Source organism: Roseomonas sp. CAU 1739 (assembly GCF_039839775.1).
Classification (GTDB): domain Bacteria; phylum Pseudomonadota; class Alphaproteobacteria; order Acetobacterales; family Acetobacteraceae; genus Neoroseomonas.
On record NZ_JBDOQQ010000012.1, the window covers coordinates 110,152 to 198,922 of the forward strand.

Sequence of the window (88,771 nt, forward strand, 5' to 3'; positions counted from 1 at the left end):
TGGGGGGGTCAGAAGCGGAAGTTCAGCGAGACGCCGGGCGGCCCATAGACCGGCGGCGCGTAGTAGACCGGCGGCGGGGCGTAATAGACCGGCGGCGGCGGCGCGTAATACACGCGCGGGGCCGGCGCGTAATACGGCTGGTAGTAGGGCCGCGGCGCCACATAGACCGGGTAGGGACGCGGCGCGATATAGACAGGCCGCGGCGGCGGGCCCCAGCCACGCCCCGGGGGGCCATAGCCGTAATAGCCACGGTCGCCATGGCCGCGGCCACGATTGCCATCACCCGCGGCGGCATCGCTCGGCACCACCGCAACGGCTGCGCCGGCTGCGAGGGCGAGAACTCCGATCATCCGGGTCAGGCGCATGGTCAGGCTCCTTCTCAACGTGACCAAATGTTTAACGCTGGTCCTTGTCTTAAAGAGGGCGGCGGTGCCTTGGTTTCTCCGCAACCCGTCACGAATCCGTGAGTCCAGTCTGGTGTCGGCGCGCTCAATCGGCGCCGAACACCCGCCGGAACACCGTATCGACATGGGCGAAGTCACGCTTCGGATCCATCGCCGCTTCCAGCGCCGAGGGCGTCAGCAAAGCGGAGACGGTGGGGTCGGCTTCCAGATTGGCGCGGAAATCGCGCCCGCCCGGCGTGCCCAGCGCTTCCCAGGTCGCCATCGCGGCGCGCTGCACCGCGGCGTAGGAGTCCTCCCGGCTCATCCCGGCCTGGGTCAGCGCCAGCAGCACCTTCTGGCTGTGCACCACGCCGCCCAGCGATTCGAGGTTCGCCGCCATGCGCTGCGGATAGATGGTCAGCTTCTCCATCATCCCGGTCAGCCGCGTGAGCGCGAAGTCGAGCGCGATGGTCGCATCGGGGGCGATCACACGCTCCACGGAGGAATGGCTGATGTCGCGCTCATGCCACAGCGCGACGTTCTCCAGCGCCGGCACCACATACCCGCGCACCAGGCGGGCGAGGCCGGTCAGGTTCTCGCTCAGCACCGGGTTGCGCTTGTGGGGCATCGCGGAGGAGCCCTTCTGCCCGGGGTGGAAATACTCCTCCGCTTCGCGCACCTCGGACCGTTGCAGGTGGCGCACCTCGGTCGCCAGGCGTTCGATGCCCGAGGCGACCACGGCCAGCGCACAGAAGAAGGCGGCATGACGGTCGCGCGGGATGACCTGGGTGGACACCGGCTCGACCGCCAGGCCGAGCTTGCCGGCGACGAAATCTTCCACGCGGGGATCGACCGAAGCGAAGGTGCCGACCGGGCCGGAGATGGCGCAGGTCGCGACCTCGGCCCGCGCGGCGACCAGGCGCGCCCGGCCGCGGGCGAATTCGGCGTAGTGGCCGGCGAGTTTCAGCCCGAAGGTCGATGGCTCGGCATGGATGCCGTGGCTGCGCCCGATGGTGGGCGTTATCCTGTGTTCCATCGCCCGCGCCTTGAGTGCCGCGAGCAGCGCGTCGAGGTCGGCGATCAGCAGGTCCGCCGCGCGCGTCAACTGCACCGAGAAGCAGGTGTCGAGCACGTCGGACGACGTCATGCCCTGGTGCATGAAGCGCGCCTCGGGGCCGATTCCCTCAGCCATGAAGGTGAGGAAGGCGATGACGTCGTGCCGGGTGACGCGCTCGATCTCGTCGATGCGGGCGACTTCGGCATCACCGATGGAAGCCGCGCGCGGGGCGCCCTTGTCGCGGATCGCGCGGGCCGCCTCGGCGGGGATAGTGCCGAGCCCGGCCATCGCCTCGGCCGCCAGCGCCTCGATCTCGAACCAGATGCGGTAGCGCGCGGCGGGCGACCAGATGGCGTCCATCTGCGGACGGGAATAGCGCGGCACCATGGGGCAGGCTCCGGTACGGGAATTTCGGGGCGGGTTTGGCGCGCGGGGCGGCGCGACGCAAGCGCGGCCGTTGCAGGGCCGGCATTCGGGGTTGCGGTGGACGGAGCGCCCCGGTATCTGGCGTCAGGTTAAATTCAGGCAACTTAACTCCGGGGCCGTCGCACGATGTTGGAAATGCTGCCCGAGTGGATCCAGCCACTCGCCATGGTGCTGTTCATCGACGTGGTCCTTGCCGGGGACAACGCGATCGTGGTCGGCATGGCGGCCGCGGGCCTGCCCACGGACCAGCGCCGCAAGGCGATTTTCTGGGGCATCATCGCCGCGACGATCATGCGCATCGCCTTCGCCTCGATCACGGTGCAGCTGCTGCAGATCGTCGGCATCGTGCTGGCCGGCGGCGTGCTGCTGCTGTGGGTCTGCTGGAAGATGTACCGGGAGCTGCGCGAGAGCGGCGCCGAGCACGGCCACGACGCCGAGGGGCTGGAGGGCGAGACGTCCGGTGCGCCGCGCAAGACGTTGCGGCAGGCGATCACCCAGATCCTGGTGGCCGACATTTCCATGAGCCTCGACAACGTGCTGGCGGTCGCCGGGGCGGCCAAGGACCACCCCTATGTGCTGATCGTCGGGCTGGCGGTGTCGGTCGTGCTGATGGGCGTGGCGGCGTCGCTGATCGCCAACCTGCTGAACAAGCATCGCTGGATCGCCTGGGTCGGGCTGCTGGTCATCCTGTACGTCGCCTTCAACATGATCTGGGAAGGCACGCACCAGGTGACCGAGGCGGTGCCCGAGGCCTATGCCTACCTGTTCCTCCCGCTCGGCTTCCTGGTGCCCGCCATTGCCGGGGTCTTCCCGATCTGGCTTTGGGTGGGAGCGACGGTGATGCAGATGATCCTCTATACCTCGGTCATCACGCTGGTGGCCGGCGTCGTCCGCGACGCCACGCGTCGCCGGGCGGTGGCCTGACCACCGCCCCGGCCGGCTGGCGCGACCGCGCCTGTCGGCGGCGTCACGGTTTGGCCGGAATTGCCGGCATTCCTTCACCCGCCACGGCGTGCCATAGCCGACGCGGTGGAGCAGGGGGGATGCAATGATCGCGAGGAACCACATCGCCGGCACGGCCCGGGGCTTCGCCGCCGGCGCCATGCTTGCCCTGACCAGCTGCGCCGCCATGATGCAGGCCCAGGCGCCGTCGCTGGAGGCCATCGCCCAGCGGATGCCGGAGACCCTGGCCGGCTTCGTGCTGGGGGAATCGGCGCAGCGGCCCGGCCCGTCCGTGACCTTCGACTACGCCACGCCGAACCGCGCGGCGGTGGGCTCGGTGCTGGTCTATGCCGGGGCGGGCCTAGCGCCGGCCGACCCTGGGGCGGCGGCGATCGACCGCGAATTGACCGCCGCGGTGGCGGAATTGTCGGAGGCCCCGCAAGGCCGCACCGGTCGGCGCTTGGCCGAGCGCGAGCGCATGACCTTGCCGGCGCTCGGCCTGCGCTGCGCGATCATGACCGGCGCCTTCGGCCGCGCGCCGGTGATGCGGGAAGTCTGCATCGGCGGTGCGGATGGGCGCTTCGTGAAGGTCCAGGTGACGATGGCCGACAGCCGGCCACCACCAGCCGATGCGACCGCCTTCGCGGGGGCGGCACTGCAGGCGGTGCGCGGGGGGTGAGGCGAAGGTTGGAGGGGCGCCGCCCCTCCAAGCCACCCCGCCAAGGGCCGGTGGGCCCTTGGAACCCGATACTTGGCGCCTTGCGCCGCGGACAGGGTCGGTTCGATGGCCCCGCGGGATATACCGCGACACCAGGCCTTGGGTGGGGGCGTGGGGCATCGCCGCACGCGAAAAGGGGGCAAGCCGCCCCCGGCGATCAATCCCCGACCGACCCCAATTCCTGTCGCACCAGGCTCATCCAATAGGCCACGCCGAGCGGGATCGCGTCGTCGTTGAAGTCGTAGGTCGGCGTGTGCAGGCCTTCCGAGGACGGTCCGCCGGCGCCGATGCCCATGAACATGAAGGCGCCGGGGCGGGCCTGCAGCATCAGGGAGAAATCCTCCCCGCCGGTCACCGGCCCGGCCTGGCCGGTCGAGTGGTCCGCGCCGACCACGGCGGTCGCGGCGCGCAGCGCGATGGCGGATTGCTCGGCGTGGTTCACCAGGGCGGTGCCGCGGCGGCGGTATTCGACCTCGGCCGTGCAGCCGAAGGTGGCGGCGAGGCCGGCGGCGATCTCGCGCATGCGGGTCTCCATCGTGTCGCGCACCGCCTCGGTGAAGGACCGCGCGGTGCCGCCGATCACCATCTCGGCCGGCATGACGTTGGTCGAGGCCATCGAGCCGCCATGGATGGCGCCGACGCTGATCACCGCCGCGTCGATCGCCGCGACGTTGCGCGAGACGATGGTCTGCACCGCGAGGATGAACTGCGCGGTCAGCACGGTGACGTCGGTCGCCATGTGGGGCGTGGACCCGCCATGACCGCCGGTGCCGCGGAAGGTCACCACCCAGCGGTCGCCGGCGGCCATCGCCGGGCCGGGCTGGATGGCGAAGGTGCCGAGCGGGCGGTTCGGCTTGTTGTGCAGGCCATAGACGGCATCGACGGGAAAGCGTTCGAACAGTCCGTCGTCGAGCATCGCCTTCGCACCGCCGCGGCCTTCCTCGGCGGGCTGGAAGATGAAGTGGACGGTGCCGCCGAAATCCGGGTCGTCCTTCAGCATCCTGGCGGCGCCCAGCAGCATCGTGGTGTGGCCGTCATGGCCGCAGGCATGCATCACGCCCGGATTGGTCGAGGCATGCGGCAGGCCGGTCGCCTCGGTGATCGACAACGCATCCATGTCGGCGCGCAGCCCGATGGCGCGCTGGCCGGGCTGGCGGCCCTTCAGCGTCGCGACCACGCCGAACTTGCCGACGCCTTCGGTGACATCGAGGCCCCAGCCGCGCAGCGTCCGGGCGACCAGCGCCGAGGTGCGGGCTTCCTCCATGCCCATTTCGGGATGCGCGTGGATGTCGCGGCGAATGGAGACGAGGTCCGGCTGGAGCGCATCGAGGCGGGCCTTGGCGGCGTCGTTCATGGCTGGCGGTGTCCCTGGCACTGGCGATGGGCGGGAACCCTGGCGCCAGTCCGGGCGTGGCGCAACCGCGCCTACCCCATGCCTGCCGAGCGCAGCCCGCGCAGGAAATGGTCCATGTCGCGCCGCCGGACATAGGGCGCGGCCTGGCGGAAGCGCGCCACCGTGAAGCCGGGGTCGAGTTCCAGCATCGCCCGCACCAGCGGCCGCGCTTCCGCCGCCCGGTCCAGATGGCCCAGCGCCGCGATCTGCGCCCGCAGCGCCGCGGTGAAGCGCGGTTGCAGTTGCAGCACGGCGCGCCCGGTGGCGAGTGCGGCGTCGAAATTGCCGAGCAGCATCTCGACCGTGGCGAGCCCGGCCTCGGTGAAGAAGGCGTGCGGGCTGCGCGGCAGCAGGGCGAGCGCACGCTTCAGGTGCCGCCGCGCCGTCTCCAGTTCCCCGCCATAGGCATGGGCCATGCCCGAAAAGGTCCAGGCCGCCGGCAGCGCCGGATTGATCTCGAGCGCCTGGTGGGTGAGGGCGAGCGCCTCGGGGATCTGGTGGTGCAGGAAGCCGCGCACATGGCCGGCGATGGCAAGGCCCCTCGCGTCGCGCGGGTCGAGCATGATGGCCTGTTCGGCGGCCTGGCCGGCGGCCGCCAGCGCGTCGCGTTCCTGCCCCGCCCAGCCCTGGCCGACCAGCAGCACGTTCCAATAGGCGAGCCAGGCCTGCGCCGAGGCGAGCCTGGGGTCGCGCCGCACCGCCATGGCCAGCACCTTGCCCGCGCGTTCGAAGGCGTCGCGTTCCAGCCGGTAGATGTCGGGCACCACGCGCAGCACCATCTCCTGCGCGGAGGCCTCGGCGAGCGGGCGCAGCGCGGCGCGTTCGGCTTCCAGCAGAAGCAGTTCGTGTTCCAGCCGGGCGCAGGCCTGCGCCGCGACTTCCTCGGCGAAGGCGGTGGGGCGGGCTTCGTCGGGGGCGATCACGGCCGACCACAGCACCGCCCCGCCGCCGCCGACATCGACCAGGCGCAGCGCGACCTGCGGGCGCTGGCCCGCCATGTGGATATTGCCGGTCAACAGGTAGTCCGGCACCGACATCGCCCGGCCCGGCACCTCGACCAGCACCGAGACCGAGCGCAGCGCGGACAGCGCGGCGACGATCGCATCGGTCGTCGTGATGTCGAGATGCCCGGCCCGCGCGCCGGCCAGGTTGTTGAGCGCCGCGACCAGCACCCCGGCGCGCCGCGCCGTGGGCAGCGCGGCACGTTCGGGCGGGGCGCGCGGCTCGGCGCCGGCGCCCGGCGGCGCCTCGCCTTCCGCGCGCGCCAGCCAGTCGTCGAGTTGCGGGTCGATGCCGCGCAGCTCGGCCAGGAAAGGCCAGCCCGCGCGGCGCCCGGAGGCCTCGACCGCGACGGCCTCGGCCACCAGCCAGATGGCGGCGGCGTCGGCGCCGAGGATGTCGAGACCTTCCGCCAGCAGGGCCGCGCGCAGGTCGTGCAGCACGTCGCGCAGGCGGCCCAGCGCGTGGCGCGCCTCGGCACCCGACCACAGCAGCCCGGCCAGCAGCCGGCGCGGCATGCGGTATCCGGGCGCCAGCGCCAGCAGCGCCACCAGCGCCCGCGGCCGCGTGCCGCCGGGCAGCACGGGCCGGCCTTCCGCGGTGACGATCTGCAGCGTGTCGACCAGCCGGATGCGCAGCCGGGGTGCGGCGCTGCACGCCCGCCGCGGCGGGAAGCCGACGCTGGACACCCGGGGACACCTCATCAGCCAGGATTGCACCGACGCGATTCCGACGCCGGCCGACGCCATTCCGATGTGCACTAGGGAGAGAAAAAGGACAATGAATTTCGCCACAAGGTAGAATTCGGACGGAAAGCCCAGACCATGGACGCCTTCGCCTTCCAGACTGCCGCCACCCCCGCAGCGGCCGCACCGCGCCCGCCCATGGCCCGCCGCCGCGGGCCCGACATGGCGGCGGAGGCGCAGCATGAGGACCGCGAGATCCTGTTCGCGCTGCTCGCCCCCTGCCTGGGCTGCATGGAAGCGGCCGAGGCGGTAGAGGCGGTCCTCGCCCGATTCGGCGGGCTGACCGAGGCGGTCGCGGCGGCGCCGCGCGACCTCGCCAGCCTGCCCGAGCTGGGGGAAGCCGGCGCAGCAGCGCTGCGCGCGGTGCTGGCGGCGGCCCAGCGGCTGGACCACCTGCGTCGCGCCAAGCGGCCGGTGCTGGCGCGCGCGGCCGCCTGGATGGCGCATCTGCGGCGCGGCGGCGCGAGCCTGGCAGCCGGGGAATTCCGTGCGCTGTACCTAGACCCGCGCGGCGTGCTTCTGGCGGAGGAGACGCTCGGCGGCAGCGAGCCGGCCGCCTTGCCCGGCCAGGTCATCCGCCGCGCCCTGGCGCTGGAGGCCGAGGGCATCGTGCTGGCACGCGGCTGCGGGCGTGGCGCGGCCTCGGCCAGCCCGGGCGACATCGCCATGGCCCGCAGCCTGGACCAGGCGGTGCAGGTGATGGGGCTGCGGCTGCGCGACATGCTGGTGCTGGGGCGGACGACGCAGGTGTCGCTGCGCGAAGTGGGGGCGGTCGAGGCGGGATGAAGATCGCAGGACCCCACCCAACGCGCGCCCAGGTTGGTCGGAAGGCTGACGGGGCTTTGCTTCTCCAAGCCGCCCCACCAAAGGCCAGTGGGTCAGTTTGAAAGGCGCTGAATCCTTGCGGAGGACCTTGTCGCTGTGCGCGGCTTGCCCCCAAGCGGCATGCTAACGGCATTGCAGAGGCGCGCATCCCCGCCCACGCGACTCCATCGCCCTCGCGAAGCTCGTTGGCGGCATCGCCACGGGCGAGGTCGTGGACAATGTGAAGGACGCAGCCGCGGCCCAGATGGGGCGGAAGCCCGCCGCCGCGTGCTCGGCCGGGATGACACCAGACCGGCGAGCTGAGATCGCCCGGAAGGCAGCGGCTATGCGGTGAGCCAACAAGCAGGCATCGAAAAATTCTTATGCGCAGTGCTTGCTCCGCCTCTCGAGCAAGCATATGGTCGTTTCCTAGCAAGCATGGGGGTTGCCGATGTCTGGTACGAAACAGAGCAAAGGGGGCCAGGCGCGGGCGATTAAGCTGACCGCCGATGAGCGCCGCGAGATCGGTCAAAAGGGGGCTGCCGCTCGATGGGATCTCCCGCGCGCCACGCACGAAGGTACGCTGACAATTCCGGGCATCGTGCCGCTCAAGGTCGCCAACCTTGCTGACCAGCGGCGCGTGCTCATCAGCCGTGCTTTCCTTGAAGCGTTAGGGCGCCCATGGAAGGGTACGTACAAGCGCACCGAGCGCCCCAACTTTCTAGATGCCAACAACCTGGACTCCTTCATCACGGACGAAATAAAAGGCTACCTTGAGCCAGTCGATTACTTGAGTGACCGCGGGCAGATTGTCACAGGATACCGCGCTGAGCTTTTACCACTTGTTTGTGATGTGTACTTGAAAGCTCGGGCTCAAGGAGTTTTGACGAAATCTCAGGAATCAGTCGCTGACTTCGCGGAGCGGCTGGTGCGCGGCCTAGCCATCTCTGGCATCCTCAACTTGGTCGATGATGCCACTGGCTACACAAAAATTCGGGCCCGTGATGAACTGCAGAATATATTGTCAGCATATATAGCGCCTGAGCTTTTACCTTGGGCCAAACGATTCCCTGACACATTTTATGAAGAACTTCATCGCGTGCGTGGATGGAAATATGCTCCCGGTTCCAATAATCGTAATCATTACATTGGAAAACTCACCAATGAATTGATTTATGAGCGACTTCCCCCTGGTGTTCTTGAAGAGCTTCGTAGCAAGAACCCGCGCGACCCCATCAAGGGAAGGCGCCGATACACTCATCATCGCTTTCTGACCGATGAGGTTGGGAATCCGCATCTGGAAAAGCAAATCGTCGCGGTGACCACCCTTTTGTCAGTATCGGATGACTGGGATGAGTTCGCACGTCTGTTCTCAAAGAAATTTCGGCCAGGCCCCGGGGACCTATTTTCGCTGCCCACCCCTCCCACCGATGACGAGTAAAGTGATTGACGCCAAGTGCGGACCCACGAATACCTCGGATAATTTGATTTAATTGTAATTCACTGACGGCTATCCGAACCGAGAGAGCCGCCAGATGTGGACCGACGAGAACCGTGCTCGCGATGACCGAAGTAATCTGCATGATCCGGGTGACCTGACTGACAAGGATTGGGTGCTGATCTGCCCGCTGATCCCGCCGGCCAAGCGCGGCGGCGACACGCGGGTCGTAGTTGAGCTCGATGTCGTCAATGGGGTGATTTTCATCCTCAGCACTTACTGCCCGTGGGCATCGTTATTCAACGAGCTTCCGCGGCGCAGCACGGTGCACGACTATTTCCGCAACTGGCACTGCCTCCCAGTGGCCTTCCCTGTCCCGATCAGGCACATCGCTGCCCATGATCACCGGCCGCTTCGTCGAACCGCTGGGCCTCATCACCGGCCCTGTTTCCTTCCATGCCTTGCGCGAGGGTTTCGCCCTGCCGCTGCAGGGCGGCGACATCGCCTTCGCCTTCGTCCGCCTGATCGAGGATGGCGAGGATCTGGGCGTCGGCCCGATCCGCGAGGTGCCGGAGGATTGGCAGGAAGCGATGCACGCCATCGCCCAGCGCCCCGCGCCATTCGCCGGACTGCCGGCCGATGGCCCGCTGGTGATGGGCGTCATCAATGTCACGCCCGACAGTTTCTCCGATGGCGGCCGGCATGCGCAGGCCGAGGCCGCGATCGCCGCCGGCCACGCGATGCTCGAGGCCGGCGCGGACATGCTCGACATCGGCGGTGAATCGACCAGGCCCGGCGCCGCCGCCGTGACCGCCGAGGAGGAGATCGCCCGCATCCTGCCGGTGGTGCGGGAATTGGCGAAGGCCGCGCCGGTCAGCATCGACACGCGCAACGCCGCCACGATGCGCGCGGCGCTGGATGCGGGGGCGGAGATCGTCAACGACATCTCCGCCCTGCGCCACGACGCCCAGGCGCTGCAGCTGGTCGCGCAGGCCCAGGTGCCGGTGGTGCTGATGCACATGCCCGGCGACGACCCGGCGACGATGCAGGCGCTGGCGACCTATGACGACGTGGCGGTGCAGGTGGCGGGCTTCCTGCGCGACCGCATCGCGGCCTGCGAGGCGGCGGGCATCGCGCGCGGGCGGATCGCGGTCGATCCGGGCATCGGCTTCGGCAAGACGCTGGACCACAACCTGGCGCTGATCGACCGGCTGCCGCTGATCGCCTCACTCGGCTGCCGGGTGGTGCTGGGCGCGTCGCGCAAGCGATTCATCGGACGGCTTTCGGGGGTTGAGGAGGCCGGGCAGCGCATGCCGGGCAGCGTGGCGGCGGCGCTGGCGGGCGCGGCGCGCGGCGCGTCGGTGCTGCGCGTGCATGACGTTGCGGAGACGGTGCAGGCGCTGGCGGTGTGGCGCGCCTGTAACATCGGCGCGTCGCAGGCGGGCGACTGATGCTAGGCAGCATCGTTCCTTCGGTGCGCGGCACGGGTGTGGCATGCTTGTGCTTGGCCCCGATCCTTCGGAAGGGCGTGGCACTGTCGGCGATTGGGGATTGCAGTGACGCTGAGCCGGGCCCGAGGTAGGAGCCTTCCTCCCGTGGGCATCCATTCGTTTCTGCTGCGAGGATATGCCCGCGCGGTGACCGGGGATGCCCAACCCCTGGTGACGGCAGGATGGGGCGTCAGGGGTTGGCTTGCAGGCGGGCCGGTTTGGCGGAACCTGGGGCCGTGAACGACCCGATGGCGGTGGATCGGCCAAACGATTCGGCACCGCCGACGGGCGAGACCTTCGCCTATATCGATGCCGTCCGTGGCTGGGCGATCATACTGGTGATGACAACCCATGTCGGGGGCTCGTTTCCAGAATTATACTGGCCATTGAAGAAACTGACGAACTTCGGCTGGCATGGCGTCCAGTTGTTCTTTATCGCCAGTGCCGTGACGCTATGTTATTCCTGGAACAGGTCGATCGAGCCTTACGGTCGAAGGGCATTGAATTTTTTCATTCGGAGATTTTTGAGGATTGCCCCACTTTATTATTTTGGTGTCGTATTTTACATGGTGGTGCAGCCACCGGGTTCCGGCTTTTCGGTCGCGCAGCTGTTGCGCTCCGTATTTTTCATCAATGCCTGGCATCCCGACTGGATACCGACGACGCCGGGCTGGATGGTGGTTCCCGGTGGCTGGAGCATCGGTGTCGAGTTCACCTTCTATGCTCTGTTTCCCCTCCTGATCGTGTTCCTGTCATCCACCGGCCGGGCGGTGGCGATGCTGATCCTGGCAATCGTCGTGGCCATCATGGCCAATACATTTGGCCTGAGTTTTTTCCAGGAATATTCCGGCGTATATTTAAACAATTTCCTGTATTTCTGGTTCTTCAATCAGATGCCGGTTTTCATGATTGGATTTGTCGTGTTTTGTATCTTGAGAAGTATGCGAAATTTTCGCCTTTCCAGGCGGAATTCATGGGTTTTGCTCGGACTGACCGTTTTGCTGCTGGTCATCGCAGCGCTTAATCCGGCAGCATCCGATCGATTTGTGCCGGACACCATACCGCAGATATTCATCGCATCGAGCCTTCTGGGCGTTTTCGTCCTGCTGATGGCGATTTCAACGCCGACCCTGTTTTCCCATCCGATCATCCAGCGGATCGGCGTGCTGAGTTTCAGTTGCTACGTGATGCACTTCGTCTTCGTTCACACTGTCCCGGCGTGGAGCGGTGGTTGGATTGATACGACCGTATCCGGCCCTCGTGCCGTCATCACGGCTGCTGTTCTCTGGGTGCTCGTGGTGGCGATGACCGTGGCGACGTCCACGGCGACGAACCGATGGATCGAACAGCCTGGGATGCGCCTGGCGCGGCACTTGACGCGCAGGCGTGGGGCTGTGGTGGCCGATCCCGCGTCAGGCATCACGCAGTCCGGCCCGCCCCGCTCGCACGAGCTCCTTGCCAAGGCCTCGAAGGCGCCGGAATAGGCTGGCCGGGCCCCTTCGCTACAGGGTCTGCTCCCATGCCTCCGGGAAAAGCCGGTAGCCATTGCCTTCGCGCCCCAGATGCGCGGTCGCCGGGAAATGCAGGTGCATCCCGGCGATATGCGTCTTCTCGGTCGCCACCATGTCGAAGACGCGCCGGCGCGTCGCCGCGGCCTGCGGCGGATCGACGTCGAACAGGATGGTTACCTCCGGCCGCGGCACCTGCACTTCCGGCAGGTGGACGATGTCGCCCCAGATCAGCAGGGACTGCCCGCCCGAGGCGATGAGGAAGCCGCAATGACCCGGCGTATGGCCAGGGAAGTGCATGGCGGTGACGCCGGGGAAGACCTCGGCGCCGCCCTGGAACAGGCGGAGGCGGTCCGCATAAGGTGCCATCTGGCGCTTCGCCATGGGGAAGTAGGCGCCGCCGGTCGGCACGCCCTGGCCGGTGCGGGCGACCTCGGCCTCGGCCTCCTCGCTGGTCCAGTAGGCGTGTTCGTCCGCATGCATGGCCAGTTCGGCGGCGGGGAAGAAGGCGCCGCCCTCGGCGGTCGCCAGGCCGTTGGAATGGTCGGGGTGCAGGTGCGTCATCAGCACCGTGTCGATCCCGGCCGGCGCGATGCCGGTGGCGGCGAGGTTGCGCAGCAACTGGCCGGAGGATTTCTGCATATGCGTGCCGGCGCCGGTGTCGATCAGCGCGGTGCGCCCGCCCGAGCGGATGATGAAGCAGTTGAGCGAGGTGCGCCGCGGCACCGGCCGGAACACCGAGCGCAGCATCTCGGACGAATCCTCGACGCTGATGTTCTGCAGCACGGCCATCGAGCCTTCGAGGAAGCCGTCGCTCACCACGGTCAGCATGATGTCGCCGACGCGGCGGTGGTGGATGGCGGGAACCTGTTCGGTCGGGATGGTCGTCATGGGGGGCGTTCGCTCCGCGTTTCCTGGTCCGCGAACAGAGCATGGCCCGGGCGCCGCGCCAAACCGTGCGGGGCGGCGAGACGGCGGGGCGGATCGTCCCCGGCCTTCTCAAGCCGGTATCGGGCGCTGTAGGGATGGGGGCAGAGGATCGAAGTCATGCCCAAGGACACCGCCACCCCGCCGCCCGCCCGTCGCCTGTTCGGCACCGACGGCATTCGCGGCACGGCCAACCAGGCGCCGATGGATGCGGCGACGGCGCTGCGGCTGGGGCAGGCGGCGGGGCGGTATTTCAACCGCGGGACCCACCGCCATCGCGTGGTGATCGGCAAGGATACGCGCCTGTCGGGGTACATGCTGGAACCGGCGCTGACCGCGGGCTTCATCGGCGCGGGGATGGATGTGGTGCTGGTCGGGCCGTTGCCGACGCCGGCCATTGCGCTGCTGACGCGTTCGTTGCGCGCCGACCTGGGCGTGATGATCAGCGCCTCCCACAACCCGTATGAAGATAATGGGATCAAGCTGTTCGGCCCGGATGGGCTGAAGCTGACCGATGAGCAGGAATGCGAGATCGAGGCGCTGATGGCCGGCGACCTGACCGCGGCGATGGTCGCGCCGGGGCGGCTGGGCCGCGCCAGCCGGCTTGAGGACGCGCCCGGTCGATACATCGAGGCGGCCAAGCAGTCCTTCCCGCGCGGCCGGACGCTGGAAGGCCTGCGCATCGTCGTCGATTGCGCCCATGGCGCGGCCTACAAGGTCGCCCCCACCGTGCTGTGGGAATTGGGGGCGGAGGTGGTGCCGGTCGGGGTCGCCCCCGATGGGTTCAACATCAACAAGGGCGTGGGGTCGACCGCACCGGGCGCGCTCGCCACGCTGGTGCAGGAGCGCCGGGCCGACCTGGGCATCGCGCTGGACGGCGATGCGGATCGCCTGGTGCTGGTGGACGAGGCGGGACAGCTGATCGATGGCGACCAGATCCTGGCGCTGATCGCGCGGTCCTGGCTGGCGCAGGACCGGCTGCGCGGCGGCGCCGTGGTGGCGACGGTGATGTCGAACATGGGTCTGGAGCGCTTCCTTGCCACGCGCGGCCTGGGGCTGCTGCGCACGGCGGTGGGCGACCGCTATGTCGGCGAACGCATGCGCGAGGCGGGCTGCAACCTGGGCGGCGAGCAGTCCGGCCACATGATCATGCCGGATTTCGGCACCACCGGGGATGGCTTGATCGCCGCGCTCCAGGTGCTGGGCGTGCTGGTCGAGGAAGGCCGGCCGGCCAGCGAATTGCTGCGCTGCTTCGCGCCGCTGCCGCAGCGCCTGGTCAATGTCCGCTACGCCGGCGCCTCGCCGCTGAACGACGCGGGCGTGAAGGCGGCGATCGCCAGCGAAGAGGTCGCACTTGGCACGCGCGGGCGCGTGCTGATCCGCGCCAGCGGGACGGAGCCGGTGATCCGCGTCATGGCGGAGGCCGAGGAGGAGTCGCTGGTGGAGGGCACGGTGGCGCGGCTGGCGGATGCCATCCGGGCGAAGGCACGGGCGGCGTGAGGATGCGGCGCGACCAGGGAGGGGCCTTGCTCCTCTCCGGACCTCTACCCCCCAAAGGCCCAAGGGCCTCTGGACACCTTGGATTGGAGCTGTGGGCCATGGTTGGGCCAGGGTGGTTCGGGCGTATTCGGCGGGGCGGCAGGTCATGCTGCCGGGCGCCGGGCCGGTCGGCTGCGCATCACGGCGGACGAACCGCTGCGCCCGGCACCGGAATCCCGCGGTCCAGGAGCCCGTTGGCTCCTGGCGGGGAGGTTTGGAGGGGCAGCGCCCCTCCATCGGGCCCCACCCCATGAAGGGACGCGTCCTCATCATCGCCGGTTCGGATTCCGGCGGCGGTGCCGGCATCCAGGCCGACATCAAGGCGGTGACCGCGCTGCGTGGCTTCGCCATGACCGCGATCACCGCGCTGACTGCGCAGAACACGCTGGGCGTGCATGGCGTGGCCGGCGTGCCGATCGACTTCATCCGCCAGCAGATTGCGGTGGTGCTGGACGATCTTGGCGCCGATGCGATCAAGACCGGCATGCTGCATGCGGTGCCGGTGATCGAGGCGGTGTGCGATGAACTCGCCGCGCGGGCGCGGGGCATTCCGCTGGTGGCCGACCCGGTGATGGTGGCCAAGGGCGGGCATCCGCTGCTCGCTGCCGATGCGGTCGATACGCTGAAGGCGCGGCTGCTGCCGCTGGCGACCATCATCACGCCGAACCTGCCGGAAGCCGAGGTGCTGGTGGGCCGGCCGATCCGCGACCTCGCGGACATGCGCGAGGCGGCGGCGGCGCTGCGCGGCCTGGGCGTGCCGGCGGTGCTGCTGAAGGGCGGGCACATGGATGGCGCGGTGCTGACCGACCTGCTGGTGACCGCCGACGGGGTGGAGGAATTCACCACGGCGCGGATCGAGACGCGGCATACCCACGGCACCGGTTGCACGCTGGCTTCCGCGATCGCGACGGGGCTGGCGCAGGGGATGTCGCTGCGCGACGCGGTGGTGCGGGCGCGCGCCTATGTGCTGGCGGCGATCGCGGCGGCACCGGGGTATGGCGCGGGGCATGGTCCGTTGGACCACGGCGTTACCTTCGACCCGTCGCTTCTGCCGGGTTAACCGCGCGCTTACCCGTTCCGGGCGACGATGCGGCATGAACATCACCTTGTCGCAGGTGCAGGCGCTGTTCGGCGTGTCGTCATCGACCACGGTGTCCGGCTCGGTGGCCGACGCCATTCCGGCGCTGCGCCGCGCCACGGCTGAAGGCGCGGAGGCCAAGGGCATCGCACAGGAGAAGAAGGACCCGGTCACCTTGTCCGCGCTCGCCCAGTTCCGCACAGCGCTCGACAAGGCCGGCACGATCGAGCAGGCGCTGCGGGATTCGCGCATCCTCAAGGTGCTGCTGCCCGCCCTGGGCCTGTCGGGGCAGGAGGGCAACGCCGGGATGGTGCGCCGGGCCCTGCTCTCGGACCCCGAGGACGACACCGGCCTGGCGGCGCAATTGGGCAGCAACTGGCAGAATGCGGCGGCGACGCTTGGCGTCCACAAGACCGGCCTCGCCGGATTGCGCGACGGCACCCTGGTCGAGACGCTGTCGAACGCCTTCCTGAAATACCAGTACCGCAACGGCCTCGACGACAGGCAGGCCGGCCTGTCGGATGCGCTCTACTTCCTGGAATCCGCCGGCATGGCGACCGATGTCTATGACGTGCTGGGCGATGCGGTGATGCGGCGGGTGGTCACCGGCGCGCTTGGCCTGCCGGATGCGATGGCGATCCAGCCGGTCGAGACCCAGGGGCGTGCCGTGACGTCGCGGCTGAAGATCGACAGCCTGCAGGACGACAGGGCGGTGCGGAAACTGGCGGAACGCTATCTGATCGCGGCGGCCAATGCGGCGGCGGACAGCAGCGCCTCGACCTCGACCGATGCCATGTCGATCATCACCTCCCTGGCGGTCAGCATCCGGGCCTGATCAGGCGGCATCGTCGCGGGCCGGCTCTCGGCCAAGCCATCCCTCGGCATAGCCGCGCCGGACCAGCACGGCGGCCACGGCGGCGAGTGGCGCTGCAAGGGCCACGCCCAGCAGACCGAAGAAGGACGCCATCAGCACCTGCGCCAGCAACAGCGCGGCCGGTGGCAGGTCGGCCATCTCGGCCTGCACCAGTGGCGTGAGGATGTTGCCCTCGATGAACTGGACCACGACGAACAGCAGCGCGACCCACAATGCCAGCCAGGGCGAGATCGTCGCGGCCAGCAGCATGGCCGGCACGGCGGCGATCACTGGACCGATATTCGGGATGAAGCCGAGCAACGCCGCCAGCACCGCCAGCACGCCGGCCAGCGGCACGCCGAGCAGCGTCAGCCCGATCCAGGTCAGGGTGCCGCTGACCACCATGGCGAAGGCCTGGCCGGCCAGCCAGCCACGCAGCACCACGCCGCATTCCACCAGCGCCGCTGCGGCGGCCCCGTCGATCGACGGGTGCAGCAATGCCCGCAGCCCCGCCACATACGCGGTCGGATGCACGGCCAGGTAGACGCCGACCAGCAGGATGACCGCCGCATTGCCGAACCAGCCCAGCGTCGTCGTGGCGGCGAGGGCGGCGAAGCCCATGCCCTGGCTGGCGCCGTCCTCGGGCACGCTCAGCCATTGCGACAGCCAGGCGCCCCAGGGATCGCCGTTCAGCCGGTCGCGCAGCGCGCGGAGGCTGTTCGGCAGGTCCTCGGCCAGTTGCCGGGCCTGGTCGGCGAGCGGCCCGGCGGCAAGGGTCGCCGCCGCGACGGCCAACAGCACCAGGGCGAGGACCACCACCAGCACGGCCACCCAGCGCGGCGCGCCGGTCCAGCGCATCACCAGCCCGGCGGGCAGGCTGAGCGCGACGGCGAGCAAAAGCCCGGCGAAGCCGAGCAGCGGGACCTCCGGCACCAGGACGAACAGCGCCAGCACCAGGCCGACGAGGATGAGGATGGAGGCCTGTGCGCGCGACATGGCGATGCAACGGCGGCCGCGCGTCCCGGTTGCCTGCGCCATGGCGTGGGCGTATGTCGGCAGCGGGCCACGCCCCCCCACCGGGGCGCATCCGCTTCTGAAAGGGAGCCGCATCATGGCAAATGCCACCCGCAAGCCGGGACTCCGTCCCGCGAACCCCGCCTTTTCCTCTGGTCCCTGCGCCAAGCGTCCCGGCTGGACGCTCGCCGCGCTGGATGGCGCGCTGCTCGGGCGCAGCCATCGCGCCAAGGACCCCAAGGCACGCCTCGCCGAGGTGATCGACCGGTCGCGCGCCGTGCTGGGCATGCCGGCCGATTGGCGGCTGGGCATCGTGCCGGCATCCGATACCGGCGCGGTCGAGATGGCGCTGTGGTCGATGCTGGGCGCGCGCGGCGTCGATGTGCTGGCCTGGGAATCCTTCTCGAAGGAATGGGCGACGGATGTCGTCAAGCAGCTGAAGCTGAAGGATGCGCGCGTGCTGGAAGCGCCGTATGGGCGGCTGCCGGACCTCACGCAGGTCGATCCGTCGCGGGACGTCGTGTTCGTGTGGAACGGCACGACCTCCGGCGTGCGGCTGCCCAATGCCGACTTCATCAGCGCCGACCGCGAGGGCCTGGCGATCTGCGATGCGACTTCGGCCGCCTTCGCGATGGACCTGCCCTGGGACAAGCTCGATGTGGTGACCTGGTCCTGGCAGAAGGTGCTGGGCGGGGAGGCGGCGCACGGCATGCTGGCGCTGTCCCCGCGGGCCGTTGCGCGGCTGGAATCCTTCACCCCCGACCGCCCGATGCCGAAGATCTTCCGCATGACCAAGGGCGGCAAGCTGATCGACGGCATATTCAAGGGCGAGACGATCAACACGCCGTCGATGCTCTGCGTCGAGGATGCGATCGACGGGCTGAAATGGGCGGATTCGGTGGGTGGGCTGAAGGGGCTGGTCGCGCGGTCGGAGGCGAACCTTGGCGCCATCGCGCGCTGGGTCGCGACCAAGCCGGGCTACGACTTCCTGGCGGAGGATGCGGCGACGCGGTCCTGCACCTCGATCTGCCTGACCATCACCGCGCCCTGGTTCACCGTGATGGGGGCCGAGGCGCAGGCGGCGGCGGCGAAGAAGATCGCCTCGCTGCTGGAGAAGGAAGGCGTGGCACTCGATGCCGGCGCCTATCGCGACGCGCCGGCCGGGCTGCGCATCTGGGGCGGGGCGACCGTCGAGACCAGCGACATCCAGGCGCTGTTGCCCTGGCTCGACTGGGCGCTTGCCGTCGTCGAAGCCGACGTCGTGGTGGCCTGAACCATGGTCAAGGTCCTGATTTCCGACAAGCTCAGCCCCGCCGCCGTCCAGATCTTCAAGGACCGTGGCATCGAGGTGGACTTCAAGCCGGGGCTGTCCCCGGCCGACCTGCGCGCCATCATCGGGGCGTATGATGGTCTCGCGGTGCGGTCCGCCACCAAGGTGACGCGCGAATTGATGGAGGCCGCGCCGAACCTCAAGGTCGTCGGCCGCGCCGGCATCGGCGTGGACAATGTGGATGTCACCACCGCGACCGCGCGCGGCGTGGTGGTGATGAACACGCCCTTCGGCAACGCCATCACCACGGCCGAGCACGCCATCGCCATGATGTTCGCGCTGGCGCGGCAATTGCCCGACGCGTCAGCGTCGACCAAGGCCGGCAAGTGGGAGAAGAACCGCTTCATGGGCGTAGAGCTGTTCGGCAAGACGCTCGGCCTGATCGGCTGCGGGAACATCGGTTCCATCGTCGCCGACCGCGCGCTGGGGCTGAAGATGAAGGTCATCGCCTTCGACCCCTTCCTGTCGGAGAAGCGCGCCGTCGAGATCGGCGTCGAGAAGGTCGAGTTGAACGACCTGATCGCGCGCGCCGACTTCATCACCCTGCACACGCCGCTGACCGAGCAGACGCGCAACGTGATCTCCCGCGATGCCATCGCGCGGATGAAGAAGGGGGCGCGGCTGATCAACTGCGCGCGTGGCGGCCTGGTCGACGAGGCCGCGTTGTATGACGCGCTGAAATCCGGGCATCTCGCCGGCGCCGCGCTCGACGTGTTCGAGACGGAACCGGCGACGGACAGCCCGCTGTTCGGGCTGGAGAACGTGGTCTGCACCCCGCATCTGGGTGCCGCGACGGCCGAGGCGCAGGAGAATGTCGCCCTGCAGGTGGCCGACCAGATGGCCGATTTCCTGCTGACCGGCGCTGTGTCCAACGCCATCAACATGCCGTCCGTCACCGCGGAGGAAGCGCCGCGTCTTAAGCCCTACATGGAACTCGCACGGATGCTCGGCGGCATGGCGGGGCAACTGACCGCGGCCCAGGATGGTGCGATCAAGGCGGTGCGCGTCGAATACGAAGGCGCGGTGGCGGAACTGAACCTGAAGCCGCTGACGGCGGCCGCGCTGGCCGGTGTGCTGACGCCGCTGATGGGCGCGGTGAACATGGTCAACGCGCCCGTGCTGGCCAAGCAGCGCGACATCGAAGTGGCCGAGACGACGGTCGAGCGAAGCGGCGAATACCACACCCTGATCCGCCTGAGCGTGGTGACGGACCGCTTCGAGCGTTCCATCGACGGCACGCTGGTGGCCGAGAACAAGCCGCGCCTGGTCGCCATCAAGGGCATCGCGGTCGAGGCCGATTTCGCGCCGCACATGCTGTATGTCACCAACCAGGACAAGCCGGGCTTCATCGGCCGCTTCGGCATGGCCCTGGCCGATGCGGGGGTGAACATCGCAACCTTCCACCTCGGTCGGTCGGCACCGGGCGGGGATGCGATCTGCCTGGTGGGGCTCGATGGGCCGATGCCGGACGGCGTGCTGGCCGGGGTGCGCGGGCTGCCGCTGGTGGTACAGGCGACCGAACTGGCGTTCTGACGCGGGTCCCGCGGCGCCGGTTTGGCGCAAGGTTGGAGGGGCGTTGCCCCTCCAAGCCACCCCACCAAAGGCCGGTGGGTCTTTGGAAGCCAGTCCTTGGAGCGTGATCGCCGCAGGTGGAATTACCGGAGGCGTGAATCACACGATCAAACAAGGGCATGGAGCAGGAGGCGTGAGCGAAAGCGAACGGATCCTGCTCTGGCGCCGGGCGCGACGGAGCCGATCGGGGCGTGGATGTCGATCTCGTGCCCAAGGCATTTTTCGTCGGGGGACCAACCACCGCGCCCTGCACCAGGTCGAGGTTCCCAAAGGCCTTAAGCCTTTGGTGGGGGTGGACCGGAGGGGGCAAAGCCCCTTCCGGTCCTGCCGGCCGCCGTCAGCGGATCACCACGCCCGACTCGCTGCCCGCCGCACGGGTCAGGATCGGCGCGATGGATTCCATCGTCCACATGCGCGGCAGGTTGGTCAGCCGCGCGAGTGTTTCGTCCGGACCCAGGGTGAAGACCGGGTTGGACAGCGCGGCGCGGATCGCCGCCTGGTTGCCGCTTTGCAGCGGCCCGACCGCGGCGGCCAGGGCGGCCGCGGCTTGGTTCGGCAGCACGTCGAGCGGGATGCCGATCGCCTCGCGTTCCTCGCGCACTGCCGCGGCCACCTGCGAGCCGTAGCGCACCGGCAGGGCGATTGAGGTGGCGGGGTCGCGCATCCCCGCCACCGCGGCTTCGAACTGGGCCAGCGCGGCGGCGGCCTCGGCGGGCTTGCCGGCATACAGCCGCATGTCGCCGAAGTTGCGTTCGGCATAGGCGAGGTTCAACCGCACATTGTTTGGCTGGAAGCCCGCGCCGCCATAGCTGAAATCGGGCGGCTGCGAGGCGCAGGCGCCAAGGCCCGCCGCGAGAAGCCCCAACACCATGATCGACCGGCGCTGCATTTCACCCTCCATGAGACGATGCAGATGGCAGGATGCCTCAGCGCCGGGTGGTCCGGGAAGTGCAGGCGGCGTCAGGCGATCGCCCAGATCGAGGGTCAGACGATCGTCCAGATCGAGCGTCAGACGATCGCCCAGATCGCCAGGCCGATCAGGCCCCATAGCGGCAGGGCCAGCAGTAGGCCGTTGGCGAAGGCACGGCCTGGATTCTCGGCCCGCGGCAACTCATCCCGATGGTCGGCGGCATGGGCCGGAAGGGCGGTGAAGGCGCTGGCCTGTGACATGACTTTCTTTCTCCCGCCTGGGTTCACCGGAAAAACATCCTGCGGCGGAAATGGTTGACGACCGGTGAAGCCGATCGCGCCCTTGTGCCTGGCCGCCATGGCCGCAGCCCGGCCAAGCCATGGCGGAATCACGGCGCGGGGCCGCCTTGCACGGCCGGGGGTTGCCCGGCGGCGGGCGCCCTGCCACACCCTCGGCCGGCCATGACCGACGACCTGCCCAATCCCGCCCTGCTGCCCGCGGGCCTCGCCGACCTCCTGCCGCCCGAAGCCGAGCGGGAGGCCGGCCTTGTCGAAGCCATGATGGGTGTCTTCGCCGCCCATGGTTACGAACGGGTGAAGCCGCCCCTGCTGGAATTCGAGGACAGCCTGCTGGCCGGATCGGGTGCCGCGGTGGCCGAGCAGACCTTCCGCCTGATGGACCCGGTCAGCCAGCGCATGATGGGCCTGCGGGCGGACACCACGCCGCAGGTCGCGCGCATCGCCGCGACCCGGCTGGGCGGCCAGGCGCGGCCGCTGCGCCTGTGCTATGCCGGCCAGGTGCTGCGGGTGCGCGGCACGCAGTTGGCGCCTTCGCGGCAATTGCCGCAGGCGGGGGTGGAACTGATCGGCGGCGCCGCGCCCGCAGCGGATGCCGAGGTCGCCATCGTCGCGGTCGAGGCGCTGGCCGCCATCGGCGTGACCAATGTCAGCCTGGACGTGACCTTGCCGACGATGGTGCCGGCGCTGATGGAGGCCGCTGGGGTTTCGCCGGCGCTGCGATCGAGCCTTGCGCATGCGCTGGACCGCAAGGACAGCGCGGCCGTGACGGCGCTGGTGCAGGGCCAGCCGGGCGCGCTGGCGTCGCTGCCCGGGCTGATGGCCGCGACCGGTCCGGCCGATGGCGCGCTGGCGGCGCTGGATGCAGCGGACCTGCCGCCGGTCGCGCGGGCCATCGCGCAGAATGCGGCCACTGTGCTCGCCGCCATCCGGGCGCGGGCGCCGGGATTGCGGATCACCCTCGACCCGGTCGAGTTCCGCGGCTTCCGCTATCACACCGGGGTCGCCTTCACGCTGTTCGGGGCGGGGATGTCGGGCGAACTCGCGCGCGGGGGGCGGTATGTCTCGCAGAACGATGAGCCGGCGACGGGCATGACGTTGTATCCTGACGCGGTGCTGCGCGCCGCCCCCGCCACGGTGCCGAGGCCACGGCTGTTCCTGCCGGCCGGCGCCGATGGCGCGGCCTTCCGCGCCCAGGGTTTCGCGACGGTCGCCGCACTGGCACCCGAGGACACGCCGCAGCGCCTGCGCTGCACCCATGAATTGAAGGACGGCGCGGCCGTCCCGATCCTGACGAAGGACTGAACCCATGGCCAATGTCGCCGTGATCGGCGCCCAGTGGGGCGACGAGGGCAAGGGCAAGGTGGTGGACTGGCTCGCCAGCCGCGCCGATATCGTCGTGCGCTTCCAGGGCGGCCACAATGCCGGCCACACGCTGGTGGTGGGCAACGAGACCTACAAGCTGTCGCTGCTGCCCTCGGGCGTGGTGCGCGGCAAGCTTGGCATCATCGGCAATGGCGTGGTGCTGGACCCCGAGGCGTTGCTGAGCGAGATCGCGCGCGTCACCGCCCAGGGGCTGAAGGTGTCGCCGGACAACCTGCGCATCGCCGAGAACGTGCCGCTGATCCTTCCGCTGCACCCCGCGCTGGACAAGGCGCGCGAGGCCGCGCGGGGCGAGGACAAGATCGGCACGACCGGGCGCGGCATCGGCCCGGCCTATGAGGACAAGGTCGGCCGCCGCGCCATCCGCCTGTGCGACCTCGCCGAGCCCGAGACGCTGTCGGCCAAGCTCGACGAATTGCTGCTGCACCACAACGCGCTGTTGCGCGGCCTCGGCGCGCCGGAATTCGCCAAGCAGGAATTGCTCGACGGGCTGCTCGCCCTGGCGCCGCAGCTGCTGCCCTATGCCGAACCGGTGTGGGAACGCCTGTCCGATGCGCGGTCCACCGGCAAGCGCGTGCTGTTCGAGGGCGCGCAGGCGGTGATGCTGGACGTCGACCACGGCACCTATCCCTATGTCACCAGCAGCAACACCGTCGCCGGCAATGCGGCGGCGGGGTCGGGCGCAGGGCCGGACGCGATCGGCTTCGTGCTCGGCATCGCCAAGGCCTATGCGACGCGCGTGGGCTCAGGGCCGTTCCCGTCCGAATTGTTCGATGAGACCGGCAGGCTGCTGGGTGAGCGCGGGCGCGAATTCGGCACCGTCACCGGCCGGCCGCGCCGCTGCGGCTGGTTCGATGCCTGCATGGTGCGCCAGGCGGTGAAGGTCGGTGGCATCAACGGGCTGGTGCTGACCAAGCTCGACGTGCTGGACGGGCTGCCGGAACTGAAGATCTGCACCGGCTACCGCATCAATGGCGAGACGGTGAAGCGCCTGCCCGCGGCCTTCCGCGCCCAGGCGGCGGCCGAGCCGATCTTCGAGACGATGTCCGGCTGGGCCGGGTCCACCCGTGGCGCGCGGTCCTATGCCGAATTGCCGGCGGAAGCGGTGAAGTATGTCCGCCGCATTGAGGAACTGGTGGAAGCGCCGATCGTGCTGCTGTCCACCAGCCCGGAGCGCGACGACACGATCATGATGCGCGACCCCTTCGCGGGGTAGCGCGCCGTCACAGCAGGCTCGCCGCGCCGCCCTGCGTGCCTTGGTCAGTGTCGCGGCCTTCCTGTCGAAGGACAGGGAGGCCTCGGCGCCGCTGTCGGCCGGTTGCGGGACCTCATCGGGAGGTTGACCCGGCGGCCGCATGCGGCGAGGAACGCGCCATGGCTCCGCCCCCCCTTCTGCTGCTCACTGACATCCGCCACGGCTTCGGCTCCACCCTCCTGCTGGAAGGGGCATCGCTGTCCGTCGCGCCCGGCGAGCGGCTCGCCCTGGTCGGGCGCAACGGCTCTGGCAAATCCACCCTTCTGAAAGTCGCCGCCGGCCTCATCGAGGCCGAGGCCGGCACGCGTTTCCTCCAGCCCGGTGCGACCATGCGCTACCTGGAGCAGGAGCCGGACCTCTCGGCCTTCGCCAATGTGATGGCCTATGTCGAGGCTGGGCTCGGGCCGAACGACGACCCCTATCGCGCGCGCTACCTGCTCGAACAACTCGGCATGACCGGGGAGGAGACGCCGGCCGCACTGTCGGGTGGGGAGACGCGCCGCGCCGCGCTGGTGCGCGCGCTGGCCTCCTCGCCGGACATCCTGCTGCTGGATGAACCGACCAACCATCTGGACCTGCCGGCGATCGAGTGGCTGGAAGCCGAACTCGCCTCGCTGAACTGCGCGCTGGTGCTGATCAGCCATGACCGGCGGTTTCTCGAAAGGCTGTCGCGCGCCATGGTGTGGCTCGACCGTGGTGCGACGCGGCGGCTGGAACAGGGTTTCGCGAACTTCGAGACCTGGCGCGACCAGGTGCTGGAGGAGGAGGAGCGCGACGCCCACAAGCTCGCCCGCAAGATCGTGCGGGAGGAGCATTGGCTGCGCTACGGCGTCACCGCCCGGCGCAAGCGTAATGTCCGGCGGCTGGAGAACCTGCACGCGCTGCGGGCGAAGCGCCGCGAGCGCGTGGGCGCGCAGGGGCGCGTCACTATGGCGGCCTCCGAGGCCGCCGGGTCGGGCAATCTGGTCGTCGCGGCGGATGCGATCTCGAAATCCTATGGCGACCGGGTGATCGTGCGCGACGTCACCACGCGCATCATGCGCGGCGATCGCGTCGGCATCGTCGGGCCGAATGGCGCGGGCAAGACGACGCTGCTGAACATGCTGATCGGCGTGCTGGCGCCGGACAGTGGGGAGGTGCGGCTCGGCACGGCGATCGAGATGGTGGGGCTCGACCAGAAGCGCGCGAGCCTCGATCCATCCATCACGCTGTCGGCGGCGCTGACCGAAGGCCGCGGCGACCAGGTGCATGTGAACGGCCAGCCGCGCCATGTGATCGGCTACATGAAGGACTTCCTGTTCACGCCGGAACAGGCGCGGACGCCGCTGTCGGCCCTGTCGGGCGGCGAGCGCGGGCGGCTGATGCTGGCGCGCGCCTTCGCCAAGCCATCCAACCTGCTGGTGCTGGACGAACCGACCAACGACCTGGATCTGGAGACGCTGGACCTGCTGCAGGAACTGGTGGCGGATTACGCCGGCACCGTCATCCTGGTCAGTCATGACCGCGACTTCCTCGACCGTACCGTGACCAGCGTGATCGCGTCGGAAGGCGATGGGCGCTGGCAGGATTATGCCGGCGGGTATTCCGACATGGTGGCGCAGCGCGGCCACGGGGTCCGCGCGCGGTCCGGCGAACCGGCCAGGGCCGAGGCGAAGGCGGCGGCGAGGGCCGAGGCCACGCCGCGTGCCGAGCCGCCGCCGCGCCAGCGCGTGCGCATGAATGCGAAGGAACAGCATGAGCTGAAGACGCTGCCGCGCGAGATGGCGGCGCTGTCGGCGGAGATCGCGAAGCTCGATGCGCTGATGGCCGATGCGGGGTTCTACACCCGCGACCCGATCGGCTTCCGCAAGGCGACGGAGGCGCTGGGCAAGGCGCAGGCCGCGCTGTCCGGCGCCGAGGAGCGCTGGCTGGAACTGGAGATGCTGCGCGAGGAGGCGCAGCAGGCCCTGTAGCCAGCGCGGCGGGCGCCAGCGTCGCAGCGCCTATCGCGTCGGGCTGGTCAGGACGAGGTCGGTCACCTTGGCCTGCCGGTCGATTGCGCAAGTGAAGTCCAGGCGGCTCGGGCCCTGCACCATCTGGCCGGTCAGCGAGGCGCCGTCCGACGTCCGGACGAAGCGGGGATATTCCAGGGCGAAGCCCCGGATGCCCTGTTCCCGGATGGCCTGGAGGCATTCCCGCCGGGCCGCGGTTTCGGTCTGCGCCGCCGCCGGACTGCTACAGGTCGCGACAAGGGCACATGAGCCGAGCGCAAGGAGCATCGCGTTCATCGTCACGTCCTCCCGCCGGAGACGTTACGCCAGCGGCGCGGCGATGTGCGATCACCGCCGCGCGAGTCACGCCAATCGGTGGCAGGCGGCGTGCGCCTCGGGCGGATCGTGCCTGACCGGACTCATACCAACGGCACGCGTGATTGACTCGTGCCGAGGCCGCGAAGGCAGTCCGGCGAAAGCCAGGCAAGCCGGAGGTTTGCGCGTCACGCCATGGGCGTGCCTTCGGCACGACGCGTCCGCGGGCGGGCCGAAGCCGATTCCGACGGTCGAGGAATTCGGCCGTTGGTATCAGCCAGCCGCGTGGAGATGCTCGCTCAAGCACGGGGTTTGAGCGGCTTGCGCGAGCGCAGTCGAACGCGAACCGCTCTATGCCGCCTCGGCCAGCAGCGCGTTCAGGTCCAGCCGCTTCGTGACCATGGCGAGCCTGCCCGACGCGTCACGCGGCCAGTCGGCTTCCTCCCGGTCGCGATACAGTTCCACGCCATTGCCGTCCGGGTCGCGCAGGTACAGCGCCTCGGACACGCCATGGTCCGAAGCCCCTTCCAGCGGCCAGCCGGCATCGAGCAGCCGCTGCAGCGCCTGGGCCAGCGCGCGGCGGTCCGGGTACAGCAGCGCGACATGGAACAGCCCGGTCGTGCCCGGCGGTGGCCAGGCGCCGTCCTTGCTCTCCCAGGTGTTGAGCGCGATGTGGTGGTGGTAGCCGCCGGCCGAGAGGAACACCGCCTGGTCGCCATAGGTCTGCTGGACCTCCAGCCCGATCACGTCGCGCCAGAACGCCAGGGCGCGGTCGAGATTGGCGACCTTGAGATGGACGTGGCCGATGCGCGTCGCCGGATGGATGGCGGGGCGGACGGTGGTGGGCTGGGGCAGGGTGTCGGGCATGGCGGCGTCTCCTTCGTCTGCCCGCTCAGATGCGCCTTTGCGCGTGCCGGTGCCAATGGGATTGCGGGATCATCGCCATCGGCGGGGCGTATGATGCGCCGCCCCCTTGCCGGGCCGGCGGCGCGGGGGGATGAACGCCCCATGACGACATTCGATACCGATGTGCTGGTGCTGGGTTCTGGCTCGGCGGGGCTGGTGGCGGCGCTGACCGCCGCGGCGCAGGGCCTGCGTGTCACGGTGCTGGAGAAGACCGACCGGCTGGGCGGCACCACCGCCATGTCCGGCGCGGGCACCTGGATCCCGGCCAATCACCTGGCGGCCGAGGCCGGCATCGAGGACAGCGTCGAGGAGGCGCTGACCTATATCCGCGCCGCCGCCCCGGAAGGCTGGGCCGAGACCGAGGAGCCGCTGTGGCAGGCCTTCGTGAAGGCCGCGCCGGAGATGCTGAAATTCGTCGAGGCGAAGACGCCGCTGCGCTTCGCCCTGACGCCGGAACCCGACCCGCTGCGGACGCTGCCGGGGGCGAAGCTGCGCGGGCGGATGATGTCGCCCAGGGCGCTCAGCCGGTGGCGGGCGGGGCGCTTCGCCTTCCGCATCCGCAAATCCACCATCCCGGAGATTTTCACCTACCACGAGGCGGTGACCACCGACATCTACCACAAGCCCTACAGCACGGCGCTGTCGCTGGCGCCGCGGCTCCTGTGGCGCTGGCTGGTCAATGCGCGGGGCAAGGGGACGGCGCTGGTCACCGGGCTGCTGCGCGGCTGCCTCGATGCCGGGGTGCGGTTCGAGCTATCGGCGCGCGCGATGGAACTGACCCAGGACGCAACCGGCGCGGTGACGGGGGCGGTTGTCGAACGCGGCGGCGCGCGGGAGGTCTGGACGGCCGCTGCGGGCGTAGTGATCGCCACCGGCGGCTTCGAATGGGATGCGGATTTGCTCGCGCGGCATTTCCCCGGCCCCGTCGACTATCGCGGCAGCCCGACCGCGCATGAGGGCGACGGCCAGCGCATGGCCGCGGCCGCCGGCGCCGAGCTGGCGCGGATGGACCAGGCGACGATCGCGCCGTCCATCCCGGTTCGCTACCAGGGACAGGTTTTGGCGCAGCCGGTGCCCTTCCACACCGAGACCAACGCCATGCTGGTCAACCGGCATGGCGAGCGCTTCATGAACGAGCTGACCTTCAACATCGGCGAGGCGCTCGACCGTCGCGACCCGGCGACGGGCCAGCCGGTCCACCTGCCGGCGTGGGTGATCACCGATGCGCGGATGCTCGACCAGGTGCCGCCCGTGCGCTGGGCGGCCAAGGCCGATCCGGCCTGGATGCGCGCCGCACCCGACATCGGCACCCTGGCGAGGCTGATCGGCGTCGAGCCGGTGGCGCTGGAAGCGAGCGTCGCCCGCTTCAACGCCTTCGCGGCCGCCGGGCGCGACGAGGATTTCGGCCGACCGGCACGGCCCGACCCGGCGGCGGCAGGGGACAAGCGGCGCCGGGCCGGGATGGACCCGATCACCCGCGCGCCGTTCCTGGCCATGCCGCTGAGCCGGTCGATCCTGGGCACCAAGGGGGGCGCGCGGACCAACGAACATGCCGAGGTGTTGCGGCCCGATGGCAGCGTGATCCCCGGACTGTTCGCGGCGGGGATCGCCATGGCGAACCCGATCGGGTCGCGCAATGTAGGCACCGGTACGACGATCGGGCCGAACATGGCGTGGGGGTATATCGTGGGGAAGCGGCTGGCGCTGCGGAACGCGGCGGCGGCGGGGTAGGAGGGTGAAACCGGAGCGGGCTTTACCTCCTCCGGGCCTCCCTCACCAAAGGCCAGTGGGCCTTTGGAAACCTTGACTTGGTGCCAAGCGGGACGGCTGGACCAAACGGCGAAGATGTCTTCGGGCACGATGGGCGCCTCCGGGTACCGATCCTGCCCACAGCGTCGGGCGCCAGGTATCGGTTTCCAAAGCCCCACTGGCCATTGGTGGGGTGGGTTGGAGGGGCAACGCCCCTCCAACCGCCACGACCCAAATCAGTGCGACATCAGCACCGGCACCGTCATCTGCTTCAGGATGGTCCGCGTCACCCCGCCGAGGACGAATTCGCGCAGCCGCGAATGCCCGTAGGCGCCGATCACGATCAGATCCGCCGAGATGTCGGAGGCGTGGTTCAGTAGCAGGTCGGCATCCGGCACGTCGGGCGCGAGTCGATGTTCGACCGAGACCTTCACGCCATGGCGCGCGAGGTGGATGGCGATGTCCGCGCCCGGTTCCTCCCCATGGCCATCGATGCCGCCCTTCGGATTGGCGGCCAGGACCACCGCCGAATCCGCACCGGCGATCAGCGGCAGGGCGTCGTTGACGGCGCGCGCGGCCTCGCGGCTTGCGTTCCAGCCGACCAGGACGCGCCGGCCGGTGCTGGTGAAGCTGCCGGCATAGGGGACGGCCAGCACCGGCCGCCCGGCACCGAACAGGATATCGCCGGCGAGGCCCGCCGTGCCGGTGGACGGCCCATCGGGGTCTTCCTGCCCGACGATCACGAGGTCGGCATAGCGGGCATGCAGGGTGACCAGTTCCGCCACCATGCCTTCGGCCTGGCGCCATTCGCCCTGCATCGCTTCGCGGCGCATGCGCTCGCGGAAGGCGGCCTCGATGCGGGCGGCATCGGCCAGGGCAGATTCGCGCATCTGGTCGATCAGCCCGGCCAGCGCGACACCGCCGCCGCCATCGGCCATGGCGATCAGCGGCATGCCGATATCGACGACATGCAGGGCGGTCAGATGCGCATCGTGCCGGCGGGCGAGGTCGATGGCCAGTTCCAGCCGCCCCGCCGATTGGGGCGTGGTGTCGAGATGGACGAGAATATCCTTGAGCGGCATCGCATTCTCCCGTGCCGGTTGGCGCGTCTGGCATCGGATCCGCGCGGCGCGGGAGGGGGACGACCCCTCCCGGCGCGACGTGGTTCCTCGTTTGCGACGGCACAGTGGGCCCGTTCGCGCCTGTGGAAAAGTCCTGCCTTGCCAAGGGCATCGGGGCGCGGAATCATGAACGAAACGGGAACATATTTCCGGCTGTGACAAACCGGGGACTCTTGGCAAGGGGTCAGTTGGCCACCCCATGTGGTGGTCATGTGACTGTGGCAAGACTACATCTTGTGTCGGATGGCGCTTGGGCGGCAGGATGCATGCCCAGGGGATGAGTTTGGTTGGGGGGTCTGACGTGTTCGATGCAGTTCAGCTTGAGGGCCATGGCCAGGTCCGGACCGATCCGTCGCGCGACGCGCTTCTGACCGATTTCGGCAAGGCCACGCTGGATGACCGCTACCTGCTGCCGGGGGAATCCTACCAGGATCTCTTCGCGCGGGTGGCCTCGGCCTATGGCGACGACGCGGCGCATGCGCAGCGCATCTACGACTACATCAGCCGGCTGTGGTTCATGCCGGCGACGCCTGTGCTGTCGAATGGGGGTACGACGCGCGGGCTGCCGATCTCCTGCTTCCTCAATGAAGCGTCCGACAGCCTCGATGGCATCGTCGGGCTGTGGAACGAGAATGTGTGGCTGGCCGCGAAGGGCGGCGGCATCGGGTCCTACTGGGGCAATCTGCGCGGCATCGGCGAGAAGGTCGGGCGGAACGGCAAGACCTCCGGCGTCATCCCTTTCATCCGGGTGATGGACAGCCTGACGCTGGCGATCAGCCAGGGGTCGCTGCGGCGCGGTTCGGCGGCCTGCTACCTGCCGGTGAACCATCCGGAGATCGAGGAATTCCTCGAAATGCGTCGCCCGACCGGCGGCGACCCGAACCGCAAGGCGCTGAACCTGCACCACGGCATCCTGATCCCGGATGCCTTCATGCGCGCGGTGGAAAATGACGAGGAATGGGCGCTGCTGTCGCCCAAGGACCAGGCGGTGATGCGCAAGGTCTCGGCGCGCGCGCTGTGGATCCGCATCCTGACGGCGCGCATCGAGACCGGCGAGCCGTACCTGATCTATTCCGACCATGTGCATCGCGCGCAGCCGGCGCATCACAAGCTGGCGGGGCTTGAGGTCAAGACCTCGAACCTGTGCTCCGAGATCACCCTGCCGACCGGGATCGACCAGCACGGCGAACAGCGCACCGCGGTGTGCTGCCTGTCCTCGCTGAACTGCGAGACTTGGTTCGAGTGGAAGGACGATCCGCTGTTCATCACGGATGTCATGCGCTTCCTCGACAACGTGCTGCAGTCCTTCATCGACACCGCGCCGGATTCGATGGCGCGGGCGAAGTATTCCGCGATGCGGGAGCGCTCCGTGGGCCTCGGCGTGATGGGGTTCCATTCGTTCCTGCAGATGATGAACGTGCCCTTCGAATCCGTTGTCGCGAAGGTGTGGAACAAGAAGATGTTCAAGCATGTGCGCGAGCAGGCGGATGCCGCCTCGCGCCTGCTGGCGGAGGAGCGCGGGCCGTGCCCCGACGCCGCCGAATACGGCATCATGGAGCGCTTCTCCCACAAGATGGCGATCGCGCCGACGGCGTCGATCAGCATCATCTGCGGCGGCGCATCCCCGGGCATCGAACCGATCGCGGCGAACGTCTACAATCACAAGACGCTGTCCGGGTCGTTCATCGTGCGCAACCCGTACCTGCAGAAGGTGCTGGCCAAGCACGGGCGCGACGATGACGAGACCTGGACCTCGGTGACCGTCACCAAGGGTTCGGTGCAGCATCTCGACTTCCTGTCGGAACAGGAAAAGGCGATCTTCAAGACTGCCTTCGAGCTAGACCAGCGCTGGGTGATCGAGCACGCGGCCGACCGCACGCCGTTCATCTGCCAGTCGCAGTCGGTGAACCTGTTCCTGCCGGCGAACGTGCACAAGCGCGACCTCCACCAGATCCACATGTCCGCATGGAAGAAGGGGGTGAAGTCGCTGTATTATTGCCGCTCGCTGTCGATCCAGCGCGCGGACACGATCAGCGAGAAGGTGGTCGGGCAGGGCGATATCATGGCGGCGCATGTGCCGACGGAGCGCGAGGTCCGGTTGCCGATGGCGGCGGCGGCGCCGGCGGGTTCCAACAATTACGAGGAATGCCTGGCCTGCCAGTGAAGGTTGGAGGGGCTCTGCCCCTCCAAGCCACCCCGCCAAAGGCCTAAGGGCCTCTGGACACCTCGACTTGGTTCCATGGTTTACCTGCGTGGCATTGGTTCGCAGGACCAGCCATCTCCATCGGCATCGAGGTGGCGAAAATATCCAGGCTCGCCGATCCGGGCGGTGCCGAAGCCCATGGCGCGGGCCTCGGCGCAGCTTCGTGGTGTATGGATCGCGGGCTTCAGGCTCGCCGGAACGTAGGGCGCGAGCAGCCACAGCACCGCGCAGAAGCCAAGTGCTCCCAGCGCGGCAAGAATGGGCCGCGCGATCAGCCAGCGCATGCCGTACATGCGCGCCGCGACGCCAGGCCGCAGCAGCAAGAGCGCCACGCCGCCAACAGCCAACCCCGCCAGCAACAGATGTACTGCGGGCAACCCCGCCATCGTGTCCAGCATGCGCCATCTCACCAGATTGAGCGCATTCCTGGCCACCATTCCCCGAGACGGTTTCCAAAGGCCTCGGGCCTTTGGTGGGTGGGGTTTGGGGAGGGCAAGTCCCTCCCCATCGACGCCCGCTGCCGAACCCCGCTAGCCTTCCTCCCAATACCCCGGGAGGAACAACCATGATCACACGGCGCACCCTCGCCCTCACGGCGGCGAGCCTGCCCACGGCGACCATCGCCCGGGCGCAGGCGCCCTGGCCCGAAAAGCCCGTCCGCCTCATCATCGGCTACCCCGCCGGCGGCCCGACCGATTTGGGCGGTCGCCTGTTGCAGGATCCGCTCGGCCGTCTCTGGGGCCAGCCCATCGTCATCGAGAACCGTGCCGGCGCCAGCCAGGTCATCGCCTCCGAGGCGGTCGCGCGGTCGCCGGCCGATGGCTACACGATCTTTCTCGCGGCCAGCACGCATGCGTCCAATGCGGCCGTCTATGCGCGGCTGCCTTACGACACGCTCGCGGACTTCACGCCGATCGTGAACATCTATGCCTCGCCGACGGTGCTGTTCGTCGGGCGGGATTCGCCGTACCGCACCGTGGCCCAGTTGGTGGATGCGGCGAAGCGCGACGCGGGGGGGATGGCCTTCTCATCCTCGGGCAATGGCTCCTCGGGGCATTTCGCGTTGGAGATGTTCCGCCGGAAGGCCGGGATCGAGGTCACGCATGTCGCCTTCCGCGGCGGCGCGCCCGCCTTGCAGGAGGTCGTTGCCGGCCGCGTGCCGGCGACCTTCAGCACGCTGTCGGGCGCGATAGGCCTGGCGCGCGATGGCAGCCTGCGCGCGCTGGCCATCGGCGGGCCCGACCGGGTCGAGGTGCTGCCCGGCATCCCGACGCTGGGCGAGGCCGGCTTCGAGATCCCCGACACCAGCCCGTGGTATGGCATCATCGGGCCGAAGGGCCTGCCGCGGCCGATCGTGGATCGCATCGCGGCGGATGTGCAGGGACTGTTGCACGACGCGACGATCAAGCGGCGCATCGTCGATGCCGGTGGCGTCATCATCGCCGAGGGGCCGGACGCCTTCGATGCGCGCATCCGCCGCGAGTTGCAGGAGAATGCGGTGATTGCGCGCGAGGCCGGCATCCGCGTGGAATAGGGCGACGTTGATGGTCCGCCGCGCGCGCCACGAGTCGCGCGCGGTGTGGCTGTATCTTCCATCTGCCACAACATCTTGCGGTCATGGATTGTCGCGAACACCAATTGTGGTAGGAATCATCGCATCGCACTGCTCCTGGGGGATGGCTCATGGCCGACGGATTCTCGAACGACGAACTGCCCGTGAAGTTCGACCTTCTGACCGCGAACCCGGTCTACAAGCCGTTCCGCTACCCCTGGGCCTATGACGCCTGGCTGACCCAGCAGCGCATCCATTGGCTGCCGGAGGAAGTGCCGCTCGCCGACGATGTGAAGGACTGGCAGAAGAACCTGACGGAGTCCGAGCGCAACCTGCTGACGCAGATCTTCCGCTTCTTCACCCAGGCCGATGTCGAGGTGAACAACTGCTACATGAAGCAGTACAGCCAGGTCTTCAAGCCGACCGAGGTGCTGATGATGATGTCGGCCTTCTCGAACACCGAGACGATCCACATCGCCGCCTACAGCCACCTGCTCGACACCATCGGCATGCCGGAAATCGAGTACACCGCCTTCCTCAAATACAAGGAGATGAAGGACAAGTACGACTACATGCAGACCTTCTCGGTCGAATCGAAGACCGAGATTGCCAAGACGCTCGCCGCCTTCGGCGCCTTCACCGAAGGGCTGCAGCTGTTCGCTTCCTTCGCGATCCTGATGAACTTCCCGCGCTTCAACAAGATGAAGGGCATGGGGCAGATCGTGTCGTGGTCGGTGCGCGACGAGACGCTGCACTGCCTGTCCGTCATCCGCCTGTTCCGCACCTTCGTGCAGGAAAATCCCGAGATCTGGACAGCGGAGTTGAAGCGCGACCTGTACCTGATCTGCGCCACCATCGTGGAGCATGAGGACGCCTTCATCGACCTCGCCTTCGAACTCGGCGGCGTGCAGGGCCTCGATGCGCAGCAGACCAAGGAATACATCCGCTTCATCGCCGATCGCCGGCTGCAGCAGCTGGGTCTCGAACCGCTCTACAACATCGAGAAGAACCCGCTGCCGTGGCTCGACGAGATGCTGAACGCGGTGGAGCACACCAACTTCTTCGAGAACCGCGCGACGGAGTATTCCAAGGCGAGCACCGGCGGGACCTGGGAGGAAGCCTTCGCGGATTCCGTCTTCTCCAGCCCGCAGCCGGACGGCGCGATCGAGGGCGTGCGCCACTGAATGCAACGCACGATTGCATGACGTCGCGCGGGGTGCCCTTGCGCACCCCGCGCCGCGCGGACTAACTGCGCCGCATCATGCTCCGCGCCATTCGTCTCGCTTCCATTCTCATTGTCGTGCTGCTCGGCGGCGTCTGGGCCACGGCCTGGTTCATTCGCACGCCCGGTGAATCCGTCGCCGACGCATTCCTGCGCCAGTTGGCGCGGATGACCGGCGCCGACATGCCCGCTCCTTCGGCGGGCGGTGTGCAACTCGCGCAGGGCGTTTCGCTCGGCGGGCCCTTCACGATGGTGGACCAGACCGGCAAGACGGTGACGCAGGCGGACTTCGCCGGCCGTCCGCTCCTGGTCTATTTCGGCTTCACCTATTGCCCCGACGTCTGCCCGACCGAACTCGGCACGATTGCCGCGGCGCTCGACGCCATGGGCCCGGCGGGGGAGCGCGTGACGCCGGTCTTCATCTCGATCGACCCCGAGCGCGACACGCCGGAAGCGATGGCCGATTATGTCTCGCGCTTCCATCCACGCATGGTTGGACTTACCGGCAGTGCGGAGCAGGTTGCGGCAGCGGCGCGCGCCTATCGCGTCTATTACGCGAAGGTGCAACCACGCGACTCAACTTCGTACCTGATGGATCACTCATCATTCATCTACTTCGTTGGACCGGACGGGCGCGTTCGCAGTCTGTTTCGACCAGAAAGCACGCCCGAGGCCATCGCTTCGGCTGTGAGCGCACAGCTTCGCGCGTTTTGATACACAGGCTTACGCGCGGCCGCCGCTGGCGGTATGTTGACCGTGCCGACCTGTCCGGATCGTGCAGATACCGGACGCAGGCATCGGCGGAGGGGCATCATGTCGTTCGATGATCACGACGGCGCGAACAGCGCCGAGGGTGGACGGGGCGGCGCATCGGCGCCGCGTCACACCCGCCGACTATCCGACAAGATCCTGATCGCGTTCCACCATGCCTGCGACCAGGGCGATTTCGAGGTGGCGGAGGAACTCCTGCGCATCCTCGAGATGATGCTGACGCGGCGTCCGGCTTCGCCGGATTCGAACCGGCGCAAGAATCTCGAGAGTCTGGTGGCGGCGCATGAGCGGCTGTGGCTGCTGCGCCATCCCGAGGTGAAGGACCAGTAGGTCCTATGGCGTCGCCAGCGTGGCGGCGCGACGCAGCACATCCTCTGCGGCTTCGGTGAAACAACCGTCGGCCTGATGCAGCACGAAGGGCGGCAGCAGGCGTGCCGGCGCACGCCCCGCCTTGCGCGCATGGATCAGCACGCGCTTCGCGGCCTGCCCGGCGCGTGGCGCGACCGGCAGCAACGTGATCGACCCGCATCCCGCCCGGCGCAGCGCTTCGATGCCGGCATCGAAGCGCGCGGCGGGCAGCACCAGGCTGATGGTACCGCGGTCGCGCAGCGCAGCGGCGAGAAAGCCGGTCCAGGCGACAAGCCCCGCCCCCGATTCATGCGTTGCCACCCGGCGCACCGCCCCCGGCGGCGGCGTACCGCCCGGCCAATAGGGCGGATTGGCCATCGCGTGGTCGCAGGGCCCGATGCGCCGTGCCAGTGCGACATCCGCGACGTCGCCCTCGGTCACCATCGCAGCGACGCCATTGGCCGCGGCATTGTCGCGCGCCAGCGCGGCCATGGACACCTCGCGTTCCACCGCGGCGATGCGCAGGCCCGGCACGCGGGCGGCGAGGCAGAGGAACGCCGCGCCACTGCCGCAACCGGCTTCCAGCACGGCGTCGCCTGCCTGCGCCGGCACGAAGGCGGCCAGCAGCACGGCATCGAGCCCGGCGCGGAATCCGTGCCGCGGCTGGCGCAGCCGCACCCGACCGTCGAGCAGCGTATCCTCGGTGGTGTCGCTCACGCGGTTGCCTCGCCGGCCTCCGTCAACACGGCGCGGGCGCGATGTTCATCCATGCTTGCGACGGCAAGCCTGCGGGGAAAGGCGCCGATGCCGCCTTCCATCGCGCTGATATGCGCGTCGAGCACGATCGTATCGATCCCCGCATCGGCCAGCAGCGCGCGCAGGAAGGACAGCCGGACCGGGTCGGTGGTGGTGGCGACGACGCGCATCGCAAGTGCATTTCCCCTGATTTTTCCGCTGCTTGCCGCCTGGGCGGGGCGTGACTATGGTGCGCTCCTCAGAAGGAGAAGAGCAAGGGTGAGCGCCACCGCCAAGCCGCTCGTCGCCGGTACGGCGCTGGATCAAATCGCCGGTACGGCGCGGGATCAGGTCGCCGGTACGGCGCTGGAGAACGCCGCCATTGCCCCACGCAAGGGCGAGGACGCACTGAGCGCGCTGATGTCGCTGGTGCGCGACGACCTCGCGGCCTGCAACCGCCTGATCGTCGAGCGCATGCAGAGCGATGTCGCGCTGATCCCCCAACTCGCAGCCCATATCGTCGCCGCCGGCGGCAAGCGGCTGCGCCCGCTGCTCACGCTCGCGGCCGCGCGGATGTGCGGCTATCGCGGGCAGCGCCATGTCGGCCTCGCCGCCTGTGTCGAGTTCATCCACACCGCGACACTGCTGCATGACGACGTGGTCGATGAAAGCGCGCTGCGTCGTGGCCAGGCCTCGGCGAATGCGCTGTTCGGCAACAAGGCCTCCGTGCTGGTCGGCGACTTCCTGTTCTCCCGCGCCTTCGAGGTGATGGTCGAGGACGGCTCGCTCGAGGTGCTGCGCATCCTGTCGGCCGCATCGGCCACCATCGCCGAGGGCGAGGTGCTGCAGCTGATCACCCAGAACGACACCACGACGACCGAGGCGCAGTACCTCAAGGTCATCGAAGGCAAGACCGCCGCGCTGTTCGCCGCCGCCACCGAGGTCGGAGCCGTGGTCGCCGACCAGCCGCCGGCGCGCCAGGCGGCGCTGCGCGCGTTCGGCGCGGCACTCGGCGTGGCGTTCCAGCTGGTGGATGATGCGCTCGACTACAGCGCCGACCAGCAGGCTCTGGGCAAGACCGTCGGCGACGATTTCCGCGAGGGCAAGATCACCCTGCCGGTGCTGCTCGCCTTTGCGCGCGGCAGCGACGACGACCGCGCCTTCTGGCGCCGCACGCTCGAGGATCGCGAGCAGACCGACAGCGACCTTGGCGAAGCGCTGACGTTGATGCGCCGCCATGGCGCGTTGGACGATACGATCGAGCGCGCACGGCTGTATGGCGACCAAGCCATCGCGGCGCTGGCCGGCTTCCCCGACACGGCGGAGAAGCGGGCGCTGGCGGATGTGGTCGCCTTCTGCATCGAACGGGCGCGGTGAGACTCTCTTGGAAAGGGGCTTTGCCCCTCTCCAAGCCTCACCCCACCAAAGGCCTAAGGGCCTCTGGACACCCATACATGATCGGGCAGGTTGGAGCGGGTTGCATTCGACCCGCCCACACGAATCGCTGTCACGTCGTGTTTGAGCGAGCAGATTCACCTCATCGGGATCTACTGTAGAGGCGCTCCCGTTCGCCTTGGCTCACGGCAGCGGCTCCAGCCTTTTGTTTTTGCGAGCATCTTCACCCGACCGGGATCTGCCCTAGGCCCTTGGCGGGAGGGGGCCGGGGAGGGCAGGACCCCGGGTGACGCCCCGCACCGGCAGCGCGCCGCACACCGCCGCCACAAGCAGCATCGCCGCCACCCACCAGGCCTGCCACGCCCCGAAGGACAGCATCGCCGTGACCGCCGCCGAGGCCAGCGCACCGCTGGCCGCGGCAGGCGATGGCGCGCGCGCGGCAGCCACGCCCAGGAACCAGGCGAGCAGCGCCGCGATCGCGGCGCCGACGGCACCCAGTTCGAGCCACAGTTGCAGCGCCCCGTTATGCGGATGCAGCGGCAGGATGTGCACGTGCGGTTCGGCGAACCAGCGACGCAGGGCCGGGTCGGTCACGCGCAGCCGGTCCAACGCGGCGGCGCCTGGCTGATCCTGGCCGCCAGGGATTTCGCGGCTGGCCTCCATGCCCCAGCCGAGCAGCGGACGCTCGGCGATGCGCTCCGCGGCGAAGTCCCAGATCAGCATGCGATGCAGGGCGGAAGGCGGCAGGCGCTCGACCGGCAGGGCGGGGATGGCGGCGACCAGGAATGGCATCGCCAGGATCTTGAAGCCAAGGCCCGCGCCGATGAGCCGCGGCACCACGCGCGGCCACAGTGCCGCGGCCCCGGCTGCCGCCAACCCGGCCACCGCGGCGATCTTCGCCGTGTCACCCGGCAGCACGATCAGCAAGCCCGCTCCGGCCAACAGAAAAGCGATGCGCGGCGCCACCGGCCAGGGGAACGCCGCGGCGAGCGGCAGCAGCAGCGCCATCAACGATCCGGCGGGCTTCAGCCCGAAGGCCAGCGTCGCCGGCACCTCCCGCAAGCCGCGCACGCCGGCACGGATGGCGTTGCCGGTCAGCGTGTCGATCGTCGCGGCGGCCAGCCCGACCGCCAGGCCGGCGGCGATCAGCAGCATCATGGTGCGCCGCGTCGGCCCATCGCTGCCATCCAGGGCCCGGGCGGCGCCGCCGGCCAGGGCCACCATGCCGGCGAGCGACAGGCCGGTGGTCAGCGCGCGTGCAGGCTCGATCGCCCAGGCCGCGCTGATCGCGCCCCACAGGCCGAGTGCGAGACCCATCGCCAGCGCGGCGCCGCCCGGCCAGGGCAGCGCGCGGTCCTGCCGCCAGAAGGCGATGATGGACAATGCGAGCGACACCAGAGCGATCGGTGCCATCGCCTTGGATTGCAGCACGACGGCGAGCGGGGCCAGCAGCAGGGCGACGGCGACGGGCAGTGCGGGGGCGGTGATCTTCACGGATGGATCCGGGTGTCGGGACGGAAGGATGGAGGGGCGCCGCCCCTCCAGATCACCCCAGCGCCCATTGTAATGCCGTCACTTGGCGCCGTGCGCTGCTGTCAGGAATTTGCCGAAACCCGCCTTTGCGCCCGACACGCAATCGGCCAGCCGGCACGACAAACCTGCCCGGCACCAAATCGAGGTTTCCAAAGGCCTTAAGCCTTTGGTGGGGTGGTTTGGAGGGGCAAAGCCCCTCCAACCGAACGTCAGACTGCCGCGATGCTCTCGCGCCGCAGGTCCACGGCCAACGCGTCGAGCGCCTTGCCCACGCGGTCCAGCATCTCGGTCACCTCGTCCTTGGTGATCACGAGCGGCGGCGAGAAGCCCATGCTGTCGTTGATCATGGCGCGCAGGATCACGCCATGTTCCTCGCCCAGCTTGCACAGCCGTGCACCGGCCTTCTTCGCCGGGTCGATCGGCTTGCGCGCCGCCTTGTCGGAGGTGAGTTCGATCGCCCCGATCAGGCCAACGCCGCGCACTTCGCCGACCAGCGGGTGGTCGGTGAAGCGGCGGCGCAGTTCCGCCTGCATGTGCGCGCCGACCTCGGCCACATGCGCGACGATGTTCGTCTCGTCGTAGATCTTCAGCGTTTCGATCGCGACGGCCGCGGCAACCGGGTGGCCGGAATAGGTGAAGCCGTGGCCCCAGGTGCCGACGGCGGACGAGCCTTCGGCGATGCCCTGGAATACGGTCTCGTTCACCATCACCGCCGAGATCGGCAGGTAGGAGGACGACAGCGCCTTGGCGCAGACCAGGATGTCGGGCTGGATGTTGAAGGTCTGGCAGCCCCAGTAGCTGCCGGTGCGCCCGAAGCCGCAGATCACCTCGTCGGCGACGAAGAGCATGTCGTACTTCTTCAGCACGGCCTGGATCTTCTCGAAATAGGTCGCGGGCGGGACGATGACGCCGCCAGCGCCCATCACCGGCTCGGCCCAGAAGGCCGCGCATTCCTCGGCGCCGCCTTCCTCGATGATGCGGGCTTCCAACTCGTCCGCGAGGCGCGTCGCGAAGGCTTCCTCGGTCTCGCCCGGCTTCGCCTCATGGTAGTGGTGGGGCGTGCCGACATGGACGAAGCGGCCACCGGCGATCGGCGCGTCGAACAGCTTGTGGTTGGCCGGCAGGCCGGTGAGCGACGCGGCGGCGAGCGTGATGCCGTGATACGCCTTCAGCCGCGCGAAGACCTTCTTCTTCTTCGGTCGGCCCAGCGCGTTGTTCATGTACCAGATCATCTTCAGCGCGGAGTCATTCGCCTCGGACCCCGAATTGCCGAAGAACACCTTGCTCATCGGCGACGGCGCGCGCTCGATCAGCATCTCCGCCAGGTCGATCATCGGCTCGTGCGACTTCGCCGTGAACGAGTGGTAGAAGGGCAGCTTGCGCATCTGGTTGGTCGCGGCCTGCACCAGGCGTTCGTTGTCGAAGCCCAGGCTGGCGCACCACAGCCCGGCCAGCGCCTCGATGTATTCCTTGCCCTGCTCGTCGTAGATCTTCACGCCCTTGCCGCGCGTGATGACCAGCGGACCGGTCTGCTGGAACGCCTTGGCGTCGGTATAGGGGTGCAGCACGTTCGCGATGTCGCGAGCGGCGTTGGAATTGCGCGGCGGTGTCATGTCGGTATGGGCCTTCCTCGGCGGGCGAGGCGGGCACCTTAGGCCGGTCCGCCGCACCACCCAAGGGGCGGCTGTTGCGGCGCAGCCATGCCCGCGCCACCTTTCGGCGCGAAGGAGCCTCCATGACCGAGATCAAGCCGCATGCCGCCCATTGGGGCACCTACGACGCCGTGGTGCAGGAGGGCCGGGTGGTCGGCGTGCGCCCCTTCGCCCGCGACCCCTTCCCCGGCAGCCTGATCGAAAGCGTGCCCGACATCGTCCACGCCGCCTGCCGGGTGGACCGACCCTATGTCCGGAAGGGCTGGCTGGAGGGTCGCCGGCGTGGTGCGCTGCGGGGCGGCGACCCCTTCGTCCCCGTGACCTGGGACCGGGCGGTGCGGCTGGTGGCGGAAGAAACCCGCCGAGTCCGTGCCGAGCACGGGCCGACCAGCATCTTCGGCGGTTCCTATGGCTGGTCCTCGGCCGGGCGGTTCCACCATGCGCGCAGCCAGTTGCAGCGCTTCCTGGGCCTGGGCGGCGGCTATACCGGGCAGGTCAACGCCTATTCCTACGCCGCCGCGCAGGCGCTTCTGCCGCATATCCTCGGCACCAATGAGGTTCTGCTGGGCCGCACGACGGATTGGGCGGCCATCACGCGGTATTCGAAGGTGATGCTGTGCCTGGGCGGGCTGCCGCTGCGCAACGGCCTGGTAACCTCGGGTGCCGCCGGGCGGCATTCCAACGAGATCAACCTGCGCGAAGCCGCCGCGGCCGGGCTGCGCTTCATCCAGGTTTCGCCCAACCGCGCCGATGTGCCCGATTGGTGCAACGCGGAATGGATCCCGATCCGCCCGGGCACCGACACCGCGCTGCTGCTGGCGATGGCGCACACCATCGTGATGGCGGGGCGGGAGGATCGCGACTACCTCGCCACGCGTTGCGTCGGCTGGGACCGGCTGCGCGCCTACGTCATGGGTGAGGCGGACGGCGTCGCGAAGACGCCGGAATGGGCCGAACCCATCACCACCATCCCGGCCGCGACGATCCGGCGCATCGCGATGGAACTGGCCGACCAGCCGGCGATGCTGACCGCCACCTGGTCGCTGCAGCGCGCTGATTTCGGCGAACAGCCCTACTGGATGCTCGCGGCCCTTGCCGCGATGCTCGGCAAGATCGGCAAGCCCGGCGAGGGCGTGGCCTATGGCTATGGCAGCGTGAACGGCATGGGCGAGCCGCGGCAGGACGTGCCGTCCTTCTCGATGCCTGCGACACGCAACCCGACCGGCGCCTTCATCCCGGTCGCCCGCATCACCGACATGCTGGAGAATCCCGGCGGCACCTACGACTTCAACGGCCGTGCGCAGACCTATCCCGACACGCGCATCATCTGGTGGGCCGGCGGCAACCCGTTCCATCATCACCAGGACCTCAACCGCATGCTGCGCGGCTGGGCGCAGGCCGACACGATCATCATCCAGGAACAGCATTGGACCGCGGCCGCACGCCATGCGGACATCGTGCTGCCGGCCACCACCACGCTCGAACGCAACGACATCGCCTCGTCGGGCCGCGACCGCTTCGTGCGCGCGATGCACAAGGCGATCGACCCGGTGGGCCAGGCACGCCACGACCACGACATCCTCGCCGACATCGCCGAGGAACTCGGCTATCGCGACCGCTTCACCGAACAGCGCAACGAGGACGCCTGGCTGCGCCACCTGTTCGAGCAATGGCGCCGGAACTGCGCGCGGCTCGGCTTCGACACGCCCGATTTCGATGCCTTCTGGGCGAAGGGCTGGTGGGAAGCGGAAGCGCCGAAGCGTGGCGACGAATACACCCAGTTCGCCGAATTCCGCGCTGATCCCGAGGAGCATCCGCTCGACACCGCCACCGGCAAGGTCGAGCTGTTCAGCGAGACCATCGCGTCCTTCCACTACGACGATGCGCCGGGCCATCCGGTGTGGATCGCACCGCGCGAATGGCTCGGCGCCGAGCAGGCGAAGCGCTTCCCGCTGCACCTGCTGTCCTACCAGCCGGCGACGCGGCTGCATGGGCAGCTCGATCCCGGCCGGGTCGCGGCGGCGGACAAGATCCAGGGCCGCGAACCCATCACGCTCAATCCCGATGACGCCGCCGAACGCGGGCTGAAGCCCGGCGAGATCGTGCGCGTGTTCAACGATCGCGGCGCCTGCCTTGGTGGGCTGCGCATCGATGCGGGGCTGATGCGCGGCGTGGCCATGATGGCGACCGGCGCCTGGTTCGACCCGCTGGAACCGGGCGTGCCCGGCAGCCTGTGCGTCCATGGCAATCCCAACGTGCTGACGCCGGATATCGGAACCTCCAGGCTGGGGCAGGGGCCGTCCGCGCAATCCTGCCTGGTGCAGGTGGAAGCCTGGACCGTGGCGCTGCCGCCCGTGCGCGCCCACATCCCGCCGCCGATCGAGGAGGATGTCGCATGATCGCCCGCCGCGCCTTGCTTGCCGCGCCTCTGGTCCTCGCCGCCCCGGCGCTGCGCGCCCAGTCGCTGACCATCCGGCAGGACGACTTCGTCGCACCAGGCATCCAGCGCGGCGCGCTGATCCGCTGGGGCGACCGCGTCACCTTCGACGCACCCCCCTGGGATCCCGCGCGGCCGACCGTCGAGGCCGCTGCCAGCCAGTTCGGTTGGGATGCGCGCATCCTGGCGCTGGTGCCGGCCCAGACCGCCGATGACGGCGTGCCGCGCGCCCTGCTGGTGGTGGCGCACCCGACCGTGGATGCCGCGATGGCCTTTCCGGACGCGCGCGACCGGCCGGAGGTGGCGGGCGCGATGCAGGGTGTCAGCCTGGTCAACATCGCCCGGCGCGGCGGCAATTGGACCGTCATCGATGGCGGCTTCCAGAACCGTCGCCTGACAGCCGCCACGCTGTGCCGGCTCGGTGCCGATGGCGGTCCGGCCGTGGGCATCATCGGCGTGACCGGCGGCTGTGCCACGCCCTGGGGCAGCGTGCTGCTCGCGGAAGGCGGCGGCGCGGCCTGGGCCGGCCGGGTGCCCGGCATCGATCCCGGCGCGACCGGCATGCTGGCCGAACTCGACCCCTCCGACCCCGCCTCGGTGCCGGTGAAACGTGCCGCGCCCGGGCGTTTCGGCGCGGTGGACGCCGCTGCGGGCCTCGCCGCCGATGGCCGGGCCGTGGTCTGGATGGTGGACGGCCGGCCGGGTGGCTTCCTTTATCGCTTCCTGTCGGACGAGTCGGCCGGGGTTCGCGCCCTGGACGCCGGGCGCATGGCGGCGGCTCGCTTCGAGGGCGGTTCGCTGCGCTGGCTGCCGCTGCAACAGGGCGACCCGCTGGCCGCGGCGCGCAATGCCGGGGCAACGCCACTCGACCAACCGCGCGCGGTCGCCTTCGATGCGCAGCAGAAGCGGCTGTGCGTCGCGACGCGCGGCGGGGCGGGCCAGGTCCTCGAATTTCGCGCCGCAGCCGGCGACGTGGCCGCCGAGACCGGCGTCGCCGAGGTGATCCTGAACGGGCAGGAGGCCCCGGCGCAGCCCGTCCGGCGGGGCGAGGCGCCCGCCGCCGTGCCTGCCTGGCCCTGGGCGCCGGCCTCGCTGGGCTTCGATCGCGATGGCGCGCTGCTGGTCGGCACCGATCGCGGCGCCCGCCCCGGCGCGTTGCCCGAAGCGCTGTATCGCGTGCCGGTGAGCGGCGCCGGGCGCGGGCAGCCGAGCCTGCTGCTCGCGACGCCTATCGGCGCGGCCGCGGCCGGCGCGGCGGTGGCGCCGGATGGCACGCTGGTGGCCGCCGTCGCGCATCCCGGCGCTGCCCCCGGCGCGACCTGGGCCGCCCCCGCGACACGCTGGCCGAACCTGCGGCCGGACGAACCGCCGCGCAGCATGGTGGTGACGTTGGTGCGGTGAGGGGGAGCGGGGCGGAAGGTGCGAACTGGAGGGGCGCTGCCCCTCCAAACCACCCCGCCAGGGGCCTGCGGGCCCCTGGACCGCGGGCTTTTGGCGCTGGGCGAGGCGGTATGGGCGTGAAGCGCCACCGGTGGTCCCGCGTCCGGATGCTTCCCGCCGACCCGCCCCAGGTCGAGGTTTCCAAAGGCCTGAAGCCTTTGGTGGGGTGAGACCGAGAGGGGCAGGGCCGCTCTGAAGCGTGATCGTCGCGGGTGGAATCACCGGAGGCGCGAATCACGCGATCAAACGAAGGCATGGGGCAGGAGGCGTGAGCGAAAGCGAACGGATCCTGCCCGAGGCTCCACATGTCATAACCAACGGCACGAGTGATTGACTCGTGCCGAGGCCGCGAAGGCGGCCCGCCGGCAGTCCGGCGAAAGCCAAGCAAACCGGAGGTTTGCGCGTCATGCCATGGGCGTGCCTTCGGCACGACGCGTCTGAGAGCACGCCGAAGCCGATACCAACGGGCGAAGAATTCGGCCGTTGGTATCAGGAGGCAGGGCCGCCGGTCTCTCGCCTTTGATGGAGGCGCGACGTCGCGCGGACGGCGTCAGGCCCTTTCCGGTGTCGTGCCATCCGCGAACCCGCTTCGGCGCCGGGCCGCAAGTCCCCCGGCGTGCACTGCAACAGATTCTTCACGTTGCACCCGGTTCCCGGCACCCTGGCCTGCGGTCAATCTCCGGCCGCCGCCGGACACCCTGCCGGCACTATTCCGGACGGACCAAAGCCATGACGCTCAGCGACCTCAAGCCGACGCCCGAGGCCGAGACATTCGGCGCCGCGGAGGATGCCGGCACCTCCAACCCCGATCCGCGCCGGTCGATCGGCGCGCTGATCGAGGCGCGGTACGGACGCCGCGCGCTGTTCGGCGCTGGTGTCGCCGCCACGGCGCTGGCCATGCTGCCGGACGCGGCGGCGGCGCAGGGCGTGCCGGTGGCCGGCGGGCCCTCGACGCTTGGCTTCCAGGAACTGCGTCATCAGCTCTCGCAGCGCGATTCCGTCGCGGAGGGCTATGAGGCGCAGACGGTGATCCGCTGGGGCGATCCGATCTTCGCCGACGGTGCTGCGTTCCAGGCCGGTCGCTCCACGCCGGGCAGCCAGGCGAAGCAGTTCGGCTACAACAACGACTACCTCGACTTCTTCCCGTTGCCGCAGGGGTCGAACGCCGCCGATCACGGGCTGCTCGCGGTGAACCACGAATACACCAACACCAACCTGATGTGGCCGGGCCTGGGCGCGGGGCGGTCCGCCGCGCTGCGCGCCAATGCCGAACAGGCGCAGACGGAGGTGGCTGCCCACGGCATGTCGATCGTCGAGATCCGCAAGGTCGACGGGCGCTGGGCCTATGTGAAGGACAGCCGCTTCAATCGGCGGATCACCGGCGACACGCCGATGCGTGTCGCGGGTCCCGCGGCGGGGCATGAGGCGATGAAGACGAAGGATGATCCGACCGGGATGCGCGTGCTTGGCACGCTGAACAACTGCGCCGGCGGCAATACGCCCTGGGGCACGGTCATCACCTGTGAGGAGAACTTCAACTACTATTTCGGCGGCGCCGATGCGGCCAATCCGCAGAACCCGCGCCACGCCGCCTGGCGGCGCTATGGCCTGACGCAGCCGGCGCTGTACTCCTGGCCGCAGCACATGGAACGCTTCGACCTCGGCCGCGAGCCGAATGAGCCGAACCGCTTCGGCTGGGTGGTCGAATACGACCCCTACGATCCGGCCAGCGTGCCGGTGAAGCGCACCGCGCTCGGGCGCTTCAAGCACGAAGGCTGCACCCACGCGGTCAACAAGGATGGCCGCGTCGTCTTCTACATGGGCGACGATGAACGCTTCGAATTCATCTACCGCTTCGTCACCGCCCGGCCCTTCGACCCGCAGGACCGCGCCGCCAATCGCGACCTGATGGATGACGGCACGCTGGCGGTCGCCAGGCTGTCGGAAGACGGCAAGGTGGAATGGCTGGACCTGGTGCATGGCCAGGGGCCGCTGACCGAGGCGAACGGTTTCCGCAGCCAGGCCGATGTGGTGATCCATGCCCGCCAGGCGGCGACGCTGCTGGGTGCCACGCCGATGGACCGGCCCGAGGATGTCGAGGCCAACAAGGCGACGGGCCGCGTCTATGCCATGCTGACGAACAATGCGCGGCGCACGGCGAACCAGGTGGATGCGGCCAATCCGCGCCCGCGCAACGTCCACGGCCATGTGGTGGAATTCATCCCGCCCGGCGCCGGCACCGTCGAGGTGGACCACGCCGCACGCGAGATGCGTTGGGCGCTGTTCCTGATGGCCGGCCGGCCGGGCATCGATCCCGGCGCCCAGTACCACCGCGCCACCGAGCAGGGCTGGTTGTCCTGTCCGGATAATTGCGCTTTCGACAGCAAGGGGCGGATCTGGATCGCGACCGATGGTGCACCGGTGGCCGCGGGGGTCGCGGATGGCCTGTATGCCGCCGATACGCGCGGCCCGGGCCGCGCGCTGACCAGGCTGTTCTACCAGGCGCCGACGGGGGCGGAGGTCTGCGGGCCGCGGTTCACGCCGGACGACCGGACGGTGTTCCTCGCCATCCAGCATCCAGGCGAGGATGCCGGGTCGTCCTTCGACCGGCCTTCGACGCGGTGGCCGGATTTCGAGGATGGCGTGCCGCCGCGCCCGGCGGTGATCGCCATCGTGAAGAAGGATGGCGGGGTGATCGGGGACTGATGCGGGGGGGGGGGGGCGCCTGCGGCGGGTTTCGAGCGTCCCACAACGCCGGGTGGAGCGCATCCGCGGCCCCTGGCTTCGCGCCGCGCACTGTGCTGCCGGCGGTAGCGGATGGGATGCGCGCGGTTGCGCCGTGCGTTCGCCGCCCAATGCGGGGCATCGGGCGACGGGGGCGCGGTTCGGTCCGGGCGCGATCGCGCGGATGATGTCGTGGCGTGTTGCGCAGCAGCGCGCATCGGTGTCGGCCGTTGGAGCGTGATCGCCGCAGTAGAATCACCGGAGGCGTGAATCACACGCTCAAATAAGGGCATAGAGCAGGAGGCGTGAGCGAAAGCGAACGGATCCGGTTCCGGCTGACCAGGGTGCGCCTCAGGCCGAGCGTCGGTGGGTCGATCGCAGATGTGGTCCCCGTGCGAAGAACACTGGCCCGCTGTCGGTGAATCACTTTGCCAGGAACGACAAAGGGGGCCTCGCGGCCCCCTTTTTCAAACGGCGCGGATGGCGACCGTCACTGCGTGGCGGTGGCCGGCGCGCTGCGCGAACCACGGCGCGAACCCGTGGTGTTCGAGGCATGCTGCGACCCGCGACGCTGGCGCGACGCGCTGGCCGAGCCACGGCTGCGGCGCTGGCGATTCGCCTCATTGCGGCGGCTGCGATGGGAGGAGGACGCGCGCGGCGCCTCGGAAGAAGCGGCGGTTGCTTCGGTGCCGGTCGAGCGGGCGCGGCTGCGTGTCGCCTCGGCGGGGCTGAGCGAGCCGAGGGCGAGAATCAACCCGGCGGCAAGGAGGAAGGCACGGAACATGGCAGCGGATCCTTTATCGGCCGATGTGACCTGTCGAACGGTCGGTACGGTCGGGGGGATCCGTGACCTCGTCGGAATCTCCTACTCCTATGCGCCTGTCGTAAGACTATCCGATAAATGACTGATCGGACATGTTTCGAATGGCCCGAGGTCACCGGTTGCCGCCGTTGTGCGGGTGCGCAGCAATGCCGCGCACCCGGCGATCCGTCAGGGACGCAGGGCGAGCCGCGCCAGGCGAACCGCCTTCAGCGACTTGCCGGGCTGGTTGGCGGCCAGTTCGCTCGCCGCGGCGCGCATATGGGCGGCCAGCCACTCGACATGCTGGGGCGGGCTGCTGCCGCGCATCCCGTCCAGGGCCAGGCGCGTCCCGGCAATGCCGAGCGCGGTGCCGGCGGCCTGGCTGCGGCCTTCGCGCAGGTCTTCCTCCACCTCGGCCAGCAGGTGGTCGAGCAGGGCGGCGGTGCCAGTCAGCGTTTGCGGCAGGGCGGTCGCCGGATCGGCCAGCGAGGCATCGCCATTGCCGAACTGCCGCTCGGCCGCAGGCAGGCTGATATGCGAGAGCAGATCCAGCATCGATTTCGAAAGGGGGGTGTTCGGCATAGTCCTGCTCTCCCTGGCAGCAGCGGTTTCGGGCCGTCGATCAAGGCCATGTCGGGCAGCCTGCCGGGGCTGGCAAGGCCATGCCTTGATCCGGAGCAACGCGAGATGTCCAAGCCGTGGCCTGATCTCACTATTATCGCCTGCGGAGCCCGTCGGCGACCAGGGTGCAGCCGGCGATAGTCGCCATGATCGCAAGGCCGGGCCAGACCGCCGCCCAGGGAGCGCTGAACACGAGTTCCTGCGCGTTGGCGAGCATATTCCCCCAGGACGGCGCCGGCGGGCTGATGCCGAGGCCCAGGAAGGACAGCGTCGATTCGGCGAGGATCGCGCCCGCGACGGCAAGTGCCGTGGCCACCGCGATCGGCGGCAACAGCGCCGGCAGGACGTGGCGGCGCAGGATGCGCGCTTCGGTCGCCCCCAACGCACGGGCGGCGCGGACATGGTCGCGCGACAGTGTGGCCAGCGCCGCCGCGCGCGCCAGCCGTGCGACGCCCACCCAGCCGAAGATGGCAAGGATGGCGACGATGCGCAGCACGTCGCCGGCGGCTTCTCCGCGTGCCGGAAGGCCGATTCGCGACGGGTCGGCGGCGGCCAGCAGCACCAGCAGTGGCAGGGCAGGCAGGGCAAGCATGAAATCCGCCAACCGCATGATCGCCGCATCGGCGGCGCCGCCGCGCCAGGCGGCGATGACGCCCGCCGTGGTGCCAATGACCGTTGCCGTCAGGGCTGCCGCCAACCCGACCGCGAGGGAGACCCGTGCGCCGAACAGCAGCCGCAGCAGGATGTCGCGGCCGAGATCATCCGTGCCGAGCGGATGCGCGGCCGATGGTGGTTCGAAGCGGGCCAGCAGATCGGGTGCGAAGGGATCCAGGCCGAGCGCATCGGCCACCAACGGGGCGGCCAGCGCCGCGAGCGCAAGCGTTCCGAGCAGCGCCAGGCCTGTCGCGAGGCGGATCACCGCTCGCGCAGCCGCGGGTCGAGCGCCCGCTGCGCGAGATCAGCACCGAGTGTCGCCAGCATCGTCACCAGCGCGACCAGCAGCAGCGCCACCAGTGCGAGGTTGGTGTCGTTGCCCATCACCGCGTCGTAGAGCAGCTTGCCCATGCCGGGCCGCGCGAAGACGGTTTCCGTGACCAGCGCACCGCCGGCCAGCGCGCCGGCATCGAGTGCCGCGATCTGCAGGATGGGCAGCGCGGCATTGGGCAGGGCGTGGCGAAACAGCACGCGGGATTCGGTGGCGCCACGCGCGCGGGCGGTACGGATCCAGGGTTCAGTGAGCGTGGTTTCAAGGCTTGCCGTGGCGTGCCGGGCGTAGCCGGCGAGATGGGCGACAGCCAGCGTCGCGACCGGCAGCACCAGGTGGTCGAGCCCCAGCCCCGCTTCGGCGCTGCCGCCCGCCGGCAGCCAGCCGAGCGTGACCGCGAAGGCGATGATCAGCAGGATGCCGAGCCAGAAGGTGGGCATCGCCTGGTCCAGGACGGCGACGGCATCGACGAAGGGCGCCGCGCGCGGCCGCGATGCCGCAAGCGCGCCGAGTGCCACACCCGCGACCAGCGCGATGACGAGCGCCGTGCCGGCGAGACCGAGCGTGGACAGCAGCGCTGGGCCAAGCAGTGATGCGACGGGCTGAGCGAACAGGCGCGAATAGCCGAACTCGCCGCGCAGCAGGTTTCCGGCCCAGGCGAGGTAGCGCTCGGTGAAGGGGCGATCGAGACCATGCAGGGCGCGCAGCCGCGCGGCGTCCTCGGCGGTCAGGCGCGGGTCGCCGGCGATGGCGACCTCGATCGGGTCGCCCGGCATAAGCGCGATGAGGGCAAAGGCGCAGAAGGAGAGGATGGCGAGGGTCAGCGCGATCTGCGCGAGGCGGCTGAGGAGGATGCGCGTCATGGGGCGAAGATTGGAGGGGCGCTGCCCCTCCAAGCCACCCCGCCAAAGGACTGGGTCCTTTGGAATGCCGTCTTTTGGTGCTGCCGGCGGCTGTCAGCGCGAATGATTGGCCTGGGTTCTTCCAAATGCAGGGCCACCGGTGCGATGGCATGCCGTGGCGCAGAGACCGCCGGTCGTGGTCGTGTCAGCCCGCCGCGCCGGGCGCACCCGTGCGACGGCCAAAAATAGAAGGGGGTCCGGGGGAATTCACTTTCCCCCGGCCTTACTCCGTGCGGTGACACACGGCCTCCACGCGATTGCCGTCCGGGTCGAACAGGAACGCCGCGTAGTAGTGCGTGTGGTACTGCGGCCGAAGCCCCGGCGCGCCGTCATCGGCCCCGCCATGCGCGAGACCTGCTGCATGGAACGCATCCACGGCGGTGCGATCCGGCGCGCGGAAGCACCAGTGACGGCGATCTGCGTGGATTGGTCCGTCCGCTGCGCGGATGCTGATATAGCTGTGGCCATCATCATCCGCGCGATTGCGGGTGCCATAGCCGATGGCGATCTCCGACCGGTTCACGCAGGGCACGCGCAGCGCGGCCATCACCGCATCGTAGAAGCGCGCCGCGCGCGGCAGGTCGGACACGGTGATGGAGACGTGGTCCAGCATCAGCGCGCCCGCCATTCCTCCGCCCACAACGTCGAGACGTTGAGGTGCCCCGTGGGCCGCACGCCATCCAGCCATTGCGGCCAGACATGCGCATCGGCGCGGAACCAGAGCGGGATGGATGGCAGGTCCTCGGCATAGATGGCCTGCAGGCGGCGCCACATCGCGCGCCGCTGCGGCACGTCGAGCTGCTCGGGGATGGTCTGCGTCAGCACGTCCATCTCGGCGTTGCGATAGCCGCCGAAGTTCTGGCCGGACCAGTTGGTGGCCTCGCGCGGAATCTCGTCGGAGTTCAGCGAGGAGCGCGGCACCGATTCCGGCGCGCTGATCCAGGCGAACAGCGCCAGGCCCTGGAAGCGGCGGCGCGAGAGGGTCTCGGCGAAGAAGACGCGGGGCGGCTCGTTGCGGATGCGCGCCTCGATCCCCGCGACGCGCCACATGCCTTGCAGCACCTGCTGCACCTGTTCGCGGGCACGATTGCCGGCGGTGGTCATGAATTCGAGCGACAGGCGCTCGCCGGCGGCGTTGCGGCGGATGCCGTCGGGGCCGGGCGTCCAGCCCGCTTCGTCCAGCAGCGCGCGGGCGGCTGCCAGGTCGAAACGCGTCTGCCGCACATCCGGGTCGAACATCGGGTCGAGCGGATTGACGGACGAGTGCGCGACGGGCTGGCGGCCGGCGAACAGGCGCTCGCTGATCTGCGCACGATCGGTCGCCATCAGAAGCGCGCGACGCACGCGAATGTCGCCCAGCGCGGGATGGTCGTGGCGCAGATCCATGTGCTCGTAGATCAGGCCCGGCTGGTAGAGGAAGCGGAAGCGGTTGCCGGTGCGACGTTCCAGCGCGATGGCCTGTTCCAATGGCAGGCCGAGTTCACCCGCCACCATGTCCACCTGGCCGGCGAGCAACTGGGCTTCGAGAGCCGGCGTATTCTCGACGGTGCGGATGGTGATGCGGCGGAAGGCGGGTGCCGCGCCGTTCCAGGCGGGGTTGCGGTCGAGCGTGACGGAGGCACCGGGCTGCACGCCGGTGATACGATACGGGCCGTTCCACAGCGCGGGGTTCGTCGTCTCGGTGTCGTAGGCCGTGCGCGTGCGGTAGGCGCGGGGATCGGCCTGCCAGCGGGCGCGTTCGATATGGGCGGGCAGCGGCTGGAAGTCGCCCATGGAGGCGTATTCGAAGGTGACGCGGTCGAAGCGGAGCGTGACGGTGCGCGGATCGACGACGATGAGTTCATAAGCGCTGCGGTAGAACTCGGCAGGGCCGAAGCCGGTTGCGGCATCACGCCCGGCTTCCCAGGCGAAGCGCAGGTCTTCCGACGACACCGGCGTGCCGTCACCCCAGCGCAGGCCCTCGATCAGCCGATAAGTGACGCGGATGCCGGCCTTGCCCTCCGGCGTGGTCTCGCGTTCGGCGAGGCCATTCTCGATCGAGGGCAGCGTCTCGCAGGTGAGGCAGGCGAGGCGCCAATCGGCATCATAGGCCGTCAGTGGCCGGCGCGCGAAACCCAGGACGTAGGACTTCGCGGCCATGTTCTCGATATTGGGGTGGAAGGTCGAAGGATACTGCGTGATGCCGATGGTCAGCGTGTCGCGCGTTTGGGCGGCGGCGGGTGCCGCCAGCGCGACGGCCAGCGCGACGGCCGCAAGCCTCACTCCACCGCATCCTTCAACTTCGCCTCATCGACGCTCGCCACGCCGCCATGCGCGGCGGACCAACTCACTGGGTCCTGCAGGAACTTGCGCACTTCCTTCAGCGCGGTCTCGCTGAAATAGGGGCGCTCGCGGCACACTTCCAGCACGTCCCACCAGGTGCAGAGGTGGTGCAGGTTCAGCCCCATCTCCTTCATCTTCTCGAAGGAACCAGGGAAGACGCCATAGTAGAAGACGACGAAGGTGTGGTCGCAGACCGCGCCGGCCTCGCGCAGCGCATTGGCGAAGCGGATCTTGGAACCGCCATCGGTGGTCAGGTCCTCGACCAGCAGGGTGCGCTGGCCGACCGGCACCTCGCCCTCGATCTGGGCATTGCGGCCGAAGCCCTTCGGCTTCTTCCGGACATAGGCCATCGGCGCCATCATCCGGTCGGCGATCCAGGCGCCGAAGGGGATGCCGGCGGTCTCGCCGCCCACCACCACGTCGATCGATTCATAACCGACATGCCGGCCGATCTTCTCGACGCCCAGTTCCATGATCCGGTTGCGCGCCCGGGGGAAGGAGATGATCTTGCGGCAGTCGATATAGACGGGGCTCTTCCAGCCGCTGGTGAAGGTATAGGGCTCCTCGGGCCGGAAATTCACGGCCTTGATTTCAAGCAGGATGCGCGCGGTGGTCAGGGCGGCGTCGCGGTCCCAGTCGGAGGCGTGCAGCGCGGTCATGGCGGTTCGTCCTGGTGGTGGTCCTATGTCGTCCTGTCGTAATCGGCGGGGCGGGCCGCGTCCATGACCGAGGCGGCCGCCAATCGAATCTGGGTCCTGGCCGACCCCCGCGCCGGGACCGCCGCCCAGGCCATCGGCATCGCCGAACGGCTGGGCCGGCCGTTCCGGACCGTGCCGCTGGACTGGGGCCCGATGGCCCGGCTGCCGCTGCTATGGGCGACGCGGACGGGCCTGACCCCGGAATCGCGCCGGCAGATCGCCGATCCCTGGCCCGATATCGCCATCTCCGCCGGGCGGCGCAGCGCCCCGGTGGCGCTGTGGCTGGCCGGGCAGGGGGTACGCACGGTTCACTGCATGCGTCCCGGCTTCGGCGAGCACCGCTTTGACCTGCTGGTCGTCGGCCGGCACGATTCGCCGCCCGCCGCCCCTAATATCCTGCCCATCTTGGGAGCCACGCATCGCATGAGCCCTGCCCGGCTCGCTGCGGCACGCCGGGAATGGGGCATGTTCGGCGAACTCCCTGGACCGCGCATTGCCCTGCTGCTCGGCGGCCCGCCGCGCGGGGAGGGGATGGCGCCCGGCACCGCCGCCACCATCGCCCGCCAGGTCGCGGGCTTCGCCGGCAGCGTGGTCGCCACTGGGTCCCGCCGCACCGGTCGGGCGGCGGAATCGGCCGTTGCAGAGGAATTATCCGGCCTGCCGCATCATCTGCACCGCTGGGGCGATGGCGGCCGGAACCCCTATGCCGGGATGCTCGCCTGGGCCGATGCGGTGGTGGTGACGGGCGATTCGGTCTCCATGCTGTCCGAGGCGCTGGCGACCACGGCGCCGGTCTTCATCGCCGATCCGGGCGGGCTCGGCGCCCGCCACCACAGGCTGCACGACAGCGTCTATGCTGCCGGCCAGGCCCGGCCGCTGGCGGAGGCACCCACGCCATTCGCGCGCGACCCCTTCGACGAGACCGGCCGCGTTGCCTTTGAAATCGCGGAGCGCTTCCTTCGGTTGTGACCCTGCCTCGATGACGGAGACCCCCCGATGCGTCCTGTCCTCGCCTGCCTGCCCGTGCTGCTCACCGCCGGCGGTGCGGTTGCCCAGCAGCCCTCCCGCCCGCCGGCACCGCCGCTGATCGCCTGCCCGGCCTCGGTCGAGGTGATGGCGCGCGACGAGATCCGCCCGCCCAATGGCTGGGAAGTGCGGCCCGAGACGCAGCGCCATTGGCTGCGTGGCGCCGATCTGTTCGAGGGTGACCCTGCCGATCGCGTCCAGCTGCGACCCGACGCCGACCCGCGCGCGCGGCGGGAATGGTGGGATCTTGGCGGCAACCGCCAGCCCTATCGCCTGGTCTGCCGGTATGAGGGGTTGGAATCGGGCATCATGGCTGCCGTCCCGGCCAGCGCCCGGCGCTGCGAGGTGACGAGCATCCGTGAGAACAGTCGCGGCATGCGTCATGGCCGCATCGTCAGCGGCCCGGATCAGGTGGTGGTCGCCTGTCGATAGGGTGCTGGCCCTGCGCACGCGTCTGCCCGATCATCGCCCCGCCCAACTGGACAAGGATGTCTGCGCCATGAAGATCATCGGCCTTTCGGGAAGCCTGCGCCGCGCATCCCTCAACACGGCACTGCTGCGCGCGGCCGCGGGGTTGATGCCCGCGGGCGTGGCGCTCGGTGTGGAAACCATCCACGGCATACCGCTGTATGACGGCGACCTCGAAGCGGCCGAGGGCATTCCGCCGGCCGTCGCGGCGCTGAAGGACAAGATCGCCGCGGCGGATGGGCTGCTGCTGGTGACGCCCGAGTACAACAATTCGATGCCGGGCGCCTTCAAGAACGCCATCGACTGGCTGTCGCGCCCGCCCGCCGATGCGGCGCGCGTCTTCGCCGGGCGGAAGGTGGCCTTGATCGGCGCCTCGCCAGGCGGCTTCGGCACCATCCTGTCGCAAAATGCCTGGCTGCCCGTGCTGCGCACCCTCGGCACCGAGTTGTGGACCGGTGGTCGGCTGATGGTTTCGCGCGCAGGCGGTATCTTCGATGCGAATGGGGCGCTGACCGACGCCGCGGTGCAGAAGCAGCTCAGCGACTACCTGGCTGGCTTCGTTGACTTCGCCAAGCGGGGCTGAGCCCGACCCCTCAGGGGACCATCTTCGGCCCGATGCGGTGCATCGGGCCAGGAGCGCGCGGCGCGAAAGCCAAGCGCATGTATGTGCGCGCCGGCGCCTGAGGCACAAAAAAGACTCATCCTTCGTGGGCCGTTGGAATCAACGACCGACAAAGGACGGCGTGCGCTTGGCCATGAAGGCGTCGCGGCCCTCTCGGTGATCCTCGCTCTGGTACAGCAGGGCCTGCGCGTCGGCCTCGGCCTTGAGGAATTCCGCCAGCGTCCCGTTCGACCGGTTGATCAGCTGCTTCGCCATGCCGTTCGACAGCGGCGCGGTGGCGGCAATGTCGCGCGCGATGGCCCGCGCCTCGGCCAGCGCGGCGCCCGGTTCGGCGAGCGCATCGACCAGACCGAGCCGTGCGGCCTCCTCGGCCGCCACCGGCTTGCCGCGGAACATCATCATCTTGGTCGGGCCGAGGCCGATGCGCCGCGGCAGCGTCCATGCCGCGCCCAGATCCGGCACAAGCCCGATCCGGTTGAAGGAACAGGTGAAGACCGCCGCACGGGAGGCAACGACGATGTCGCAGGCCGCCGCGATCGACATCCCGGCCCCGGCGGCATGGCCCTCTACCGCGGCGATGACCGGCTTTTCGCCTTCCACCAGCAGGCGGAGCATCCGGTGGCTGACGCGCATCATCCGCGCGCGTCCCTGCAACGCCGTCTGCTGGCCCATGCCGGAGATATCCCCGCCCGCGCAGAAATGCCCGCCATCCCCGGTGAGGATGATGGCGCGGCATTCGGGATCGGCGAGGCCCTGTTCCAGGTGCTCGATCAGCGCCATGCGCAGCCCCGGGGCGAGGGCATTGCGCCGCCGCGGATTGCTCATCGTCAGTTCCAGGATGCCGTCGGCGAAGGCGGCGCGAGTCGTGGCTTCTTCAGCTGGTGCCGTGTCGTTCATGGTGCGGTTCCCCCGTTCGGCGCATGAGGCCGCCGTTGCGGGGGAGAGTAGGAAGCGGGTGCGACGGCAGCAACCGGGGCGGCCGGCGGCTTGCAGGGCCTGACTGGCGCAGGTGATTTCCGCCTTGTCCGCGCAGCGCCATGGCGCATGATGCGAAGGCATGTCTTGCCAAATGGGCGGCGCCGCCAGAACACTGTTCCGAATGCACAATGGGAGGCCACAGGTGGCGGTACAGGCGATTAGCAGGCGGCTGATGGTGGTTGCACCGCTGGCCGTGGCGGCGGCCGGGCTTCTCGGCTGCGCCGAGACGCCGGCGCCGCCGGCATCGATGCAGGTGGCGTCAAATCCGGACCTCGTCATCCGAAACCTCCCGCCTGGGCAGCCAGCCCTGGTGGCCAGCGGAATGGCGGCCTACGGCACGGTCCAGGCGGCGGATGCCGGCACGCGTGAGGTCATCCTGAAGACGACCAGCGGCGGGACCTTCACCCTGACGGCGGGTCAGGACTTCCGGAACCTGCGGCTGCTCCGGCCCGGCGCGCGTGTCGTCGCGGTCTATGACGCGAATGGCATGGTCCGGCTGGCCTCTCCGCCACGCAATGCCGACGCCACGCGCCCCGGCGTTTTGCGCGGCACCATCGAGGCCGTGGAGGTCGGCGGCCGTCGCCTGGTCGTGGCTGTGCCGGCGGGTGCGCGCCAACTCGTCACTATCGCCGATCCCGCGATGATGGCTTTCGCCACCCGCCTGGGCCCCGGCGACGAGGTCGCGATCACGAGCGCCGCGCGCTGACGACGCCGCTGCGGCACCGCCCGGTCCCGCCCGGATGGCAACGCCGGGCAGGTGATACCGCTACGGCTCGCTGAGCCGCATGGGTTCCGCCCGCGGGGCATCGCACCCACCGCGGGCAGTTCGAAGGTGCGGCCTTCTCACCGGGGCCGCGCCATCTCCGCCATCAGCGCCGCCGCCGCACCGACCACCATCAGCAGTGCCATCGGCAGTGGCGTGCCATCCGCCAGCGCGCCCACCAGGGCGCTACCCATTGCCGCGCAGCTGAATTGCAGCGTTCCCAGCAAGGCCGAGGCACTGCCCGCCCGTGCCGCGTGGCGTGACAACGCGCCCACTGCGGCGTTGGGAAACACCAGGCCGGTGCAGGCCAGGGCGACCGCCGCCGGCAGGAAGATCCCCAGCAGTCCGCCGATCCCGGTGACGGCGGCGGCCGCCAGCACCATCACGGCCGCAGCCGACAGCCGCAGCGCATAGGACACCACGCGCCGCGCCCCGAACCGGTGCAGCAGCCACGGATTGAACTGCGACGCGCCGATGAAGCCGGTCGCGCTGATGGCGAACAACAGGCCGAAATGCGTGGGCGAGACGCCGAAATGTTCGATGTAGACGCCCGGCGCGCCGCTGATGAAGGCGAAGACCGAGAACATGGTGGCCGCGCCCATCAGCGCATGGGTGTAGAAGCCGCGTTCGCGCCCGATCTGGACGAAATCCGCCAGCAACGTCACGAAGGACCGCTTCGCACGCCGGTCGGGCGGCAGGGTCTCGGGCAGCAGGCGCCAGGCGAGCAGGCAGGACAGCCCGCCATAGGCCGCGGAGGCCCAGAAGATCATCCGCCAGCCGCCGGCAACCAGCAGCAGCCCGCCGATCGTCGGTGCGAGGATCGGCGCCGCGCCCATCACCAGCATCAGCTTCGACATCAGCCGCGCAGCGCCAAGCCCATCGGCGAGGTCGCGCACCATGGCGCGCGGGATGACGGCACTCGCCGCACCGCCGAAGGCGGCGATGCAGCGCCAGGCGGCCAGCACAGCCATGTCGTTCGCCATGGCGCAGCCGATCGAGGCCACGGTGTAGATCGCCGTGCCCACGATCAGCGGCGCCCGCCGCCCCAGCCGGTCGGCCAGCGTGCCCTGCACCAGCTGCCCGACGGCGAGGCCCACGAACCAGGAGGCGAGCGTGATCTCGACGCTGCCGCGCGCGGTGCCGAGCTCCGCCTCGATCGCCGGGAAGGCGGGCAGGTACATGTCGGTCGAGATCGGCCCGACCGCGGTCAGGAAGCCGAGCAGCAGCGGTAGCCAGGCTGGCATGGGGTCTCCAGTCGAGGACGGCAACGCCGGTCGCGCGGTGTTGAGCACCGAGCCGCGACGCCGCGCGCCAGTGCCGGCAGGCGGTGTCAGTATGCCGATTTGGGGATTGTGGTGCCGGGGACAGCGCAGGACCACGTCGTGCGCCGAAGGACGTCTCGCAGCGATGTTCCCCGAGACGCCTCGGGCTGGCAAGCGCGCTGGACGCGCGGGTGCCGCGCTATTGCGGCATTGCCGCACCGCGCCAGCGCAGCAGCCGCAGCGCGTTCAACGTGACGAGCACGGTCGCACCCGTATCGGCCAGGATCGCCGGCCACAATCCGGTGATGCCGACCAGCGTGGTCACCAGCACCACGCCCTTCAGCCCGACTGCCAGGCCGACATTCTGCCGGACATTGGCCATGGTCGCGCGCGACAGCGCCACGAGGTCCGCGACCCCGCCGACGCGATCGCGCAGCACGGCAGCATCGGCGGTTTCGAGCGCGACATCGGTGCCGCCGCCCATCGCCACGCCGACCGTCGCCGCAGCCAAGGCGGGCGCATCGTTGATGCCGTCGCCCACCATGATGACAGCGCCGGCCTCGCGCAGTGTGGCGATCTCGCGCAGCTTGTCGGCCGGCAGCAGCCCGGCCTTCGCTTCCAGCCCGAGCGTGGCGGCGATGGCGGCGGCGGTGCGCGGATTGTCGCCGGTCAGCATCACCGGGCGCACGCCCAGTGCGCTGATGGCGGCGACGCCGGCCGCGGCGTCGCCGCGCGGTTCGTCGCGCAGCGCGACCAGCCCCGCCGCGATGCCATCCACCACCACGACCGCGACGGTGCGGCCTTCCGATTCCAACCGCTCAATCTCGGCATCGAGCAGGGCGGGATCGGCCCCTTCCTCCCGCGCATGGCGTGGGCTGCCGATGCTGACGCGCTGCCCATCCACGCGCCCGGTCGCGGCACGACCCGGGATGGCAGCCTGGTCCGTGGCGGCGGGGATCGAGATGCTGCGCGCCTCGGCCTCGGCCAGGATGGCGCGGGCAAGGGGGTGGGCCGAACCCTGTTCGACCGCGGCGGCGAGGGCGAGCACGGCCTCGGCCGACCGCGCCGGGGCCGGCAGCACATCGGTCACGCGCGGGCGGCCTTCGGTCAGCGTGCCGGTCTTGTCGAAGGCGACGGAGGTGGCGCTGCCGATCGCCTCGAGCGCCGCGCCGCCCTTGATCAGCAGCCCGCGCCGCGCGCCGGCCGACAGGCCGGAAGCCATCGCCGCCGGCACCGAGATGACCAGCGCGCAGGGGCAGGCGATCAGCAGCACGGCGAGGCCGCGATACAGGCTGGTCCACCAATCCCACCCGAAGGCGAAGGGCGGGACCAGGATGACCAGCAGGGAGACGACCATCGCCCCCGGGGTCCACCAGCTCGCGAAGCGCTCGATGAAGCGCTGCGTCTTCGCGCGGGATGCGGTCGCCTCCTCCACCATGCGGATGATGCGGGCGATGGTGTTGTCGGATGCCGCGCGGGTCACCCGCAGGCGGATCGCGCCATCGGCGTTGATGCTGCCCGCCACGACCGGGTCGCCGGGGCCGCGGGTCACCGGAATGCTCTCCCCGGTGACCGGGCTTTCGTCGAGGGCCGAACGGCCGCCGATGATGACGCCGTCGCAGGGCACGCGGTCGCCAGGGCGGACCAGCACCTCGTCGCCGATGGACAGCGCCTCGGCCGGGACCTGCTCGGTGGTGCCGTCGGGACGCATGCGCTGGGCGACGCGCGGGATCAGCGCGGCCAGCGCGCGGATGCCATCCCGCGCGCGGCCGGCGGCAACGCTTTCCAGCATCTCCCCGAGGGCGAACAGCAGCACGACGATCGCCGCTTCCTCCGCCGCGCCGATGATCACGGCGCCGAGGGCGGCGGTGACCATCAGCGTTTCGATGCTGAAGGGACTGCCGGCGCGGGCCAGGGCGAAGGCGCGCCGGCCGAAGGGGATCAGCGCGACCAGCGTCGCCGCGAGGAACAGCGGATAGGTGAAGCGATGCGGCAGCGCCAGGGAGAGCGCATAGGCGCCCACCACCAGCCCGCCCAGCAACCAGACGAGCCGCGCCTTGCCGGTGACATACCAGGGCCTGGCGGCATCGGCGGGGTCGTCGTGGTCGTGGCCATGCGCGGCGGGCGCGGCGCGGCCCCGCGCATCGGCCGCGTGGTCGTGGCCAGCGTGATCGTGCCCATGGTCGGCATGGTCGTGGCTGTGATCCGCGTGATCATGCCCGTGACCCGCATGGTCGTGGCCGTGACCTGCGTGATCATGGTCATGGCCCGCATGGTCGTGGCTGCATGTCGGGCCGTGCCGGTGATGTCCGCCGGCCTCGGCTGCGCCGGACAGCGGGCTGACGGTGTATCCCAGCGCGGCCACCTGCCGCTCCACCGCCTCGGCCGAAGCGGTTCCCGCCGCGAGCGTCGCCGTCAGCCGCTCCGCCATCAGGTTGACGCTGACCCCGGAGATGCCCGGCAGGCGCTCGACTGCCTTCGTCACCTTGGCGACGCAGGCGGCGCAATCCATGCCTTCCACCCGCCATTGCAGCTTCTGTCCGCCATCCATGCCGGTCGTTCCTTCGCGTCGGCAGCGGGTATCGCACCTACAGCGACTGGAGGTTCAAGGGTTTTGTCGTGCCGGCCGCGCCGGGTCGGTCGTCAGACGATCTCGATCTCGCCGGTCATGCCGTGCTGGGCGTGGCTGCGGCCATCCGAGGCCACGATGCCGCAGCGCAGATCGGTGATGCGGCCGGTCGCCACCGGCACGAACCACCATTCGGCGGCGTGGCCGGGATAGACCTCGACCTCGCGGATCGTGCCCTTGAACTCCGCCAGCGTGACGCTGCGCCCGTTCGGCCCGGCCTGCGTCACCTGCACCTTGCGCGTGAAGATGCGCGCGGCGAAGTCGTCGGAGGTGAAGTAATGCGCGTCGCGGCTGACATTGCGCAGCACCAGGCGATAGAGCTTGCCCGTCTCGAAGCGCAGCCGGTTGGGCTCGAAGGCATGCCGCCCATCGGGCCGGCCGAGTTCGACGACAGTTTCGATCGGGTCCTGCCGCGTCAGGTCGCCGGCCGCCTGCGCCATGCGTGGCAGGGCCGCCGCCGCTGCCAGCGCAGCCATCATCGCGCGCCGGCCCATTGCGGGCATTCGGCCTTCATCCAACAGCATGCCCGCGTCCTTCCTTGTCCCGGCTCAGTCGCCGAAGATCGTGTCCGTCAGCACCTTGAGATTCAGCGCCAGGATCACCGCGGCGCAGGACCAGCCCAGCACCACCTGCCAGCGCGGCGCCGCCAGCACGCCGAGCCGCGACTTGTCCGAGGCGAACATCATCAGCGGTATCACCGCGAAGGGCAGTTGCATGGACAGGATCACCTGGCTCAGGATCAGCAGCTGCGCGGTGCCGGAAGCCCCGTAATACCAGGTGACGATCACCGCCGGCACGATGGCGATCAGCCGCGTCACCAGCCGGCGCATCACCGGCGGCAGGCGGAAACGCAGGAAGCCTTCCATCACCACCTGGCCGGCGAGCGTCGCCGTGACCGTCGAATTTAGCCCGCACAGCAACAGGGCCACCGCGAACAGCGTCGCCGCCAGCGTGCCGCCGAGCAGCGGCGACATCAGCTGGTAGGCCTCCTGGATCTCGGCGACCTCGGTATTGCCGGTGGTGTGGAAGGTGGCCGCCGCGGTGATCAGGATCGCCGAATTGATCAGCAAGGCGAAGGCCAGCGCGATGGTGCTGTCGAGGGTGGCGAATTTGATCGCCTCCCGCTTGCCGGTCTCGCCGCGGTCGAAGGCGCGGGACTGCACCACGGCGGTATGCAGGTACAGGTTGTGCGGCATCACCGTGGCACCCAGGATGCCCATGGCGATGTAGAGCTGCGTCTGGTTCGTCACGATGCTGGCCGACGGGATGTACCCGCGCAGCACGTCGCCCCAGACCGGATCCGACAGCACGATCTGCACGGCAAAGCAGCCGAAGATCAGCACGATGAAGCCGAAGATCAGCGCCTCCAGCCAACGCACGCCCTTGTTCTGCAACCACAGGATCAGGAAGGCGTCGAAGGCGGTCAGCATCACGCCGTACAGCAGCGGAATGCCGAACAGCAGTTCGAGCGCGATGGCGGTGCCGATCAGCTCGGCGAGGTCGGTCGCGCAGATCGCCGCCTCCGCCAGCAGCCACAGCGGGTAGGAGACCACCTTGGGAAAGCGTTCGCGGCAGAGCTGCGCGAGATCCCGGCCGGTCGCGATGCCGATGCGCGCGCACAGCGCCTGCAACAGGATCGCCATCAGCGAGGAGGTGAGGGCGACGGCGAGCAGCGTGTAGCCGAAGGCCGAGCCACCCGCGAGCGCGGTCGCCCAGTTGCCCGGGTCCATGTAGCCGACCGCGACCAGGTAGCCCGGCCCCATGAAGGCGAACAGCTTGCGCAGGAAGCCGCCGGCATTGGGCACGGCCACGGAACGATGTACCTCGGGCAGGCTGGGCGGGCCTGCGGGATGCGTCGCGACAGCGTCCGATGGCGGCGGGTTCATGCAGAGCCTCCGAAAGTTAGCCTAGGCTAAGAAGTGTTTCGCTCGCTATCAAGAGGCTCAACGTCGGATTCCCGTGTCTCGATGCCACGCCGCACCCTGCCCGCCGCCGAGGACCAGGCCGCCCGCTTCGCCCGCCAGCGCGAAGCGGACCGCACCGCGACGGCCGAGGACTATGTCGAGCTGATCGCCGACCTGCTGCGGGAGGAAGGGGAGGCGCGCGCCGTGGATCTCGCCCGCCGCATGGGTGTGTCCCAGGCGACGGTCACCGCGACGGTCGGCCGGCTGCAGCGCGACGGCCTTGTCGAAACCAAGCCCTATCGCGGGTTGTTCCTGACCGAGCCGGGGGCGGCGCTCGCCGCCGAAGCCAAGGCGCGGCACGACCTGGTGGTGCGCTTCCTGATCGCCGTCGGCCTTGACCCCGCGACGGCCGAACAGGATGCCGAGGGGCTGGAGCACCATGCGAGCGACAAGGCGCTGGCCGCCTTCGCGCGATTCGTGGCGAAAGCCGGCGGCGGCACCATATGACGGGCATGCTGACGATCGGCGACCTGGCGCGCGCCACCGGCGTGAAGCCCACCACCATCCGCTGGTACGAACAGGAAGGCTGGCTGCCGCCCGCCGCGCGGACCGAAGGCGGGCATCGCGCCTATGGGCAGGCGCATCTGCGCCGGCTTGGCTTCATCCGCCACGCCCGTGAACTGGGCTTCGAGAGTGCGGCGATCCGCGCCCTTCTTGACCTCGCCAGCCATCCGGAAGCGGATTGCCGCCAGGTGCATGAATTGGCCACCACCCAGATCCAGGACATCGATGCGCGTCTGCGGCGGCTGGCTGCCCTGCGCGCCGAGCTGGAACGCATGGCGACGCGTTGCGCCGGCGGTGTGGTGGGGGAGTGCCGCGTGATCGAGACGCTGGCGGATTTCGCCCACGGCCATTGCGACGATCCGAGCCATGGGGCGGATCCGCGTGCGCGCGGCGGTCAGGGAGCCTGATTCGACTGCGTTTCCGGCGTCGGGCGCGCATCCGCGCGCGGCGATCAGGACCGGGCGTGGCGACGGCTTTCGATCATCAGTTCTGCCCTGGCGTTCGCGGCACGCCTTTCGCGGCGGACCGGAACGGTTTTGCCCGGCACCGGATGACGGCTGCAGGAGGCCGCGTGACCTTGATGCAGCGGCCAGCGGTGGAGGCGAGGTCCCCTATGGTTCCGCGGCCTGGTCAGCCGGCCCCGGCGCGTATGCGTCACAGCCTGCCGTTCCCCGGCGCGCGGCGGGGATGATCGGGACCTGCCGCGGTCAGCGCAGGCAGCGCAGGAACAGCGTCGAGGCGTGCGCCACCTCGCCGATCTCGGCCGCCGAGCGCAGCGGCGCCGTGGGGTCTTCCAGCTGTGGCTGGACGCCGTGTTCGCGCATGAAGTCCACTGCCTCGGTGTGCTTCACCGCGAAGTTCACATTCTGCGGGATGTCGCCGGTGCGTTCGGCGATCCGCGCCGCGTTCAGCTTGGACACGATGACGCCCACCACATGGCCCCGCAGGTCGAGCAGCGGGCCGCCCGAATTGCCCTGCTGCACCGGCGCGCTGATCTGGATCTGACGCGAATTGTCACCCAGCCCCGCCAGCGCCGAGACATCGCCCGTCGTCAGCGTCGGACCGGACGACAGCAGGCCGGCGAGCGGGAAGCCGTAGGTCACGACATTCTCGCCTCGACGCACTTCCGCCGTGCTGCGGAACGGCAGGACCGGCCCGGCATCCGCATCGGTCCGCAGCAAGGCGAGGTCGCGCTGTTCATCGACGGCAATGACGGTGGCGGCGATGTCCTGGCCCGCGGCCGTGCGGGCGATCATCGCGGTGCAGCCCTGGGCGACATGGTGGTTGGTCATGATCTGGCGCGGGGCGACCACGAAACCGGTGCCGGAGGAGACATCGCGCGGCGGCTGCCGCCCGCCGCCCGGACCCGTGGCGCCGCTGGGTGGGCGGGGCATGGCGGCACCCAGCGGCGGTGGCTTGTCGCTCGGCAAGGCGGCCATCGGGCCCGGCGGGCGGCCGCCTGGCTGCTGTGGCGTCACCTGCGGGCGCCCACCTGGCTGCGGCCCGGCCTGCTGGCGACCGAGCGGCGGCGGCTTGTCTCGGGGCAGGGCGGTTTGCGGGCCGGGGGCGGCGCGGGGCGGGTTCGGTTGCGCCTGGGGCGGCAGGTTGCCAAGCGAGCCACCCGGCTTCTGGGCGATCGCCGGGAACGAGATGCAGGCGACGGCAAACGCGACGATCGGAGTGGGTGAGCGCATGGGCGAAGCGTGCAGGCTGGCGGGCGTGGCGGTCAATCGTCACCGCGCGATGCAACGCACATCGCGCGAAATCCTTCAGATCAGGCCTTCGCGCCGGAACGACAGATGGCGGCCATTGCCGACCACGAGGTGGTCATGCAGCACGATGCCGAGCACCTGCGCGGCCGCCTTGACCTCCTGCGTCATCTCAAGGTCGGCGCGTGACGGGGTCGGGTCCCCGGACGGGTGGTTGTGCACCAGGATCAGCGCCGTTGCCTGGAGCTCGAGGGCGCGGCGCACCACCTCGCGCGGGTAGACCGGCGTGTGGTTCACCGTGCCGCGCGCCTGCGCCTCATCCGCGATCAGCCGGTTGCGGGTGTCGAGGAAAAGCACGCGGAACTGCTCCACCTTTTCGCGTGACAACGCGGCTGTGAGGTAGGCGAGCAGCCGGTCCCAGTTGTTGAGGACGGGGCGGTCCATGACTTCGGCGCGCGACAGGCGCAGGGCGGCACCCTGGACGACGCGCAGCGCGGCGGCGCCGGCCTCGCCGAGGCCCTCGACCTCCCGCAGGTCGGCCAGCGGCGCCGCCACCGCATTGGCGAAGGATCCGAAGCGGGTGAGCAGGGCACGGGCAATCGGCTTGGTGTCGCGCCGCGGCAGGGCGAGGAAGAGGACCATTTCCAGCAATTCATGGTCGAGCAGCGCGTCCGGGCCGGCGGTCAGCAGCTTGGCACGCATGCGGGCGCGATGGCCGAGATGGCCGGGTGGATCGGCCTCGCTGGCGGGGTGTTCGAGCCCGATCAGGAAGCCGGGGCTGGCCTCGGCGAAGTGCTTGGTGCGCGACATGCCCGGTCCACAGGAGGTCCATCGGGTGGGTCCGGTGGATCAGCAACCCATGGTAGATGTATTTTTGTGAATATCAACGAAACAGGCGGCGTGTTGGTACGTCCGTCTGGCCATGCGGTCAGAGCGGAAACCGACAGGTGGAATCAGCTGATCGAGCGAGCAGGCTTGCCCAAGGAACAGGGGTAGAGCGGGTTCAAGTGCCAGCCGAGCGGCAGAAGCTGCCGGTGCAGACCGCGTCTGACCGTGTACGCAGTCAGAGGCGTTCACATGCTCGATCAAACAATGGGCCAGCGCGACTCGCGTAAACGCAATTCGCCCTCAGCCAGCGAGGTGCGGCTTGTGCAGGCCGGCCGGCGAAAGGGTGAAGATCTCCACGCCGTTCTCGGTCACGCCAATCATGTGTTCGTACTGCGCGGAGAGCGACCGGTCGCGCGTCACGGCGGTCCAGCCGTCGTCGAGGATCTTCACCTCGGGCCGGCCGGCATTCACCATCGGTTCCACGGTGAAGAACATGCCCGGACGCAGCTTCGGGCCCTCGCCGGGGCGGCCGAAATGCAGGACGTTGGGTGGTTCGTGGAAATGCCGCCCGATGCCGTGGCCGCAGAAGTCGCGCACCACGGAAAAGCGCTGCTTCTCGACATAGACCTGGATGGCGTGGCCGATATCGCCGAGCGTCGCCCCCGGCTTGATGGCGGCAATGCCGCGCATCATCGAATCATAGGTCACGTCCATCAGCAGCCGTGCCTTGGTGGACGGCGTGCCCGCGACATACATGCGGCTGGTGTCGCCGTACCAGCCATCGAGGATGACGGTGACGTCGATGTTGACGATGTCGCCATCGGCCAGCACGCGGTCGCCGGGGATGCCGTGGCACACGACATGATTGACCGAGGTGCAGGACGATTTGGTGTAGCCACGATAGCCGAGCGTCGCCGGGACCGCGCCGTGGTCGACCATGAAGTCATGGCACAGCTGGTCGATCTCCCCGGTCGTGACGCCGGGGCGGATATGGGCCGCGATCATGTCCAGCGTCTCGGCGGCCAGGCGACCGGCCTTGCGCATGCCCGCGAAATCCTCGGGGCGATGGATGGTGATGCGACGTGGTTCGCCGCCCTGCTGCTCCATCGAGCTATCCAACAATCTTGAGTGAAATGAACCTGGAAGATGCGCTCGCGCACCCCCGGTTGCAAGCGCGCGGCATCAATGGCCGGCCTTCTCGCCGGTGCCGCGCTCGACCGTGCCGAGGGCATCGGCGAGCCGCGCGGAGGCGCTGCCGGGCCGTGCGGCCTTGGGTTGGCCCTCGGCCGGAGACCAGCCTGTCAGCACCATCAGGCGCAGCGTCGCAGGGATGCCGTCCGTCCCGCGCGGCAGGCGCGCGGCGGTCAATGGAAAGAGCGCGCGGGGTGGTATGCGTCGATCGCGCGCCAGCACCGCGTTTGTCTCCCCCGCCGCGCGCAGGTCGGCGATCAGAGCGAATGGGTCGCGATAGACCAGCGCGATGTCCTCGGCATCGGCGACCGGCATGGCGAAGCCGGCACGCTGCAGCAGCCCCGCCCCGTCGCGCAGTTCGGGGAAGGGGGAGACGCGGGGGGACAGGCCGCCGCGCAACTCGGCCTCGGCCTCGGCGGTGGCGGCGCGCAGTTCCTGCAGCGTCGGCAGGCCCGGCACCATGGCGAGCAGCAGCCCGTCCGGCGCCATGGCGCGGCGGATCTGCACCAGCGCGCCCGGCAGGTCGTTCACCCAATGCAGGGACAGGAAGGCGACCACAAGGTCGAAGCTGCCTTCGGCGAAGGGCAGCCATTCCTCATCCATCGCGACGGGCAGGCCACCGGCGCCGCAGGCCAGCCGGGCCGAGAGGTCGGCCGAGACGACATGCCCGACGCCCCGCGCGGCCAGCCGCGGCGCGATCAACCCGCGGCCGCCGATCTCAAGGGCGCGGCCGAATCGGCGCGTGGTGTCATCCAGCCGGTCGAGCAGGCGGTCGGCGGCCTCGGCCAGGACGGGTGCGATCCGGTCCTGCGTGGCGGCAGCGCGGTCGCGCCGGCGCTGCACCAGGCGGCGGTCGAAAATTGCGGTCGGGTCGGCCATGGGCGGTCAGATGCGCCCGGCCGCGCGTGCCCGCAAGCCGGGGAGGTTCCCGCCCGCGCCGATCCGCCGCCGGTCGGTTCCCGTGCGGATGGGTTGGCCCTGGCGGGTGAAGCGGCGCGCCCGGCGAAGGCGACAGCGGTTCCACTCGCGGGGGAACCGCTCTAGCGTCCGGCCCTTCGCGAGGACGCGCCATGGCGCGGGCAGGGACAGGAACGCATGCCAAAGCAGATCGACGCCGCCACGCTCAAGGGTTGGATCGCGGATGGGCGGGAGCTCGCCATCCTCGACGCGCGGGAGGAGGGGGAATTCGGCCGGTCGCATCTGTTTTGGGCGATCCCGTGCCCGCTCTCGAAGAAGGAGTTCCGCGCCCGCGCGCTGCTGCCGCGGCTGGCGACACGCGTGGTCTGCGTGGATGGCGGGGAGGGGTACGCGGCGCAGCTCGCCGGCTATCTCGAAGGCATCGGCTGCAGCGATGTGGGTGTTCTCGCGGGTGGCACGCCGGGATGGATCGCGGCGGGCTATACCGCGTTTTCGGGCGTGAACGTGCCGTCCAAGGCCTTCGGCGAATGGATCGAGCATCACTATGAGACGCCCTCGGTCGATCCGGGCGAGCTGAAGGCGATGATGGACGCCGGCACTGACATGGTGGTGCTGGACAGCCGTCCGATCGACGAGTTTCGCCGCATGACCATCCCGACCGCGGTGAATGTGCCGGGCGGCGAACTGGTCTATCGGATCGGCGAATTCGTCACCCGGCCCGAGACGACCATCGTGGTGAACTGCGCCGGCCGGACGCGGTCGATCCTCGGCGCGGAATCGCTGCGCAGCGCAGGCGTGCCGAACAAGGTGGTGGCGCTGCGCAACGGCACCATGGGCTGGGAACTGGCCGGCTTCACCTGCGATCGCGGGCGTTCAGACCGTTACCCGGACCGCAGGCCGGCGGGGGCTGAGACGGCCTTCGACCGTGCCGACCGTTTCGCCCGCAAGCATGGTGTCCGCTTCATCACCCGCGCCGAATATGACCGGATGCAAGGCGAGGCCGACCGCACGACCTATCTGTTGGATGTGCGCGACCCGGAGGAATTCGCTGCCGGTCATCTGATCGGCAGCCGTTCCGCGCCCGGTGGGCAGCTGGTGCAGGCGACCGACCAATGGGTGGCGGTGCGCGGCGCGCGTATCGTGCTGGTGGACGACACCGGCGTGCGGGCGCGCATGACCGGCGGCTGGCTCCGTCAGCTCGGCGGCTGGGATGTCTGCGTGCTGACAGATGGGCTGGAAGGCCGCATCGAGGAAGGCGCCTGGGCCCCCCGCGCCCCCGAGGCCGATGCGCTGCGCATCCCCCATCTCACCCCGGCGGAACTGGCCGTGCTGGCGGGGGAAGGCGGGGCGCAGGTGATCGACCTGGCGCGGTCGATCGATTTCCGCGACGGCCATGTGCCGGGCGCCATCTGGGGCATCCGCACCCGGCTGGCGGCGCTGTCGGACCGGCTGACCGGGGACCGCCAGATCGTCGTCGCGGCGCCCGAGGAGGCGCAGGCGCGCCTGGCCGCCGCTGAATTGCAGGGATTCGCCAAGGCGCCTGTGAAGATCCTCGCGGGCGGCACCAAGGCCTGGGCGGCGGCGGGTTTCCCAATGGCGGCGGACCGCCGCGATCCGGCGGATGCCGATTGCGTCGACTTCTACCTGCGCCCCTACGACCGCAATGACGGTATCGAGGAAGCGATGCACGCCTATCTCTCCTGGGAGATCGACCTGGTGCATGAGGTGAAGAAGGACGGCGACGCGCCCTTCGGCGCCTGGGCCTGAGGTGGCGGCGGGGCTGCAACGCCTCGCCTTGGGCGCGCGCCGGGCTTCGGCACGGCTGCTCGACGCACTGCTGCCGCCGCGCTGCCTTGCCTGCGCGGCGGAGGTGACCGACCAGGGGACCTTGTGCGCGGACTGCTTCGCGGCGCTGGCCCCGGTGACCGCGCCGTTCTGCGAGCGCTGCGGCGTACCTTTCGCCCATGCAGGGCAAGGGCCGCCGGCTCCGGGCGCGCTGCTCTGCGCGACCTGCGAGACCGGTTCCCCTGTCTTCCGCACCGCTCGTGCCGCGCTACGCTATGGCGATGGCGCGAAACGGCTGATCCTGCCTTTCAAGCACGGAGACCGGACCGATCTCGCTTGGCCGCTTGCGCGGCAGATGGCGCGCGCCGGGGCGCCGCTGCTGGCGCGGGCGGAGATCATCGTGCCGGTGCCGGCGCATTGGCGGCGGCTGGTGGGGCGTCGCTACGACCAGGCGGCGTTGCTGGCCCGCGCGCTGGGCGCGATCGCCGGGCGGCCGGTGGTGCCGGACATGCTGCGGCGAAGTCGTGCGACGCCGCCACTGGGTGACAAGCGGGCGATGGAACGGGCGCTGGCGGTGGCCGGGGCCTTTGCCGTGTCCCGGCGGGCCGCGGTGCGGCTCGTCGGACGGCAGGTGCTGCTGGTCGATGATGTGATGACGTCCGGCGCGACGGTGAATGCCTGTGCGTCGGCGCTGCTCGCCGGCGGGGCGGCGGCGGTGGATGTGCTTGCGGTGGCACGGGTGCCGGATCCGCGGCTCGGGGTGGCTTGATCTCCGGGCGCATCACGCCAATTCTGAACGCATGGCCAAGATCGAGATCTACGTTCAGGACTTCTGCGGCTATTGCGCGCGCGCCAAGGCGTTGTTCGAGCGCAAGGGCGTCGCCTTCGATGAAATCTATGCCCCGAACGGATCGGCGGCGCGGGCGGAGGCGATGCATCGGTCCGGCGGGCGCACGACCGTGCCGCAGATCTTCATCGATGGGCAGGCGATCGGTGGGTCGGACGACCTGATGGCGCTGGATCGTGCCGGCAAGCTCGACTCGTTGCTGGCCGCCTGACATGACCTCTGGCACTCTCGTCATGCGAGTGCCACATGAGATGTCAGGGGCCGGTCGGGCCCGTCGGGAATGATGGAGCGATGATCCACTACCAGTTGCGCTGCACCAGCACGGCCGAGGAGCACGCCTTCGACGGTTGGTACAAGGACAGTGCCGCCTTCGATACGCTGGTGAAGGCCGGGCTGGTGGAATGCCCGGTCTGTGGTGGGGCCACGGTCGCCCGCGCGCTGATGGCGCCGGCCATCCCGAAGAAGGGCCGCCCGGCGCGCAACGCGGTGGTGCCGGCCGCGCCCGTTGAGGCGCCGGCACCCGCCACGCCGCCGGCCGAAACATCGCAGATCGCCGCCGGGCCCATGCCTGACCAGCTGCGCGCCATGCTGCAGAAGCTGCGCGCCGAGGTCGAGAAAAGCTGCGACTATGTCGGCAACGAATTCGCCGACGAGGCGCGCCGGATGCACCGGGGCGAATCCGAACGCCGCGGCATCTTCGGCGAGGCTTCCGACACCGAGGCCGAGGCGCTGCGCGACGAAGGGATCGAGGTCGGCCGCATCCCCTGGGTGCCGCGCGCCGACGGCTGACCGCCCGGCCGGGGTGTCCTGTGCTCGTCTTCAGCTACGGCGTGCCGAAATCGGGCAGTACCCTGGCCTTCCAGATCGCGCGCGCGGCGGCGATGGTGTCCGGCCATTCCCAGCGCCTGTTGCCGCCGCCGCTGCGCACGCCGGGCCACAAGGTGAATTTCCAGCAGCATCTTGATCCCGAATTGCTGCTGCGGACGGCGGCGCTGGCTGGCGAGCGGATCCTGGTCATCAAGACGCATGACGCGCCCGGGCCGGCGTGGGTGGCGGCGTATCGCGACCTGGCGGCGCGCGGGCAGGCGGCGGCGATCGTCAACCATCGGGACCCGCGCGACATCTGCCTGTCGCTGTGCGACGCCGGCCGGGCGGCGCGCGCAGCCGGCGAGAGCGCCTTCGCGGAATTCGTGACGCTGGAGGATGCCGTCGAGCGCGTGCGGGGGTATCTGGCGGAACTGGATGCCTGGCGCGGCCTGCCGGCGCTGCTCGATGTGCGCTACGAGGTCTGCGCCTTCCGGATGGATGAGGCGATCGCGGCGGTCCGGGGGCATCTGGGGTTGCGCGGGCCGGCCTGGCCGGTGCGCTTCTATGCCGGGCGCATCGCCTTCACCCATCGCAACAAGGCGGTGCCGGAACGCCATGCAAGGGAACTCGGCGCGGCTGAACGCGTGGCGCTGGATGCCGCCTTCGCGCCGTATCTGGACGCCATGGGCTATGCCCGGGTCACGGCTTCCGCGCCATGAGGATGTAGTTCACCGCGACGTCGCGGCTGGCATGCCAGCGGCCGGTCAGCGCGTCCATCGTCATGCCGGCGATGTCGGCGACCGCCAGCCCCGCGCCGCGCAGCCCGGTGCCGAGTTCGGAGGGCGTGACAAACATCTTCCAGTCATGGGTACCGATCGGCAGCATGCGCAGCAGGTATTCGGCGCCGAGCTTCGCCATCAGGAAGGATCGCGGCGTGCGGTTCAGGGTGGACAGGAAGACCAGCCCGCCGGGCTTCGCCGCGCGGGCGAGAGCCGCGAGGAAGGCATCCCGGTCGGCGACATGCTCGATGACCTCGAGCGCGATGACGGCGTCGAAGCCTGCCTCGGGCGGCAGGTCCTCGGGCAGGCCCTCGCGATAGGTGATGGGCAGGCCGGCGGCGGCGGCGTGGCTCCGCGCGGCCTGCAGCGCGCCCCCGGCGGCATCGAGGCCGGTGACGGCCGCGCCGCGACGGGCCAGGGCCTCCGACGCCAGGCCGGCGCCGCAGCCGACGTCGAGCAGGGTCAGCCCGGCCAGCGCATCGGGGGCCGAGGCGTCGCGGCCGTGATGGCTGGCGAGGCGCTCGGCGATCCAGCCGGTGCGCAGGGGATTCATCCGGTGCAGCGGCTTCATCGGGCCGTCCGGGTCCCACCAGCGGGCGGCCAGGGCGTCGAACTTGGCGATCTCCGCCCCCAGCATGGTGCCGGCCTGCGGCATGGTGGTCCCTTCCAGGGCGCGGGGCCCGATGACGGCGCGGGTTGCGCAGGACCCGGCCGATAGGTATCTGTCCCGCCCCGTCGCCCGGCGCAACCGCCGGCGCAGGCGTATCCCCGCCCGGCCCCAGGAACCAGACCGCCGCCGATGGCTCGCATTGTCATGAAGTTCGGCGGCACCTCCGTCGCCGATCTCGATCGAATCCGTAACGTCGCCAACCGCGTGAAGCGGGAGGTCGATGCCGGCCACCAGGTCGCCGTCGTCGTCTCGGCCATGTCCGGCGTGACGAACCAGTTGGTCAAATGGTGCCAGGACCTGTCGCCGCTGCATGATGCGCGCGAATACGACACGGTCGTTGCCACCGGCGAGCAGGTGACGACCGGCCTGACCGCCATCGCCTTGCAGACGATCGGCGTCGATGCCCGGTCCTGGCAGGGCTGGCAGGTACCGATCATCACCGACCAGGCCCATGGCAAGGCGCGGGTCGAGAGGATCGACGGTGCCCTGCTGATCGAGCGCATGGAGGCCGGCCAGGTGCCGGTCATCGCCGGCTTCCAGGGCATCGAGAACACCCGACACCGGATCACGACGCTGGGGCGCGGCGGGTCGGATTTGTCGGCGGTGGCGGTGGCGGCGGCGGTGAAGGCCGATCGCTGCGACATCTATACCGATGTGGACGGCATCTACACGACCGACCCGCGCATCGTGCCGCGCGCCCGCAAGCTGGAGCGCATCTCCTATGAGGAGATGCTCGAACTGGCCTCGGTGGGTGCGAAGGTGCTGCAGACGCGCTCGGTCGAACTAGCGATGAAACTCGGCGTGCGGGTGCAGGTGGTCTCGAGCTTCGAGGACAAGCCTGGCTCGCTCGTGGTGGATGAGGACGAGATCGTGGAACAGCCCGTGGTTTCCGGCATCGCGTATTCGCGCGACGATGCCAAGGTGACGCTGCGTCGCGTGCCGGACCGGCCGGGCGTGGCGGCGAAGGTGTTCGGCGCCATGGCGAAGGCCAATGTGAACGTGGACATGATCGTCCAGAACATCGGCGCCGACAGCACCACCGACATGACCTTCACGGTCGGCAAGGCGGATCTGGCGCGCGCGCAGGACGTGCTGGGCAAGGCGCAGGGCGAACTGGGCTTCGAGGCGCTGATCGCCGACCCGGACGTGGCGAAGATCAGCGTGGTCGGCATCGGCATGCGCAGCCATGCCGGCGTGGCGAACACCATGTTCAAGGCGCTGGCCGAGAAGGGGATCAACATCCAGGTGATCTCCACCTCCGAGATCAAGGTCTCGGTGCTGGTCGCCGCCGACTACACGGAACTTGCCGTGCGCGCCCTGCATACCGCCTACGGGCTGGACGCGCCGGCGTGACCGACACGCCCCCCGCGCCCGACTGGGCCTATGCCGAGATGGACCGGCTGATGGCGCGCGGGGCTGCCTTCTTCGGCACTCGTTACGCGCTGATGGGCGGGGCGATGTCCTGGGTCAGCGAGCGACACCTGGTCGCGGCCCTGTCCAATGCCGGGGCCTTCGGCGTCATCGCCTGCGGCGCGATGGAACCGCCACGGCTGGCCGAGGAGATCGCCGGCACGCAGGCGCTGACGAGCAAGCCCTTCGGCGTGAACCTGATCACCATGCATCCGCGGCTCGACCAGCTCGTCGATGTCTGCCTGGAGGCGAAGGTCGGGCATATCGTCTTCGCTGGCGGCATCCCGCCCGGCAGCGCGATCAAGAAGGCGAAGGATGGCGGGGCGAAGGTGGTCTGCTTCGCCCCCGCGCTGGTGCTGGCGAAGCGCCTGGTGCGCAGCGGCGCGGATGCGCTGGTGATCGAGGGTTCCGAGGCCGGCGGCCATATCGGGCCCGTCTCGCTCAACGTGCTGGCGCAGGAGATCCTGCCGCATATGACCGATGTGCCGGTCTTCGTGGCCGGCGGCATCGGGCGGGGGGAGGCGATCCTGTCCTACCTCGAGATGGGGGCGGCCGGCGCGCAGCTCGGCACGCGCTTCGTCTGCGCCACCGAATGCATCGCCCACCCGGCCTTCAAGCAGGCCTTCATCCGCGGCGCGGCGCGCGACGCCATGCCGACGGTGCAGCTTGATGAGGCCTTCCAGGTCATACCGGTCCGCGCGCTTCAGAATGCCGGCACGAAGCGCTTCCTGGAATACCAGGCGGAGACCATCCGCCGCTTCAAGGCGGGCGAGGTCGAGAAGGACGTCGCTCAGCTCGACATCGAGCACTACTGGGCCGGCGCGCTGCGCCGCGCGGTGATCGATGGCGATGTCGAGAACGGGTCGCTCATGGCTGGCCAGTCGGTCGGCATGGTCACGAAGGAACAGCCCGCCGCCGAGATCATCCGCGAACTGATCGACCAGGCCGCCGCGGCGATCGCCGCGCGGCGACGCAACGCCGCCTGACCGCGCGGCCGGCGGCCCGGTCCTTTGCGGGGACGACCCCGCGGGGGGCCTTTGCGGGAAAGGCCCCGCAAGGTAGAAGCCGCCGGTCGATCCTGGACCCCCATGAAGCGCACCCAACGCCCCGATATCACCGCCGCCGAAGCTGCCCGCGTGGGCGAGGACCTGCGTGAGGCGCGCCTGACCCTCGGCGCCAGTGTCGAGGACATGGCCGAGCATCTGCGCATCAACCGGCGCTATATCCATGCGCTCGAGGAAGGGCGCGTGAAGGACCTGCCGGGGTCGGCCTATGCGGTCGGTTTCGTGCGGTCCTATGCGAGCGCGCTTGGCCTTGACCCGGATGAGGCGGTGCGCCGCTTCCGTGACGTGACCGGCGGGACGACGACGAAGTCCGGCGAGCTGGTCTTCCCCGAGCCCGTGCCGTCGCGCGGCATGCCGGCCGGCGCGCTGGTGGCGGTTGGCGTGGTGATCGCGATCGGCGCCTATGTCGCCTGGTACAACTGGACCGGGTCGGGCAACCGGGTGGTGGATTCGGTGCCCCCCCTGCCGCCGCGCCTCGAACAAACCGCCCAGGAAGGCAGCCGGCTGCGCGAAGGCGGTGCGCCGCAGGCCGCAGCGCCGGCCGCCCCCGCGCCGCCGCCCGTCGTGGCGGCGCCCGCACCGCCCATCAATCCCAATGAGCCGCGCATCGTCATTCGGGCGCGCGGCGAGGCCTGGATCCAGGTGCGCGATACCCGCGAGAACAGGGTCGTGCTCGACCGGGTGCTGCGCACCGGCGAAACCTGGCCGGTGCCCAATCGCGAAGGCCTGGTGCTGACCACGGGCAAGGCCGAGAACCTTGATTTCGTGATGGATGGAGAGGCCGCGACCACCACCCTGACCGGCGCGACCGGCGTGCGCCGTGGCATCGCGCTCGAGGTCGACCGTCTGCGGGTGGCGGCGGCTGCGGAACCGGCGGTGCCGGCGCGGCCGGCCGGGGCGACGGGTCCCGCCGCACCGGCCCCGGCGGCGCCCCGCCCCGCCGCGCCGGCTGCGCCGCGCAACTGACGGCCCTTCCGAGGCCGGTCAGCGGCATGGCGCCTTTCGAAGCCTGCCCTGCATCGTCATATTGGCGGTGCCGCCGAGCCGAGGGATGATCCGTCGTCATGTCCTACCGCCCCTACCAGCAGATCGTTCGGCGCACCTCGCGGCAGATCGGCGTCGGCAAGGTCCGCGTCGGCGGCGACGCGCCGATCACCGTGCAGACCATGACCAACACGCCGACCGAGGACGCCAAGGCGACGATCGAACAGATCCGTCGATCCGAACTGGCGGGGGTGGACATCGTCCGCGTGTCCTGCCCGACCGAGGAAAGCACTGCCGCGCTGGCCGAGATCGTGCGCGAGGTGAATGTCCCGATCGTCGCCGATATCCATTTCCACTATCGCCGCGCCATCGAGGCCGCCCGGGCGGGTGCCGCCTGCCTGCGCATCAATCCCGGCAATATCGGGTCCAAGGAGCGCGTGAAGGAGGTCGTGAAGGCCGCGCGCGACCATGGCTGCTCGATCCGCATCGGGGTCAATGCCGGCAGTCTCGAGAAGCACCTGCTGGAAAAGTACGGCGAACCCAACCCCGAGGCGCTGGTCGAAAGCGCGCTGTGGCACGCCGACCACCTGCTCCAGGAAGGATTCGACGAATTCAAGATCAGCGTGAAGGCGTCGGACGTCTTCCTGGCGGTCGCGGCCTATCAGCAACTGGCCGAGGCCTGCGACCATCCGCTGCATATCGGCATCACCGAGGCGGGCGGACGGCGGGCCGGCACGGTGAAGTCCGCGATCGGGCTGGGTTCGCTGTTGTGGGCGGGCATCGGGGATACGCTGCGCGTGTCCCTGTCGGCGGAACCGGAGGAAGAGGTATCGGTCGGCTGGGAGATGCTGAAATCCCTGCATCTGCGCCATCGCGGGGTGAAGATCATCTCCTGCCCGTCCTGCGCGCGGCAGGGTTTCGACGTCATTCGCACGGTCGAGAAACTTGAGGAACGGCTGGCGCATATCGACCAGCCGATCAGCCTGTCCATCATCGGTTGCGTGGTGAACGGGCCGGGCGAGGCGCTGATGACCGATATCGGCCTGACCGGCGGCGGGGCCGGGACGCATATGGTCTATGGCGCCGGCAAGATGGACCACACCACGCGCACGGAGGACATGGTCGAGCACATCGTCGCGCTGGTGACGGCCAAGGCCGAGGCGATGGCGGCAGAGAAGCGCGCCGCGGCCGCGGCCGAGGTGAAGGCGCAGGCCGCGGAATGAGGGCGGCGGCGCAGGGTCGGGCCGTTGGGGCGGCGCTGCCCCTTCCAGACCACCTCGCCAGGGCCCCCCGGGTCCCTGGACAGCCGGGCCTTGGCGTCGTGACGGAGCGCGAATCCTGGGCATGGCGCCCGGACGAGCCTTGCGGTCGCATGCCGCCGGACCCCACCGTCGCGCCCGGCGCCACGTCGAGGTTTCCAAAGGCCTTAAGCCTTTGGTGGGGGAGGTCCGGAGGGGGCAAAGCCCTCTCCGGTCCGGCCCGCGTCACGCTGTTCCAGGTCCTGGTGCTGGCCGGCCTTGCCATCGCGCCCGCCGCCCGCGCCCAGTCGGATGAGTCCGGCGGTGGCGGCGGCGGTTCGGTGTCCTGCGTCGAACTCAACAGCCGGGCGATGGAGGCGACGCTGGTGATCCGCCAGCATGCCAGCGTCCTGTCCACCGGCCTCGACCCGGAGGGCAGGTCGCAGGCCATCGTGGTGCTGGCGTGGCTGGACCAGTGGACCGGCCGCCTGCGCGGACTTGTCGACGTGGCCGAATTCTCCTCCTGCCTCGACGATGGGGATCTGGAGACCTACCGGCGGGCCCTTGCGATGGCGACGCGGGTGGCCAATACCGCGCGGGATGAATTGCTGCGTCCGGTCCGTGCGATGACCCAGCCACAGCCGCCGCAGCGTCGCCGCTTCTAGACTCGATCACACCGGAACCACTGGCATGACAGCCCTTCAGCCCGTCCGCGGGACGCGCGACTTCATCGGCGACGATTTCCGGCGGATGCATCACGTGGCCAGCACGGCCCGCCGCATCGCGGCTCTGTATGGCTTCGAGGAATGGGCGACGCCGATCTTCGAGGATACCCGCGTTTTCAGCCGCGGCCTGGGCGATACATCGGACGTCGTGTCGAAGGAGATGTACAGCTTCGAGGATCGCGGCGGTGATTCCGTGACCCTGCGGCCCGAGGCGACGGCGGGGCTGTGCCGCGCCCTGGTCAGCAATGGCCTGACCCAGACGAACCTGCCGCGCAAGATCTTCTATACCGGGCCGATGTTCCGCTACGAGCGGCCGCAGAAGGGCCGCTACCGCCAGTTCCACCAGATTGACATCGAGGTGATGGGGGCTGCGGAGCCGCTGGCCGATGCCGAGGTGATCGCCTGCGGCTGGCATGTGCTGCAGGACCTTGGCATCGCCGATGGCACGATCCTCGAGGTGAATACGCTGGGCGATACGGCATCGCGTGAGGCCTATCGCGCGGCGCTCGTGGCCTATTTCACCGCCCACAAGGACGCTCTTAGTCACGACAGCCGCGTGCGGCTGGAGAAGAACCCGCAGCGCATCCTCGATTCCAAGGATGAGACAGATCGCGCCATCGTCGCCGGGGCACCGACCATCGACCCCTTCCTGACCCCGGATGCGGCGGCATTCTTCTCAAGCGTGGAGAAGCACCTGGCGCGCTTCGGCGTGCCGTTCCGGCGTAACCCGCGGATCGTGCGCGGGCTCGACTACTACAGCCACACGGCGTTCGAGTTCGTGACTGATCGGCTCGGCGCGCAGGGCACGGTGATGGGTGGCGGGCGCTACAACGGCCTGGTCGAGGAGATGGGCGGCCCGCCGACGCCGTGTGTCGGCTGGGCGGCGGGCATGGAACGCCTGTCCCTGCTGCTGGAGGATGGCGGCGTGACGCCGCCGGCACCGCGGCCCGTGGCCGTCATTCCTGTCGGTGATGCGGCGGAGGGGCCGGCGCTGGACCTGATGCAGGCGTTGCGGCGCGCCGGCGTGGTCGCCGAGATCGCCTATCGCGGCAACCTCAAGCGCCGGATGGAACGTGCCAATCGGCTCGGCGCACGCGCCGCGGTGATCCTGGGCGATGAGGAGATCGCGGCCGGCGTCGCGCAGCTTCGCGACCTCGATGCCGGCACGCAGGAGAAGGTGCCGCTCGCGGAGGTGCCGGGGCGGCTTGGATGAGCCTGCCCCCACGCCTCGACCGGCTGCTGTCCCGCGCGGAGGAGATCCGCCACATCCTGGAGACAGCGCCGGGTGCCGAGATCGGCGCGCTGTCGAAGGAATTGTCGGAGCTGGAGCCGCTGGTCGAGAAGGTCAGCGCGCTGCGGGTGGCCGAGCGCGCGCGCGACGACGCGCAGGCGATGATGGCCGACCCGGAGATGAAGGACCTCGCCGAGGCCGAATGGCTGGAGCAGAAGGACCTGGTCCCCGCGCTGGAACGCGAGATCCGCATCCTGCTGCTGCCGCGCGACAGCGCCGATGAGCGCAGCGCCATCCTGGAAGTCCGCCCCGCCGCCGGCGGGGATGAGGCCGGGCTGTTCGCGGCAGAGCTGTTCCGTGCCTATCAGCGCTATGCCGAGACGCGCGGCTGGCGCTTCGAACTGCTGGAATACGACGAGAGCGACCTCGGCGGCATCAAGGGTGCCACGGCCGAGATCAATGGCCGCGGCGTCTTCGCGCGGCTGAAGTATGAAAGCGGCGTGCATCGCGTCCAGCGCGTGCCGGCGACCGAGACGCAGGGGCGCATCCATACCTCGACCGTCACAGTCGCCGTGCTGCCGGAGGCCGAGGAGGTCGATGTGCAGGTCAATGACAGCGACCTGCGCATCGACACCTACCGCGCCTCGGGTGCGGGTGGGCAGCATGTGAACAAGACCGATTCCGCCGTGCGCATCACCCATCTGCCGACCGGCATCGTGGTGGCGATGCAGGAGGAGAAGTCGCAGCACAAGAACCGCGCCAAGGCGATGAAGGTGCTGCGCGCGCGGATCTTCGAGCAGCAGCGGGCCGCGCTTGCGGCGACGCGTGCGGCGGATCGCAAGGGGCAGGTCGGCACCGGGGATCGGTCGGAACGTATCCGCACCTACAATTTCCCGCAGGGGCGGGTGACCGACCACCGGATCGGGCTGACCCTGCACAAGATCGACCGCGTCATGCTGGGCGAGTTCGACGAGATCGTCGATGCGCTGACCACCGAGGACCAGGCGGCGCGCCTCGCCGCCGACGCGGCATGAGCGGCTGCGCCGATCCGGGCGGATCGGTCGGCGCCTTTCTCTGCCAGGCGGGCCAGCTGCTGCGCGCGGCAGGCGTCGAGGCGCCGCGGCAGGAGGCACGCATGCTGCTGGCCCACGCCATGGCCTGCCGGGAGGAGGACCTGCTTCGGGACCCGCGCGCGGCGGTGCCGGGCCCCGCCGCATCGGCCTTCGGCGCCCTGCTGCGGCGGCGTGCGGCGCGCGAGCCCATGGCGCATCTGCTCGGCCGGGTGGGATTCTGGACGCTGATGCTGGAGGTGAGCCCCGCCACGCTGATACCGCGCGGCGATTCGGAGGCGATCGTCGAAGCGGCGCTGGCTGCGTTCGACGGTACGGCACGGATCGGCCGGGTGCTCGATCTGGGGACCGGGACGGGGGCCTTGCTGCTCGCGGTGCTCGCCGAATGCCCCGGCGCCACGGGGGTCGGGGTGGATGTGGCGCCGGCAGCGGCGGCGCTCGCCGCGCGCAACGCCGCGGCCAACGGTCTGGGCGACCGCGCCGCCTTCCTGTGCGGGGATTGGGCCGAGGCGATCGCCGGGCGGTTTGATCTGGTGCTGTCCAACCCGCCCTATATCGAGACGGCCACCGTGCCGGGCCTGATGCCGGACGTGGCGCGGTACGAGCCGGCCCTCGCATTGGATGGCGGGGCGGATGGGCTCGATGCCTATCGGCGGTTGGTACGGGCGCTGCCCGGGCTGCTGTCGCCCGGCGGGCGGGTGGTGCTGGAGATCGGCCAGGGACAGCGCCCGGCGGTCGAGGCGTTGGCCGTCGCGGCCGGTCTGGAACCCGTTGCCGCGCGCCAGGACCTGGCAGGGATCGACCGGGCCCTGGTGCTCCGGCCGCTGTGATCCGGCGATGGGCCCAGAAAAGAGTTTGGCGGCTTGGCGCCCCGCCGCTATGGTCGTCAAAGCGGTTTGGATGCGGCGAAGTGCCGCGCCCGTACCGGACCAGGCAGTCAGCGGGCTTAGCCCGCGCCATGGTCGGGACCGCCTGGATGCAACAATGCCGACCGCCGGTTCGCATGGCTCGCCCCACCCGGGCCGCGATGCGCAAGGGCGGAGCGGATGCAGGACAGCGAAACACGATACGATGAACATCAAGCGCATGCGCGGCCGCGGCGGCAATCGCCACGGTGGGGGTGGCGGCGGCGGGGGCGGGCACTTCCGGCATAGCGGCAGCGGCGGCGGCGGCGGCGGCGGCGACCGCCAGCCACTGAACCGCAACCATGTCTTCGATTCGTCCGGCCCGGACATGCGCCTGCGCGGCACCGCGCAGCAGCTGTTCGAGAAGTATCTGCAGCTCGGCCGCGATGCGACCAGCGGCGGCGACCGGGTGATGGCGGAATCCTATTTCCAGCATGCGGAGCATTATTTCCGCATCCTCAACGCCATGAACCAGGCGGCGGCGCAGCATCAGCAGACGCAGCAGCGGCGCTTCCAGGGGCAGGGCGAAGGCGAGGGCGAGCCTCAGGGCGAGGCGATGGAGATCAACGGCCAGAACGGGCCGGAGATGCCCGAGGGCGACGAGACGGTGGGCGAGGCGCGCGAGCCGGCGTGATCGGGGCGCGGCGGAGGGTCTTCGGTCCTCCGCAGCACCCGGCCAGGGGCCAAGGTGCTCCTGGTTCGCGAAGGTCTGGCGCCGGGCTTCAGTCGGCCGGTGCCAGCGTCTCCAGCGCGTCGCCGATGGCAATGCGGCCGCCTTCCAACACCTCCGCATACACGCCGAGATCGGCGTGGCCGAAATGGTCGCGCAGCCAGCGCGGCGGCTTGGCATCGCGTTCGCCGGTGCTGGGATTCACCTCGGTCGCGGGGCAGCGGACGATGCGCTTGACCACCCGCAGCTTGGTCTGGCCGAGCTGGATCTCCTGGCCGATCCAGCCGAATTCGGCCCAGGGGCTGCCGCCCGAGACATAGACATTGGCGCGGAAGCGGAGCGGGTCGAGCGTCATGCCGCTCGCCTGTTCCAGTGCGTGCAGGCTCGACAGCCCGATGATCGAGACGACCTTCTTCGCGACATCGGAGAAGGAATGGCCGGGCGCTTCAAGGAAGCGCGGCGTGCCGCGGGCTTCCTCCGCAAGATAGGTTGTCAGGGCCGAGGCGATGGCGGCGCGGCCGGCCTCGCTGCGCGTGCTGGCCACCAGTGGCGACTGGCTCGGCAGGCGCAGCAGGAGGTCGCCGCTGCGGGCGTCGAAGGCGGAATGGACCAGGGCGAGTCGGGCATTCACCATCAGGCAGCCGAAATGGCGCTTGGGCAGCCAGGCCGGCGCGGCCAGGTCGAAGGGGGCGTCGCCCTGCGCCAGGGCGAAGCGGCGGTCCTCGGGCAGGGTCTCGCCTGGGGTGAGGGCGACCTCCTCCAGAGCTTCGGCGGTCAGGCCCTTCACGGGGTAGCGATAGATGGTCTCGATGCGCATGGCGCCCCCTTGAAGCAGATCAAGGACGAATACCACATGGTGGTCCATCAAGGCGCATCTGCTGCCCATCCGGGGGCAGGTGACGCCGTCCGCTCAGGAGAGGGACAAGAATGGACATCGAGAAGTTTACCGACCGGGCCAAAGGCTTTCTGCAGGCCGCCCAGACCATAGCCATCCGCGAATATCACCAGCAGGTGACGCCGGCGCATCTCGCCAAGGCACTGCTGGATGATGCCGAAGGGGCCGCCAGCGGTTTGATCCGCGCTGCCGGGGGCGACCCGGCGCGGGTCAAGCAGACGCTGGACGCGAACATCGCGAAGCTACCCAAGGTTTCGGGCGGCGGGGCCGGGCAGCCGCAATTCACTCCCGACATCGTGCGTGTGCTCGATGCTGCCCAGCAACAGGCGACCAAGGCCGGCGACCAGTTCGTCGCGCAGGACCGGCTGCTGGTGGCGCTTGCCGCCAGTGAGGGGGAGGTGGGCCGCGCCTTCCGCGATGCGGGGGCGAACCCCCAGCAACTGGACAAGGCCGTGGCGGATCTGCGCAAGGGGCGCACCGTGAACAGCCAGAACGCCGAGGAGAGCTTCGACGCGCTGAAGAAGTATGCGCGCGACATCACCGCCGCGGCGCGCGAGGGCAAGCTTGATCCGGTGATCGGCCGGGATGAGGAAATCCGCCGCTCGATCCAGGTGCTGGCGCGGCGCACCAAGAACAACCCGGTGCTGATCGGCGAGCCCGGCGTCGGCAAGACGGCGATCGTCGAGGGCCTCGCGCTGCGTATCATCAAGGGCGACGTGCCGGAGGCGCTGAAGACCAAGAAGGTGATGGCGCTGGACCTCGGCGCGATGGTCGCCGGTGCGAAGTATCGCGGCGAGTTCGAGGAACGGCTGAAGGGCGTGCTGCAGGAAGTGCAGTCGGCCGAGGGCGAGATCATCCTGTTCATCGACGAGATGCACACGCTGGTCGGCGCGGGCAAGGCGGATGGCGCGATGGATGCGTCCAACCTGCTGAAGCCGGCGCTGGCGCGCGGCGAGCTGCACTGCATCGGTGCGACGACGCTCGACGAGTACCGCAAGCATGTCGAGAAGGATGCGGCGCTTGCGCGGCGCTTCCAGCCGGTGTTCGTCGGCGAGCCTTCGGTCGAGGACACGATCAGCATCCTGCGCGGCATCAAGGAGAAGTATGAGCTGCACCATGGCGTCCGCATCACGGACGGCGCGCTGGTGGCGGCCGCGACGCTGTCGAACCGCTACATCACCGACCGCTTCCTGCCGGACAAGGCGATCGACCTGATCGACGAGGCGTCGTCCCGCCTGCGCATGCAGGTGGATTCCAAGCCCGAGGAGCTGGACGCGATCGACCGCGACCTGATGCGGCTGAAGATCGAGCGGGAGGCGCTGAAGAAGGAAACCGACGCGGCATCGCGCGACCGGCTGTTGAAGCTTGAGACCGAGCTTGCCGACCTCGAGGAACGCTCGCGCGAGATGACGCTGCGTTGGGAAGCGGAGAAGGGCAAGGTCGTCGAGAGCCAGAAGCTGAAGGAGCAGCTGGACAAGGCGCGCACCGATGTGGAACTGGCGCAGCGCGGCGGCGATCTGGCGAAGGCGTCGGAGCTGCTCTACGCGGTCATCCCCCAGTTGGAGAAGAAGCTCGCGGAGACCGGCGACAGCGACGCGCGACTGGTGAACGAAGCGGTGACCGAGGAAGGCATCGCCGGCGTGGTGTCGCGCTGGACCGGTGTGCCGGTCGAGAAGATGCTCGAAGGCGAGCGCGCCAAGCTGTTGCGGATGGAGGATGCGCTGCGCAACCGCGTCGTGGGTCAGGAGGAGGCGCTGGAAGCCGTCTCCAAGGCCGTGCGGCGGGCGCGGGCGGGGTTGCAGGACCCCAATCGTCCGATCGGGTCCTTCCTGTTCCTGGGCCCGACCGGCGTTGGCAAGACAGAGCTGGTGAAGGCGCTGGCGCAGTTCCTGTTCGACGATGAGCGCGCCATGACGCGGATCGACATGTCCGAGTTCATGGAGAAGCACGCCGTGTCGCGGCTGATCGGCGCGCCGCCGGGCTATGTCGGGTATGAGGAAGGCGGCACGCTGACGGAAGCCGTGCGCCGTCGCCCCTACCAGGTGATCCTGTTCGACGAGGTGGAGAAGGCGCATGACGACGTCTTCAACATCCTGCTGCAGGTGCTCGACGACGGCCGGTTGACGGACGGGCAGGGGCGGACGGTCGATTTCCGCAATTCGATCATCGTCCTGACCTCCAACCTCGGCAGCCAGGCGATCGCCGAACTGCCGGAGAATGCGGAGATCGACGCGGCACGGCCGGCGGTGATGCGGGCGGTGCGGGAGCGCTTCCGGCCGGAGTTCCTGAACCGGCTGGATGAGGTCGTGCTGTTCCGTCGCCTGGCGCGCGGGGACATGGCCTCGATCGTCGATATCCAGCTGCAGCGGCTGCTGAAGCTGCTGGAGGACCGCAAGGTGCGGCTGGAACTGGACGACAAGGCGCGGGAGTGGCTGGCGGAGGCCGGCTACGACCCGGTCTATGGCGCGCGGCCGCTCAAGCGCGTCATCCAGCGGAACCTGCAGGACCGGCTGGCCGGGCTGCTCCTGGAAGGCAGCATCAAGGACGGCGACGTGGTGCGCGTCACCGCCTCGCCGGACGGGCTCGAAGTGCGGCCGGACCTCGCTGCCGCGGCCTGAGGATCGGGCGGGCCGGCGGGTGATGTCGCCGGCCCGCGCCGCATTCAGTCGCTCGCCAGCGCGACTTCGTCGCGCGTGCCGAGGCCTGCGACGATACGATCCAGCGAGCGTTGGCGGGCGCGGAACGCGTTGAGTTCCACACCCGCGAGGCGCGTGGCCTGTTGCACATGGCGGGCCGGGTTCACCGTGCGGCCGCCGACCCCGACCTCGTAGTGCAGGTGCGGGCCGGTCGACAGGCCGGTGGAGCCGACGGCGCCAATCACGTCGCCTTGGCGGACCCTGCGGCTTGCCGTGATGGCGCGGCCGAAGCGCGAGAGATGGGCGTAGCGCGTCTCGACACCGCCGGCATGACGGATGCGTATCATGAGGCCGTAGCCGCCCTCGCGCTTGGCGGAAACGATGGTGCCATCGGCGGCGGCATAGACCGGCGTGCCCGAGGGTGCGGCGAAGTCGATGCCCTGGTGCATCCGGTTGAAGCCGAGGACCGGATGGCTCCGCAGGCCGAAGCCGGAGGAGATGCGCGCGCCATCCAGTGGCGTGCGGAGGAAGGAGCGACGCAGGCTGCGGCCCTGCTCGTCATACCAGTCGGTGCCGCCTTGCCGGTCCTTGTGGCGCCAGACCTCGAGCGTTCGTCCTGACAGTGTGAGCGTCGCCTGCAGCACCTGGCCGTGGCCGAGGATGTCACCGTCGCTGTCGCGGAAGCGGTCGAAGAGGATGGCGAAGCTGTCGCCGGGCTGAAGGTCGCGTTGGAAATCAACCTGGTGGCCGAGGATGCGAATTAGCGAGAGCGCCATGCCCGCCGGCACGCCGGAGCGCGTCATGGCCGGAAACAGGCCGCCATCGAGGGTACCCTCGGCGCGAACGAGGAAGCGGGTGCGCGGGGCGATCGTCTGTTCGTCACGCCAACTGCCATCGGACTGGCGCGAGGCGCGCACCGTGCGGCCGGGTTCCGGCTCGATCTCGATCTCCTGGAGGGCGGGCGCGCCGCCGGTGGACAGGCGGATGGCAATCTCATCCCCCGGGCGCAGGGCGGCCGGTCGGAAATGGCGGGAGAGGCTGGCGATGGCGGCATGCGCGTCGGCGTTGTCTACGCCGGCACCGTCGAGCAGGCCCGCCAGGGTGTCGCCGCGGCCGACGACCAGGATGCGTTCCTGGGGATCTGTTTCAGGGTCGGCGGCGGCGGGCGGTGTGGCTTCCGGAACAGGGATGTCGGGCGCCGGGATGGCAGCCACGATGACATCCGGCGCCGGCGCTTCCGATGGCGGCGGGTCGGCGGCGGCGAGTTCGGATGCGGGAGACCCGGCGGCGGTGGCCCCGGGTTGCGTCGTCATCGGCGTCTCGGCGTTCGCGGGAACTTCTGGAAGGGCGGTGATGGTTGGGCCGATCTGGACGGCCGGAGAGAGCGCGAGCAGCGCGAAAATGGCGGTGGCCGGGCGGAGCCGCATCGTCGGGGAGACCTCCTGGGCTGCGGTTTCTTGACGCTTTGGGCCATGAACCCGGGAGGAATGACAAGACGTTAATCCGTGATCTTCGAGTCTTTCGGGAGATCAAGTGGTTGAGATATGCGTTTGATGCATTGCACTGAGTTGTGTGAAACCCGTTTGACATGCGTTGGGGAGGTGGGTAGAAGCCCCCTCACGCCGCTGGTGTGGGGTGTTGACGAGGGGCCTGAGGGTCACTAAGTTGACTGCCCCGCTGAGGTTGGTGGGTTAATCGCTGGATTGTTGGATGGTTTCCTCGCCTGAGG

General features: G+C 69.7%; 79 protein-coding genes and 2 pseudogenes. 46 read left to right on the top strand and 35 right to left on the bottom strand.

The annotated features are described in order from the left end of the window. Window positions 1–8: 8 nt before the first annotated feature. The gene (locus tag AAFN86_RS19115; RefSeq protein ID WP_347545101.1) at window positions 9–365 is read right to left on the bottom strand and encodes a hypothetical protein; all 357 of its coding nucleotides are present in this window, start codon (window positions 363–365) and stop codon (window positions 9–11) included. A gap of 124 nt (window positions 366–489) precedes the next feature. Next, a complete protein-coding gene (gene purB, locus AAFN86_RS19120) occupies window positions 490–1,827 on the bottom strand; it encodes an adenylosuccinate lyase (RefSeq protein WP_347545103.1) in 1,338 nt (445 codons plus the stop codon). Between the two features lie 165 nt (window positions 1,828–1,992). Between purB and AAFN86_RS19125 the strand changes: the two are divergent. Together AAFN86_RS19125 and AAFN86_RS19130 are read left to right on the top strand one after the other, a co-directional pair. Then, window positions 1,993–2,598: pseudogene (locus AAFN86_RS19125) on the top strand (TerC family protein); the annotation flags it as partial. Between the two features lie 316 nt (window positions 2,599–2,914). After that, entirely contained in the window at window positions 2,915–3,487 is a 573-nt protein-coding gene (locus tag AAFN86_RS19130; protein ID WP_347545105.1) for a hypothetical protein, read from the top strand. Window positions 3,488–3,683: 196 nt separating this feature from the next. Here the strand turns inward: AAFN86_RS19130 and AAFN86_RS19135 are convergent, their stop codons facing one another. Then, complete coding sequence (locus AAFN86_RS19135) at window positions 3,684–4,880, bottom strand: M20 aminoacylase family protein (protein WP_347545107.1); 1,197 nt, start codon at window positions 4,878–4,880, stop codon at window positions 3,684–3,686. A 71-nt stretch (window positions 4,881–4,951) separates the two neighbouring features. Next, window positions 4,952–6,607: a hypothetical protein gene (locus AAFN86_RS19140; protein WP_347545109.1), complete on the bottom strand. Its 1,656-nt coding sequence runs from the start codon at window positions 6,605–6,607 to the stop codon at window positions 4,952–4,954. Between the two features lie 135 nt (window positions 6,608–6,742). On the opposite strand from AAFN86_RS19140, the gene AAFN86_RS19145 reads away from it, so the two are divergent. The 5 genes and pseudogenes from AAFN86_RS19145 to AAFN86_RS19160 all read left to right on the top strand — a co-directional run bounded on the left by AAFN86_RS19145 (window position 6,743) and on the right by AAFN86_RS19160 (window position 11,880). After that, the gene (locus tag AAFN86_RS19145) at window positions 6,743–7,450 is read left to right on the top strand and encodes a JAB domain-containing protein (RefSeq protein WP_347545111.1); all 708 of its coding nucleotides are present in this window, start codon (window positions 6,743–6,745) and stop codon (window positions 7,448–7,450) included. A 469-nt stretch (window positions 7,451–7,919) separates the two neighbouring features. Then, the gene (locus AAFN86_RS19150) at window positions 7,920–8,909 is read left to right on the top strand and encodes a P63C domain-containing protein (RefSeq protein WP_347545112.1); all 990 of its coding nucleotides are present in this window, start codon (window positions 7,920–7,922) and stop codon (window positions 8,907–8,909) included. A gap of 94 nt (window positions 8,910–9,003) precedes the next feature. Beyond that, window positions 9,004–9,198: pseudogene (locus AAFN86_RS29600) on the top strand (transposase); the annotation flags it as partial. Window positions 9,199–9,304: 106 nt separating this feature from the next. Continuing rightward, window positions 9,305–10,357, top strand: coding sequence for a dihydropteroate synthase (folP, locus tag AAFN86_RS19155; RefSeq protein WP_347545113.1), 1,053 nt, complete (start codon window positions 9,305–9,307; stop codon window positions 10,355–10,357). Window positions 10,358–10,632: 275 nt separating this feature from the next. Then, on the top strand, window positions 10,633–11,880 hold the full coding sequence (locus AAFN86_RS19160) for an acyltransferase (RefSeq protein ID WP_347545115.1): 1,248 nt from the start codon (window positions 10,633–10,635) through the stop codon (window positions 11,878–11,880). A gap of 18 nt (window positions 11,881–11,898) precedes the next feature. On the opposite strand, the gene AAFN86_RS19165 is transcribed toward AAFN86_RS19160, so the two are convergent. Continuing rightward, window positions 11,899–12,795 carry an MBL fold metallo-hydrolase gene (locus AAFN86_RS19165; protein ID WP_347545116.1) on the bottom strand — a complete coding sequence of 299 codons (897 nt, stop codon included), beginning with the start codon at window positions 12,793–12,795 and terminating at the stop codon, window positions 11,899–11,901. A gap of 156 nt (window positions 12,796–12,951) precedes the next feature. Here AAFN86_RS19165 and glmM point away from each other — a divergent pair, with 156 nt between their 5' ends. The 3 genes from glmM (at window position 12,952) to AAFN86_RS19180 (ending at window position 16,283) form a co-directional block, all read left to right on the top strand. Continuing rightward, window positions 12,952–14,331 (top strand): phosphoglucosamine mutase, encoded by a 1,380-nt coding sequence (glmM, locus tag AAFN86_RS19170; protein ID WP_347545117.1) that lies wholly within the window; start codon window positions 12,952–12,954, stop codon window positions 14,329–14,331. A 289-nt stretch (window positions 14,332–14,620) separates the two neighbouring features. Next, window positions 14,621–15,430 carry a bifunctional hydroxymethylpyrimidine kinase/phosphomethylpyrimidine kinase gene (gene thiD / locus AAFN86_RS19175; RefSeq protein ID WP_347545118.1) on the top strand — a complete coding sequence of 270 codons (810 nt, stop codon included), beginning with the start codon at window positions 14,621–14,623 and terminating at the stop codon, window positions 15,428–15,430. Between the two features lie 34 nt (window positions 15,431–15,464). Further along, complete coding sequence (locus AAFN86_RS19180; protein ID WP_347545120.1) at window positions 15,465–16,283, top strand: DUF1217 domain-containing protein; 819 nt, start codon at window positions 15,465–15,467, stop codon at window positions 16,281–16,283. Here the strand turns inward: AAFN86_RS19180 and AAFN86_RS19185 are convergent, their stop codons facing one another. Next, the gene (locus AAFN86_RS19185; RefSeq protein ID WP_347545121.1) at window positions 16,284–17,339 is read right to left on the bottom strand and encodes an AI-2E family transporter; all 1,056 of its coding nucleotides are present in this window, start codon (window positions 17,337–17,339) and stop codon (window positions 16,284–16,286) included. Window positions 17,340–17,412: 73 nt separating this feature from the next. Here AAFN86_RS19185 and AAFN86_RS19190 point away from each other — a divergent pair, with 73 nt between their 5' ends. Both AAFN86_RS19190 and serA read left to right on the top strand, forming a co-directional pair. Beyond that, window positions 17,413–18,588, top strand: coding sequence for a phosphoserine transaminase (locus tag AAFN86_RS19190; protein ID WP_347545123.1), 1,176 nt, complete (start codon window positions 17,413–17,415; stop codon window positions 18,586–18,588). A gap of 3 nt (window positions 18,589–18,591) precedes the next feature. Then, window positions 18,592–20,178 carry a phosphoglycerate dehydrogenase gene (gene serA / locus AAFN86_RS19195; protein ID WP_347545124.1) on the top strand — a complete coding sequence of 529 codons (1,587 nt, stop codon included), beginning with the start codon at window positions 18,592–18,594 and terminating at the stop codon, window positions 20,176–20,178. 376 nt (window positions 20,179–20,554) lie between these two features. On the opposite strand, the gene AAFN86_RS19200 is transcribed toward serA, so the two are convergent. Both AAFN86_RS19200 and AAFN86_RS19205 read right to left on the bottom strand, forming a co-directional pair. After that, complete coding sequence (locus AAFN86_RS19200) at window positions 20,555–21,106, bottom strand: hypothetical protein (protein WP_347545126.1); 552 nt, start codon at window positions 21,104–21,106, stop codon at window positions 20,555–20,557. Window positions 21,107–21,225: 119 nt separating this feature from the next. Further along, entirely contained in the window at window positions 21,226–21,387 is a 162-nt protein-coding gene (locus AAFN86_RS19205) for a hypothetical protein (RefSeq protein WP_347545127.1), read from the bottom strand. Between the two features lie 201 nt (window positions 21,388–21,588). On the opposite strand from AAFN86_RS19205, the gene AAFN86_RS19210 reads away from it, so the two are divergent. The 3 genes from AAFN86_RS19210 to AAFN86_RS19220 all read left to right on the top strand — a co-directional run bounded on the left by AAFN86_RS19210 (window position 21,589) and on the right by AAFN86_RS19220 (window position 26,013). Then, a complete protein-coding gene (locus AAFN86_RS19210) occupies window positions 21,589–22,728 on the top strand; it encodes an ATP phosphoribosyltransferase regulatory subunit (RefSeq protein WP_347545129.1) in 1,140 nt (379 codons plus the stop codon). A gap of 4 nt (window positions 22,729–22,732) precedes the next feature. Beyond that, window positions 22,733–24,022 (top strand): adenylosuccinate synthase, encoded by a 1,290-nt coding sequence (locus AAFN86_RS19215; protein ID WP_347545131.1) that lies wholly within the window; start codon window positions 22,733–22,735, stop codon window positions 24,020–24,022. Between the two features lie 158 nt (window positions 24,023–24,180). Then, window positions 24,181–26,013, top strand: coding sequence for an ATP-binding cassette domain-containing protein (locus AAFN86_RS19220; RefSeq protein ID WP_347545132.1), 1,833 nt, complete (start codon window positions 24,181–24,183; stop codon window positions 26,011–26,013). Between the two features lie 30 nt (window positions 26,014–26,043). Here the strand turns inward: AAFN86_RS19220 and AAFN86_RS19225 are convergent, their stop codons facing one another. Then, window positions 26,044–26,328 carry a hypothetical protein gene (locus tag AAFN86_RS19225; RefSeq protein ID WP_347545134.1) on the bottom strand — a complete coding sequence of 95 codons (285 nt, stop codon included), beginning with the start codon at window positions 26,326–26,328 and terminating at the stop codon, window positions 26,044–26,046. A gap of 369 nt (window positions 26,329–26,697) precedes the next feature. Beyond that, window positions 26,698–27,213 carry a VOC family protein gene (locus AAFN86_RS19230; protein ID WP_347545136.1) on the bottom strand — a complete coding sequence of 172 codons (516 nt, stop codon included), beginning with the start codon at window positions 27,211–27,213 and terminating at the stop codon, window positions 26,698–26,700. A 141-nt stretch (window positions 27,214–27,354) separates the two neighbouring features. Here AAFN86_RS19230 and AAFN86_RS19235 point away from each other — a divergent pair, with 141 nt between their 5' ends. Then, entirely contained in the window at window positions 27,355–28,983 is a 1,629-nt protein-coding gene (locus AAFN86_RS19235; RefSeq protein ID WP_347545138.1) for an FAD-dependent oxidoreductase, read from the top strand. A 254-nt stretch (window positions 28,984–29,237) separates the two neighbouring features. Here AAFN86_RS19235 and AAFN86_RS19240 read toward each other — a convergent pair whose 3' ends face one another. Further along, the gene (locus AAFN86_RS19240) at window positions 29,238–30,083 is read right to left on the bottom strand and encodes a universal stress protein (protein ID WP_347545139.1); all 846 of its coding nucleotides are present in this window, start codon (window positions 30,081–30,083) and stop codon (window positions 29,238–29,240) included. Window positions 30,084–30,399: 316 nt separating this feature from the next. Between AAFN86_RS19240 and AAFN86_RS19245 the strand changes: the two genes are divergently transcribed. Then, window positions 30,400–32,286 carry a ribonucleoside-diphosphate reductase subunit alpha gene (locus AAFN86_RS19245; RefSeq protein WP_347545141.1) on the top strand — a complete coding sequence of 629 codons (1,887 nt, stop codon included), beginning with the start codon at window positions 30,400–30,402 and terminating at the stop codon, window positions 32,284–32,286. An 80-nt stretch (window positions 32,287–32,366) separates the two neighbouring features. Here the strand turns inward: AAFN86_RS19245 and AAFN86_RS19250 are convergent, their stop codons facing one another. Then, window positions 32,367–32,723: an excalibur calcium-binding domain-containing protein gene (locus tag AAFN86_RS19250; protein ID WP_347545143.1), complete on the bottom strand. Its 357-nt coding sequence runs from the start codon at window positions 32,721–32,723 to the stop codon at window positions 32,367–32,369. Window positions 32,724–32,890: 167 nt separating this feature from the next. On the opposite strand from AAFN86_RS19250, the gene AAFN86_RS19255 reads away from it, so the two are divergent. The 4 genes from AAFN86_RS19255 to AAFN86_RS19270 all read left to right on the top strand — a co-directional run bounded on the left by AAFN86_RS19255 (window position 32,891) and on the right by AAFN86_RS19270 (window position 36,200). Then, a complete protein-coding gene (locus tag AAFN86_RS19255; protein WP_347545144.1) occupies window positions 32,891–33,859 on the top strand; it encodes a tripartite tricarboxylate transporter substrate-binding protein in 969 nt (322 codons plus the stop codon). 149 nt (window positions 33,860–34,008) lie between these two features. Then, the gene (locus AAFN86_RS19260) at window positions 34,009–35,061 is read left to right on the top strand and encodes a ribonucleotide-diphosphate reductase subunit beta (RefSeq protein WP_347545145.1); all 1,053 of its coding nucleotides are present in this window, start codon (window positions 34,009–34,011) and stop codon (window positions 35,059–35,061) included. Window positions 35,062–35,138: 77 nt separating this feature from the next. Further along, on the top strand, window positions 35,139–35,813 hold the full coding sequence (locus tag AAFN86_RS19265; protein ID WP_347545147.1) for an SCO family protein: 675 nt from the start codon (window positions 35,139–35,141) through the stop codon (window positions 35,811–35,813). A gap of 99 nt (window positions 35,814–35,912) precedes the next feature. After that, a complete protein-coding gene (locus AAFN86_RS19270) occupies window positions 35,913–36,200 on the top strand; it encodes a hypothetical protein (protein ID WP_347545148.1) in 288 nt (95 codons plus the stop codon). Window positions 36,201–36,203: 3 nt separating this feature from the next. Here AAFN86_RS19270 and AAFN86_RS19275 read toward each other — a convergent pair whose 3' ends face one another. Continuing rightward, window positions 36,204–36,935 (bottom strand): methyltransferase, encoded by a 732-nt coding sequence (locus tag AAFN86_RS19275; protein ID WP_347545149.1) that lies wholly within the window; start codon window positions 36,933–36,935, stop codon window positions 36,204–36,206. After that, window positions 36,932–37,144 carry a DUF2007 domain-containing protein gene (locus AAFN86_RS19280; RefSeq protein ID WP_347545151.1) on the bottom strand — a complete coding sequence of 71 codons (213 nt, stop codon included), beginning with the start codon at window positions 37,142–37,144 and terminating at the stop codon, window positions 36,932–36,934. The genes AAFN86_RS19275 and AAFN86_RS19280 overlap by 4 nt, the downstream gene beginning before the upstream one ends. Before the next feature lie 229 nt (window positions 37,145–37,373). Here AAFN86_RS19280 and AAFN86_RS19285 point away from each other — a divergent pair, with 229 nt between their 5' ends. After that, window positions 37,374–38,330 carry a polyprenyl synthetase family protein gene (locus tag AAFN86_RS19285; RefSeq protein ID WP_347545219.1) on the top strand — a complete coding sequence of 319 codons (957 nt, stop codon included), beginning with the start codon at window positions 37,374–37,376 and terminating at the stop codon, window positions 38,328–38,330. Between the two features lie 261 nt (window positions 38,331–38,591). Here AAFN86_RS19285 and AAFN86_RS19290 read toward each other — a convergent pair whose 3' ends face one another. Beyond that, window positions 38,592–39,842 carry an O-antigen ligase family protein gene (locus tag AAFN86_RS19290; RefSeq protein ID WP_347545152.1) on the bottom strand — a complete coding sequence of 417 codons (1,251 nt, stop codon included), beginning with the start codon at window positions 39,840–39,842 and terminating at the stop codon, window positions 38,592–38,594. A 248-nt stretch (window positions 39,843–40,090) separates the two neighbouring features. Beyond that, window positions 40,091–41,494, bottom strand: coding sequence for an aspartate aminotransferase family protein (locus AAFN86_RS19295; RefSeq protein ID WP_347545154.1), 1,404 nt, complete (start codon window positions 41,492–41,494; stop codon window positions 40,091–40,093). A 122-nt stretch (window positions 41,495–41,616) separates the two neighbouring features. Here AAFN86_RS19295 and AAFN86_RS19300 point away from each other — a divergent pair, with 122 nt between their 5' ends. The 3 genes from AAFN86_RS19300 to AAFN86_RS19310 all read left to right on the top strand — a co-directional run bounded on the left by AAFN86_RS19300 (window position 41,617) and on the right by AAFN86_RS19310 (window position 48,116). Then, window positions 41,617–43,932, top strand: coding sequence for a molybdopterin-dependent oxidoreductase (locus tag AAFN86_RS19300; protein WP_347545156.1), 2,316 nt, complete (start codon window positions 41,617–41,619; stop codon window positions 43,930–43,932). Further along, a complete protein-coding gene (locus tag AAFN86_RS19305) occupies window positions 43,929–45,371 on the top strand; it encodes an alkaline phosphatase PhoX (RefSeq protein ID WP_347545158.1) in 1,443 nt (480 codons plus the stop codon). Before AAFN86_RS19300 ends, AAFN86_RS19305 begins: the two co-directional genes overlap by 4 nt. A 768-nt stretch (window positions 45,372–46,139) precedes the next feature. Continuing rightward, a complete protein-coding gene (locus AAFN86_RS19310; RefSeq protein WP_347545160.1) occupies window positions 46,140–48,116 on the top strand; it encodes a PhoX family phosphatase in 1,977 nt (658 codons plus the stop codon). 508 nt (window positions 48,117–48,624) lie between these two features. Here AAFN86_RS19310 and AAFN86_RS19315 read toward each other — a convergent pair. From AAFN86_RS19315 to AAFN86_RS19345, 7 genes are all read right to left on the bottom strand, one after another. Further along, entirely contained in the window at window positions 48,625–48,918 is a 294-nt protein-coding gene (locus AAFN86_RS19315; RefSeq protein ID WP_347545162.1) for a hypothetical protein, read from the bottom strand. 207 nt (window positions 48,919–49,125) lie between these two features. Further along, window positions 49,126–49,518 carry a hypothetical protein gene (locus AAFN86_RS19320; RefSeq protein WP_347545164.1) on the bottom strand — a complete coding sequence of 131 codons (393 nt, stop codon included), beginning with the start codon at window positions 49,516–49,518 and terminating at the stop codon, window positions 49,126–49,128. Window positions 49,519–49,651: 133 nt separating this feature from the next. Then, window positions 49,652–50,476, bottom strand: a complete 825-nt coding sequence (locus AAFN86_RS19325; RefSeq protein WP_347545165.1) for an ABC transporter permease — start codon at window positions 50,474–50,476, stop codon at window positions 49,652–49,654. Continuing rightward, window positions 50,473–51,405, bottom strand: coding sequence for an ABC transporter permease (locus AAFN86_RS19330; RefSeq protein WP_347545167.1), 933 nt, complete (start codon window positions 51,403–51,405; stop codon window positions 50,473–50,475). The genes AAFN86_RS19325 and AAFN86_RS19330 overlap by 4 nt, the downstream gene beginning before the upstream one ends. A gap of 262 nt (window positions 51,406–51,667) precedes the next feature. Next, window positions 51,668–52,072: a VOC family protein gene (locus AAFN86_RS19335; RefSeq protein WP_347545169.1), complete on the bottom strand. Its 405-nt coding sequence runs from the start codon at window positions 52,070–52,072 to the stop codon at window positions 51,668–51,670. Then, window positions 52,057–53,706: a peptide ABC transporter substrate-binding protein gene (locus tag AAFN86_RS19340; RefSeq protein WP_347545171.1), complete on the bottom strand. Its 1,650-nt coding sequence runs from the start codon at window positions 53,704–53,706 to the stop codon at window positions 52,057–52,059. Before AAFN86_RS19340 ends, AAFN86_RS19335 begins: the two co-directional genes overlap by 16 nt. Further along, window positions 53,703–54,425 carry an orotate phosphoribosyltransferase gene (locus tag AAFN86_RS19345; protein WP_347545173.1) on the bottom strand — a complete coding sequence of 241 codons (723 nt, stop codon included), beginning with the start codon at window positions 54,423–54,425 and terminating at the stop codon, window positions 53,703–53,705. The genes AAFN86_RS19340 and AAFN86_RS19345 overlap by 4 nt, the downstream gene beginning before the upstream one ends. Before the next feature lie 63 nt (window positions 54,426–54,488). Here AAFN86_RS19345 and AAFN86_RS19350 point away from each other — a divergent pair, with 63 nt between their 5' ends. The 3 genes from AAFN86_RS19350 to AAFN86_RS19360 all read left to right on the top strand — a co-directional run bounded on the left by AAFN86_RS19350 (window position 54,489) and on the right by AAFN86_RS19360 (window position 56,541). After that, a complete protein-coding gene (locus AAFN86_RS19350; RefSeq protein ID WP_347545174.1) occupies window positions 54,489–55,433 on the top strand; it encodes a mitochondrial fission ELM1 family protein in 945 nt (314 codons plus the stop codon). A 27-nt stretch (window positions 55,434–55,460) separates the two neighbouring features. Continuing rightward, window positions 55,461–55,922, top strand: coding sequence for an STY0301 family protein (locus tag AAFN86_RS19355; RefSeq protein ID WP_347545176.1), 462 nt, complete (start codon window positions 55,461–55,463; stop codon window positions 55,920–55,922). A gap of 67 nt (window positions 55,923–55,989) precedes the next feature. After that, window positions 55,990–56,541, top strand: a complete 552-nt coding sequence (locus tag AAFN86_RS19360) for an NADPH-dependent FMN reductase (RefSeq protein WP_347545178.1) — start codon at window positions 55,990–55,992, stop codon at window positions 56,539–56,541. A 138-nt stretch (window positions 56,542–56,679) separates the two neighbouring features. On the opposite strand, the gene AAFN86_RS19365 is transcribed toward AAFN86_RS19360, so the two are convergent. Then, window positions 56,680–57,477 carry an enoyl-CoA hydratase/isomerase family protein gene (locus AAFN86_RS19365; protein WP_347545180.1) on the bottom strand — a complete coding sequence of 266 codons (798 nt, stop codon included), beginning with the start codon at window positions 57,475–57,477 and terminating at the stop codon, window positions 56,680–56,682. 172 nt (window positions 57,478–57,649) lie between these two features. Between AAFN86_RS19365 and AAFN86_RS19370 the strand changes: the two genes are divergently transcribed. Continuing rightward, window positions 57,650–58,264, top strand: coding sequence for a hypothetical protein (locus tag AAFN86_RS19370; protein ID WP_347545182.1), 615 nt, complete (start codon window positions 57,650–57,652; stop codon window positions 58,262–58,264). Window positions 58,265–58,401: 137 nt separating this feature from the next. Here the strand turns inward: AAFN86_RS19370 and AAFN86_RS19375 are convergent, their stop codons facing one another. From AAFN86_RS19375 to AAFN86_RS19390, 4 genes are all read right to left on the bottom strand, one after another. Beyond that, window positions 58,402–59,565, bottom strand: a complete 1,164-nt coding sequence (locus AAFN86_RS19375) for a multidrug effflux MFS transporter (protein WP_347545184.1) — start codon at window positions 59,563–59,565, stop codon at window positions 58,402–58,404. A 217-nt stretch (window positions 59,566–59,782) separates the two neighbouring features. Beyond that, on the bottom strand, window positions 59,783–62,134 hold the full coding sequence (locus AAFN86_RS19380; RefSeq protein WP_347545185.1) for a heavy metal translocating P-type ATPase: 2,352 nt from the start codon (window positions 62,132–62,134) through the stop codon (window positions 59,783–59,785). Window positions 62,135–62,226: 92 nt separating this feature from the next. Beyond that, on the bottom strand, window positions 62,227–62,736 hold the full coding sequence (locus AAFN86_RS19385; RefSeq protein WP_347545187.1) for a hypothetical protein: 510 nt from the start codon (window positions 62,734–62,736) through the stop codon (window positions 62,227–62,229). Between the two features lie 24 nt (window positions 62,737–62,760). Beyond that, window positions 62,761–64,098: an Nramp family divalent metal transporter gene (locus tag AAFN86_RS19390; protein WP_347545189.1), complete on the bottom strand. Its 1,338-nt coding sequence runs from the start codon at window positions 64,096–64,098 to the stop codon at window positions 62,761–62,763. Window positions 64,099–64,179: 81 nt separating this feature from the next. Between AAFN86_RS19390 and mntR the strand changes: the two genes are divergently transcribed. Both mntR and AAFN86_RS19400 read left to right on the top strand, forming a co-directional pair. Further along, window positions 64,180–64,623, top strand: coding sequence for a manganese-binding transcriptional regulator MntR (gene mntR / locus AAFN86_RS19395; protein WP_347545191.1), 444 nt, complete (start codon window positions 64,180–64,182; stop codon window positions 64,621–64,623). Between the two features lie 5 nt (window positions 64,624–64,628). Continuing rightward, window positions 64,629–65,087 (top strand): helix-turn-helix domain-containing protein, encoded by a 459-nt coding sequence (locus tag AAFN86_RS19400; protein WP_347545220.1) that lies wholly within the window; start codon window positions 64,629–64,631, stop codon window positions 65,085–65,087. A gap of 300 nt (window positions 65,088–65,387) precedes the next feature. On the opposite strand, the gene AAFN86_RS19405 is transcribed toward AAFN86_RS19400, so the two are convergent. The 4 genes from AAFN86_RS19405 to AAFN86_RS19420 form a co-directional block, all read right to left on the bottom strand. Beyond that, entirely contained in the window at window positions 65,388–66,374 is a 987-nt protein-coding gene (locus AAFN86_RS19405; protein ID WP_347545192.1) for a trypsin-like peptidase domain-containing protein, read from the bottom strand. A gap of 75 nt (window positions 66,375–66,449) precedes the next feature. Next, entirely contained in the window at window positions 66,450–67,199 is a 750-nt protein-coding gene (gene radC, locus AAFN86_RS19410) for a RadC family protein (protein ID WP_347545193.1), read from the bottom strand. Window positions 67,200–67,517: 318 nt separating this feature from the next. Then, window positions 67,518–68,324, bottom strand: coding sequence for a type I methionyl aminopeptidase (gene map / locus AAFN86_RS19415; RefSeq protein ID WP_347545195.1), 807 nt, complete (start codon window positions 68,322–68,324; stop codon window positions 67,518–67,520). 75 nt (window positions 68,325–68,399) lie between these two features. Continuing rightward, window positions 68,400–69,287, bottom strand: a complete 888-nt coding sequence (locus tag AAFN86_RS19420) for a methyltransferase domain-containing protein (protein ID WP_347545197.1) — start codon at window positions 69,285–69,287, stop codon at window positions 68,400–68,402. A gap of 216 nt (window positions 69,288–69,503) precedes the next feature. Between AAFN86_RS19420 and AAFN86_RS19425 the strand changes: the two genes are divergently transcribed. The 5 genes from AAFN86_RS19425 to AAFN86_RS19445 all read left to right on the top strand — a co-directional run bounded on the left by AAFN86_RS19425 (window position 69,504) and on the right by AAFN86_RS19445 (window position 73,484). Next, window positions 69,504–71,093 carry a rhodanese-like domain-containing protein gene (locus AAFN86_RS19425; RefSeq protein ID WP_347545198.1) on the top strand — a complete coding sequence of 530 codons (1,590 nt, stop codon included), beginning with the start codon at window positions 69,504–69,506 and terminating at the stop codon, window positions 71,091–71,093. A gap of 28 nt (window positions 71,094–71,121) precedes the next feature. Next, window positions 71,122–71,880: a double zinc ribbon domain-containing protein gene (locus AAFN86_RS19430; protein ID WP_347545199.1), complete on the top strand. Its 759-nt coding sequence runs from the start codon at window positions 71,122–71,124 to the stop codon at window positions 71,878–71,880. A 31-nt stretch (window positions 71,881–71,911) separates the two neighbouring features. After that, on the top strand, window positions 71,912–72,169 hold the full coding sequence (gene grxC / locus AAFN86_RS19435) for a glutaredoxin 3 (protein ID WP_347545200.1): 258 nt from the start codon (window positions 71,912–71,914) through the stop codon (window positions 72,167–72,169). Between the two features lie 80 nt (window positions 72,170–72,249). Beyond that, window positions 72,250–72,747: a DUF1178 family protein gene (locus tag AAFN86_RS19440; protein WP_347545201.1), complete on the top strand. Its 498-nt coding sequence runs from the start codon at window positions 72,250–72,252 to the stop codon at window positions 72,745–72,747. Between the two features lie 20 nt (window positions 72,748–72,767). After that, window positions 72,768–73,484, top strand: coding sequence for a hypothetical protein (locus AAFN86_RS19445; protein WP_347545202.1), 717 nt, complete (start codon window positions 72,768–72,770; stop codon window positions 73,482–73,484). Here the strand turns inward: AAFN86_RS19445 and ubiG are convergent. Next, a complete protein-coding gene (gene ubiG / locus AAFN86_RS19450) occupies window positions 73,465–74,199 on the bottom strand; it encodes a bifunctional 2-polyprenyl-6-hydroxyphenol methylase/3-demethylubiquinol 3-O-methyltransferase UbiG (protein ID WP_347545203.1) in 735 nt (244 codons plus the stop codon). The genes AAFN86_RS19445 and ubiG overlap by 20 nt on opposite strands. Before the next feature lie 144 nt (window positions 74,200–74,343). Between ubiG and AAFN86_RS19455 the strand changes: the two genes are divergently transcribed. From AAFN86_RS19455 to AAFN86_RS19495, 9 genes are all read left to right on the top strand, one after another. Beyond that, on the top strand, window positions 74,344–75,567 hold the full coding sequence (locus AAFN86_RS19455; protein WP_347545204.1) for an aspartate kinase: 1,224 nt from the start codon (window positions 74,344–74,346) through the stop codon (window positions 75,565–75,567). Between the two features lie 38 nt (window positions 75,568–75,605). After that, entirely contained in the window at window positions 75,606–76,610 is a 1,005-nt protein-coding gene (locus AAFN86_RS19460) for a nitronate monooxygenase (protein WP_347545221.1), read from the top strand. Window positions 76,611–76,712: 102 nt separating this feature from the next. After that, window positions 76,713–77,654 carry a RodZ domain-containing protein gene (locus AAFN86_RS19465; protein ID WP_347545205.1) on the top strand — a complete coding sequence of 314 codons (942 nt, stop codon included), beginning with the start codon at window positions 76,713–76,715 and terminating at the stop codon, window positions 77,652–77,654. Between the two features lie 98 nt (window positions 77,655–77,752). Continuing rightward, window positions 77,753–78,895: a flavodoxin-dependent (E)-4-hydroxy-3-methylbut-2-enyl-diphosphate synthase gene (ispG, locus tag AAFN86_RS19470; RefSeq protein ID WP_347545206.1), complete on the top strand. Its 1,143-nt coding sequence runs from the start codon at window positions 77,753–77,755 to the stop codon at window positions 78,893–78,895. A gap of 281 nt (window positions 78,896–79,176) precedes the next feature. Beyond that, on the top strand, window positions 79,177–79,575 hold the full coding sequence (locus AAFN86_RS19475) for a hypothetical protein (RefSeq protein ID WP_347545207.1): 399 nt from the start codon (window positions 79,177–79,179) through the stop codon (window positions 79,573–79,575). Between the two features lie 25 nt (window positions 79,576–79,600). Next, window positions 79,601–80,848 carry a histidine--tRNA ligase gene (gene hisS, locus AAFN86_RS19480; protein WP_347545208.1) on the top strand — a complete coding sequence of 416 codons (1,248 nt, stop codon included), beginning with the start codon at window positions 79,601–79,603 and terminating at the stop codon, window positions 80,846–80,848. Further along, window positions 80,845–81,900, top strand: coding sequence for a peptide chain release factor 1 (gene prfA, locus AAFN86_RS19485; RefSeq protein WP_347545209.1), 1,056 nt, complete (start codon window positions 80,845–80,847; stop codon window positions 81,898–81,900). Before hisS ends, prfA begins: the two co-directional genes overlap by 4 nt. Next, window positions 81,897–82,766, top strand: a complete 870-nt coding sequence (prmC, locus tag AAFN86_RS19490) for a peptide chain release factor N(5)-glutamine methyltransferase (RefSeq protein ID WP_347545210.1) — start codon at window positions 81,897–81,899, stop codon at window positions 82,764–82,766. The genes prfA and prmC overlap by 4 nt, the downstream gene beginning before the upstream one ends. 241 nt (window positions 82,767–83,007) lie before the next feature. Beyond that, the gene (locus tag AAFN86_RS19495; protein WP_347545211.1) at window positions 83,008–83,475 is read left to right on the top strand and encodes a DUF4167 domain-containing protein; all 468 of its coding nucleotides are present in this window, start codon (window positions 83,008–83,010) and stop codon (window positions 83,473–83,475) included. 88 nt (window positions 83,476–83,563) lie between these two features. Here the strand turns inward: AAFN86_RS19495 and AAFN86_RS19500 are convergent, their stop codons facing one another. Continuing rightward, a complete protein-coding gene (locus AAFN86_RS19500) occupies window positions 83,564–84,328 on the bottom strand; it encodes an MOSC domain-containing protein (protein ID WP_347545212.1) in 765 nt (254 codons plus the stop codon). A 110-nt stretch (window positions 84,329–84,438) separates the two neighbouring features. On the opposite strand from AAFN86_RS19500, the gene clpB reads away from it, so the two are divergent. Then, complete coding sequence (gene clpB, locus AAFN86_RS19505; RefSeq protein WP_347545213.1) at window positions 84,439–87,024, top strand: ATP-dependent chaperone ClpB; 2,586 nt, start codon at window positions 84,439–84,441, stop codon at window positions 87,022–87,024. Between the two features lie 44 nt (window positions 87,025–87,068). Here the strand turns inward: clpB and AAFN86_RS19510 are convergent, their stop codons facing one another. Then, window positions 87,069–88,469, bottom strand: coding sequence for a peptidoglycan DD-metalloendopeptidase family protein (locus AAFN86_RS19510; RefSeq protein ID WP_347545214.1), 1,401 nt, complete (start codon window positions 88,467–88,469; stop codon window positions 87,069–87,071). Between the last annotated feature and the right edge of the window lie 302 nt (window positions 88,470–88,771).

What these genes read in the sequence shown, in the direction of transcription:
- AAFN86_RS19165 (WP_347545116.1), bottom strand. Translation starts at nt 12,795, where the DNA reads ATGACGACCATCCCGACCGAACAGGTTCCCGCCATCCACCACCGCCGC.
- AAFN86_RS19330 (WP_347545167.1), bottom strand. Translation starts at nt 51,405, where the DNA reads ATGACGCGCATCCTCCTCAGCCGCCTCGCGCAGATCGCGCTGACCCTC.
- clpB (WP_347545213.1), top strand. Translation starts at nt 84,439, where the DNA reads ATGGACATCGAGAAGTTTACCGACCGGGCCAAAGGCTTTCTGCAGGCC.
- radC (WP_347545193.1), bottom strand. Translation starts at nt 67,199, where the DNA reads ATGTCGCGCACCAAGCACTTCGCCGAGGCCAGCCCCGGCTTCCTGATC.
- AAFN86_RS19150 (WP_347545112.1), top strand. Translation starts at nt 7,920, where the DNA reads ATGTCTGGTACGAAACAGAGCAAAGGGGGCCAGGCGCGGGCGATTAAG.
- AAFN86_RS19420 (WP_347545197.1), bottom strand. Translation starts at nt 69,287, where the DNA reads ATGGCCGACCCGACCGCAATTTTCGACCGCCGCCTGGTGCAGCGCCGG.
- AAFN86_RS19265 (WP_347545147.1), top strand. Translation starts at nt 35,139, where the DNA reads ATGCTCCGCGCCATTCGTCTCGCTTCCATTCTCATTGTCGTGCTGCTC.
- AAFN86_RS19200 (WP_347545126.1), bottom strand. Translation starts at nt 21,106, where the DNA reads ATGCAGCGCCGGTCGATCATGGTGTTGGGGCTTCTCGCGGCGGGCCTT.
- AAFN86_RS19380 (WP_347545185.1), bottom strand. Translation starts at nt 62,134, where the DNA reads ATGGATGGCGGACAGAAGCTGCAATGGCGGGTGGAAGGCATGGATTGC.
- AAFN86_RS19220 (WP_347545132.1), top strand. Translation starts at nt 24,181, where the DNA reads ATGGCTCCGCCCCCCCTTCTGCTGCTCACTGACATCCGCCACGGCTTC.
- prfA (WP_347545209.1), top strand. Translation starts at nt 80,845, where the DNA reads ATGAGCCTGCCCCCACGCCTCGACCGGCTGCTGTCCCGCGCGGAGGAG.
- AAFN86_RS19350 (WP_347545174.1), top strand. Translation starts at nt 54,489, where the DNA reads ATGACCGAGGCGGCCGCCAATCGAATCTGGGTCCTGGCCGACCCCCGC.
- AAFN86_RS19210 (WP_347545129.1), top strand. Translation starts at nt 21,589, where the DNA reads ATGACCGACGACCTGCCCAATCCCGCCCTGCTGCCCGCGGGCCTCGCC.
- AAFN86_RS19495 (WP_347545211.1), top strand. Translation starts at nt 83,008, where the DNA reads ATGAACATCAAGCGCATGCGCGGCCGCGGCGGCAATCGCCACGGTGGG.
- AAFN86_RS19390 (WP_347545189.1), bottom strand. Translation starts at nt 64,098, where the DNA reads ATGAACCCGCCGCCATCGGACGCTGTCGCGACGCATCCCGCAGGCCCG.
- mntR (WP_347545191.1), top strand. Translation starts at nt 64,180, where the DNA reads ATGCCACGCCGCACCCTGCCCGCCGCCGAGGACCAGGCCGCCCGCTTC.
- AAFN86_RS19185 (WP_347545121.1), bottom strand. Translation starts at nt 17,339, where the DNA reads ATGGCGCAGGCAACCGGGACGCGCGGCCGCCGTTGCATCGCCATGTCG.
- AAFN86_RS19255 (WP_347545144.1), top strand. Translation starts at nt 32,891, where the DNA reads ATGATCACACGGCGCACCCTCGCCCTCACGGCGGCGAGCCTGCCCACG.
- AAFN86_RS19280 (WP_347545151.1), bottom strand. Translation starts at nt 37,144, where the DNA reads ATGCGCGTCGTCGCCACCACCACCGACCCGGTCCGGCTGTCCTTCCTG.
- prmC (WP_347545210.1), top strand. Translation starts at nt 81,897, where the DNA reads ATGAGCGGCTGCGCCGATCCGGGCGGATCGGTCGGCGCCTTTCTCTGC.
- ispG (WP_347545206.1), top strand. Translation starts at nt 77,753, where the DNA reads ATGTCCTACCGCCCCTACCAGCAGATCGTTCGGCGCACCTCGCGGCAG.
- AAFN86_RS19305 (WP_347545158.1), top strand. Translation starts at nt 43,929, where the DNA reads ATGATCGCCCGCCGCGCCTTGCTTGCCGCGCCTCTGGTCCTCGCCGCC.
- AAFN86_RS19145 (WP_347545111.1), top strand. Translation starts at nt 6,743, where the DNA reads ATGGACGCCTTCGCCTTCCAGACTGCCGCCACCCCCGCAGCGGCCGCA.
- AAFN86_RS19115 (WP_347545101.1), bottom strand. Translation starts at nt 365, where the DNA reads ATGCGCCTGACCCGGATGATCGGAGTTCTCGCCCTCGCAGCCGGCGCA.
- AAFN86_RS19135 (WP_347545107.1), bottom strand. Translation starts at nt 4,880, where the DNA reads ATGAACGACGCCGCCAAGGCCCGCCTCGATGCGCTCCAGCCGGACCTC.
- AAFN86_RS19225 (WP_347545134.1), bottom strand. Translation starts at nt 26,328, where the DNA reads ATGAACGCGATGCTCCTTGCGCTCGGCTCATGTGCCCTTGTCGCGACC.
- AAFN86_RS19300 (WP_347545156.1), top strand. Translation starts at nt 41,617, where the DNA reads ATGACCGAGATCAAGCCGCATGCCGCCCATTGGGGCACCTACGACGCC.
- AAFN86_RS19250 (WP_347545143.1), bottom strand. Translation starts at nt 32,723, where the DNA reads ATGCTGGACACGATGGCGGGGTTGCCCGCAGTACATCTGTTGCTGGCG.
- AAFN86_RS19370 (WP_347545182.1), top strand. Translation starts at nt 57,650, where the DNA reads ATGGGCGGCGCCGCCAGAACACTGTTCCGAATGCACAATGGGAGGCCA.
- AAFN86_RS19245 (WP_347545141.1), top strand. Translation starts at nt 30,400, where the DNA reads ATGAGTTTGGTTGGGGGGTCTGACGTGTTCGATGCAGTTCAGCTTGAG.
- folP (WP_347545113.1), top strand. Translation starts at nt 9,305, where the DNA reads ATGATCACCGGCCGCTTCGTCGAACCGCTGGGCCTCATCACCGGCCCT.
- serA (WP_347545124.1), top strand. Translation starts at nt 18,592, where the DNA reads ATGGTCAAGGTCCTGATTTCCGACAAGCTCAGCCCCGCCGCCGTCCAG.
- glmM (WP_347545117.1), top strand. Translation starts at nt 12,952, where the DNA reads ATGCCCAAGGACACCGCCACCCCGCCGCCCGCCCGTCGCCTGTTCGGC.
- AAFN86_RS19375 (WP_347545184.1), bottom strand. Translation starts at nt 59,565, where the DNA reads ATGCCAGCCTGGCTACCGCTGCTGCTCGGCTTCCTGACCGCGGTCGGG.
- AAFN86_RS19315 (WP_347545162.1), bottom strand. Translation starts at nt 48,918, where the DNA reads ATGTTCCGTGCCTTCCTCCTTGCCGCCGGGTTGATTCTCGCCCTCGGC.
- AAFN86_RS19230 (WP_347545136.1), bottom strand. Translation starts at nt 27,213, where the DNA reads ATGCCCGACACCCTGCCCCAGCCCACCACCGTCCGCCCCGCCATCCAT.
- AAFN86_RS19440 (WP_347545201.1), top strand. Translation starts at nt 72,250, where the DNA reads ATGATCCACTACCAGTTGCGCTGCACCAGCACGGCCGAGGAGCACGCC.
- AAFN86_RS19190 (WP_347545123.1), top strand. Translation starts at nt 17,413, where the DNA reads ATGGCAAATGCCACCCGCAAGCCGGGACTCCGTCCCGCGAACCCCGCC.
- hisS (WP_347545208.1), top strand. Translation starts at nt 79,601, where the DNA reads ATGACAGCCCTTCAGCCCGTCCGCGGGACGCGCGACTTCATCGGCGAC.
- AAFN86_RS19285 (WP_347545219.1), top strand. Translation starts at nt 37,374, where the DNA reads ATGTCGCTGGTGCGCGACGACCTCGCGGCCTGCAACCGCCTGATCGTC.
- AAFN86_RS19295 (WP_347545154.1), bottom strand. Translation starts at nt 41,494, where the DNA reads ATGACACCGCCGCGCAATTCCAACGCCGCTCGCGACATCGCGAACGTG.
- purB (WP_347545103.1), bottom strand. Translation starts at nt 1,827, where the DNA reads ATGGTGCCGCGCTATTCCCGTCCGCAGATGGACGCCATCTGGTCGCCC.
- AAFN86_RS19365 (WP_347545180.1), bottom strand. Translation starts at nt 57,477, where the DNA reads ATGAACGACACGGCACCAGCTGAAGAAGCCACGACTCGCGCCGCCTTC.
- AAFN86_RS19240 (WP_347545139.1), bottom strand. Translation starts at nt 30,083, where the DNA reads ATGCCGCTCAAGGATATTCTCGTCCATCTCGACACCACGCCCCAATCG.
- AAFN86_RS19345 (WP_347545173.1), bottom strand. Translation starts at nt 54,425, where the DNA reads ATGACCGCGCTGCACGCCTCCGACTGGGACCGCGACGCCGCCCTGACC.
- AAFN86_RS19260 (WP_347545145.1), top strand. Translation starts at nt 34,009, where the DNA reads ATGGCCGACGGATTCTCGAACGACGAACTGCCCGTGAAGTTCGACCTT.
- AAFN86_RS19455 (WP_347545204.1), top strand. Translation starts at nt 74,344, where the DNA reads ATGGCTCGCATTGTCATGAAGTTCGGCGGCACCTCCGTCGCCGATCTC.
- AAFN86_RS19355 (WP_347545176.1), top strand. Translation starts at nt 55,461, where the DNA reads ATGCGTCCTGTCCTCGCCTGCCTGCCCGTGCTGCTCACCGCCGGCGGT.
- AAFN86_RS19500 (WP_347545212.1), bottom strand. Translation starts at nt 84,328, where the DNA reads ATGCGCATCGAGACCATCTATCGCTACCCCGTGAAGGGCCTGACCGCC.
- AAFN86_RS19385 (WP_347545187.1), bottom strand. Translation starts at nt 62,736, where the DNA reads ATGCTGTTGGATGAAGGCCGAATGCCCGCAATGGGCCGGCGCGCGATG.
- AAFN86_RS19405 (WP_347545192.1), bottom strand. Translation starts at nt 66,374, where the DNA reads ATGCGCTCACCCACTCCGATCGTCGCGTTTGCCGTCGCCTGCATCTCG.
- thiD (WP_347545118.1), top strand. Translation starts at nt 14,621, where the DNA reads ATGAAGGGACGCGTCCTCATCATCGCCGGTTCGGATTCCGGCGGCGGT.
- AAFN86_RS19425 (WP_347545198.1), top strand. Translation starts at nt 69,504, where the DNA reads ATGCCAAAGCAGATCGACGCCGCCACGCTCAAGGGTTGGATCGCGGAT.
- map (WP_347545195.1), bottom strand. Translation starts at nt 68,324, where the DNA reads ATGGAGCAGCAGGGCGGCGAACCACGTCGCATCACCATCCATCGCCCC.
- grxC (WP_347545200.1), top strand. Translation starts at nt 71,912, where the DNA reads ATGGCCAAGATCGAGATCTACGTTCAGGACTTCTGCGGCTATTGCGCG.
- AAFN86_RS19180 (WP_347545120.1), top strand. Translation starts at nt 15,465, where the DNA reads ATGAACATCACCTTGTCGCAGGTGCAGGCGCTGTTCGGCGTGTCGTCA.
- AAFN86_RS19215 (WP_347545131.1), top strand. Translation starts at nt 22,733, where the DNA reads ATGGCCAATGTCGCCGTGATCGGCGCCCAGTGGGGCGACGAGGGCAAG.
- AAFN86_RS19400 (WP_347545220.1), top strand. Translation starts at nt 64,629, where the DNA reads ATGCTGACGATCGGCGACCTGGCGCGCGCCACCGGCGTGAAGCCCACC.
- AAFN86_RS19335 (WP_347545169.1), bottom strand. Translation starts at nt 52,072, where the DNA reads ATGGCGGGCGCGCTGATGCTGGACCACGTCTCCATCACCGTGTCCGAC.
- AAFN86_RS19130 (WP_347545105.1), top strand. Translation starts at nt 2,915, where the DNA reads ATGATCGCGAGGAACCACATCGCCGGCACGGCCCGGGGCTTCGCCGCC.
- AAFN86_RS19360 (WP_347545178.1), top strand. Translation starts at nt 55,990, where the DNA reads ATGAAGATCATCGGCCTTTCGGGAAGCCTGCGCCGCGCATCCCTCAAC.
- ubiG (WP_347545203.1), bottom strand. Translation starts at nt 74,199, where the DNA reads ATGCCGCAGGCCGGCACCATGCTGGGGGCGGAGATCGCCAAGTTCGAC.
- AAFN86_RS19510 (WP_347545214.1), bottom strand. Translation starts at nt 88,469, where the DNA reads ATGCGGCTCCGCCCGGCCACCGCCATTTTCGCGCTGCTCGCGCTCTCT.
- AAFN86_RS19270 (WP_347545148.1), top strand. Translation starts at nt 35,913, where the DNA reads ATGTCGTTCGATGATCACGACGGCGCGAACAGCGCCGAGGGTGGACGG.
- AAFN86_RS19465 (WP_347545205.1), top strand. Translation starts at nt 76,713, where the DNA reads ATGAAGCGCACCCAACGCCCCGATATCACCGCCGCCGAAGCTGCCCGC.
- AAFN86_RS19460 (WP_347545221.1), top strand. Translation starts at nt 75,606, where the DNA reads ATGGACCGGCTGATGGCGCGCGGGGCTGCCTTCTTCGGCACTCGTTAC.
- AAFN86_RS19235 (WP_347545138.1), top strand. Translation starts at nt 27,355, where the DNA reads ATGACGACATTCGATACCGATGTGCTGGTGCTGGGTTCTGGCTCGGCG.
- AAFN86_RS19310 (WP_347545160.1), top strand. Translation starts at nt 46,140, where the DNA reads ATGACGCTCAGCGACCTCAAGCCGACGCCCGAGGCCGAGACATTCGGC.
- AAFN86_RS19205 (WP_347545127.1), bottom strand. Translation starts at nt 21,387, where the DNA reads ATGTCACAGGCCAGCGCCTTCACCGCCCTTCCGGCCCATGCCGCCGAC.
- AAFN86_RS19320 (WP_347545164.1), bottom strand. Translation starts at nt 49,518, where the DNA reads ATGCCGAACACCCCCCTTTCGAAATCGATGCTGGATCTGCTCTCGCAT.